This window comes from Agrobacterium sp. 22-226-1 (genome assembly GCF_053522345.1).
This window is the reverse complement of record NZ_JBNWCP010000002.1, coordinates 1-115,343: the sequence shown is the minus strand read 5'-3', so window position 1 is coordinate 115,343 and position 115,343 is coordinate 1. Positions and strand designations below refer to the sequence as shown.

The window sequence follows — 115,343 nt, the reverse complement described above, 5'->3', positions numbered from 1 at the left end:
AGCTTCGACGGTCAGCCCAGCCACCTTTTCGGGGTGGGAGGACGCAAGGTAATAACCAGCGCCCATGACGATGTTGAGCCCCGTCGCCTGTGAAATCCGTCGCAGCGCCAGCGGATTTCTGCCGATACCCTGACAGGTCGGCTCCACGACAGTCTGTCCCCCCGCCCTGGCGAAATCGTTCAGTTCCGCAATCGCCAACGGCTCGTCATCGAGCGTGATATTGTGCTTGTTGACGAAGGGATCCTGACGCAGTTCGCCGAGGATTTCCATGCAGACGAAGCCTTCGGCGAGATATTGTCGCTCCGGTGTCCTTGGGGCGTGCCACCAGCATCGGCAATCGTTGAGGATGTGCTCGTGCATCAGGGTGACGCCAAGCTGGTCCGCAGCGATTGCGCCTTGCACGGTCATGATCTTTCCCGACTGGATATGCCCTTCTGACAGTTCCGTGGCCATCGCATCATCCCTTTCTCTTCGCGCCGAGGCGGAAGTTGGCGGTGAAGATGCGTGTGTTGAGCCAGATCGCGGCAAGGATGATGGCGCCCGTCACGATCTGGGTGAAGAAGGGAGAGATGTGCATGAGGATAAGACCGTTGCCTATCACGGCGATTGTCATGGTGCCCAGGACCGTACCGAGAATGGTGCCTCGGCCGCCCATCAGTGAAGTCCCGCCCAGAACCACGGCCGCAACCACCTGAAGCTCGAAACCGACGGCCGCATTCGACGATCCGGACCCCAGCCGTGCTGCAATCATGAGGCCGGCAATGGCCGAGGCCACGCCCGCAGCCAGATAGACCGACGCTAGAATCCATTTTGCGGGCATTCCCACACGGCGCGCCGCTTCCGGATTGGAGCCGACAGCAACTACGCGACGACCATATCGGGTGCTGGAAAGCACGATATAGGCGATGACGGTAACGACGACGCCGATCAGGGCGGGGACGGGCATGCCAAGGAAATCACCCCTGCCGAGGTAAAAGAAACCGGGCGCTTCCGGTATCGGCACGGAATAGCCCTGCGTGATATAGAGGGCAACGCCGCGCAGGATGGAGAGGCCTGCAAGCGTCACGATGAAGGCCGGAATGCCCTGATAGGCAATGAACCAGCCCTGCACTAGGCCAAGCCCGCCGCCGAGCACGAGCATGGCGACGACAACCAGCGGCCAGGGGTAACCGGCCGCAAGCAGGATCGCCCCGACGGCATTGATCAGGGCGACCATGGAGCCGACGGACAGATCGATACCGCCGGTGATGATGACGAATGTCATCGCGACTGAGACGATCAGGATGGGCGCGGCCTGACGGACCACGTTCAGAAGATTGCCGGCCGTCAGAAACGTATCCGTTGTTGCGGAGAAGAACACCATGCAGAGGGCAAAAAAGGCCGCGATGGAAAGCACCTGCGCATTTTCGGCGAAAAAGTCCGAAAGCGGCGAGCCTTTGGCGCGTTCAGTATAGACGGTCAATGACGTTGCCCTCCCACGATCAGCCGCACGAGATCCTCGAGGCTGGTGTCGTTGATCTGACGCTCTGCCACCTTGGTGCCTTCATACATGACGGCGATGCGGTCGCAGACCCGGAAGAGATCCTGAAGCCGGTGGGTTATGAGAATAACCGACACGCCCTTTGCCTTGACTCGATTGATGAGCGAAAGCACGGCTTCTACTTCCGCAACGGCAAGCGCCGATGTCGGCTCGTCCATGATCAGAACCTTCGGATTGAAGGAGGCCGCGCGCGCGATCGCGATTGCCTGCCTCTGGCCGCCGGAGAGTTTCTCCACCTTGGAGGTGAGGCGCGGAATGCGGATTTCCAGTGCATCCAGCATCTTGCGAGCTTCCGAAAGCATGGTCGGCCGGTCGAGAAACGGACCTTTGGTAATTTCGCGCCCGAGAAAGAGATTGCCCACGACATCGATATGATCGCACAGGCTGAGATCCTGAAAAACCATTTCGATGTTGCGGTTGCGGGCATCGGCGGGGCCTGAAAAGCGAATGGCCTCGCCTTCCATCGTGATCGTCCCGTCATCAGGGATATAGGTGCCGGATATCACCTTGGTCAGAGTTGATTTACCGGCCGCATTGTCGCCGACGAGACCGAGGCATTCGCCGGGGAAAATATCGAGATCGACGCCTCGAAGCGCCTGATGCGAGCCAAATGTCTTGCGGATATTGCGCAGGGAGATGCGCGCTTCACGATCGGGCTGCCGGGAGAGAACATCTCCCCCGGCGCCGTCGACAGCGCCTGTGTGCTGTCCGGCCGCAATCATTTGAAGACCGCGCGGTAGGGTTCGACATTGGCCTTGGTGACGATGGTGACCGGAACGGCAATGGTCTTTTCGACGGTACCGCCGTCGGAGACCGTCTTGAGCGCCTTGACCGCCGCTGCACCCATGGCGGAAGGATCCTGCTGGATGACGCCTGCGACATAACCCGCATCGATACCGGCAATCGCCTGCTTGGTAAGGTCCCAACCAAAGACCTTGATGTCTTTCTGCTTGCTCTGGCTTTCAACGGCCGCGACTGCTCCCATGAGGGCCGGCTCACCGGTGGCGTAGATGGCGGTCATGTCCGGATTGCCGGTAATGAGGTTTTCCGCTGCCGAAAGTGCGGTGTCCTGAACGTTCTGGCCATCGACAACGCCGCCGGACGTGATGCCGGGCTCGTCCTTGATGGTGTCTTCAAAGCCCTTCTGGCGGATATTCTGGATGAAGGAGTTCAGTGCGCCGACGACACCGATCTTGGCCTTGCCGGCCATGTCGGACTTCACGTAATCGAGGAAAAATTTCCCCATGTCCGCGCCCGCTTTGCCGTTATCCACGCCGATCTGCGCTTTCTGCGGTCCTTCCGGCAGGATGGCGTCAATCGCGACGACGGGAATATTGGCGGCAGCCGCCTGATTTACGGCCGGCATGATACCGTTGACATCGATGGCGACCACGGCAATGCCGTCCACCTTCTGCTGGATATAGGTCTCGATCGCGCTGTTCTGGGCGGCGGGATCGTTATTGGCATTGAAGATCACCAGCTTGACGCCGGCTTCCTTGGCCGCCTTTTCAGCACCTTCGTTCATCTGGTTAAAAAACAGCGCCTGCTGGTTGATCTGCACTAGGGCGATCGTCTTTTCAGCAGCGTTGGCAAGACCGGCAGACAAGGTCGCGCCGGCAAGAACGGTCGCAGCAAGAGCTGCAGAAAAATGTCGACGTTTAAAATTCAGCATTATCGTTCTTCCTCTGTTGGTTTCGTTGCTTTTTATTTGATCGCGGGCGGCGCAACGGATTCACGCACGACGATTTCGACGGGCAGCAATTCCTCCGACAGGAAGGAAGAATCCTGGTCCCAGTTGGTTTCAAGCAGAAGCGACAGAGCGCGCTGGCCGATCGCACTGACGGGTTGGCGAATGGCGGTGAGCGGTGGCGCAAAAAGGTGCAGTGGCCCGACATCATCAAAGCCGATCATCGAAACGTCCTGCGGAATACGCACGCCTTCGGCGCGCAGCACCTCGATAAAGCCGATGGCGATTTCGTCCGAACTCGCAAACACCGCCGTTGCGGGCCGGCCTTCATCGAGAAACCGACGGGCCGCCGCACGGCCGAATTCCACCGTGTAGGCGCCGCAATATCTCGAGATTGAAAGCTCTGCCTCACTTGCCCGCTCGGTAAGGGCAGATGTCATTCCTCGGAAACGGCGCTCCGTACTGATCATATCGTCGGGGCCGCCGATATAGAGCACCCGTCTGTGCCCGTGGTCAGCCAGATGCGCCCCCGCCAGGCGGCCGCCCTGTTCATTGTCGCAAAAGAGTTTCGGCACCGTTGCGCCTGGAACGTCCTCATCGACTACCACGACCTTACCCGTGGCGTTGATGAGTTCTGCCAATTCCTCCGTATTCGGGTGGTTGGTGATGAAAACGAGGCCGTCGACATGATTGCGGGCAAGCAGACGCAGATACGACAATTCCCGGCCCGTGCGGTTCAGCGTCGCAAAGAGAGACAGGGCGAGGCCATGCCTGTCGGCCTCCTCTTCCACGGCAGCAACCAGCGTTCCGAAAAACGGATTACCGATGTCAGGAACGACCAGACCAATCGTATCCGATCGACCTCGGCTCAGACGCCTCGCATGTGGGTTGGGCACATAGTTGAGTTCGCGAATGGCGGTTTCGATCCGCGTCTTCGTCTCTGCCGGAAGCTCAAGAGTGCCGTTCAACAGTCGCGATACCGTCGCAACGGAAACGCCTGCCGCCTGGGCAACGTCCTTCAGACTGGTCGCATGATTACGCGCCATAGAACTCCCGCTTTCTGTTCCGCTCAATCCGGGCCTTTTCGACCTCTGTCGGTTTTGTAAAGCGATTTACTAAACCGTTTTACAAAGAAGTATAAAATTTTCGAACTGTCAATGCCGTTTTTCGAAATTCGCTGGTTTGCTGTCGCGGACCTGGCGCCGCTGCGCAGGCCTCATCTGGCACGGAACCGAAAAGGTATTCCGGGCTTCGTCGCGGTCACGATAAAGATGGAAACTGCAATCAATTTGCGGATAGGGCCGCTTGTGTGCATCAAGAGAAATCTGGTCGGCCAGGTTTAGTCTGGTGAATTTCTTCGGAACCGCTGCGATTCGAAAACCGGTTGGCGCATCAAGTGGTTTAATTTTTTATTAACAGGTTATTGACTCCCGCATAAATTCATATTCTTATATACGAATATTAACTTCGACCTTCATGAAGAAAGTCGATAAAGATGGTTTTTTCATCAAGCTTATTTATATTTATGTTTTTACCGATTGCGCTCGGTGTTTATTTTTCCGTTCCATTCCGGTACAAATCGGTCGTTATACTTCTGTTTTCCTACCTGTTCTACGGATGGTGGAGAATAGATTACCTTGCCCTGCTTTTTCTCGTGACGCTCTGGAGCTATATCTTCGGAAAGCTGATCTATGTGGAGCGGACGGCGCAAGCGCGAAAAAGATTGCTGATTGTTGCGATTTCCGGGCCTCTACTTGTGCTCGGTTATTTCAAATACTGCAATTTCTTCATGGACAGCCTCGCCGATCTCTTGAATGGCGGTGACCCGTTCACATCGTGGCATGCGCGAATCCTGCTACCGATCGGCATCTCGTTTTATATTTTTCAAGCGATCTCTTACCTTATCGATATTTATAGGGAAGACGCGCCACCGGCGCAGAACTTCTTCGATTTTGCAGCATTCAAGGCTCTGTTCCCGCAATTGGTCGCCGGCCCGGTCCTGCGTTACAAGGACCTTGCCCGTCAGTTCACCTATCGCGAGCATTCGCTTGAGCTCTTTGCCGAAGGCGGCATTCGTTTTTTTGCCGGGCTCGCCAAGAAGGTACTGATTGCGGATTCCGTTGCGCCCATAGCGGATGCGATATTCGCCAAAGCCGATCCGACATTTGCCGAGGCCTGGCTTGGAACCGTCGCTTATTCGATACAGCTGTATTTCGATTTTTCGGGCTATTCCAGCATGGCTATCGGATTGGGAATGATGATGGGTTTCCGCTTTATCGAAAATTTCGACTGTCCCTATGTTTCCCGTTCAATCACGGAATTCTGGCGTCGCTGGCATCTGAGCCTGTCGGCCTGGCTGCGGGACTACCTCTATATTCCGCTGGGCGGAAACCGGTTGGGAACCGCAAGGACCTATTTCAACCTGTTCATTACCATGGTGCTGGGCGGACTTTGGCATGGCGCGAACTGGACCTTCATACTATGGGGTGTCTGGCACGGCGGGCTTCTGGCATTGGAGCGCCTGTTCGGGGTCAAGCCGTCCGATAAGCGCTCTTTCGTGGCGTTGGGTGGCACCCTGGTGCTGGTCATGCTCGGTTGGGTCATGTTCCGATCGCTTGACGTGCATAGCGCGCTCGACATGTATCGCGGAATGTCAGGCTTCAACGGATTTCATATCCAGCCGGATATCGCGTGGCAGATCAAGAACTTCGCCCTTGCTTCGCTGGCCGTTGGTGTGGCGGTGGTGTTTATTGAACCGTGGTTCAACCGGACTTTCCCGGCCGAGCGATTGATCCACATGCCGCTTGGTCCGTCGACCGCGGGCGTGGCTTTGGTGGCCACGGGCATCGTCTGCTTTTTTGGCATGGTTTCGATATTGAAGCTGACAGCCGACAATGATTCACCCTTCCTCTACTTTCAGTTCTAGGGAGTACGGCGCATGATCTCACCACGTTTGCTTTCAACCGCGTCCGTTCTCTTCTTGTTGCTGGCCGGTGCCGGAATCACGGCTAATTATGTGGTCAGTATCCCGGATGAAGACCTGAAAGTGGATGAACTTGCCGATATCTGGACCGGGAAGGTCGCCAGTCGGCTCGAAGAAGGCTACGAGCGGGAACTGCCGTTCAGCAATTTCGCCGTCGAGTTTTTTAATGCAGTTTCTCTCGGTGTTTTCGGGGAGGCCAGGAAAGGTGCAATCGTTGGCCGGAGCGGCTGGCTTTTCACGGCGGAGGAATTCGCGTGGAGCCGGACATCGGAGGCCAATCTTGCAACGTCTTTCCAGACGATTGTGGATGTTCGTTCCAGATTGGCAGAAAAAGGCGTCACTCTGGTCATCGTACCGATCCCGCCTAAAGCGCAAGTCGTGGCCGGGCAGTTGGGCGGCAACGTTTTGCCTGAAGCCAACGCAGATCTCTATGAGAGATTTATGGCTTTCCTGAACGAGAAGGGGATTGCGGTCGCAGACGTGGTCGCGACGTTCGGTTCCGCAAAGCCGGAAGAACTTTTTCTGCGATCGGATACGCATTGGACGGTCAAAGGCAGCGGTCTGGCGGCCAAGGCGGCTTGTGCTGCCATTCCCCGTCGCGATCAATTGATGAAAACTGCTTTTGACAGCGTATCCCAACACGATGTCAACCATGTCGGCGACCTCGCGAAGTTTGTCAATGCCGGCTGGATGTTGCCCGGGGCCGGTACGGGTTTCGACATCATCCAGCCGATATCGGCTGCCGCCAGGGTGGATAGCGCCGACGCGCTGTTTGCTGATGGCGCGGTTGGAGCTCAAGCGGCGGATCAGGTCGTGCTGGTCGGGACGAGCTATAGCGCGAACCCTCTCTGGTCTTTTGAAGATCAGTTGAAAACCACATGCGAGGTGGATGTTCTCAATTTCGCCAGGGAAGGAAAGGGGCCTTTTGTGCCCATGCTGGATTTTCTGGAGAAACTTCGCTCGCAAACGGCGCCAAAAGTCGTGTTGTGGGAGATCCCGGTACGTTATCTCGATGACGTCGTGTAAATATATGTCCTTTACGTGTATATATTGTAATTTAAAGTTTGCTTAAGTTAAAAAAATATATACAATGAAATTGTATAGCTTGTTATTCGTTATTTACTTCGCACTTTGATCGAAATTTTGTAAATTTATTTCATTGATGGATTGAATGATGAGACACTATCTCGAAAAGAGAGTGCTCGGTCTTCCTGATGAAGTATTGCCTGTTGATAGATTATCGACAGTGCCGGTTTCTCGGGCAGGGGAGCAATCCGCTATCGTCGATTGGAGCGAGAGCCTTCCGGCCCATTTGCTGTTTGTGCTTGGCCTCGCCAGCTTGATCGTGATTGTCCCGGAGGGCGTGCTTTTTGGCGCAAACGCGGGTCTTTTGTTCGGTCTGGGCGCACTGGCTGTGTGGCGGTATTCTTGGGGTGTCCTGCATTTCGTGCGGTCCAACATCTACCGTCGCATTGTTTTTCCAAAAATGCGCATTCGAGCGGATCGTCATCTCCAGCACAGTGCGCAAAACGGCCAGGCGCCTCATGCTTATCTCATCGTAACCAGTTTCCGCATCGACGGCGACACGACAGCCGAGGTCTATCGCGCCGCATTCCGGGCAGCGCTTGCTTCTCGCGGCGGCGCGACGGTCATCGCGTCCATCGTCGAAATGTCCGACCAGCGCCTGATCCGTTCGATGCATCGTCTTATTTGCGGAGAAAACGCCGATATCCGTCTGGTGATCGTTCGCATCAATGGCAGCGGCAAGCGGGATGCGCTGGCCTACGCGTTTCGGGCCGTCTCCAAGCTGGAACCGCGAGGCGACGACGTCGTGGCAGTTATCGATGGCGATTCCATCGTTCCTGAAAACCTCGTCGATCGGTGCGCCGGTTTCTTCGCGGATGGTCGCGTCGGTGCTTTGACCACGGATGAGACGTCGCGGGTGCGTGGAAAATCGTCATTTCACGTCTGGTATTCGTTGCGGTTTGCGCAACGCCATATTCTGATGTCTTCGAACGGGCTTTCAAGACGCGTTTTGACGCTGACCGGGCGAATGTCGATGTTTCGTGCCTCTGTCATCGCCAATTCCGATTTCATTCGGCAGGTGGAACTGGACTATATCGAGCACTGGCGTCTTGGCAGGCTGAAGTTCCTCACCGGCGACGACAAGTCCAGCTGGTACTGGTTGCTGCGTAACAATTATCACATGCTGTATGTACCCGACGTCACCGTCGCGACAGTTGAAGACCCTCCGACATCAGGCTTTTTCCAGGCCGCGGCGCAATTGATGACGCGCTGGTTCGGCAATATGCTACGGACGAACAGCCGGGCACTCGCACTTGGTCCCTGGCATATCGGTTATTTTACCTGGTGGACGATTTTCGATCAGCGCATCTCGATGTGGACGTCGCTTGCTGGTCTCGTCATGGTCATCCTGATCGGACTGTTCGACAACCCGTTCATCTTTCCGGCCTATTTCGCCTGGGTTTTGCTCACGCGCTACATCATGACGCTGATGCTGTTCAATTCCCGTCCGCGGGTTTCGATTTTCTATCCCTTTTTCATCTATTTCAATCAGGTGTTCGGCTCGATCATAAAAACCTACATTTTCTTCCACCTCGATCGCCAGAAGTGGACGCGGCAGAAAACGACACTGTCCACCAATGGCACAGGCCGAGCCGCCGCGCTGAAAAATGCCTCTTCCACTTACATGCATGTTTTATCGATTACCCTGTTTGTAACCCTCATATCGTTGCTCGTCGGTCAATTGTCGGTCCCAGGCATTGAGGCGACGACTGCGATTTTCGGTATGCGTTGACCCGCGAAGGAGCCCAAAATGAATATGAGCATCGTGAGTTTCGAAGCGGATGAGCAACGCCAGCATGCGCGCTACAAGTTGCCGCTGAAATGCGTCATCGATCAGCACAGATATTCCACGGTCGATTGGTCTTTGGGCGGGGTGGGTGTCGCAACGGGCGATGTCACCTTCGAAGAAGGACAAGTGTTTCCCTTGCAGTTGCAGATCCCTCTCGATGGTTTCGACATGATGTTGCCCGTCAAAGGGGAAGTACGTCATTCCAGCGCAGAAACCGGCCGCACGGGTTTCAAATTTGTCGGTACGTCTCCGGCCGCACAGCGCATGTTGCGTTATATCCACGATTCCTACATCAGCGGTGAGCTCGTAGAGGGTAACGACATTCTCGATTTCGCCAGGCGCGCTTCCGGCGAGGTCAAACTGCGCCCACGAAAATCGGGCGAGCCGGTACCGGGCGTCAGCAAATTCCGAAAAGCCGTGGGCATTGTCGCCACGATGGCCCTGTCGCTCGCGCTTGCGGCGTTCCTGACAAGCAGCCTTTATGAACGTCTTTGGGTCTTCGAGGCCGATAGTGCGGTGGTGACGGTCGATACGGTTCCGGTTCTTGCGCCCGCCAATGGCATCATCACCAATCTGGTGACCGGGCCGGTAAAAAGTGGTGAGCGGATTTTGACCGTTCTGACCGAGAGCGGACAGAGCACGTCGGTCGTCGCATCATGCGATTGCGCTGCCGAGCCCATAGGTCCGGCTGTCGATACGCAGATCAAGGCCGGAGCGCAGGTATTGGGACTGCGTCATGCGGATGCCAAACCGCACGTGGTCGCCATGGTAGATCGCTCACATCTGATGGCGCTCTATAAGGCGCCGCATGTCAGCGTCGACCTGCCGCAAGGCAAGGTTCTTCATGCTGTGGCGTTGGCTCAATTGCCTAAAGTCAGCGAACAGTCCGCTGCCACCAGCGACCGGGTAGCAGTCAGGATCGATCTTGGCGGAAATGACCTGTCGGCCGAAATCGGTACACCCGCGGTCGTTCGCTTCGACAACGGACCATGGTTCGGCCTGACCCAGCGGTTTGCGGATTTGACGAGCAAAATCCTGCCGAAATAGGTGGTTGCGGGAGGTTTTTCCTCCCTCTGCCAAAAGGCGGCTGGCCGGCCGCATGTTGAATGACAGTTGCAGAAAATTCATGTGCAGGGGACGTCTCGGTCTCTGAAGGGGCATCCGTTGCCTGCATTCCGGTTCTCTGCACGCCATTATCGAGCAGCTTTTACGATACAGACCTGACGAAGGAAGCATGATGACACGCGACATCATCCACCTATCAAGTTCCAATTGCCGGTGGCCGCCGAAAACGGGGAGCGCCCTGTTGTCGCTGCGCGTGGCGGCGTTGTCGATCTGCCTCGTCTTTCCAATCGGGCACTGGCCGGTTGCCTCCTCGGTTGCTTTCGCCCAGCAGGCCCCCGCAACGCCGTCATCGGCGCTCGGCAAAGCCGATGCCGCCATGTCGGACATTACCGCGAATGTCCTGAAGGCCGATGGTGCGACAGACGCCCGACAGCGCCTCGCATTTCTCGATGCGGCGCGTGCTGGCATGACACAACTGAAATCGTGGGTGGCGGCGGATTCCGCCGAGGCAAAGGCGGCATTGAGCAAGCTGGCCTCCGCTGGCGTCGACGCCGACAGTCTGGTTTCCGCCAGTATTTCCGCATTGCAGGAACAGATGAAGGGCCGTATCGCCGACCCGGAGCAAAGAACCGGGATGCGCGTGCGGATAATGGAGCTGATCGAAGCTCTTTCTCTGCCGGAATTGCAGGTCGCTGCCCTGGGAGGTTATGCGGCTCTCCTCGCCAAGGGCGACAAGCTGAATGCCATAAGCCTGATGGAGAAGGCGGCCGAGCGTGTCGACCTCATCAAGGACGAGACGGCAAAGAACGCGGCGCTGAACACCCTGGCGCAAACGGCAACGATCATCGAGCCCAAACTATCCTCTGCGCTCGCCGACAAGGCGATTTCGCGCATGTGGCCCACACGCATGCGCGGCTATGCCCGCTACGATCTGGCGTTGCGAATTCTTGCGGGCAAACAGATCGACGGTAAACCAGTCAGCGTCGCCGCCACGGACGCGATCGTGGCGCAGAGCGCTGGCGCCCTCAAGAAAGACGATCTGGAGCAGGCCTTGTTGTGGGCGCTGGCGATCAATCCGGAAGATTCCGAAGCGCGCAAGAAGGCGGTCGACAATGCGGCCGATCTGGCTCTCAGTGAGGGCAAGCTGGAATGGATGCCGGTGCTGGCCACCAGCCTTGCGGACAACAGCGATCAGGAAGATCTGATCGAGAAGCTTGTAAAGCAGCGCATCGAAGCCGGACGTGGGCTGGATGCAGCAAAGTTGGCGGACTACTTGCCGGAAAGCGCGTTGCGCGCCGAACTTGATTTCACGCTGGCAACGGTGTTCGCGAAAAACGATCTGAAGAAGATGGCGGACGCTTCCTATGCCAGTGGAAACGCCGTTCTTGCGGACTTGTCCGGCCCTGAGCGTGGAGTGGCGATGGTAGCGGCGGCCGAGAGCGCCATCAACCTTGAGCGACTGGATGACGCCTTGGCGCTGGTGCAGGAATTGCGTGCAGCGAAGGATGGCGGCAACACGATTGCCAATCTCGCCAAAAGCCTCGCGGATGCCGACAGGCTGAAAGACGCGGAGACACTGCTGCCCTTTCTCCAGGGCGGCAATGACCGCGACAAGGCTGTTGCCGGTATCGCCCGCGTGAAGGCGCGGGAAGGTGATATCGCGGCGGCCAAGAGTGCGCTCGAGACCATTGCCAATAGCCGTGACAGGGGACGCGTACAGTCCGAACTGGCGCGCACGCTCGCCAAAAAGGGCGAGACGGATGACGCGAAGTCGGTCGCCCTTTCCATTCAGGACACGGAGTTCCGGATAGAGGCGCTGCTGCGGCTGGCCTCGGTTGCCAACGACAACAAGGGCAACGGCGATTTCGACGCGCTGGTCGGCGAAGCGGTGAAAGTTGCAGCCGGTGAGGACAAAAAAGACAGCCGCGACAAGGGGTATCTGAAGATCGTCGAAGCGCTGACCGATGCACGCAAAACCGATGCAGCCAAGCAACTGGTTGATCGTATCGCCGATGAGAAGATCAAGGCGCGGGCCGCCAGCATGATTGGCAAACGTGCTGCGCTGGATGGTTTTGGCAGTGAGGCCTTGACCTATCTCGCTTCATTCGCCGGTGCTGCGGACGATGAGACGCTCAAGGCCGACGTTCTGGTCGCGGCGGCGGCAAATCCGGCGATGCTCAAATTCGCATCGGTTCAGTCGAGCACGCTGAAGGATCACATGTTACGTGTCCGCACGGCGCGCGCCATCGCGGAAGCCAGTTTCCGTTCTCTCGATGTGCGTAATCTCGGTTGGGGCAAAGGAAGCCCGGCCGATTACATGGCCATGCAACAACAGGCGCCGAAGCTTGAGGCGGCAGCAGAAGCAATACCTGCTGCCGCCTTCAGTGATGGCAGGCTGACACTTGCGCGTCAGAAAGGCAGAATGAGCCTTCCAGAGACTTACACCTATTCCGACATTTCTGTTGGTGCCGGCACGGTGCGAGGGAATGTACCCTTGCCGCAGCCCGGTCACGCTGCCGTTACGCTTGCCAATCTCAGTCCCTACAGTGACAAGTTCATGGAAGATCTGGCTGCGGGCAATACGGGGCTGTCCTTTGCGGCTGAAGCGCAAGGCATTCCTTATCCGCGCATCATCGTTATCCAGAGCGGCGTCTACACTCTTGGCAGCCTGGCAAGCGAACTGAATGCTGGCGACGGGTTTCCGTTGGTGACGCGCGAAAACGATGTCGTGACGCTGCGTGCGCCCGTTCTGGTGGCCGAGGGGGCGACGTTGATCCTGTCGGGACAGGAAGCGGCCACCTATCGTCTTTCAGCGACGGCCGGCAGTTTCATTTCCGTGGCTGGAACGCTTTATGTCCAGGATACGACCGTGACATCCTGGGATGAGGCGACCGGAACGCCACGTTATTCGGACAAGGAAAAGCGTCATGTTTTCCGGCCCTATATCATAGGCTGGAGCAATTCACGGCTGATGATCGGTGGCTCCGTACTGGATTCGCTGGGTTACGCCGCGCCCAAGTCCTTCGGTCTGGCCTTTTCCGCCGGTCCCAAGTCCGTGGCGCAGCAGATTACCGGCGCACGTGCGCCGACGGGGATCGTCGTCGACAATTTCTTCCACAATTTCGAATATGGATTCTACTCCTATGAGGCAGACGATGTAAGTCTCGTGGGGAACGAGTATCGGGACAACGTCCTCTACGCGATCGACCCGCACGATCGCTCTCATCGACTGCTGATTGCCCTTAACACCACCTATGACACCAAGGCCAAACACGGCATCATCGTATCGCGTGAGGTGAATTTCTCCTGGATCGTCGGCAATGTGTCCCACACCAATGCCGGCTCGGGCTTCATGATCGACCGCAACAGCGTCGACAATTTCGTTTATGCCAATGTCGCCTTCGACAACAAGCAGGATGGCCTGACACTCTTTGAGAGCAGCTGCAATCTTGCTGTCGGCAACCGGTTCTTCGACAACAAGCGTGCGGGCATCAAGATCCGCAACAGCTGGGATGTTGGCGTTCATGAGAATATTCTGGAAAACAACGCCCAGGATGCAATCCACGGCTATATCAGCAACTTGCGAGCATCTCCCGCTAACGCATTGCGCGATTTCGAGTTTGATCCCTATCTGCCGCTGACGACCTTTGCGGCCAGCGGTAACCGCATCCATGGAAATGGCGGCGGTATCAAGGTTGACGGGACGTCAGGTTTCAGCCTTTCCGGCAACGATTATCTCAATCAGGTCGGCCGGCTGATCGATGGTGATGGTCGGGCGATGGAAGGCCATATGTTGCGCTTCAACGAGCGCGAAAGCGTGTTGATAACCTCGACAGTGTGCCGGCCGAAACGCCCGGAAGCCTATAGCTGCCGTTTCCGCGATGCAGGTTTTTTCAATGGCGACGGTCAATCTGCAATCTTCGCGGAAAATGCACTGACCGACACCTGCACGAATGTTTCAAACTCCGTTCAGTACGAGAACTTCAATGGGACGGGAGGCCGAAGCTGATGGCAATATTTTCCGGGATTCCTGGCGGAAAAATCGCCCCGAGACGCGGTATCGTTGTAGCCTTTAGTGTCTGGTTCTGCGCCACCTCGGCCGCAACCGCAGCAACTGCCTATGACGGTCTTTTCGATGTTGCGGCCCGCAAGTTAGCAATCGCGGCCGATACCTCGGGGCGCCTTCGCAAACAATGCCTTGCGATCAAGGCCGACAGCAAATGGCTTGATCTCGAGGTCGTCGAGGGATTTCGTCCGACCGCCGGTTACGGTAGCGATCGAGCCGGTGCGCAGTTCGCCTGGGCCATCATGGTGCTTTCCAGTCGCTCGCTTGGCGGTGACGCCGCGTCGACCACGATGCTGCGTAGCCTTCTGAACACCTGGGCGGATCGTGGCGCCTTGGAAAAAACGGAGGTGGGGCACGACGCCTATTATGCGCTGAAGCGCGCACTTTTGCCGACCATCACGGCCTTTTTGATCATTCGCGACGAGCTACCGGAAGCGGAACGGTCGAAAATTCAGACATGGCTCGATCCGCTGGTTCGCCGTGTTGACCAGACATTCAACGGTGACGTCGACGTCAACAACCACCGGTATCTGGCCGATAGTGTGTTGATGACATGGGGCGGGATCGTCGGGGATGACGGTCTTTATGAAAAAGGCAGATCGCGCTTTCTCTCCATTCTCGATGAGGCGCGCGCTAATGGCGGCCTGCCGCTTGAAACGCGTCGGGGTGCGCGGTCGCTCTGGTATATGCGGCAGTCGCTGACCAGCATGGTGGTGATGGCAGAGGTTGCCCGCGGCCACGGCGAAAACCTCTATGTGAAGACGTCCGGCGACGCCAGCCCCGTCAAACGGTCGATCTGGACGATTTTCGGTTATTGGCTGAACGGCATCAACGATCCGGTTCTCGTCAATGCCTATGCGGCCGAGAATTACATCCCCGGCCCAAGCCGTGATTATCTTCACCAGGATACGGGTTTTCTCGATAACCGTGGCAATGGCCGTCACTATCTCGCATTCCTCGAAGCTTTGGCCGCTGTTCCGACCGAGAATATCTCCATGCAGCGCGCGATTGCGCTGCTGCAAAAGGATGCGGCGACCGAACGGCCCTTGATCGATGAATTTGTCGGCGGCAACGCCACTTGTTTCTGGGGGAAGTGATGATGAAGCGTCACCTTTTCACCCTCGCTCTTGCTGCTGGGTCCGCGGTTTTGAACGGCTTGCCAGTGTCTGCCGCTGATGCGCAGGTGCCGGGCAGGCTTATAGAAGCCGCGATCGCGCTTTCGCAGCGGAGCGACGGTCAGGGCATGCTGGATTATGCAAGGTTGCTGCGGGCGGGCGTGCCGGTCGATGCGCAAAATCCGTTGCTCGTGCCCGACTTCGGCAAGGCACGGACGGTTCTCGATGCGGCGTTGACGATCCCCGGCCCACACCAGTCTGAAGCCAAATTGACGCTGGCGAAGATGCTGCTTGCGGGAGAGGGCGGTTCGTTTGATATCAATCGGGCCTTGTCTCTGCTGGAAGAGGCTGGCCGGGCAGGGATCGCAGAGGCGGCCTATATTGCCGGGCGGGCGATGGTGGAGCGACAGCTGGGTGCTGCCGATGCGAAGGCCCGGCTGCAACTGGCTCTGAGGCTCGGTTATGGCGCGGCCGCTTTCGAATTGGCCGCTCTGGCTGGAACGCCTGAGACCGAAGCACAGTCGATGACCCGCTTCGGCATCGGGCTGCTTCAGCGGCGTGCGGCGTCCGGCGATGAGCGCGCGGCTTATGACCTTGCGACCTACTACCGGGAAAATGCGAATTCCGATGAGGCGTTGCAAGCGGCCCTCGTATGGTATCGCAAAGCCAGCGAGCTTGGGCATAAGCGATCGATCTTCTGGATTGCGCGCCTGCAGATGGATTCTGCAACCGGCCTGTTCAATCCCGCCGAGGCGGCAGATTATCTCAACCGGGCGGCCGAAGCCGGCGATATCGAAGCGGCGCAGGAACTGGTCAAGGACTTCACCGAGAGCGGCGACATCAATGTCGATCAAGCGACCTTCGATAAATGGATGCGGCGCCTTGCCGGCATCAAAGATGCCAAGGCCGTCCTCTATTTCTCCGTTCAGCTGCAGAACACGTTGGAAAACCGCAAGAAGCTTTCCGATGATCTGTTCGCCCAGGTCATGAATGGCGAGGCGCGCGATGTGGATGCGCTTCTGCGGATTGGCACGATGTTCCGTGACGGGGATGGCGTTATCGCCGATGCGCGAAGAGCCGTGGATATCTATGGGTTGACGCTGGCGCGCCAGTCCAAGGATGGCACCGCCCTTTTAGCGCAATTGCTTCTCGAAAAGCCTGAGTTGCGAACGAAAGAAAGTCTGACAGCGGCACGCAACGGGCTTGTCGTCACCGCCGCCGCCGGCAGCATCAACGCAATCGTGCTGAGGGGCGATTTCAGTCTTCATGGGATCGGCCAGATGACCGATATCGATGATGCGATGGCGTGGTATTCGAAAGCGCTTGCTGTGCGACCTTCGGTTCGGGTGCTGAACAGGCTGGCAGATGCCGCTCTCCTTTCTTCAGACCCGAAGCGCAGAATTTTCGCCATCGGGTGGCTGGAGAAGGCCGATACCCTGGGCAGCGATGCGGCTATGCTGAAGCTCGGCAAGCTTTACGCGGAAGGGCAGGTCGTTCCGCTCGATGTCGGCAAGGCGACGGAGTATCTGGAAAGATCGGCCGCAAGGGGCAGGACCGATGGTCTGATCGAACTTGCAAATCTGCACATGCGCGTCGGCGGTCCGGATGCGTTTGAAAAGGCGCATGCGATTTTCCAGAGGGCGGTCGACAGGGGCGATGTCGAGGCATCGGTCGAGATGGCGCGTTTTCTAAGAGCGAATGGCCGTCCGGAGGAAGCCGTTCCGCTTCTGGAAACGGCGGCGCGCGCCGGGAGCTTCTCCGCCGCGATCGATCTCTTCGATATCCTGTCGCTGGAAGGCGGAGAGAGCGGCAAGACAAGAGAGTTTCTGGAACTTGCCGCCAACCTTCCCGATCTCTCGTCTGCCGATCGTTTCCTGCTTGCCGGCACCCTTCTGAAATCAACAGATCCGCTGTTGAGCCTGCGGGGCGCTAACCTTGCCAGGGAGATGGCAGGTGCGGGATATCCGGGTGCGGCCGCCATGCTGGCTTCAACCTACCTCGAAGGAGGGAAAAGCGAACGGAATTTTGAAGAGGCGCAGCGTGTTCTCGAAGAAGGGATCGCCAATGGCGACGTGGAAGCGACGATCATGATGGCCGATCTCCTTCTGGATGGCGTTCATACACCCGTCGATCCGTCCAGGGCCTTGTCCTATTACGATCGAGCACTTGCCGTGCAGCCGAAAAACCCGTCGCTCAACCTCAAGCTTGCCCGCATGTATGCCGATGGTGTTGGCGTCGACATCGACAAGAAACGCGCCGCCGACTATCTGCGCACCGCAAGCGACGCTGGCAGCCGTTCGGCGCAGCGCGAGCTCGGTCTCGCCTATCTCTGGGGTGCAGGAGTGCCGCAGAACAGGGATCTTGCAAAGGAGAATTTGCAGGCGGCGGCCGATGCCGGTTTTGATCGCGCGTGGCACGATCTCGCGGCCCTGGAAAGTTCCGGTTTCGCCGCGCCTGTCGATCCGGAAGCGGCTTTTGTTTTCAACTACAAGGGTGCAAAGCGCGGCGACGCCGCAGCGATGATTGATGTCGGGTTGTCCCTGCTCTCCGGCTTCGGTGTTCCGCATGATGGCGAGGCCGGGATTGGCTGGTTGGAGAAAGCCGCGGCGACACGCACGGAAGAAGGTCCGCTCGCCATGTATCGGCTCTATGAGGCGTACAGGTCGGGTCAAGGCGTCGAACGGAACGTGGAAAAGGCGAATGAATGGCTGGCCCGAGCCGCCGCCGCCAACAATCCCTCCGCCATGTTTCAGACGGCGCTCGTCCTTCGCACAGACAGTTCGCAGGCTCTCCAGGCAGAGGGGCTCCTCTGGCTGAGGCGCGCACAGGTGCTCAAGCACAATCAGGCCAACAAGATTCTCATGAAAATGGCGGCTGATTCCCATTTCGAGATACCCAGGATGGAGGTGGTCGATGAAAACGAAGAGCCTTGAGGTTCACCATCTGAGCGGTACAGGTGAGGTGAGCCGGTTTGCCCTCAGCTTCATGAGTGCCTTGTTCGTTTTCGCCGCAACGCCAGCCCTTGCAGGCAAGGACTGCCCTGATATCGGCAACAAAAAAACGGAATTCAATCTGGCCGAAGGGCTCGATGGGGTGTTTTTCCGCACCAATACGGATTTTGAGGAGTTCTTCGTCAGAACGTCGGAAACGATGGCCTCCCTGCGCGCCATTTCCGATGCGTTGCGGGTCAAGGGAACGGAACTTGTTTTCCTGCCGCTGCCGTCCCGCGGCATCGTGCAACGTGCGAAACTCGACGATAGCGACGAGATACAGGCGCGCTACAACGCCCCCGTCGCGGAACAGGAGTTCCGTCACTATGTCGCGCAGTTGCAAAAGAACGGCATCACGACGGTCGATGTTCTCAAGGCGATTGACGATCATCAGGCAAGGGGCAATTTCTTCTTTGCTCGAGATCATCACTGGACATCATCCGGCGCGCATCTGGTTGCTTCCGCGACGGCGGAAACGATAAAGAAGCTCGCTGGATATCCATCCCTGTCGACGTACAATTTCGAGACCAAGGCCGTCGGAAGTCTCGACTACATCGCGCCGATGGGTCACGAAATTCAGGCATTGTGCGGCAGTGCGGTGGAGCCCGAGAAAGAAACTCTCTGGCAGACAACGCGATCGGCGGATGATGCCAGCGATCTTCTGGGAAATGCGACGGAAACCTCACCGCCGGTTGCTCTTGTCGGCTCCTCTTTCAGTGCAACGCCTGAATTCAACTTTGCGGGATTTCTCGCGCAGGAAACCGGTCTCGACATTACGAACTATGCGGAAAACGGCGCGCAGTTCATTTCATCTCTGGCGACTCTCGTGTTTTCCAAAGGCTTTCACGAAAAACCGGCCCCGCTGATCGTCTGGGAGGCGCCATCCTATTACGCAGTGGACCAGACGATGTTTCAGGCATCGCGCCAACTGCTGGCGGCAGTCTATGGCTCCTGCGAGGGTAAAGGCAGTATCGCGAACTCTCAGCCGAAGAAAATTGACGGCGAGACGGTGTTGCTTGCCGCCGCAGACCTCAAGGGGGAGCCATATGGCGACGCCTATCTGGAGTTCGCCGCCTCCCAGGCTGGGCTGAACCAGATGACTGTCACCGTGCGGTATCGCGATGGCGATGAGGATACGCTGACGCTGGGCGGCTTTCCCCGTTTCGTCGATGATGGCACGTTTTACCTGATGTTGAACGACGAGTTTCCGACGCCGATTACGGGCGTGTCCGTCAACGGAAACTTCGGCGACACCACGGTTACCGCTCGTCTGTGCCGCGTTCCCGATCAATTCATCAAGAAGCAGGGCTGAAGCAGATGTTTTCGGACGAGATTGCCTTCAAAATAAATCGACGCCGGTTCGTTCGCCTGGTAACCGCTTTTGCGGGTGTGATGGCGGCAAACCAGTCCGTTTTTGCGGCTGGTGACGATGCCGGCATCTATGATGCGGATGTTCCGAAAGACTGGAGCTTCATCCGCATTGCCGCGACCGATCCGTCGGCCGTTGCAACAGCGACTATTGGCGAAAAACCGTTCAAGATATCTGCAGGCGGGATTTCCGACTATGTCGCCAGAGCGCCCGGAGACTACACCCTGCTGGTCAAAGGTCAGTCCACGCCGCTTTCGGTGGGGCAGGGCCAATATCTGACGGTTCTCGCGGGCGCGAACACAAAAGAGCCGGTCGTTGTTGCGGATGTATTTACCTCCGACCCGGCGAAATGTGCGCTTGCGCTCTACAACCTCACGACAATGCCGGTTTCACTGACGGCGCTCGCCAAACGCTCGCCCGTCATCAAGGCCGTCGCGCCGATGAGCGGCGTCTCTATCGAGGTCAATGCGGTTGCAATCGATCTGAACGTCGAGATTTCAGGGGCGATTGCCAGGACTTTCGAAAAAACGACGCTGAAACGCCGTTCGGTGACATCCATCTTCGTTCTTGGCAGCGGGCCGAACGATATCGTTCTCACATCCGTTTCGGCGAAAGCCTGAGAGGGAGCAGAAAGATGAGAGGGGTCAGGTACATGACAACATTCAAGAGCGTGGCGCCCTTCCTCTTCGGTCGGCGGGAAAAGACCGGGTTTGGCGCCAGCCTGTTGTTTGTCGCGCTGGTGTTTGCGGTGCAGCCGGTGCAGGCGCAGACGACCTTGCCGTTGCAGGACGGCCTGATGCCCAGTCCTGATTTCGACTACGCGCCGATCTGCAAGGTCAGGGAACAACAGCGCAATCTTTCCTTCGACTGGAGGAAGTGGGACGGCGGGCCGGTTTCCGGCAATCTGGACGATATGCTGCTGGATGCGCAGGCTTATATCGGCGGAACCGGCAATGCCCCGCGTGACAGGGTGCTTGCGCGCCGCATGCTCGAATATCTGAAAAGCGCCAATTATGAACTGGCTGGCCGCGCCTCGCACACCTTGGGTCGCCTGATGTTCGACGCGACGTCGGGATCGCCGGATCTTGGCCGGGGTCTTGCACTTCAGGATGAGGCGATAGCGCGTGGCTTCATGGAAGGCGCGACCTTCCTGGGGCGCCTTTATGCCACCGGCGAAGTCGTGCCGCAGGACAAGTTGAAAGGCGAAAAATACCTGAAGATGGGTGCGCAAAACGGTGATCCGGATGCGGCTCTGTTGCTGGCGCGTCTATATCGCAACAATCCGGATCTGGCGCCGTCGGAGAATGCGCCTCAGCTTCTTTTCAATCAGGCGATCGACAGACTCAGCCATTCGCTCGGCGCGGGGGAGTGCGACGTTCTCAACCTGTTCTCCGGCATCTATGCCAATGAAGAATTCGGCCTTTACAATCCCCAGCTTTCCGCCAGGTGGCTAATGGCTGCCGCAAAGGCCGGAAATTTCGTTGCGATCGAACGTCTGTCACAGCGTTACGTGATCGGCGACGGCGTTCCGGTGGATCGCAACAAGGCGGTGGAACTGCTGGAAACCGCTACTGCGAAAGGACACCCGGGTAGCCGCATTTCGCTTGCGCGCCTGTTGCTGGCAAATCTCGATCTCAAGGACGCACTTCCAAAGGCGACACTGGTGCTTAAACAGGAGGCGCAGCGCGGAAACGTGCGCGCTTTGGAACTTCTGGCGCAGATCTCCCATGGAGATTTTGGCGGCAAACCCGACTATCCCGCCATGGTGGGCTATCTCGAACAGGCCGCGCGCAATCCTGTCGTTGATACGGATATTCTGAAGCAGCTGGGCAGTGCTTATGCCAGTGGCACGGGAACGGCGCGCAACACGGAAAAGGCCGTGGAATATCTGACGCGTGCGGTTGCTCTGGGGTCCGATACGGCCGCTCTTGAACTTTACCAGCTGATGGTCGACAGCACGCACAATATTTCAAAAAGCGTCAACCCGGTCGCGATCTTGCGGCGCGCCGCCAATAACGGCTTGAGCGAAGCGATGGCCACACTGGCAGACGCCTATAGCTGCGGTATCGGTGTCGAACGCAACGTGGAAATAGGGCGGCGCTGGCAGGAACGAGCCGCTGCCGCCGGTAACCGCCCCAGCCTGATCGCCGTCGGCAGAGAGGCGCTGGCCGAGCAATCCGGTGACGATGGAAAGCTGATGTATTTCCGCAATATTCGTCGGGCGGCGGCACTTGGGGATCGGCGGGCGATGGTTCTCCTGTCGCTGGCCTATCGTGACGGCATCGGCACGGATGTTGATACCCGTGAGGCTGGCCAATGGTACGAAAAGGCCTTGGCGGCCGGTCAGGAACGCGGCCAGGCGCTGGTTCTGCTGGCGCGATTGCAGCTTTCATCGGAAAATGCCGACAAGGCGAACGTGAAGGCGGCCGTCGAACTTCTCAGAGATGGATTGTCGAGCGGTGACACCTCGGTGCGCTATGATCTTGCCAAGCTTTATCTGAAGGGGGCGGCAGGTTTCACACCTCAACCCGAGGAAGGCATCAAGCTTCTTGTCGAAGCTGCACGTCTGGGACACACGGCTTCGATGATCCAGCTTGCCGATCTCGGCGTGGACACAAAGACCGGTGGCGGCAGGGCAGCGGATCTGTGGTTGAGGCAGGCCGTTGATGACGGCGATATCCGCGCGATGCTGAAAACAGCCGACCGTGCGGGCGACCAGAGATCGCGCCGCGCCATGTTCGACCTGGCCCTGAAGCAACCGCTCTGCAGCGCCAAAGACGAGGTTGCGCTGGCCGATGCCATATCGCGGGATGCCGATTACGCCACACAGACCCGCAGCCTGGTCGACCGTGCGATTGCTTCCGAAACGGACGACGCCAGCACGCTCTATCACCTCGCAAACCTGCTCAACGACGACAAACGCGGCGTTGCCAACCCCGAACTGGCGCTTGCGACGATGGTCAAGGCCGCGGAGGCGGGCAAGGTCGAAGCCATGCGCGAAGCCGGTCGCATGTACCTCCTGCCGCTTCACGCCGATCCGCGGCAAGCGACGCGCTGGTTGCTTGCTGCCGTTCGCGCCGGAGACGACGGAGCTTTGAAGACGCTCGTCGAGCAGCTGGTGGGCGACGAGGCGCCGAAGGCGTCGACAAATCCGTCAATGGTCGCGGAAGCCTTGCCGGCACTTGAAGATGCCGCGAAAGCAGGGTCCGGCAATGCCATTCAGGCTTTGGCGCGCGTTCTTTCAACATTGGCGAAAGAGGATGCGGCCTATGCGCAGAAGGCGAGGGTCTGGATGATCAAAGCTGCCGAAAGCGGCGACGGCGCTGCCATGGTGACGGTCGCCGACGCTTTTGCGACCGGCACCAGTGGTTTCCCACTTTCGGCCACGGACAGCACGGGCTGGCTCGCGCGGGCGGCGATTTCCGGTTACCGCCAGGCTTTCGAACCCTACGCCATTGCACTGCAGATTGGTTACGGCGTCCCCTCCGATCCGGAGGAAGCGGAACGGTGGCTGGGTAAAGCCGCAACCATCACTCAATAGCAAAACCTCCGTCGCGATTTACGGATGATGGAGAAAGGACCGTTCGATGAAACTTTTAGTCATTTTCACCCTGGTTACGGTTTTGCCGATTGCGACGATCGCGGCTCATGCTGCCGGTAAGAGCACTGTGCCTGTTCCGAAGGCGCGGGCGACGGTTGCCGAAAGCCCGCAGGCTCTGCCGGTAGCGCGCCCGCCTTCGCTGGAAGTGGCAAAAAAGCTTCCTCTCGCCAGGCAGCTGGAAATCGCAGCGGCTGCCCTGAACGAATCCCGCCGTGACCTTCGCAATCCTGACCTCGGTTTTTCCCTTCTGATATCGGCGGCCCCAAGGAACCGTGAGGCGGTGCGCCTGCTCGCCAAAGGCATCGTCAACAACGACTATTCTTTTGGCGCCAATGCCCGCAAGGTGATGAACCTCCTGGCGAAGGAGGCCATGCGCGGGTCTTCCAGCTGCGTCATCGCCTGGGCGCGCATGCAACAGCTCGGCATTGATGTTTCCAAAAACGATGCCCTTGCTTACAAATGGTACAGGTGGGCAGCGCTGGTGGGCAATCTCCGCGGCATTGAGGAGACGTCGCTTGCCTTGCTGGAAGGGCGCGGCGTCACCCGGGATGTGAATGAAGCGATTGCCTTGCTGGACAAGTTGCAGCCGGTGCGGCGCGGCGCCCGTTATGTCGAAACCGCGTCCCTGCTGATGCAAAGCGCCGACGCGGAGGCAACGGCACGCGCCGAGAAGCTCCTGCTTGCGGCGATCGATCTCTCGCCCGAGCGAAGCCTTTCCGCCGCCACGAAACTTTCCGACGACCGGTTCAGCGCGGCGGCACGGGAAAAGGCGCAGGCAATCATCGCCGCAGCGCCGAAGGGCGGTCCTATTTCTGAGGACGGCAAGATCGCCCGCGCTCTGTGGAACAGCAATGACCCGGCCGAAATCCGCAAGGGCGTGGACATGTTTGCCGAGGCTGCCAAGGCGGGCGATGAAAAAGCCGTGCCTTTCCTTGCCAAGGCGTTGAACCGTTCGGGCGTGCCGGCGACCATGCATGAGCGAATTTTGCAGATTCTCGAACCCTATGCCGACCGGGGGGACATGGAGGCCATTCGTGCCGTCTCCGAAGCCTATTTCGTGGGGCGTGGCACGAGCCGGTCGTTTGAAAAGGCAGCCGCCTATCGAAAACTGGCTGCAACGCAGGGGGACAGCGAGGCGCAATACCTGCTCGGCCTGATGTATGCGCAGGCGACCGGCGTCGTCAAGGATATCGGACAGGCCAAATATTGGCTGACCCAATCGGCCGATGGTGGCTACCTTCTGGCGCGATCCGCGCTCATCTCGCTGGACGGCATGGCGAGGTAGATGATGATGGTGTTGCCGGTGTCATCCCTGCTGGAGGTCGCGTTTAAGCGCATCCAGCCTCAGATGGGCAGGGTAGCTGTCTTCACGCGGCGGCTTGGTTTGCTGTTTCATGGTCGCGGCTTCGAACAGCGTGGCGTCATCGACACCGTTCAACGCAGCTTTGGCCAGTCGCTCGAGAGAGCCGGAACAAATGTTATCGAGTGGTTGACCGATCTTGCGGAACGTGACGAAAGTGCCGGCCAGCGGACGAAAAGCGTAGAGATGGTAGTTGCGCGCAAGCGCTCCCCTCTGCATTTCAAGCGGCAAGGTGCCGTCTTCGGTGACCTGGCACACGCCGATCCGATAAGACCGGCGAGCCCAGTCGATCTTGTTCTGGTCTCCCGTCAGGCTGCCGACTGTGGCAAGGGCAAGTGCTGCCCAATAGCGATGGTTGTTGCGGGCGCTTCTCGGGCCGGCCTCGACGTCGAAAAACACCATGGTGTCGTCTGCCATGATGCTCAGCCAATCCATTATGGGTTGTCTGTCGAGATCGCCTGCACCACCCCAGGCGGCGATGAGACCGGATATTTCTGCAAGAACGCGAGCGCGGGTCAGTTTGGCGTCGGGTGTGATCGCGTCGATCAGGGCGTTGGACGTGGCCCATTGGTGAAGAACACGCATGGCGCATTCAGCTCCAAAGCGCGTCTCAATGTTTTCCAGCTCGAGAATAGAACGCCAGATCGGTTTGAAAACGGCGATATGGGAGGCCTCCTGCCGTTCGCCCTCGGTTGCGTCTCGGAAAAGATATTTCGAGCTTGTGGCAATTTTTCGCGGCGGGGTTTCGATTTTGGAAGCCGCCACGCCGCAACTCACGTCCGTTTCCTTCTTGCCGTTCGCAATCGTCGCGCTGTCGGATCTTTCCAGTTTCACCTGAACGGTCGGCGGGTGTGCAGGCGACGTGGTCGGTTTGAGGATTTCATGTGCGGCTTCATTCGAGCCTGAATCGCTGCCCACGCCCAGCATAGGCAAGCTGAACAGAAAGGAGGCAGAAAAGGTAATCAACGCAAAACGCAACATGGTTCACTTCCCGACAAGGAGAGCGGCCATTGAAGCAGATTGAAGGAAACGCCCGGTTAATGAGGCGGATTGATTGATGCGCGTAAGAAACGTGCCGGTAAATATTTGCGAATATTATAGAATTTCGTAATTATTCGGTATTTTTCGTTAAAAATTTGTTGACTATATAGTATATTCATATTTAATGTTTTTGTAATTAATAGCGAAGCTGGCAAGGTCGCATCATTCGTTTTTTGCCATCGGTTTTGTGTTCATATATGTTTATTTGAAATTTCGCCAGCATGGCTGTTTTCGATGATGTTCGAATTTTATGCTGTAATATGAATATGTTGTCATGTTTTGTGAGGCTTGTTGCCGCTTGATTTTTTTCGCTCGGCGAAAGAATTTCGCATAAAATATAAGTTTCGTTTTGCCAACGGGTTCTGTTGAACCTGATCCAGCATTGCTTTTTGATCGCTCCATCCTGCTCGATCCGGTGGTGCGTGTAAATGAATTTGCAGAATTTTCCCGTGGTTGTTCAAGTATTTTCTTAGTTGCTTTCAGGGGTTAACATGACCAAAATTGATATTAACGTCAGTGCAATGGGGCTTAGGGTCAGTGTTTTCGGGGCAGGCTATGTCGGCTGCGTATCGGCCGCCTGTCTAAGCAACGACGGTTTCCGCGTCGTGGCGGTCGATACGGATAGCTTCAAGGTTTCCTGCCTTGCCCGTGGCGAAGCGCCGATCATTGAACCTGACCTCGCCGAGTTTCTGGAGAAAGCCAACCTCAACGGCATGTTGACCGCAACAACCTCGGCGGCAGAGGCGGTCGAGATGACCAATGTGTCGCTTTGCTGCGTGGGTACTCCCAGCCTTCTCGACGGTACACTCAATACGGACTACGTACGTCAGGTCTCTTTGGAGATCGGCAGGGCCTTGCGCAACAAAAGTGAATTCCACGTTGTCGTCATGCGCTCCACTATCCTCCCCGGAACGATGGAGGAGGTTGTCATACCGGCGCTCGAGGAGGCGTCCGGTAAAATCGCCGGAGTGGATTTCGGTGTCGCCTATTATCCCGAATTCCTGCGCGAGAGCACGGCGATTGCGGATTATTACAGGCCTGGCGCCATCGTGTTTGGTCAGTATGGCAATGATACGCGCTCTATCGACGTTCTTAAGGCCATGGTCGCCCATATTAGCGTCGTTCCCCATGTTATTCCGTTGCGGAGCGCCGAGATTGTCAAATACGTCAACAACTGCTGGCATGCGGTAAAGATCAGCTTCGCCAACGAGATTGGCAATCTCTGCAAGGCCAAGGACATAGACAGCCATGTGGTCATGGATGTCGTGTGCGCGGATACCCGCCTGAATATTTCCAAGGCCTATATGAAACCGGGGTTTGCCTATGGCGGCTCGTGCCTTCCCAAGGATTTACGGGCCCTGTCGGGTTTCGGACGGCGAATGAACGTTGCAACACCGATGCTTGACGCCGCAAAGGCGGCAAACCTGGTGCAGATCGATCGCGCGAAACAGCTCATCTCCGATGCGCGCAAGGATCGCATCGGCTTCATCGGCATCACATTCAAGACCGACACCGACGACATGCGCGAAAGCCCGATGCTGAGCCTTGTCGAAAATTTTATCGGCAACGGCAAAGAAGTGTCGATCTTTGACCCAAACGTTGTGAGGGATGAGAGCGAAGGCCGTACCTATCTGCGCCATATTGCGCCTCGTGTCCGGGCGTCGATCACTGATGTCATCGAAAACGCTGATATTCTGGTGGTCGGCCACAAATATGCGGGTCTGACCGGGGCGATCGAAGCGGCTGGCAGACCACTCGTGGTGGTGGATCTTGCGCGTGTCGAGGTGCCAAACCGTAGCGGTAACGTCGTCTATCACGGGCTTTGTTGGTGAGGCGGCCACAGCGCCGATTTTTTATGAAAATATATTTTATGGTTCTGTGAGGGTTTCCTATGCGTCAGGATTTGTCCGCTGTTGCAGGCGAGAACACCCGGATCGTTCCCGCCATCATGATCGGTGGGTCCGGAACCCGGCTTTGGCCTCTGTCCCGCTCGAACAAACCGAAGCAGTTTCTTACGCTGGGCGGCGACGGGCATGACAGTTTTTTCCAGCAGGCGCTGCGCCGTTTTGCCGTACCCGGATATAGTCTGCCGTGGCTGATGTGTGCACGCGACACATTGGTTCATGCGGAAGAGCAGGTCGCCAGCGGCGGATTTTCCGTCGACGGACTTATTGTCGAACCATCAATGCAGGGAACGGCCGCGGCGATTGCCGCGCTGACTGTCACCATCTCGCGGATCGATGCGGCGGGAAGCAACGCCGTTCTTCTCGTCGCCCCTTCGGATCATATCATTGCAGAACCCGAAATCTTCAACCGGATTGTCGCGGACGCTCTGCCGATCGCACGTTTTGCCGACCGTATCGTGACCTTCGGTATCCAGCCTGAGCATCCTGAAACCGGCTTTGGTTACATCCGCCCGGGCGACGCAATCGAAATAGACGGGGAAGTCAGGGGATACGCCATCGGCGCCGGCGATTTTCTGGAAAAACCGTCCCTTGAAAATGCCAGGCGTTATGTGGAAGAGGGTTTTTGCTGGAACGCCGGCATATTCATGTTCCGGGCCGGTGTGATGCTGGAAGAGCTGGCGCGTCATGCGCCGGAAACACTACAGGCGGCCGAAGAGGCGTTTGAAAATGCCGCCATCGACATGTTCGATGACATACACGCGGTCATGCTGGAAGCTTCGGCGTTTGGGGCTTCGCCACCAGATGTTCCAATCGACACGGCGATCATGGAGCGCACGTCACGCGGTGCCGTGGTGCGGTGCGAAGGCATCGGCTGGTCCGACATCGGGTCTCTTTCGGCCCTGCATGAGATCGCCCGCAACAAGGATTCCGACGGCAACTCCCTTTCCGGGCCGGTGCTGTCAATCGGCTCCAGCAACACCCTCGCTTATGCACGCGGTGGCAGAAAGGTCGTCCTTATCGGGCTGGAGGACATGATCGTAATCGATGACGAAGATGCCGTCCTCGTGACGACGATGTCGATGGCGCAGAGGGTCAAGGATGCCGTCAATCTTATCAAGCTGAACAAGATGCCGGAATCGCGCGCCACGCGAGAACAACTATATGGCTGGGGAAAGGTCCGGCTGCTGAGCGATGAGGGCGAACTGTCGGTATTCACGGTGACGTTGCGCAGCAACGCGACGATCGCGCTGCGCATTCCCGATGGCTATTGGGAGAACTGGGCCGTATCGGCCGGCAAGATCGACATCATCCTCAGTGGTTTCGTTCGCCATCTGGTGCCGATGGCCAGCCTTTCGCTGACAGAAGGCGAGATTTTGTCTCTTTATAACGGCACGGCCAGGGAAACCACCATCGTCGTCACCCGGCAGCGCAGTTCCGGACGGAATTTGGCCATCGCGCCGCAGAGTTTTACCGCAGACACGGTTCTCGACCTCATTCCCGTCGAGGCAGACGTGTCAGCGTTCGATCTCAATATGGTGCCGGAAAGCACCCTCCATGACGAGCCCCATGCCGCCAATTGACGAGGCTTTGCGGCACGCGGGGTAACGCAGATTTTTTGCAATAACAGCAGCAGGCGAATGAGTATGCCGAAAGACGGCGCGTTTGATTGTAAAACGGGTGGGGGACACGCCCGCGCCTCGCTCCTGCATCAGGCTTTTGGCCGGTGCAGGAGCGGGTTGGCAGTCGTTGCCGTTGTGAGCGGTTTCATCAATCTGCTGTATCTGACGAGCCCGTTTTTCATGTTGCAGGTCTATGACCGCATCATCCCAAGCGGCAGCATCGGGTCGCTGATTGCACTGTGTCTGCTGGCGGGCATGCTGTTCGTCTGTCAGGGTGCTTTTGAAATCGTCAGAAGTCGCATGTTGTCGCGTCTCGCCGCCTTGTTCGAAGTCACTCTCGATCGTGTCCTTTTTCGGCGATCGTTGCTGCTGTGCGGCAAACAGGCAATCGTTCCGACAAGTGACGATCTGGATATGGTGCGCGGTTTTCTCTCCGGGCCGGGGCCATCGGCACTTTTCGATCTTCCCTGGCTGCCCGTCTATCTGGCAATCTGTTTTCTGCTTCATCCCGTCATCGGTTTCGTGGCGCTGGCAGGCGTCCTGTTGCTGATGGTTTTGACCGCACTCGCGCATGTCAGTCTGCGGCAGTCTCAACGCGATCTCGCGGTGCTGACAGCAAACCGCAGAGGCTTTTCCGATTCCGTCAGATTGAATTTCGGGGCGCTGACGGCCATGGGCATGACTGGCGATGTGGCGGAAAGGTGGGCTGCCCACAATGCGGCATTCCGGCTGTTCGGCATCAGCAATGCCGATGTGGCCAATACTTACGCGACACTAACGAAAATTCTCCGGCTTGCCCTGCAATCTGCCGTTCTGGCGGTTGGGGCCATTCTTGTGATAAGGGGCGATGCGTCCGGCGGTATCATCCTGGCGTCCTCGATCTTGACGTCGCGGGCGCTTGCGCCGGTTGAGGCGGCTATTGTGCACTGGACAGGTTTTGCCGCAGCAAGACATAGCTGGCTCCGCCTCGAGGCTATCGTTGCGGCAGAGAAGGAGCGGGAAACCCGGTCGGAGTTGCCGCTGCCATCCCGCACCATTACGGTGGAAGCCATGGCGGGAGGTCCACCGGAAGCCGAAAAACCCCTCGTATCGGAGATCGTGTTTTCGCTGGAGGCGGGAACGGTTCTCGGGGTGATCGGACATAGCGGATCAGGCAAGACGGTGCTTGCCCGCTTGCTTCTCGGTATCTGGCCCGTCAGTTCCGGGACGTTGCGTTTCGACGGGGCGACGATGGACCAATGGGACGTTGACCGGCTTGGCAGCCATATGGGTTATCTTCCGCAGGAGGTGGGGCTGTTTGGAGGAACCGTTGCCCAGAACATCGCCCGATTTCGTAAGAACATTCTCTCGACAGAGGTCATTGACGCAGCGAAAACGGCAGGCGTGCACGATCTGATTTTGCAGCTGCCGGATGGCTACGACACCCTGATCGATCCGCAGTTTCCTATACTTTCAGCCGGTCAGCGGCAGCGTATCGCGCTGGCACGTGCGCTTTTCGGCCAGCCGTTCCTTGTCGTTCTCGATGAGCCGAACGCCAATCTCGACGCTGAGGGGGAAGAGGCTTTGTCTCGCGCCATCGACGGCATCAAGATGCGCGCAGGCATTGCCGTCGTCATTACCCACAGACCCGGCATTCTTGCACAAGCGGACAAGATTCTGGTGATGAAAGAAGGCAAAATGGCAGCCTTCGGCCCGCGTGAGGCGATCATGGGGCAGGTCCTTCGCAAACCGGTTACGCGCTCGGCAAAGATATTGAAGGTTGTCGGGGCAACCGGAAAGCTGGAGGTATCGCGATGAGCGATGAGCTTTCCATCGCCTTCTGGCGCCGTTCCCTGCGGCGACACACCGCCGTTGTTATCGGGCTGGGTCTTGCCCTTTTCGGTGGTGTCGGCGGCTGGGCGGCAACGACGAAGCTGGCAGGGGCCGTCAGCGGCCAGGGCTTCATCGTCATTGAGAACGACGTCAAAAAAATACAGCATCTCAGCGGCGGCACAGTGTCCGAACTCCTGGTGCATGAGGGCAGTGAGGTTGCGGCGGGGGATGTCTTGCTGCGTCTTAGCCGAACGACTGTCGAGGCCAATCTGGCAATTATTGAAAATGCGCTGGTGCAGTCTCTGGTACGCGCTGCGCGCCTGAGAGCGGAGCTTGCCGGCACAAGAACTGTCGAAGCGGATTTTCTCGAGCAGAAGCAGCTCACCAGGCCTGCCTATCGCCAGCTCGTTGCATTGGAGCAAAACCTTCTTGAAACGCGAGGAGACGGTATTGAAGGCATGAAGCGCCAGCTCGCCGAACGCAAGGGCCAGCTTGCAGACGAGATCGAGGGTGAAAACGTCCAGATCGAGGCCGTGAACGCGTCGATTGCGGCGGTCGATGAGGAGTTTGCCTCTGTCGACGGATTGTACCGGCAACAGCTTGTCACGCTGCAGCGCCTGACGTCGCTCAAACAGCGCCGCGCCGAGTTGCAGGGCAACCTTGGTGAACGACTGGCGTCGAGAGCCCAGGCCGAGGGGCGCATCAGCGAGGTGGAGCTGCAAATACTTCAGCTCGATGAAAACCGCCGCGGGGAAAATGCCAAGGAACTGGCGGAAACCGAAGCGAAGATCACCGAAATGGAAGCGCGACGTGTCGACGTGAGAGAGCAGTTTGGCCGATTGGATATCCGTTCTCCTGTCAGTGGTCGCATTTTCGAACTGCAGCTTCACACTGTCGGGGGCATCGTTCAACCAGGAGAGACGTTGATGCTGGTCGCGCCACGTGGCGCTGGCCTGATCGTGGAGGCGAAAATTTCGCCGCGCAATATCGATCAGGTGACGCTGGGTCAAAAGGCGCAGTTGCACTTTAGCGCTTTCGACCGCACGACGACACCAATGGTGAAGGGTGAGGTTGTGTCCGTTTCGCCGGATGTGCTGACCGACCAAGGAACGGGACAGCCGTTTTACGCGGTGCGGATCAGGCCTGACACAGAGAGCCTGGAAGGGTTGGGAAACCTGAAACTCTATCCGGGAATGCCAACGGATGTGTTGATGCCGGCGGCGGAGCGGCGCGTGATCTCCTATCTCGTCAAACCGCTGACGGATCAACTCAATCATGTTTTCAGGGAGGACTGAGCCGGGACAAGAGAAATCATTTCCGCCCGGCATCAGACAAGGCAATCAGTTAGCGAAAAGGTGTTTGCCCGGAGGGGACCATGGCAGCTATCCAGTTTATTGCGTTTATGGGGCAATCCAACGCCGACAACATGTTCAACCTCTATGGGGACGATGATTCCGGCGCTTCGGTTCTTGCGGCCGAGCTTTCGTCCTATCTCGGCATTGCCGGCGGTGTTTCGGCGTCCACGCTGAAAACAACGATCCAGGGCACGGGAACATCATCGAAATTTACGACCGCCGACAATGTGGTGGTTCAGGATTTTGCCAAGGGGGCGAGCGGCGTCGATGGCAATGCGGCCGATGCGCCGGGCGCAGATCTTCTTTGGTGGTATCCCGACACGAACACGCCCGGAGCACTGGCACTGGCTGCGATCCAGGGCATCAATGCCACGGTTGCCGCCCTTGAGGCGCAAGGCTACACGGTCGAACTGAAAATTGTCTGGGCGCAGGGCGAGGCGGATGCCAAGCGCATCATGGACGGTACGAGCGACGTTGAGACCTATAAGGAAGCGACGGTCGAGGTGCTGGACTATATTCGCGCCCAGACCGATCCAGCCGCGCCGGTTTTCATACAGGAGGTTGCCGATACGGCCTATACGGGTTCTGATGCCCGCTGGAACGGAGGGCAGGATATCGTTCGCGAGGCGCAACGCGAAATCGCGGCCAGTCGCGACGACATCTATATCGGTTCGATCACCGAAGATCTGCCGCTGAAGGATCAGGTCCATACGGACAACGAATCCTACGAAGTGGTTGGAGGCCGGCTTGCCAATTACATCGCCTATACGGAAGGGCTGACCGGCACAATTTCAGGGCCGCGTCCTTCGCCGGACCCGGATGAGGTGATGGAGCCCGGCGACACCGCTCCTGTTGCCGTTGCCGACAGCCACATTACCGTGACCGAGAACCGGACGACGGTCAGCAGCACGTTTAATCTGCTTGCCAATGACAGCGATGTGGATGGTGATGTCCTGCGGGTGACGCAGGCAACCCATGGTTCTAAGGCTTCCGCCATTCAGGCAGCGGAAACCGCCGTTGCCGGCAAATACGGCACGTTTTATATCAGTCCGAGTGGCAGCTATTACTACAAGGTGGACCCAACCCTCGCCGCCACCAACGCCATCGCGGCCGGGCAGACCGCCGAGGACAATCTCACCTATCGAATTTCCGACGGGCGCGGTGGAACAGCCAGCGCGGTCGTCACGGTGACGATCACCGGTCTGAATGATGCGCCGACGGCGGTTGCCGATACCGCCTCGATCGTCAAAACCGTTTCGGGCAACGGCAGTCTTCTGACCAACGATCTCGATCCGGATACCGGCGACGTGCTTTCCGTGCTTTCCGGCAGCGCCGCCGGCGGGGCGATGCAGAGCGTGACGGCCGGCGGAACCACCATTGTCGGCAGTTACGGATCCCTGATCCTGAAAAGCGATGGAAGCTGGGTCTATCAACCGAACCAGAGCAATGCTGCCGTTGCAGCGCTTTCCGGCTCCGCATCGTTATCGGAAGTCTTCAACTACACCGTCCGCGACAGCGCAGGTCTTCAGTCCCCGGCATCGCTGACAGTTTCAATTCGCGCCTCCTCCATAGGTGGTGAGCCCCAACCGACGATCAGCGGAACGGCAGGAGCTGATACGCTGCGCGGCACGGCAGGCGCAGACGTGATTGCCGGCCTGGGTGGTAACGATACGATCAAAGGGCTTATCGGAGACGACATCCTCTTTGGTGGCGACGGTAACGACTATCTGGAAGGTAACGAGGGCAACGACCGGCTTGACGGTGGTGCGGGTGTCGATACGCTGAAAGGTGGTGCGGGTGCGGATACCTTCGTTATCAGCAGCATGAGCGAGATAGGCGATATCGTTTCCGATTTTCGATCCGATGACTTCCTCGATCTCTCCGGCATTCTGGCAATGCCGACCGGAACCACGGGGGCGAGCGCATTTGCGGCGGGCTATATCCGCCTTTCACAGTCGGGCGCGGATACCCTCGTCGAGGTGGACGTGGATGGTGCCGCCGGAACCGGCGCCTTCGCAACGGTTGCGACGCTCAGCGGGATTACCACGTCGAGCGTGAAGGCGGCGCAATTCGTCGTCACGCCGCCGGTTTCGTCTGGGCCTGCCAATACCGCGCCGTCCGCGACAGGCGAGGTCAGATCCGTTTCGGAAGACGGCCCGGGCAACACGGTTTCCGGCAACCTGCTCGCCAACGATCAGGATAGCGACGGCGACACCCTGTCCGTCGCCTCGATCGTGATCAAGGGCGTGACCTATTCGCTGGGCGCGTCGCAAACCATTCAGACCAGTTACGGTGCGCTGACGATTGCCGCCAATGGTGACTATAACTTTACGCCATCTGCGACCAATCCGGTCGTCAACGCGCTCTATTTCGACAATCTCGTCGAGAGTTTCGAATATACCGTTTCGGATGGTCGCGGCGGAACCGCCAAGGCGAGCCTCTCGATCACGATTGCAGGCAGCAACGACGCGCCGGCGGCGGTCAGCGACACCGGCATCGTGTCGGTCAACGCCAGCGCGACAGGCAACGTCGTCGCCAATGACACGGATCCCGATGCCGGCGATTTCATGGCGGTGACCCGCGTGGTGCATGGCTCGTCGAGTGTTGCCGTCACCGGAAACGATACACAATTGGCGGGTACTTACGGCCTGCTGGTCATCGATTCCGACGGCACGTACAGTTACGTTCCGAATGTTTCCAACCCGGCGGTTTCCGGCCTTTCGGGCGGCTCGACGCTGACAGAGACCTTCAGCTACACCATTCGCGACGAGACCGGTCTGCAATCGACGGCCAGTCTGGTGTTCACCATCAAGGAAGCGAACCACGCACCGGTCGCCGCTGACGATGCAGCGACAGCGACGGCAGGCGCGACCAATGCGACAGGAACCGTTCTCGGCAATGATAGCGACGTCGATACCGGTGACGCATTGACGGTCCTGTCTGCCAGCGGCACCGGCGCAGCAGTCAACATCACGGGCGCGGGAAGCACAATTGCCGGCAGCTTCGGAACGCTTCTTCTGAAAGCGGACGGGAGCTGGAGTTACGACATAAACGAGACCAATCCTTCAGTTGCAGGCCTGTCGGAAACCTCCAGCCTCACGGACATCTTTCGCTACACAATCCGGGACAGCCAAGGTGCGATGGCGACGGCGACGCTGTCCCTGACGGTCAAGGGCGCGCCGGCCAGCGGCGGTCCGGGATATGGAACCCCAACCATCGTCGGGACAGAAGCGGGCGAAACGATATCCGGCCTGGCCGGCAATGATATCATCGAGGGCAGGGGCGGCAACGATGTCATCAAGGGCAGGCTCGGCGATGACATTCTCGTTGGCGGTTCCGGCAACGACACGATGGAGGGCAATGAGGGCAACGACATACTTTATGGTGGAACCGGCAATGACCAAATGAAGGGCGGAGCGGGTGCTGATACGTTCTGGTTCGGCAGCGGTCACGGCGCCGATATCGTGCATCAGTTGCGCGCCGACGACACTCTGGTATTCACCAGCGATCTTTTCGTGTCCAAGGCCGCTTTGCTCGCGGCCGTAACGGTGGTTTCGGCAAATGAACTGTTGGTCGCGACGCCGGATGGCGGTTCTATCCAGTTCCTCGACACCACACTGAGCGATTTGCAAAAAAGCGGCTTCGCGATCGCAGACGGCTTGTTCGTCTAAGCTGTCGCCGATAGCGTTATTATTCCTGTTTGCTGGGCCGAGAAGGCCAAGTCCGGTACGTCGTATTCGCTTCCCAATACATTGGGACCCATTTGATGCCGCGCGTTTTCCGCCTGCGGCACATCCTAACGTCGCGCTTCCAGCACCATGTTGAAAGGCCCCGTAAAGGCCCGTCTGACATGGGTAAAGCCACCCGAGCTGATGACTTCAGAAAGCTTGGCTTCCCCGGCTTGTGCTCCCAATGCTTCACCCACCTCCTGATCAAGTGATGTTGGCACGCAGATCATAGTTGACGCATTGTAGTAGAGGCGGCCGACAGGATTCATGTTGTCAGCCGGGCGGTCGCCCGCAATCGGCTCGACGATCATCCAGGTGCCGTCCTGTTTGAGAATACGGGACATATGCCCGGCACACCCGCGGGGATCACCCATATCGTGCACACAGTCGTAACTGGTGATCAGATCGAAATCCGTATCCTGGATGTCCTTGGCCGTCGCTGCGACAAACTTCACCCGGTCGTCCACTCCATGGCTTCGGGCATGTTTGTTCGCCTCTTCTATGGATGGCTCGTGGAAGTCATAGCCGATGAAGCTGGCGTTGCGATATGCCTCGGCCATGAGAATTGTCGAGAAGCCGACGCCACAGCCGACATCCGCCACCTTGGCCCCCTTCATCAATTTGTCCTCCACGCCCGGAAGGGCAGGCAACCACGATTGCACGATATTGTTCACATATCCCGGCCGAAAGAACGCGCCCGTTGCGCAGAAAAGGCAACCTGCGGTGTCTCCCCATCGCACCCCGCCGCCAGTTCGGAAACTGTGCTCAACCTTCGGCTCTCCCTCGATCATAGCAGCCACCAGATCGAAAGCGCCTTCCAGATAGACGGGACTGTCCTTGTTGACGAATACCATCGCCTGCTCGGGTGAGAGGCTGAACATCCCGGAACCGCTGTCGTAGTCGATGTACCCGTTCGCTGCCTGTGCCAGCGCCCACTCCCTCACGTATCGCTCCGACAGGCCGCCAGAAGCTGCTGCCAGGCTTGAAGAGGTTGCCGGTCCAACGCGATCCAGCGTATCGAACAGGCCCAGTCGCAAGCCGATCCTGACGGTTGGAACGCTGAAGGCGCCTCCAAGGTCACCCAGCATTTTACCAATGAAAGAATGTAGTTTTGTTTCATCGAGCTGTGTCATCGCATTCCCCCCAAATCGCTTCGTTGGCGGGCAAAGGCTGGCCGCAAATTGATTGCGTCAGTGAATGCTCGTAGACCACGTAACATAGCCGAAGGCCCCGAAATTGTCACGCGAACGACCTATCGCCCATTTTGGTAGTCCACTGCTGTCCAGAGTCACCCAAACGGGCGATGATCGATGGTTTGGAGCATTGTCGTCGACCCGACTTGGATTGGGAAGCATCACGGGATCGGGCGCAGTAGTCGGTTTCGCGTGAGTATGCACCCGACCGGCGACATATCGCACCGCCTGGCGAGGCCACATGGCCTGATGCGAAACGCAAAATGCGGCCGAACGCTCGGCCGCATTTTGATTTTGCAGAAGGATCAGCCCTTGATGAAGGCCAGAAGATCGGCGTTCAGCACATCGGCATTCACGGTCAACATGCCGTGCGAGAAGCCGGGATAGGTCTTCAGCGTGCCGTTTTTCAACAGCTTCACCGATTTCAGGGCGGAGTCGGCAATCGGCACGATCTGGTCGTCTTCACCATGCAACACCAGCGTCGGTACGCCGATATTCTTCAGGTCTTCGGTCTGGTCGGTTTCCGAGAAGGCCTTGATGCCATCGTAATGGGCCTTTGCGCCGCCCATCATGCCCTGACGCCACCAGTTCTGGATAACGCCTTCATGAACGGTCGCACCATCGCGGTTGAAGCCGTAGAACGGACCGGCCGGGACATCGCGGAAGAACTGCGCACGGTTTGCGGCAAGGGCTGAGCGGAAGCCGTCGAAAACCTCCATCGGCAGACCTTCGGGATTGGCTTCGGTCTTGACCATGATCGGCGGCACGGCGGAAACGAGAACCGCCTTGGCGACACGGCCGGCGGGTTCGCCATGTTTTGCGACATAACGGGCGACTTCGCCACCGCCGGTGGAATGGCCGATATGAACGGCGTTCTTCAGATCCAGCGCTTCGACGACGGCAAAGGCGTCGGCGGCGTAATGATCCATGTCATGACCGTCGGCGACCTGGGCGGAACGGCCGTGGCCACGGCGGTCATGGGCGACGACGCGAAAACCCTTGGAAACGAAGAACAGCATCTGCGCATCCCAGTCATCGGACGACAGCGGCCAGCCATGGTGGAAAACGATCGGCTGGGCATCCTTCGGGCCCCAGTCCTTGTAGAAAATCTCAGTGCCGTCTCTGGTTGTTACGAAACCCATGTCAATTTCTCCTTGTGCTGAATGGTTACTGGAAGGGGTCTGCGAGAAGGCGATCGTCGGAATGCTCACGCTGGCAAGCGCGATGCTACCGATCAGTACGCTGCGTCTCGACACGAAAAACCGATCTGCGTCAGATGTCATACATATCTCCTGTCGAGCTTTGTCTTCGAATGCCCTTGGTTGACTTGAGGAACTTAGCGCCATCCGCTATCACAGGCACGTGGCGCAAATGACTTTATCAGAGGCAAAAGTGACAAATCTTGAACCGGCTGACTTTATCGAGGTCGGATTACTGATCTATCCGGATTGTCAGCTGGCTGCGGTCTACGGACTGACGGACTTGTTCCGTGTCGCCGGCGACTGGGCAACGGATTTACAGGAACCAACAAGCCTTCGAAAAATCCGCGTCAGTCACTGGACGGTTGAGGATGGCGCGGTTTCTTGCACCTGGGATTCGGAAACCAGAGCATCGCATTCGTTGAGCTACATCATCGCGCCACCGAGCATCGTCATGCCGGAGAAGATGCAAAGCATGCGGCCTGCGTCAAAATGGCTTTCATCCCAGCATGCGCTTGGTGTCACCGTCTGCTCGATCTGCGCCGGCGCGTTCGTTCTCGCCGAAACGGGGCTCATCGATGGACGGCGTGCCACGACCCACTGGGCCTTTGCCGAGAGACTTGCCGAGCGGTTTCCCAAAATAGACGTTTCGCCCGATAACATGATCATTGACGATGGAGACGTGATCACCGCCGGAGGCATTCTGGCTTGGGCCGATCTCGGCCTGCTTCTCGTTGAAAAGCTTCTAGGGCAGACCGTAATGCTGGAGACGGCGCGTTTTCTGGTCGTGGATCCGCCTCGGCGCAGTCAGAGCCAATACAAGACATTCATCCCGCGATTTGATCACGGCGACAAAGAAGTGCGACAAATCCAGCATCAATTCCACGCAGCGCCAGAGCTGCAAAAATCGATCGGTGAACTGGCAGACAGCGTCCATCTTTCAGAAAGGACGCTCCAGCGTCGCTTCTTGCGTGCGACAGGATTGAAACTGACGGAATATCTTCAAAACGTGCGCATCATGAAAGCGCGGCAATTGCTCGAGACGACGAATGGCTCGGTCGAGAGCATCGCCTGGGCGGTCGGCTATGCGGATCCGGCAGCATTCCGGAAGATATTTGGCAGGTTAACGGGAGCGACGCCGAACGTTTATCGTGGCGATGTGCGACTTTGATTAAGCTTGTGGGCGACAAACTTCCTGTTGCGGACCGAGGTCGCCGTCCCGTTGATGCCGAAATCTACCGTTTCGACGTCAGCCCATCTTCAGCAATGTGCCTGTGCGGGCAAGTCTCATCTGAACGGCGCAAACGGGTCATGTGGAGGTAGCCTTTGCCTTCTTCTGACGAAGCGTTTCTCCGAACTTAATCCGATAGGCACGCGCAAGCGTGGAGGGCGAGGAAAACCCTGTGCGAAAAGCAATTTCATAAAGCGACAGATTGGTTTCCACCGCGAGTGCGCGGGCATGAGAAAGTCTGATCTGGCTGTAGTATTGGCCCGCGGACATACCAAGATATTGGTGAAACAGGCGATCCATACTGCGCTCTGAAACCGCAACACGGTCGGCAATGATTGGCAATTTGAGCGGCTGTTCGGCGGTTTCACGCATAACGATGATGGCACGCTGTAAGGCTGTGGGGAGGCCATGATCGCTCATCCGGCCGGCGAACCCTCGCGCCAGCCCCCTTTCACCAGGTTTTTGAACACCGCCGAACATGTTGGCGACATCAAACCGCAGCGCCTCGCCCGCGTGTTTGCCGATGAGGTCGAGTGACCAGCTCAGAACACTCTGTGCATCTCCGCAAGTGACGATGTTTCCGTCTACGACATAGGGTCCGTCCGTGACACGGACCTCGGGAAAATTCTCCGAAAATTCCTTCTTCTCCATCCAGTGGATCGTCGCCTTGCGTCCTCCCAGAAGACCCACGCGCGCAAGCAGCCACGCACCGGTGTCAAGCCCGCCCACCACCGGCAATCCGCGGGCTTTTCTGCGCACAGCAGCCGCTGAATCGTGATCAAGGTGATTTCGCACACCGTAGCCTGCAACAAGCACCAGTGCGTCGGTCGCTCCGATGCGGGACAGGGGTAGGTCAGCGCCAATCACCGCACGTGACGAGCTGGCGATGGGACCACCGTTCAAAGAGCATAATTGCCATGAAAACAGCTGACGCCCCGAAAGATCGCGGGCTGCCCGCAGAGGCTCAATGGCGCTGGCGAGCACCATGTTGGAAAAGCCCTCGAAAAGCACGAACGTCAGGTGAAACGGCGATTTTGGCGACATTTGCATAATTTAGCGCAAATCATGCACATTGCGACTGGAAATTTGCTGTCACACTCCCTTGGAATTTACCTCGTTTCCGGAGTTTTTCATGAACCGCGATGTCTTCATCACATGCGCTGTCACCGGTTCCGGTCAGAGCCATACGAAGTCAAGTCTCGTACCGATCACGCCAGCACAAATTGCCGATGCCTGCATCGAGGCTGCCAAGGCCGGCGCCGCCATCGCCCACGTCCATGTTCGCGACCCAAGTACCGGGACGCCCTCTCGCGATCCGGCTCTTTACCGGGAAGTTGTCGAGCGTGTCCGCGCTTCGGATACGGATGTCGTGCTCAACCTGACGGCGGGGATGGGTGGAGATATCGTTCTCGGATCGGCGGAAGCGCCGTTGCCGCTCGCGCCACAATCCGATCTGGTTGGCGCAACCGAGCGTCTGATCCATGTGGAAGAATTGCTGCCGGAAATCTGCACGCTTGACTGCGGAACGATGAATTTCGCGGAAGCAGACTATGTGATGACAAACACCCCCGGCACGTTGCGTGCCATGGCCCGGCGCATTCAGGCAGCTGGCGTGCGTCCGGAAATCGAGGTCTTCGATACAGGGCATCTCTGGCTTGCCAGGACACTCGTCGATGAGGGGCTCATCGACGATCCCGTGATGATCCAGCTTTGCATGGGGATCCCCTACGGCGCGCCAGCCGATATCAACAGCCTCATGGCGATGGTCAACAACATCCCGCAAGGATGGACCTATTCGATGTTCTCGATTGGCCGCATGCAGCTGCCATATGTTGCACAGGCGGCGCTCGCGGGCGGTCATGTCCGTGTCGGGCTGGAAGATAATATCTGGCTGGAAAAGGGTGTGCTCGCGCGCAACGGCGATCTGGTCGAACGCGCGGCCACCATTTTAACAGGCATGGGTTGCCGGATTCTTACCCCACAGGAGGTTCGCGACAAGCTCAAACTGCTTCGGCGCTAATCAGCATCTCATCAAACTATAATAAAGAGAGGAACTGTTGAAATGAGCAAAGCACTATTCGACGTAACCCGACGCGGCCTCTTGGCTGGCGCAGCTGGCCTTGCGGCTGCCGGGCTGATCCTGCCATATGGCGCAAGAGCAGCAGAACCGAAACGTGGCGGCACGTTGCGTATCGGTCATCTTGGCGGCGCGACCTCCGATACCACAGACCCTGCGACATTTGCTGCCGGCCCGGTCGTCACCGCCATGCTGGCGGTGTGCAACAACCTCGTGGAAATCGACGCCGAGGGCAAAGCGGTGCCGGAGCTTGCGGAAAGCTTCGAGACCGACACAGACGCGCGCATCTGGACTTTCAAGCTGCGGCAGACCGCAACCTTTTCCGACGGGCGCAAGCTGACTGCCAAAGACGTGATCGCTTCATTCAATCACCATCGCGGACAGGATTCCAAGTCCGGCGCGAAGGGATCTCTCTCGCAATTGACCGACATTCGCGCCGATGGCGATCATGTCGTGATCTTCGAACTTAAATCAGGCAATGCCGATTTTGCCTATCTTACCTCCGACTACCACTTCGTCATCATGCCGGCCAACGAGGACGGAACGCTGAACTGGCAATCCAAACTCGGCACAGGTGGATACGTACTGGCCGATTTTGAACCCGGCGTTCGCATTACCTTGAAACGTCGCGATGACTACTGGAAATCGGATCGGGCCTGGTTCGATACCGCCGTTCTGTCAACCATCAACGACGCCACGGCGCGTCAGAATGCGTTGATCACCGGCGAGGTCGATGTCATCAACTCGCCCGACCTTGCAACGCTTCCGCTTCTTTTGCGCCGACCGGGGATCAAGGCGACGGAAGTCACGGGCACCGCCCATTACGCGATGCCAATGTTCTGTGATGCAGCACCGTTCAAGGACCCGAATATTCGCCTCGCCCTCAAACACGCCATCGACCGCAAGGCGGTGCTTGACAAGGTTCTGCACGGGCACGGCCGCATCGCCAACGACAGCCCCATCGCGCCCGCTAACCGCTACTTTGCCGCCGACCTGCCGCAACACAACTATGATCCTGATAAGGCAAAGCACTATCTCAAAAAGGCAGGCATGGATGCGCTCAAGGTGGAAATATCCGCATCGGACGCAGCCTCCGTCGGGGCGCTGGCCATGGTTCAGCTGTTCCAGCAGTCCGCCAAGGCGACTGGGATCGATCTCGGCATCAAACGGGAGCCGGACGACGGATACTGGTCGAATGTCTGGCTGAAGAAGCCGTTCTGTGTGAGCTACTGGAATGGCCGCCCGACCGAGGACGACATGTTCAGCCTCGTTTATGCCAAAGGTGTCGATTGGAACGAAAGCCACTGGGATAACGAGCAGTTCAACTCGCTTCTTGTAAAGGCGCGCACCACTCTGGACGAAAAGCTGCGTGCAGAAATGTATCACGAGATGCAGGGGTTGGTCAGTGAGGATGGCGGGACGATCATTCCTGTCTTCGTAAATTATGTCGATGTCTCCAATGACAAGGTTGCGCATGGCCCCGTTGCCAACAACCGCTTTTTCGACGGCTGGAAAATCGTAGAACGGTGGTGGCAGGCATGAAAATCGCAGCAATTGGAGGCGGAGTCATCGGCGGCGGCTGGATCGCCCGCTTCATACTGGCCGGTCATGACGTTGTTGTCTTCGATCCGCATCCCGAAGCAAACCGTATTGTCACAGAAGTAATGACAAATGCGTCCGAGGCATGGGGGAGGCTTTATCAATCACCTCTGCCCAAGCCAGGGGCAATAGTCTGGGCAGGCTCGATCGCCGAGGCGGTAGCAGGTGCGGACTACATCCAGGAAAGCGTTCCGGAGCGGCTTGATCTCAAACATCGTATCATTGCCGAAATCGAGGCAGCGGCTTCGTCTCAGGCGATCATTGCCTCTTCCACCTCCGGGTTCAAGCCGTCGGAATTGCGCGAAGGCTCAGTTCATTCCGAGCGCGTCATCGTGGCGCATCCCTTCAATCCGGTCTATCTCCTGCCGGTCGTGGAAGTGGTGGGCGGGGGCGTTGCAGCGCAAAAGGCGTCCGACATTCTGATGTCGGTGGGCATGAAGCCGGTGCAGATCGGTCGGGAAATCGATGCACATATAGGTGACCGCCTGCTCGAGGCGATCTGGCGAGAAGCGCTTTGGCTGGTCAAGGATGGGATCGCGACCACTCAGGAAATAGATGACATCATCCGCTACGGCTTTGGATTGCGATGGGCGCAGATGGGACTGTTCGAGACCTATCGCATCGCTGGCGGCGAAGCTGGTATGCGTCACTTCCTTGCTCAGTTCGGCCCGGCGCTGAAATGGCCATGGACCAAATTGATGGACGTGCCGGACTTCAATGACGACCTGATTGACCTGATTGCCGGCCAATCGGACGCACAGTCAGGGGCATACTCCATTCGAGAGCTTGAGCGCATTCGCGATAGCAACCTGATCGGTATTTTCCACGCACTCAAAGCGAATGATTGGGGAGCCGGACAGACCGTCAAAGCGATGGAAAATCGCTTTTATGCCCGTCACGGTAAGATGCAGTCAGATTATCCGCTGCGTCTCCATGAAGCCCATGTGAACGGTGGCTGGGTCGATTACAACGGTCACATGACCGAATTTCGCTACTTGCAGGTATTGGGCGATGCGACTGACGCCTTTCTCATCCATATAGGGCTCGACGCCGACTATCGCGCCGGTGGTCATTCCGCTTACACGGTCGAAACCCACATCCGTCATCTGGCGGAAGTAAAGGCAGGTGCGCGGCTCACGGTGGAAACCAGGCTGTTTGGTTATGACGAGAAGCGCCTTCGCCTCCATCATGCGATCCTGAACGAAGATGGCGAGACAGTCGCGACCGGGGAGCATATGCTCCTGCATGTCGATACCAAGGCAAACCGTACAGTGGCAATGCCGACACCATTGATGCGCGCACTTGATCATGTCAACGCGCAGGAAAATGGATCACTGCCAGATCACGCCGGGGCCGGTATCCGTGCGGTACGGTTGAAGGAGACGTCGGCATGACGAGCGGACGAAAGCGCCCCATTCGGCATATGGTGGCCGTGCGGCTGGGTCTCGGCTTGTTCACTCTGCTTTTTATTTCCCTCCTGATTTTTCTTGCCGTTGGCCTGCTGCCGGGCGACATTGCCCAGCAGGTCCTCGGCCAATCGGCGACGCCCGAAACTGTGGCAGCTTTTCGCCGGGAGCTGGGCCTCGATCAACCTCTTTCATGGCGGTATCTCACCTGGATCGGCGGCATCCTCACCGGCGATTTTGGTCATTCGCTCGCCAACGGTCGACCTGTTGCGGAGCTTCTGTCGGCGCGGCTGGGCAATACGCTGTTTCTCGCTGCATACGCAGCCGCCATCGCGATACCACTGGCGGTGCTGTTGGGGCTGCTGGCGGCGATGTGGAGAGGTACGTGGTTCGACAGGGTCATCAACATCATGACCCTCTCGGCGATCTCATTTCCTGAATTCTTCGTCGCATACATCCTGATGTTCTGGCTTTCCGTACACATGGGATGGTTTCCATCGGTAGCCGATCCCGGCGCGGCACCCGACTTCTTCGACATGCTGCGCCGCGCCTTCCTTCCGGCAATAACGCTCGTCCTTGTCGTGACAGCGCATATGATGCGCATGACGCGCGCTGCGGTGCTGAATGTGCTCGCCGAACCCTATGTCACAATGGCACGCCTCAAGGGCGCCTCCCGCTGGCGCATCATCACCAGGCATGCCCTGCCCAATGCGCTTGCGCCGATTTCCAACGTCATCGCGATCAACGTTGCATGGCTCATCACCGGTGTCGTCATCGTAGAGGTTGTTTTTGTCTACCCTGGTCTCGGCCAGTTGATGGTCGACAGTGTTACCAATCGTGACATGCCGGTGGTGCAGGCCTGCGCCCTTATCTTTGCCTCAGTTTATATCCTCCTGAACCTCTTGGCCGACGTGCTGGCAATTGCCACCAATCCGCGCCTGCTGCATCCAAGGTGAGCTGATGACGAGCCTTGCCCGGACAATCAGGACCATGCCTTTAACCGCGCTGATCGGTCTTATCATCATCGTCATCTATGTTGTCGTGGTCGCGTTTGCCCCAATGATCGCGCCCTACGACCAGGCCGAAATCGTCGGCGCGCAATTCGAACCCTGGAGTACGGCTTTTCCCCTCGGCACGGATGCGCTTGGCCGCGACATGCTCTCGCGGCTCATCTGGGGCGCACGCAATACTGTCGGAATTGCCGTCGCGACCACGGTGCTTGCTTTCGCGCTCGGTGCGGTAGCCGGTCTTCTTGCTGCGGCGCTCGGCAAGTGGTTTGATCTCGTTCTTTCCCGCATTGTTGACGTGATGATGGCGGTGCCGCCTCTGATCCTGACATTGCTGGCGCTATCGGCGCTTGGGTCGGGCGTCGTCAATCTGATCCTGATCGTTGCGGTTCTCGATTCGACACGCGTCTTTCGTCTGGCGCGCGCGACCGCGGCAAATGTCATGGTCATGGACTATGTGGAGGCGGCGAAACTCAGAGGCGACGGCATCGCCTGGATCATTCTCAAGGAAGTACTTCCCAACATCACCGCGCCCCTCATTGCCGAATTCGGGTTGCGGTTCTGTTTCGTCTTTCTGACCATCTCTGCGCTTGCCTTCCTGGGGCTTGGGCTACCACCACCGATGGCTGACTGGGGCGCGATGGTTCGCGACAACGCCGCCCTCATCACCTTTGGAGATATCACCCCGCTTCTACCGGCCGCCTGTATCGCCGTGCTGACGGTTTCGATCAATTTTGTCGTGGACTGGATGTTACATCGCGCCTCGGGATTGAAAGACTAAAGCCATGTTGCTGAAGATCGAAAACCTCAAAGTTGAAGCAAAGAATGAGGATGGTTGGTCCCCGATCCTGCACGGCATAAATCTCGAAGTGAGACGCGGCGAGGTCGTTGGCCTCATCGGCGAGTCTGGTGCCGGCAAATCGACGCTTGGCCTTGCAGCCTTAGGTTTTGCCCACGCGGGCCTGCGTTTTGCAGGTGGGCGCGTTCTCGTGGAGAATGTTGATCTGCTGCGTCTGAGCGAACGGGAGAGGTCGGCCTATCGAGGACGGCGCGTTGCCTATGTCGCCCAATCTGCTGCCGCCAGTTTTAACCACGCTTGGCGATTACTTGATCAATTCTGCGAGGGCCCGGCCATACACGGCACCGCGAGCAGACCGGATTGCGAAATCTTTGCGCGTCAGCTTTACGCCAGCATGCATTTGCCCGATCCGGCAAATTTCGGGTTGAGATTTCCGCATCAGGTGTCGGGTGGACAGTTGCAACGTGCCATGGTGGCGATGGCCATGGCCTGCAAACCCGATCTCATCGTTTTTGACGAACCGACGACAGCGCTAGACGTGACAACGCAGATTGGCGTACTTACCGCCATCCGCTCAGCCGTCGAAACATCGGGAACTGCAGCGATCTACATCACCCACGATCTCGCCGTCGTGGCTCAGATGGCTGATCGTATCAAGGTCATGCGTCACGGCAGGGAGGTGGAGGAGGCGCCTACACGCCAGATCATGCAGGCTCCGCGCGACGACTACACTCGCTCGCTCTGGGCCGTGCGGGAGTTCCGCCGCCCTGAACGCCGACTGGAGAGAAAGGACGCGCCTGTCATCAGCATCAACAATATTACCGCGTCTTATGGCCACTTTGATGTCTTGCGTGACGTCGCGTTTGAAATTCCGCGCGGTGCCACCGTCGCTGTTGTCGGAGAGTCGGGTTCGGGAAAATCAACCGCCGCCCGCGTTGTTACGGGCCTCCTGCCGCCGCGCATTGGCAGCATAGAACTGAATGGAGAAGTGCTGCCGCCGAGCCTTAACCGCAGATCGCGCGAGCAATTGCGCAAGATCCAGATGATCTATCAAATGGCTGATACAGCCCTCAATCCGCGCCACTCCATCCGCCAGATTCTCTCCCGTCCGCTACAATTTTATCTGGGCTTGAAGGGAGCGGCGCTGGAAAGCCGCCTTGCGGAGCTGATGGAGCAGATCGAGCTTGAGCCCAGGCAATTTCTTCATCGGCGACCCGGCGAGTTGTCTGGTGGCCAAAAGCAGCGGATCGGCATCGCCAGAGCGCTGGCGGCAAATCCTGAGATTATCATCTGTGACGAAGTCACGAGCGCACTTGATCAACTGGTGGCCGAGGGCATCCTGCGTCTTCTCAGTCGCCTCCAGGACGAAACTGGCGTTTCCTACATGTTCATCACGCACGACATCGACACAGTGCGCGCGATTGCTGACGACGTTGTGGTGATGAAGGGTGGAACGGTGCAGGACAAGGGCAGCAAGGCCGAGGTCATGGATCCACCGCGCCATGACTATACGCGTCAGTTGCTCGCCTCTGTGCCGCAGATGGATCCGGATTGGCTAAGGCGTCATAACGGGGGCAAACCATATGATCAGTGATCCTCAGGTTCTCGCCTTCATTCGCAAAACCGAAGACAGCTATCCAGCGCAGGCAAACACAGCGGACGCTGCGGAAAACCGCATCCTTTACGATGCGATGTGCGCAAATTTCCGAGTACTTCGACCAGAAAAAGTCAATGTCGTTGATCGGGAGGTCGGTGGGGTAGCATGTCGGATATATGGCTTGGCATCACCCGTTTGCGTCCTTTACCTGCACGGCGGAGGCTTTGTCGTGGGCGGGCTCGACAGCCATGATGACGTCTGTGCGGAAATCGCTGATGCGACCGGTTTGCAGACTATCTCGGTCGACTACCGCCTTGCACCGGAGCACCTGTGGCCGGCACAGATAAACGACGTTGAAGCGGTTTGGCGAGCACTGGATCGACCCGTTGTGGTCGTCGGCGACAGCGCTGGCGGTCTGCTTGCTGCAGCACTTTGCCTTTCGCAAAAGGGCAAGAGGCAACCCTTGGGGCAGGTCCTTATCTACCCGGGCCTTGGTGGTGACGGGGACACGGCGTCCTATCGTGACAACGCCGAAGCCCCGCTATTGCGTGCCAGTGACGTAATTGTCTACAGGGATTTGCTTTTTGGTGGCGCACCCCCAACCGATCCGGTCGCCCGCCCGCTGAAGGCTCTGGACCTTTCAGACCTTGCCCCTGCATTTATTGTTACGGCAGATGTAGATCCCTTGCGTGACGATGGTTCGGCTTATGCCGAGCGGCTGTCAGCGGCGGGTGTCCCGGTAACTTGGCGCAACGAGCCCCAGTTGCCGCACGGTTTCCTGCGCGCGCGTGGAATGAGCGATCGCGCGCGTCGAAGTTTTCAAGCCGTGATTGCGGCGGTAAGCCGGCTCGCGTGTGATGAGGGCCTTTTAGCAAATTTTCCACATGAGCCATCCTGGACGCGCAAAGGACTGTCCGCTTCCGTACGGTAGCGCTCGCCCGCGATTCTGAAGCGATTGCAGAAAACAGGCGGGCCACCGCCATGATGCAAAGCGGTGGCCCGATTGAAAGCGCAATCCCGCCCTTTCCCATACTAGCAGGATGGCCGCATCTACGCGATCCTCTGCGATGTCCGTCATGCATATGCAAAGTCGGCGGCAGACGCCAGCTCACCGATTGTTGAGCGGTGGCGCGCGGCTTAGATCGCCATCTTGAGATCCTGAAAATGAGAACTCGTTCCAAAGCGTGATGGAGGGTAGCAGGTTTATTTTGTGGGTATTTTCGGTTGCGGACAGCGCGCCATCGATAAAAATATATTTTTATCAGATGGTTATCCGAAATTATGGCGGTGAGGGTCCGCTCTCCGTTGACCGCGGATGTATTGGCACTGTCGAGATCATGATACCAGTAAGGTCCGGCAGATTGCCTGGCCTTTTTTGCCGCGGCACTTCGCGGCGTTCAATCCGGAAAACCCTCTGTCACAGACACACAGCAAATTCCGTCAGAAGGCGGAGATTTCCTTTGCCAATACCCAATCGCGATTCTTCACCCGCAACAGTGCCGTAGAGGAACTCGATTCCCTCGTTCTGGCCTGCAAAAAAAACTCGGCGATTTCGTGAGGCGCGCCTTGCAAAAGAATTGAAAAACCGTGAGAGGGCGACCGCGTCTCTTTTCACGAGCCGAGCCAAGACGGTCTGATCTGCTCCGGCACTCGATCCAAGGCAAAGATTGGAAAAAAACAGAGACAATGATCTCGCCGATCGCCGTATCGCGGCTGCAGAAGCAGGGAAGTTTCGTTTCTGAGCGGCTGGCCGCGCTATTCCAGATCACCGAAGTGCATCACAAAACGATTTTAAGATTTGAACCTGCAAATGTTTCGGCGGATAAAAGGGGAGCGATGAAGTTCCATCCGCAGTACGCCCTGGAGCAGGGGTTCAGGATGCGATCGCTGCGCAGAGGAATGCGGACTCCTTGCATGGACGATTATCAACGACATTTCGCAGCGCCAAGATCCAGTTGTCATTCTCACGCCCGATGGGCGTAACGCCATCATCCGGGCTGCGCTTGCGACCGTACAGACGAGACAGTGGCCCCCGAGTAACGGCGCGACATTCGGACCTTATCCGCACACATGGGGCCGCCACGATAACGAAGAAGTAGACGCCTTGCTGGCAGAGGTGGCGTTACCGGAAACGGCGTCCTACGCCGAGCTGCGCGCGTTGCTAACTCCCTTGTCCGCACGCGCCTAAAGGCAATGAACCGACACTTGATCTGCCGGGAAATTGAGCCTGAGCCCGTCATTCTCCCGGTTCGGTCGAGGTGGGAAGGCATTTGTCAGAAATTCAGTGGCGCATTGTCGACCACTTCCTTCATTACGAAGAAGGTGCGGGTCTGGCGCACGCCGGGCAGGGCGATCAGTTGCGTACCATGGATGCGGTTGAAGTCCGCCATGTCGCGTACGCGGATCTTCAGGAAGTAATCGAAATCGCCCGCAACCAGATTGCAGTCCAGCACGAAAGTCAGCTTGGCGACCGCTTTTTCAAAAGTGCCGAAGCTTTCCGGCGTCGAGCGATCCAGCACCACCCCGACCATGACCAGCGCACCGCGGTCGACCTTCTGCGGCTCGACCATGGCTCTGACCGACTTGATATAGCCTTCCTGGAAAAGCCGCTGAGTGCGGCGATGGCAGGTCGCGGCACTGACATCGATCAGTTGCGCCAATTCGGCATTGCTGAGCCGCCCGTTGTTTTGCAGCAGGCGGAGCATTTTCAGGTCGATGCGGTCCAGTTCCGATGTCATGAAAGAATCTTATGAAAACTACCATAAAAATGAAAGATAAACCGGATTATTCTGTTTTTCGAATAGACACTACAAAAAATCAAGCTCAACTTAGAGAGCACCTTTCATCCGTGTAGTGGTAGCGTTTCCCCTGTGTCGTAACAAGCAGAAGGGGATCCCATGCTGGAGAAATTCGAGCGCTATCCGCTCACATTCGGACAAACCCACATCGAGAAATTGGAAAGGCTCTCGGAGCATCTGGGTGGCAAGGTCGAGCTCTATGCCAAGCGCGAGGACTGCAATTCGGGCCTGGCCTTCGGTGGCAACAAGCTGCGCAAGCTGGAATACATCATTCCCGACGCGATTGCCTCCAATGCCGATACGCTGGTCTCGATTGGCGGCGTGCAGTCCAACCACACCCGCATGATCGCCGCCGTTGCTGCCAAGATCGGCTTCAAGTGCCGGCTGGTGCAGGAAAGCTGGGTGCCGCACGAGGACGCCGTTTACGATCGCGTCGGCAATATCCTGCTGAGCCGGATCATGGGCGCGGATGTGCAAATGGTGGACGAGGGCTTCGATATCGGCATCCGGCAGAGCTGGGAGGAGGCCATCGAGGACGTCAAGGCCAAGGGCGGTAAACCCTATCCCATCCCGGCCGGGGCATCCGTGCACAAATATGGTGGCCTCGGCTATGTCGGCTTTGCCGAGGAAGTTCGCGCGCAGGAGGCCGAACTCGGCTTCAAGTTCGACTATATCGTCGTTTGCACGGTGACGGGATCGACCCATGCCGGCATGACGGTCGGCTTTGCCAAGGATGGCCGCGAGCGCAATGTCATCGGCATCGACGCCTCCTTTACACCGGTCCAGACCAAGGCCCAGGTGCTGGAGATCGCCCGCCGCACCGCCGAACTGGTAGAACTTGGCCGGGAACTGACGGCGGACGACATCGTCCTGATCGAGGATTACGCCTATCCGGTCTATGGCGTGCCGTCCGACGAGACCAAGGAGGCCATCCGCCTCTGCGCCCGGCTCGAAGGGATGATCACCGACCCGGTCTACGAGGGCAAGTCGATGCAGGGCATGATCGACCTGGTCAAGAAGGGCTATTTCCCGGAAGGCTCCAAGGTGCTTTACGCCCATCTCGGCGGCGCCCCGGCCATCAATGGCTATGCCTACACGTTCCGCAACGGTTGAACACTTGCCACGCCGTTCGGCGGGATGCTCGTTCCGCCGAACGGTGCAGACATGGGAACGGGATCTCAGCAGAGGAAGGCGAAAAGCCGCCGGCGGATCCTTATCAGGCGTGAACGCGTGACTGGGAGTCGACCGTGACAAGCACCGATATCGCAATTCTGAAAGCCATCGAGAAGCAGGTCCTGTGGCTCGCCTGCTGGATGATCCACAATGCCAATCACCTGCGCGAGAAGGGCGAGGTGAAGGTCGGCGGGCATCAGGCCTCCTCCGCCTCCATGGTCTCGATCATGACCGCGCTCTACTTCCACGCTCTGCGTCCAGAGGACCGCGTGGCGGTCAAGCCGCATGCCTCCCCGGTGTTTCATGCCATCCAGTACATCATGGGCAACCAGACCCGCGAGAAGCTCGAAAGCTTCCGCGGCTTCGGCGGCGCCCAGTCCTATCCGAGCCGCACCAAGGATGTCGATGACGTCGACTTCTCCACCGGCTCCGTCGGCCTTGGCGTAGCGATCACCGCCTTCGCCTCGATCATGCAGGATTACGTCCGCTCGAAACCCTGGGCGAAGGAGCGCCCGGCCGGCCGCATGATCGCGCTCGTCGGTGATGCCGAGCTCGACGAGGGCAATGTCTACGAATGCCTGCAGGAAGGCTGGAAGCACGATATCCGCAACACCTGGTGGATCATCGACTACAACCGCCAGAGCCTCGACGGCGTCGTGCGCGAAGGTCTCTGGCAGCGCATCGAGGCGATTTTTACCGCCTTCGGCTGGGACGTCCGCGTTCTGAAATACGGCGCCCTTCAGCAGGCTGCCTTCGCCGAACCCGGCGGCGCGGCCCTGCGCCGCTGGATCGACAACTGCCCCAACCAGCTCTATTCGGCGCTGACCTTCCAGGGCGGCGGCGCCTGGCGCAAACGCCTCATGGACGAAATCGGCGACCAAGGCGATGTCGCTGCATTGATCGAGCGCCGCTCCGATGCCGAACTCGCCGAACTGATGGCCAATCTCGGCGGACATTGCCTGGCATCGCTGACCGACGCCTTCGACGCCGTCGATCACGATCGCCCGACCGTCTTCCTCGCCTATACCATCAAGGGCTGGGGAACGCCTCTCTCCGGCCACAAGGACAATCATGCCGGTCTGATGACGACGAGCCAGATGGCTGAGTTCCAGGTGGCAATGCAGGTTGCACCCGGAACGGAATGGGACCCGTTTTCGACCATGGCCGACAACGCCGATACAAGGGCCTTCCTTGCCCGTGTGCCATTTTTCGGGCCGGGTCCGCGACGCTTCAAGGCGGAACGCATTGAGACCGAGGGGCCGGTCCTGCTGGAGGACCGCGTTCTGTCGACGCAGGCCGGCTTTGGCAAGATTCTCGACGCGATGGCCAAGACCGAGACAGCACTCGCCGACCGCATCGTGACCAGCGCGCCGGATGTCACTGTGTCGACCAATCTCGGCCCTTGGGTCAACCGGCGTGGCCTGTTTGCGCGCGACGCGCGGGCCGATACGTTTCGCGACGAGCGGGTGCCGTCCGTGCAAAAATGGCACTTCTCGCCGAAAGGCCAGCATATCGAGCTCGGTATCGCCGAGATGAACCTCTTCCTCCTGCTCGCCGCCGCCGGCCTTTCCCATTCGCTCTTCGGCGAACGCATCCTGCCGATTGGCACGGTCTATGACCCCTTCGTCTCACGCGGCCTCGATGCGCTGAACTACGCCTGCTACCAGGACGCCCGCTTCATGATTGTCGGCACCCCCTCCGGCGTCACGCTCGCCCCGGAGGGCGGTGCCCATCAGTCGATCGGCACCCCTCTGATCGGCATGAGTCAGGACGGGCTTGCAAGCTTCGAGCCGGCCTTCCTCGATGAACTATCGGTCATCATGGACTGGGCTTTTGACTACATGCAGCGCGACGGCGAGGGCGATCCGGACGAGCGCACCTGGCTGCGCGACGAAACCGGCGGATCGGTCTATCTGCGGCTGACGACGCGGCCGCTCGAACAGCCGGCGCCGCGCAGCGATCCGTGCTTCCGCCAGAGTGTCATCGATGGTGGCTACTGGTTGAAGCCGCCAGGCCCCAACGCCGATGTCGTGCTGGTCTATCAGGGTTGCATCGCCCCGGAAGCGATCGCGGCGGCCGGACTGCTCGGCGAGAGCCGGCGGGATATTGGCGTGCTGGCCGTCACCTCCGCGGACCGCCTGAACGCCGGCTGGACCGCGGCCCAGCGGGCGCGGCGCTGCGGCGTCAGCCGGGCATCCGGCCATGTCGAGACCTTGCTCGCCAGCCTGCCGGCCCATTGCACCCTGATCACCGTCACCGATGGACACCCGGCGGCGCTTGCCTGGCTGGGTGCCGTTCGCGGCCACCGGACGATACCGCTCGGGGTGGAACATTTCGGCCAGACCGGCACGGTGCAGGACCTTTATCGGTACTATGGCATCGACAAGGCGGGTATCGTCAGGACGGTGTCGGGATTAACGCGAGGGGCTGCGGTTTCCGAGCTTCTGCTATTCCCATGAGGTTCGGCGAGGTGGCTGCCCGAAATCGGCGGCAGGTTTCACGGGGCCTGCCTGCCGGCGACCTCGCGCGCTCCACTCATCGATTGGCGGTATTCCTCATAGATACTGCCCTGGACGCGGATATGGTCACGCATCACAGAATCGGCGCGCGCCCCATTGCCCGCCTCGAGCGCCAGCAGGATTTCCCGATGTTCCATCATCGACTGAAACAGGCGGTCGCCGAAGGAGAGCTGCGCCTGCCGGAAGGGCTTGAGGCGCCGGTGCAGATTGGCGGCCTCCTCGGCCAGGAAGCCGTTGCCGGACGCTTCGTAGATCATCGTATGAAAGGTGGCATTCTCGGCATAATAGCGCTTGTAGTCCTGCGCCTGAAGCGCTGCTTCGCAGGAGGAGGCGGCTTTGCGCAGAAGCAGCAGTTGTGCCTTGGTGATGCGGCCGGCCGCCAGCCGCGCGCACCAGGCTTCGACCTCGGCCATCACTTCGAACATTTCCACAAGACGGGTGAAATCGGGCTGGCGCACGAAGGCGCCGCGGTTGGGAATGAGCTCGACCAGGCCAGTGGCCGACAGAAGACGCAGCGCCTCACGCAGGGGCGTGCGCGATACGCCGAAATCCCGCGCAAGACGCATCTCGTCGAGGCGCTCGCCGTCCCTGAACTTTCCTTCGGCAATCATCGTCTCGATACGTTCATAGAGCACGTCAGCGGTCGGTATTTTCAATGCGGACAGGTTCATGGCGGTCCTCCACGCACATTGTCGTGTGATCCGGGGAGTTTGGCAAGCGGACGTATGCAATCATTATGATATGTGTGCAATGCAATAAAATTGTATACAAAAACTGAAAATGGAGTACATTATAAACAACCATCAATAACGCATAAATAATAGGCAAAAATTAGAGGGAACGAGAATGAAACCGACAATGACGGCGGCGACAGCCGCCCTTCTGCCCGCATTTCTGTTTGCCACCGCGGCCTGGGCCGGTAAGGCGGACGATACGGTCTCCATTGCGTTCGCGAAGGAGCTCGAGCATGTCGATCCCTATTTCAACACGGCGCGTGAGGGCATCCTGCTCGGAAATGCCGCCTGGGACGGTCTTCTCTACCGCGATCCGGCAACCGGAGAGTATGTCGGCAATCTGGCGACCAGCTGGACATGGGTGGATTCCACCACGCTGGAGCTCACGCTGCGCGAAGACGTCAAGTTCCACAATGGCGAGGCGTTTGATGCCGATGACGTCGTCTACACGCTGAACTTCACCGTCGACCCCGTGAGCGGCGCCAAGAACAAGGTGGCGACGGGATGGATCAAGGAGGCCGAAAAGATCGATCAGTTCAAGGTGCGCATCATCACGAACGGGCCATTCCCGGCCGCGCTCGAATATCTGGCCGGCCCGGTCATCATCCATCCCGATGAATATTACAAAGCCGTCGGTCCGGCGGGTGTTGCCACCAAGCCGATCGGCACGGGTCCCTACAAATTCGAGAGCGTCGAACCCGGCAAGCATTTCGTGCTGAAACGCAACGAGGATTATTTTGCCGCCGCCAAGCCGAAAGCCAAGGTTGGTACCATAGATATTCGTACCATCCCGGACATCAACACGCAGATGGCCGAGCTTTTCAACGGCACGATCGATCTGGTCTGGCAGGTACCCTCAGACCAGGCCGACAAGATGGTCCGCCGGAACGGCTTTCAGGTGATCAATGCTCCAACCATGCGTGTCGGTTATCTGTCGCTCGACGCGGCCGGCCGCTCGGGCGACAAGAACCCTATGACGAATGTCAAGGTCCGGCAGGCGATCTATCATGCCATCAATCGCGAGGGGATTGTCGAGGCGCTGATGAAGGGCACGACGGAAGTGATCAACAGCGCCTGCTCGCCCAGCCAGTTTGGCTGCGACACGACTGTCACGACCTATGCCTACGATCCGGCGAAGGCCAAGGCGCTGCTGGCGGAAGCAGGCTATCCCAATGGATTCGAGATCGAACTCTATGCCTATCGCGACCGACCGCTTACCGAAGCGATGATCGGCATGCTGGCCGAGATCGGCGTCAAGGCCAACCTCAACTACATGCAATACGCGGCGCTACGCGAAAAGCGCATCAAGGAAGGTGCACCGCTTTCCTTCCTGACCTGGGGCTCCAACTCGATCGCCGACGTGTCGGCCATCACCAGCGAGTTCTTCACCATGGGCGGCGAAGATGACGCGCGTGACAAGAGCCTGTCGGATCTGCTGGAAAAGGCCGATTCCTTGATCGATCCGGCCGCGCGTAAGACGCTTTATACCCAGGCGCTGTCGGTGATCGCAGACAAGGCCTATTGGGTGCCGTTGTGGAACTACTCCACCAACTACGTCATGAGCGGCGACATCGCCTTCACCCCGACCCCGGATGAGTTGGTCCGCTTCTACGAAATCGGCTGGAAATGACACCTAACTGCGCTGGCCGGAGTGCCGGTTGCCGGCGGCCCGGCCAGGGTTCGGGCTTCTTGTTTTCAAGGCCTGTCGTGATCGCGAAACGCAGCACGCTTTCGCGCGACAGGCGTGATCCGGATGTCGCCTTTGCCCGCGACACCGCCTGCTTAAGGATCGTAGATGCTGAAATTTGTCCTGATCAAGATCGGTATGGCGGCGCTGGTTGCGCTGACGGTGTCCTTCATCAGTTTCATTCTTCTGTTCATGGCCGGCGATCCGGCGATCGCCATCGCCGGCGAGGGGGCTTCAGGAGAGGTGATCGCGGCGATCCGCGGCGAATACGGTTTTGACCGGCCATTGCTCGTTCAGTATGCTGACTGGCTGATGCGCGCGCTCTCCGGTGATTTCGGCATGAGCTATTATTTCAAGACCCCGGTCTCGGGCATGATCGCCGAACGGCTGCCGGTCACCATGACCATCGGTTTTCTCGGCATGAGCTTCGCCCTGCTGCTGGCCACTCCCCTGGGGGTTCTGGCGGCAGCCTTTCCCAACACGCTGATCGATCGGTTGGCGCTTGGCATTGCCGTTGTCGGACAGGCGATCCCAAGCTTCTGGTTCGGCCTTATCCTGATTGTCGTCTTCTCGGTCAATCTCGGCTGGGTGCCGGCCTCGGGAACGCGGCAATGGACCGGATATATCCTGCCGATGATCGTGCTCGGCTACTTCGCGACGCCGGCCATCATGCGGCTGACACGGGCGGGCATGCTGGAAGTGCTGTCGGCGGACTACATCCGCACGGCAAGAGCCAAGGGCATCAAGCCACGTCGGGTTCTGTTCAAGCATGCGCTGCGCAATGCCATCATCCCGGTCGTCAGCCTGGCGGCTGTGCAGCTCGGCTTCATGTTCGGCGGTTCGGTCGTGGTGGAAACCATCTTCGCGCTGCATGGAGCCGGCTACCTCGCCTGGGAATCGATCTCCCGCAACGATCTGCCGACCATGCAGGCGCTCATCCTGATCTTCGCGATGTTCTACATCGCATTCACTTTCCTGGCCGATGTCTTGAACGCATGGCTCGATCCCCGCTTGAGGACTGCCTGACATGAGCAACACGTCCCTCTCCATCGGCCCCGGACTTCCCGCGGCATCGCCGGCTCCATCCCGTCTGCTGGCTCGCAAGGCCCTGAAACATCGTGGCTTTATGGTCGGTTTCCTGATCCTGCTGTTTGTTGGCCTTACGGCGCTTTTCGCGCCGTTGATCGCCCCTTACGATCCCTATAAGCAGGATTTGCTGGCGCGGCTTGCCCCGCCGGTCTTTCTGGGCGGCGAATGGAAGCACCTGCTCGGTACCGATGCGCTGGGTCGGGACTACCTGTCCCGGCTGATCTACGGGGCCCGCGTCTCCTTGCTGATCGGCTTTATCGCTGCCCTGATCTCCGCCGTGATCGGCACGACGCTCGGTATTCTCGGCGGCTATTTCGGCGGCAAGGTCGATGCGGTGGTGATGTTCATCGTCTCTGTCCGTCTGGCCTTGCCGGCGACGCTGGTGGCGCTGGCTGTGGTGGCGCTGTTCGGTGGATCGTTGACCGTCGTCGTGTCTGTGCTTGGACTGCTGCTCTGGGACCGTTTCGCGGTGGTGCTGCGCAGCGCCACGATGCAGGTGCGGCAGATGGACTATATCGCCGCGGCCGAAGTTTTGGGCGCCAGCCTGCCGCGGATTCTCGCCAAGGATGTGCTGCCGAATGTCATGAACCAGCTGATCGTCATCGTCACGCTCGAAATGGCCCACGCCATCATCCTGGAGGCGGCATTGTCCTTCCTCGGACTCGGCGTCCAGCCCCCAACACCGTCCTGGGGACTGATGATCTCCGAAGGCAAGGAAATGCTGCTGTTTGAAAGCTGGCTGATCACCATTCCGGGTATCGCGCTGTTCATCCTGGTCTTTTCCATCAACATGCTGGGCGACGGTATTCGCGACGTGACTGCGCCGGAGGGCAGAAACTGATGACACACACCGCCAACGCCGTTCTATCGATCCGCAACCTGACCATAGATCTGCCGAAGGGCGGAGATCGCCCGCATGCGGTCAGCAATCTGTCTCTCGACATCCATGAGAAGGAAATCCTCTGTATCGTCGGGGAATCCGGCTCCGGAAAGTCGATCACGTCCTTCGCTGCCATGGGGCTGCTGCCGAAAATCCTGAAGCCGTCGGCGGGCGAAATCCTCTTTGAGGGTCGCGACGTGCTGAAGCTCTCCGAGGCCGAGCATGCTGGCCTGCGCGGCAGCCGCATGGGCATGATTTTCCAGGAGCCGATGAGCGCGCTCAACCCGTGCTATACCGTCGGCAACCAGATCGAGGAAGTCTTCGAGACGCATGCGCAAATGTCGAAAGCCGAGCGCCGGGCCCGGACATTGGCGCTTCTCAAGGAGGTGCGTCTTCCCGACCCCGAACGCCTCTATCATGCCTATCCCCATCAATTGTCGGGTGGCCAGCGCCAGCGCATCGTCATCGCCATCGCGCTCGCCATGGGGCCGCGTCTGCTGATTGCGGACGAGCCCACGACGGCGCTCGACGTCACGACGCAGGCGCAGATCCTTGATATGTTCAAGGCGCTGAAGGAAAGCCGCAAGGCCGGTATTCTGTTCGTCACCCATGATTTCGACGTGGTGGCGGAACTCGCTGATCGCGTCCTGGTCATGCAGAAGGGCGTGGTCGTCGAGCAAGGCGCTGCCGAGCAGGTGCTCAACAGTCCAAGCCATCCTTATACGCGCATGCTGATCGATGCGGTGCCCAAGCGCCATGGTGTCAAGGGCAATCCCGATATATCCCGGCCAATCGCACTTAGGGTCGCCGGTATTGAAAAGACCTATTCATCCGCCCGGACGATGTTCAAGCCCGCCCGTAAGGTGCACGCCGTCAAGCCGACGGATTTTACCGTGCTGGAAGGCCAGACGCTGGGCATCGTCGGGGAATCCGGCTCCGGCAAGACGACGCTGGTGCGGTGCCTCATGGGACTTGTTGAGCCTGACGAGGGGTCTGTCTGGATCGGCAATTCGCGGCTGGAAACGACCACGGCCACCGGACGACGCGGTTTCCGGAAGCATATCCAGATCGTCTTTCAGGATCCTTATGGATCACTCAATCCACGCCGCAAGATTGGCGACTTGCTGGTCGAAGGGCCAGTCAATTTCGGCGTGCCGCGCAGCCAAGCCATGGAAAAGGCCAGGGCGCTTCTGAAGATCGTCCGACTGGAGGAAGATGCGCTCGATCGCTATCCGGCGCAGTTTTCCGGCGGCCAGCGCCAGCGTATCTCGATTGCCCGCGCCCTGATGGTCGAGCCGAAAATCCTGATCGCAGATGAAGCCGTGTCGGCGCTCGACGTGTCCGTGCAGAAGGACGTGCTGAAGCTGCTCGACGACATCCGCAAGGCCGTTGGCCTGACGGTGATTTTCATCACCCACGATCTGCGGGTGGCGGCCGAAATTTCCGACCATATCCTCGTCATGTCGAAAGGCGAGGTTGTGGAGTACGGCACGGTCGATGACGTTTTCGGCAATCCGCAACATTCCTATACGCGCCAACTGCTCGCCGCCATGCCTGGCCGCGGCTGGGAAGCGCCAGATATGGCGGCGCTCGGGCCTGCCGACGCAGCGAGGTAATTTATCCCATGGACAGAGCACAGCTGATTGAAGCCGCCACCCACTATGTCGACGGCGGAGGGCTGGCCGCGGATCTGGCTACCCTCGTGGCGCGCCGCTCGGTCAGTCAGTCGGAAGGGCTGCGGGAGGATCTCTACGCCTATCTGCAGGAGGACATGCAGCCCCTGCTGTTGGCTATGGGCTTTGCCATCGAGATTTTCGACAATCCGCGCGAGGGCGGTGCGCCCCTGCTGATCGCCAGCCGCATCGAGGACGAAAGCCTGCCGACGGTTCTGGTCTACGGTCATGGTGATGTCTGCAATGGAGAAGCCCATCGTTGGCGAGAGGGTCTTGAGCCCTTCACCCTGGTAAGAGAAGGCGACAAGCTCTATGGCCGTGGCACCGCCGACAACAAGATCCAGCACCTGATCAATATCAAGGCTCTGGAACTGCTGATCCGCGAAAAGGGTAGGCTCGGTTTCAATGCCAGGATCATTCTCGAAATGGCCGAGGAGACCGGCTCCTTCGGGTTGCGTGAATTTTTTATCGCCAACCGGACGCGCCTGGCGGCCGATGTGCTGATCGCCTCGGACGGCCCGCGTCTGGCGATCGACACGCCGACCATGTTCATGGGGTCGCGTGGCGGTATGTCGATCGACCTGATGGTCAATCTGCGGGCCGGGGACCACCATTCCGGAAATTTTGGCGGACTGCTTGCCGATCCCGCCATCATCCTAGCCCAGGCAATCTCGACGATCACCGATGCGCGTGGCCAGATCCTTGTCCCCGAATGGCGCCCGACCAGCCTGACGCCCGATATCCGCGCCACGCTCCGCGATCTGCCGCCGCGCCGTCACGACGCCGAATGGGGCGAGAGCGATCTAACGCCGAGCGAGCGCGTCTTCGGCTGGAATTCCTTTGCTGTTCTCGCCATGTCTTCCGGCAATATCGATGCGCCGCAGAACGCAATCTCAGGTTCGGCGCGGGCTACTTGCCAGTTGCGCTTCGTCGTGGGCACGGACATCGACGACATCATTCCTGCCCTGCGTCGTCATCTCGATTCCCATGGTTTTCCCATGGTCGAGATAAGCCCCGCTCGAAGTGAGGCCTTCCGGGCCACCCGCTTTTCGCCGGATCATCCGTGGGTGCGTTTTGTCGAAAACTCGCTCACGCGGACGGCGGGAGGGCGGCCGCATGTATTGCCCAATCTGGCCGGTTCTCTTCCTAACGATGCCTTTACCGACATTCTCGGGTTGCCGACGATCTGGATTCCACACTCCCATGCCGAGTGCGGCCAGCACGGCCCCAACGAGCATGCGCTGGTGCCCATTGCCCGTGAAGGCATGCAGATCATGACGGCGCTGTTCCTCGATATCGCCGAGAATGCCAAGAGCTTGAAGCAGATTGCCTGATCGTTGGATTTCGCTCTGCTTTTCGTCTTCATGGCCGCCACGGGTGCCGTGTCCGGTCTGATCGCCGGCCTGCTCGGGATCGGCGGCGTTGTCGTCCTGATTGCCGGCGCTCCACTACGTCTTCGAGTTCCTCGGCTATGAGAGCGACCGCCTGATGCAGGTCTGCGTCGCAACCTCCGGCGGCACCATCATCTTCAATTCGGCACGTTCAGTTCTGACGCGTCATCGTTGCGGCGCGGTCGACTGGTTCGTGTTGACGCACTGGGGGGCAGCCATTTCTCTTTGGATTTACCCGTCGCTCCATGATAACAAAGGTTCCCAGACCCTCGGCGCTCATCAAGATGATCTTCGCCCGCCACACATGTTTCCGGGCAGAGGTCGGAGCAGCAATGATGCCTTCAAGCCGAGTTCGGTCGGCGGAGGTGACGTTCCCAAAATGTCGCACAATTCCAAACGATCGGGAATCCCAGAACGGAATCTTTTGTTTCGATCAATCCACTACAATGGCTGGACTGCGACCCAATATGCCAGAGCACTCCGATCGCCCGTCAAATCTCGGGTTTCGAGGCTGGTCGAGTTCGCGACTCTGCAATGGGTCGATTAGTTCGAGCACCGATGAACTCCTGAACCGATTGGTGACATCCCTCCAGCTGAAGCCGACGAGCAATATTATGCTATGCCGGAGCCACCGGGCGTAGCCGCTTATTCATAAGCTTCCCAGCGCGTTGATTGTGAAAGCCAGAACGCCCATCTTGAAAATGAATGCCGCCATGCATTGGAACAGGACGATTTTACGCATGTGCCAACCAGTTGCCGTGATATCTGAAGTCTGGAACGTCATGCCTAGTGTGAAGCCGAAATAAAATACGTCCCAGTATCCAGGGCTCGGAGTATTGGGCACCTCCAGTCCACCGAGATCTTCTCCCTGTTCCTGGGAGTAGAAAAGGTGGATGTAGTGCATCGCAAAGACCGTATTTGCAAAAAGCCATGACAATATCAGCGTCAGAACAATCAGAGCGACATCAGTCCATCCCGGTGTCGTGGGTCTGGCGACCAGCGTTCCGATTGCGATCAGAACGATAAGGCAAGCAGTACCGTGATCGCGAGCAGTCCTGCGCGGTTGGGGGCTTCAGGCGTCATGATTGCCTCCGAACCTATGAAAACGTAAGGGACGTTGCTGTTCGCACGATACCTTGCTGTTGGTCCTGCAAGGCCGAAGCATATGTGAACCGGCCACATCGTATTGGTGAGGCCGATTGCCATCCCTCACTTTCTGTCTCCGGGAAATTTGGTCTTACCCGGAGTGTGCAAGCTTGATCAGGTCAATTCGACTGGCGAGCGGACTTGATTTCCATCAGTTTTGTCGAGCATGCCGTCGAAACGCTTGACGCGTTCTGCTGAAGGCATTGGAGCAATTTTCCGCCACCTGGCTGGATTCCGCTGCACAGCTTGCGGACGTTCGCTTCACAGGCGGCACGTACCTGCTGCATTTGCTGGCGGTTCATCCCCTGAGCATGTGCCGCGCCGGCGAATACCATGACGGCGATGATCAAATAGCGTTTCATTCGTAATCTCCTGAGAGGATTGCATGAAGAAAGGGCGGACGTGCCGCTATATGGTCGTTGAAACGGCCCGTCTGTTCCGGCACGGGGTCGGTGCCGAAAAGCATGGTTGAGGCAGGGCGGTTGTCGTGCCTCAACCCTTACGGTAACCCGTTATCGCGGGATGAGCCGCGGCATGCGGGCCGTTTCCAGTTGTTCGGGGGTTAGCTTGGCGCGAAGGTCCATGATCGCCTTATTGAGCGCCTGCGCCTTGTCCGCATACCCTGCCATGACATCGGAAAGAGCCTCTGCGCGACCGAATGCCTTCGGTCCCTTCGGATCGTCATCAGGCGCGCCAAGGACCGAAATGATGGCCTCGCGATCGGGGACCAGAGCAAGCAGGGCCTCCGTATAGGCTCGCCAGGCATCCTTCTGGTCAGCGCGGACGCCGATGGCTGTCTCCTGCGCCGAGAGCATGCCGGCTAGCCGGAAGCGAATGGCCTTGCCGGTATAATAATAGCGCAGGTCATCAAGGCGGTCGGCGAGGGCACGGATACCGGGAAAATCGTTTCTGTACGCCACAGAACGCTGACAGCCGTAGTTATCTTCGGTGGGGCTGGCGCCCGTGTTTTGATCCTGGGCCATCCCTGCCAGGGGAATGGCAGCGAGCAACAGCGCGCCAGCGCCGAAAGAGAATAGTGCTGTTTTTTTCATGGCAACCTCCGTTGTTCGTTGATGGTGACACCATGAACGCCGCAGTTTGCGATGAATTTTCTCTCCTGTTGGAAAATGTAGCGATTTGTTGCTCGATAGGCGGCATGCGCGACACCTGCCTCAAGTCGCCTCGAACAGCGGAAGGGTAACGGTTGCCAAGCCGCCATGTTTGCTGTTCGCAAGCGTGATCGTCCCGCCCTGTGCTTCCAGAAGGGTTTGCGCGACAGCAAGGCCAAGCCCCGCTCCACCCGTTTTTCGTGCGCGGGAAGGCTCTGCGCGGACAAACGGTTCCAGCAGAAGCTCACGCTCTTCTTTTGAAAATCCCGGCCCCTCATCCTCGATTGAAATTCTCGCCCGGTCGCCTTCGACAGTCATCGCCACGAGCGCTCGCCCGCCATATTTGACGGCATTGTCGACGAGGTTGCCAATGATCCGCCGAAGCGCCAGCCGGTCGCCGATGACCCATGTTTCGCTCTGCATCGTATCCGTTTCCAGAATGACGGGCAGGCCCGCACCTCTGAAATCCGCTATTTCGGCGCGCAGCAGCTCTGCAAGGTCAAGCATCTCCTCATTGAGTGCTCCGACACCCGCCTGCGACGTCAGGAGCGCATTGTCGAGAAGGTCGATCATGTCGGCGATGTCGGACGTGGCCCGCTCCCTTTCAGTGTCATCGGGTAATTGTTCGAGCCGGAGCCGCAGGCGTGTCGCGAAGCTGCGGACATCATGCTGGATTCCCCCGATCAGCGCCATGCGGGAACGCGTCATGGCGTGTAGCCGGCTCTGGAGCCTGTCGAAAGCCCTGACCAGTGCACCGATTTCCGGCGTTGTTGCGCGGGTAGGGGGAAGGGGGATCGGGTCGCCGGAGGGATCCATGCGGTCGACGGCGGTAGCAAGTCTGGTCAATGGCCTGATTTCCCGATGCAGCATGTAAAAGGCGATACAGGCAAACAGGGTTCCCATCAGTCCCGCTCCCATTCCTGCCGGGAGACCATAAAACGTAACGACAAAGGGCGTGCGCGCTTCGGTCACGAGAATATCACCGTTGCCGAGCGCCACCCAAAATTCCAGGGGCCGTGCTGCACGGACCCATAGCCCGGGCCGCCGGACGCCGCCGACATTGTCCTTCAGCCGGATGTGGATGAGCTTTTCGCCGAGAAACCGTCGATAAAGTGCGAAATCATCACTGCCGGTCAGGTCGTCGCCTTCGTCCGGCGTCGCATACCCTGCGGCGATCCGCACATCCAGCATTGAGGACTGGAGGGCCGCAAGGGCGAGTTGCCGCTCGTCTGGGGCAATGTTGGACACCAGATCGACGATCGCCTTCAACTGTTCGGGCGGGAGACGGTTAGCGGTCCGCGAAAGGTCGTTCGTCCAGTAGAAGAAAGCAATCAGGGTAATCCAGAGAGCAAGGAGCGCACTCGCCCCGATCGCCAGCAGCCGTGCGGTCAGGCCGAAACGCATTCCTACTTAACCTGCTGGACCGGCGCGCTCAGCAGATAGCCGCCATTGCGGACGGTATTGATGAGGTTGCAGCCGGGGCTCAGGCTGTCCAGCTTTTTCCGCACGCGTGAGACAAGAATGTCGACCGTGCGATCGAAAGGATCGGCGCTGCGCCCGTGGGTCCAGTCCAGGATCTGGTCTCTCGACAAGACCCGGCGCGGGCGCAGGACGAAACAGGCAAGCAGGTCGAACTCGGCGCTGGTCAGGGCAACGAGACCGCCCTCCTCGGTGTGGAGTTGGCGGGCGTCGAGATCGGCGACGAAACGGTCGAAGGCATAACGGCGTGAGGCAAGCTGAAGCGGTTGAACGCCCGTCCGACGCAACAGCGCCCTGACACGTGCGAGGAGTTCCCTCGGCCCGAAAGGCTTGACGACATAGTCGTCGGCGCCGATCTCAAGCCCGACCACCCGGTCCGTCTCGTCCCCTTTCGCCGTCAGCATGAGAACAGGCAACCTTCGTTCCGACGCCAGCCGCCGGCAGATCGACAGGCCATCTTCGCCAGGAAGCATCAGATCGAGGATGACGAGATCAGGTCTGATGCGCTCGAGCGCCTTGTCCATATCCCGGCCATCCTGTGCCAGCTCCACGTCGAAACCTTCGCGACGCAGGAAATCGCCGACCAGCCGCCGGATCTCGGGGTCGTCATCAACGATCAGGATGGTTTTTGCCTCTTTCTCCATGATCTTCAACAGGACATTTCGCGGTCGGGAAATCAATAGGAAAACCCGCGCGTGTACAAAACGATACAGGCCGGAAAAATATCTCAACAACCTGAAAAGCCTGGTTGATGGCCCAGCAAAGAAATTTTCCGACAGTGGCAATTCCGGTTCCGGGTGCGGTGGTTTCGGGCTTGGACAGCATTCCGTGATCGTGCCCGCGCCTTCAAAGGAGCACCGTCTCGTCCGACGGGTCCCGTCGGGTACAACATTGTCTGGAGTATAGTCTCTTGCATCCAAGTTCAGCCAATACTCCGGTAGAAGAGTTTCCGCGCGGGAAAAACGTCACCCATCAACGGGCGGGTGAAGCCGGCATGGGCGAAAGAGTCGATCCGGAGCAATTGACCTCGGTCTCGCCAATCGGCCTTCGATCTGGCGAGGACCGGCTGCCCGGCGCTCCCGTCCGGCCCCCTTCCGCGCCCTTGCGGCCAGGCAGGACGGTGGCGATGCTTGTTGGCGGCATGCTCGTGGTGGCGACAATTTTGCTGTCGATGCGCTATCTGATGCCCAGGTCCGCCGAGGTGATGCCGGTGGGCCGCAGCTTCTTTCAGGCGGACATAAATGGCCCCGGCACATTGGACGCGATCAACAAGGCCAATGTCAGCTCCAGTTTGCAGGGGGTGATTACCGCCCTCCATGTCGACCGCAACGACACGCTGCGCAAGGGTGAGATCATCGCCGAAGTCAATGCCGAGGAACTGAAAGCACAACTCAGCGTCTCCATCGCCTCGCAAGAGGCGGCGCGCAAAGCCGTGGAAGCGTCGCATGCCGATAGCCGGCGTGCTGAAGCCACGCTCGCGAATGCCCGCTCGGCGCTTGCCCGGCAGCATGAGCTGCAACGCACCGGCACGTCAACACTGTCAGCGCTGGAATCGGCCCAAACAACGGTCCAGCAAGCCGAGGCGGATCTGGCCAAGGCACGATCCCTTATCCTGCAGGCCGAAGCGCAGGAAGCTGAGGCTGCTGCAACGGTGGAAGTCAATCAGGCACAATTGGACAAGTCGGTGATCCGTGCTCCGATCGACGGCATTGTGGTGGCGCGCAACCTCAATCTCGGCGACATCGTTTCGCCCGGCACAGCGATCGTGGAAGTCGTTGATCCTGCGAGTATCGTACTCACGGCCCGTTTCGACGAAAGCGCGATCGCCTCCCTATCCCAAGGGCAGGACGTAACAATCACGTTCAATTCGCAGGTGGTTCCGGTCAGCGGCGAAGTGCGCCGTATCGGGCGGGAAGTCGATACTGAAACGCGGGAATTCACCGTTGATATCGCGCCGGACCTGTTGCCGCCGAACTGGGCGATCGGGCAGCGCGGCAGCGCGACCATCGCCCTCGACGGCAGGACGGGCGTCATTGCCGTTCCAGGTGCCGCAATTGTTCGAAGGGATGGGCATCCTGGGGTATGGGCGGTCGTTGGAGGCCGGGCTGTCTGGCGGCCTGTTGAACTCGGACCGATCGGCGGAAAACGCGTCGAGGTGTGGAGCGGTCTCAATGAGGGTGACGTCGTCGTGATCGACCCGAAGCGTGTCTACGCGTTCATGCCTATCGCCGAACCGGGGTTTCGGCCATGAATCTCGGCCTCAAGGACATTCGCCACAATCTCGGACGTTTTTTGATGATCGCGACCGGCGTGGCTTTTCTGGTAACCGCGTCGATTGGCATGATCGGCCTCTATCGGGGTATCGTTGAGGATGCTTTGTTAATTATCGACCGGATCGGCGCGGATCTGTGGGTCGTGCAGGGCGGGCGTTCCGGTCCCTTTTCGGAAAGCTCGGCGATATCCTCCGATATGGATCATCGGGTGGAGGGCATTGCCGGCGTGGCCGATGTCCGCCGTTTCGTACAGATCAGCCAGCAATTCGCCTTTCGCGATCGGCAGTTGCGCGCCTCCATCACGGGGGTCGACTATCCGAAGGACCGCGGGGAATGGGTGCCGTTGACCGCCGGCCGGCATCTGGGAAACGGGCATTTCGAGGCTATCGCAGACGCAAGCATCGGGCTCGGTCTCGGCGACCGCGTCCGGCTCGGGCAGGACGATTATACCATCGTTGGCCTGACGCGAGGGATGGTCGACATGAGTGGCGATGGACTGCTCTTCGTTTCGGTGAACGATGCCATGGCGATTGCCCAGAGGCGGACAAGCGAAGAGGTGCTGCTTGCCCGAAAGGAAACAGGCGGTAGCCGAAGCGCCGCAAACGGCAGTTCGGTGCAACAGGACAGCAAGATTGCCGCGACGCTGGTAACGCTCGAGCAGGCTGCTGACGAAAAAGCCGTCCGCGCGGCGATCATGGCTTGGGGAGACGCAAACGTTCTGAGCAAGGCCGATCAGGAAAACCTGCTTCTGAACCAGAGACTTTGGCGGTTGAGAGTGCAGATCCTTGCCTTCACCGCGGTCCTAATGCTGGTGATGGCCATCGTCGTTTCGCTCATCATATACATGCTGACCATGGAAAAGCGTCATCAGATCGCCATGCTGAAGCTGATCGGCGCACGCAACTCCGTCATTGTGGGCATGATCGCCCAACAGTCCTATCTGATTGGGGCAGGTGGCCTGGTTCTCGGCCTTGTCCTGTCCCATTTGATCTTCCCGAACTTTCCGCGCAGGGTCGTGATCGATCTCGTCGATATCGGCATGCTTGCGCTCGCCATGGCGGTGATCTGCGGCTTCGCCAGCCTGCTTGGCATTTCGCGGGCTCTCAAGGTCCGGGCGCAGGAAATCCTGTCATGAACGCTATGCCGATCCTAAGTGTCCGCAACGCCTGCCGCCACTACCGCAGCGGCGAGACGGTGGTGCGCGCCCTCGACGGCGTCTCTTTCGATATCCATCCGGGCGAAGTCGTTGGCATTCTCGGACCCAGCGGGTCTGGCAAAAGTACGCTGCTGCTGATTGCCGGCCTTTTGGAGCCGCCCACGACCGGCGAAATCTATATTCGCAACCGGCTCGTTTCCCAACCCGATGCCAACCTCGACGGCCTCCGTGACTTCAGACGCAACAATATCGGTTTCGTTTTCCAGAAGGCCAATCTCATTCCGTTTCTGTCGGCGGTCGAAAACGTGGCGCTCGCGCTCGAGATCGACGATGTGCCGGCGCGCCCTGCGCGCGACTATGCTTCGCGGCTGCTTGGCAGCGTCGATCTCGCGCATCGTGTCGACAATCTTCCGACACGGCTGTCGGGAGGCGAACAGCAACGCGTGGCCGTTGCGCGGGCGCTGGCAAACGATCCTGCCCTTATTCTCGCCGACGAGCCGACGGCGGCACTTGACAGTGTGCGTGGCCGACAAGCGATTACTCTCTTTCGGCAGATCGCCGATACGAGGAGGGCGGGCGTGGCGGTTGTCACCCATGATCCGCGTGTGCAGGACCTCTTCGACCGGACGATCGAACTCAGGGATGGCCGGATTGTGGCCGAAAACGTCTCCGGGCCGGATGGGAGCGCCCTGGCTGATACAAATCGCAACAAAACGCAACACCGGTGAAAGACCGCAGCCAACTTCGGGGCTGATTTTCTCCTTGTTCCCGCTGCGCCAGCCGGCGCTGCTTATGACAGGAGAAGCCTATGCTGAAGAAATTGCTGCTGGCGCTGGCCATTTTTGCCGGTGCCTCATCCTTCGCCAACGCCGCGACGGTTGCGACAGGAAACGTCAACTTGAGAGCCGGACCGTCGACCGGATACCCGGTCGTGACCGTTGTTCCAGCCGGCGCGCGAATTGCCACGCACGGCTGCCTGAGCGGCTATACCTGGTGCGACATCAGCTTCGCCAGCTATCGCGGATGGGTGTCCGCCAACTACATCCAGGTGGTCTACAAGGGCGGGCCGGTGATCCTGACGCCCGCCGTAGCACCTTCCGTTGGCGTGACGGTCGTCGCCTTTAACAAGGTTTATTGGGACAACTATTATGCCGCCTATCCCTGGTACGGAAGCTGGGCACGCTATTATCGCTCCTATCCGGTCTATCCCGTCGCTCCTCCGCCACGTGTCACCTCCTATGACCGGTCTGTCAATTGCGCCGACGGAAGTTGCACCGCGACCCGTTCAGCGACAGGTGTCTACGGAGGCTCCACAAACCATACCCGGACGTGCAGCGGCGGGGAATGCACGGCTACGAGGGAAATCGTTGGGCCGTATGGCAACAGTGCCTCCCGCGTCCGCAACTGCAGCACCAACACGCATTCGTGCAGCGTGACGAGAACAGGCCCGCGCGGCGGCACGGCGACCGGCACGCGCAGCTTTCAACGATAACGCCAGATCCCCGGAACGGAACATGATCGAGATCTCAGTTGTGCAGAGCCTCTTCGGCGCCTCAATAGCCATGCTTCCCCTCATTTTAGGAGGGGAGGCGGTCGGGATTGGGGAATCCGACGCCAGTTCCCGGCCTCTTGCCGAGATCTGCATCCTTCCGGACCGGATGCCGGACAATATCTGTGCCGCGTTCTTTCTAAGCAGGGACGGCTACGAGATTTGCGTGAAGAACGACATCAGCGGAACGTTTCGCTGTACCGGCATCGTCGTGCCGGAGGATGACGATGATGATACCCGGCCGACAGGGGTCGCCCCCCGTGCTTTCGAAATCTGATCGGCAGCGGTTACAAGCCGGGCCTGGTGGTGCCCGTAGGCGTGGCGCTGTTGCTGGCAATTACACTACCGTTTCGAGAACCGCCTCGGGCACGCCCTTTTGCCGCAGTTGCTGCCGCGACAGATGAACAATGCTTTCACACTTGGCGATCAGATTCTCCCAGAATGCCCGGGGACTGTCCGCGTCCGGAAAACGGCACGGGAGCGGCCTGCCGGCCGATTTCTGTATATGACAAAGGACATTACTGGAGAATCTTCCCCAAATGCATCATGCCTGTTTTACAGGGTAGGGGATGGGCAAGGCGGCCCCCCAAGTTTTCACCCCAACCGAAGCATTCGTTTTGAAATCGCTCTGGCCGAAGGGCACGAGTGGCGCCGGTCAGCGCGTATCCTATGAAGGAATGACGCCGCGAACGATGGAATTCATGATGGTCTCCGCGGCCGTGTCGTAATCCCGCTTGGAGATACTCCTGCTGTGAAGCGCGTCGCAGGCGAGCGGTTCGAAATCGCTGTAGAACTGTGTTGCGCCCCAGAGCATGATGAAGAAATGCCGGGCATCAACCTTTGCCATCCTCCCTTCCTGCATCCAACGGTCAAGAACTGCCACATATTTGTCGGTGGCAGCACGCATGTGTGCACGATCCTCCTCACTCAGGAAGCGGGCACCCCGTATGATTTCGCTGGCAAAAAGCCGTGATTCCCGCGGGTTTTTGCGGGTATATTCAAGCTTGGCGCAGACGTAGTCGCGTAGGGCATCTGCGGGATCCCGGTCGGTACGCAAATTCGACAGGGCATCGTCCCATCCTGAGATAAGGTTTGCGATAATGGTCGAGTAAATTTCCTCCTTGGAGGAAAAATAATAATAGATGTTTGCTTTGGGGAGTTTTGCCAATTCGGCAATCTCGGCAATCCGGGTGCCGTCGAAACCCTTGCGTGAGAACACGTCGATGGCGACATCGAGGATGATCCTGATGTTGCGGGCACGGATCTTCTCGTCGAGTTTTTCCGCTGTCCGGGCCATGTTCCGTCCTTTCCGACGCGGCATCTGCCACGTGTCCTTATTTTGCAGCGGTATAAACGAACTGCCGTTTGCGAGGTAGGCGCGCGCAGTTGCATTTCCTCAAGCCGGAGCGATCTAAAAAATTGACGACTTCGTCAGGTTACATCTAGTCTGCGGCCATAACAACGACCGGTCCAATCATGAGAACCGGCGATCGATGCTCAGTCTGGGGAGAGACACCACCAACATGTCCGGAGCCAACCGATGACCTTCGATCTACTCGTCAAGAACGCCAATCTTCCCGATGACCGGACCGGCATCGACATCGCCGTTTCGGGCGGCAAGATCGTTGCCGTGGAGGCCGGGATTTCTGCCGAGGCAGGCCGCGTCATCGATGCCGGCGGCAAGCTCGTGACGGTGCCCTTCATCGACATTCATTTCCACATGGACGCGACGCTTTCGCTCGGCACGCCACGGCTCAACCGCTCCGGCACGCTGCTCGAAGGCATCCAGCTCTGGGGCGAGCTGAAGCCGTTGTTGACCAAGGAAGCCGTGATCGAGCGCGCGCTGCGTTATTGCGATCTCGCCGTCTCGCAGGGCCTGCTTGCCGTCCGGTCCCATGTCGATGTCTGCGATGACCGGCTGGTCGGCGTCGAGGCGCTGCTTGAGGTCAAGGATCTGGTGAAGGACTATCTCGACCTGCAGCTGGTCGCCTTCCCGCAGGATGGTTTTTATCGTTCGCCGACAGCTGCCAAAAACCTGATCAGGTCGCTGGACATGGGCGTCGACGTGGTCGGCGGCATTCCGCATTTCGAGCGGACGATGGAGGATGGCCGGCTTTCGGTAAAGGCGCTCTGCGAAATCGCCGCCGAACGCGGGTTGATGGTCGATCTGCATTGTGACGAAACCGACGATCCGATGTCGCGGCATATTGAGAGCCTGGCTTACGAAACCCAGCGGCTTGGTCTCAAGGGCCGGGTGGCGGGGTCGCACCTGACCTCCATGCACTCTATGGACAATTATTACGCATCGAAGCTGTTGCCGCTGATCGCCGAGGCCGAGATTCATTGCGTGCCGAACCCGCTCGCCAATATCGTGCTGCAGGGCCGGCATGACACCTATCCGAAGCGGCGCGGCATGATGCGGGTGCCGGAACTGATGGCGCTCGGCGTCAATGTCGCCTTCGGCCAGGACAGCTGCATGGACCCCTGGTATTCCTTCGGCAGCGCCGACATGCTGGAAGTCGCGCATATGGCGGTGCATACCGGCCATATGACCAGCCGCGATGCGGTCAAATCCTGCTTCAAGACGATCACCGAAAACCCAGCAAAAACTTTTGGACTTGAAGGTTACGGCATCGCGGTTGGCTGCAATGCCGATCTCGTCCTGCTAGAGGCCCGCGACACGATCGAGGCCGTCAGGATGAAAGCCAACCGTCTCGCCGTCATCCGTCGCGGGAAGGTGATCGCCGAAACCGCGCCGCGCACCGCGACGCTGTCGCTGCAGGGTCGCCCCGCGACCATCGAGCCCTGGCGTTACGCGCCGGTCGAAGCCGGCGCCAATTGAGAAAAAGGCGGGCGGCTCAGTAATTACCCATCGAGCCACCGTCCTTCCAGGCGTAGATTTCCCAGAGCTCATCGTCGGGGCCAATGAAATAGGCGCTGCGGGCATTCCAGACATAGTCGGCGGGCTCGCCGTAGAAGGCCACGCCCTTGTCCTTCAGCTCCGCATAGGAGGCATCAACCGCTTTCGGCGAAGGTACACGCACGGCGATACAGGCCTTGTGCGGCCCTTCCGCCTTGGCATTCGAAACGCCGGTATTGTCGCTCAGGTGATCGATCTCCCAGCAGGCGAGGGTAAGGCCGGCGCCGTTGAACTCGACAAAGCCCTCGGCGCGGCGGTTGATCTCGAAACCGAGCTTGTCGACATAAAAATCGATCGAGCGCTGGGTGTCCTTAACGAGAAGGCAGATGTCGGTGATTGCGTATTCTTGGGCAAATGCCATGGTTTTCTCAAGCTCTTGTTAATCGAGGGTGGAAAGGCGGCCGGTGACGACCGGCCGCCGGTCCGGTTGTGTGTCGCCGATGGTGATGGCCGCGGTGATTGCTTGCGCCGCGCTATCGAAATCGGCCTGGCTGCGGCAATGAAGGAAACAGAGTGGCTCACCTGCCGCGACCGCATCGCCGATATGCACCGTGCCGGTCAGGCCGACATCCTGGTCGAGGAGATCGCTCGCCAGCTTGCGGCCGGCACCGAGGCCGACCAACGCGATGCCGATCGCATAGGCATCGACCTTTTCGACGAAGCCGGTCGCCGGTGAAGGGAGAGGCGCAATGACGGGAGCCGGCGGGAAATAGGTATCGGGATTTGCGACAAGATCTGCCGGGCCGCCGAGCGCCGTGACCATGCGCTGGAAGCGGTCGAGGGCCGATCTATCCACAAGCCGTGCTTCGGCCAAGGCGATTGCCTCATCCTTCGAGGCCGCGAGCCGGGCCATGACTAGGATTTCAGCAGAAATATCCATCACCAGCGCCCGGATGCGGCTCTCCTGCTTGTCCCCCGACAGGAATTCGATCACCTCGCGCAGCTGCAGCCGGCTGCCGATCGCATCGCCCATGATCTCGTCCATCTCGACGATCGGGGCGACCATGGGCAGGCCGGCGATGCGGGCAACCGCGATCAGGCTTTTTGCCAGCGCTTCCGCCTCCGCGTAGGTCGGCATGAAGGCGCCGGAACCGTAATTGACGCTCATGACAAGGCCGGAAACGCCAGCGGCAAGTTTCTTCGACAGGATCGAGGCGGTGATCAGTGGGATCGATTCCACCGTCGCAGTGACATCGCGGACATAATAGATCGCCGCATCCGCCGGCGCGAGTTTTGGCGTCGGGCCGATGATCGCGGCACCTGCCGAAATCACGGCCTGACGAAACATCTCGGTCGAAGGTGCGATCGCAACACCCGGCATCGCCTCCATCAGGTCGACCTCGCCGCCGGTATGGCCAAGCCCGCGTGCGGAAATCATCGGCATGGCGACTCCGCAGGCGGCCACCAGCGGGGCGACGATCAGGCTGACATTCTCGTCACCCGTGCCGCCGGTCGAATGTTTTTCGATGATCGTTTCCGGGGCAAAACCGCTTCCCGACCAGTCCACCACATCGCCGGAATCGCGCATGGCGAGTGTCAGGGCCGCCGTCTCCTGCGGTGTCATTCCGTTCAGGAAACAGGCCATGGTGAAGGCGCCGATCTGCGCCTCGGAGACTTCGCCAGCCCCGATGCCTTCAACGAAGCGACGGATATCGGCATCGGACAGGACCTCGCGATTGCGCTTGGCGCGGATCACCTGTGCCGGAAGAAACATGCTCATGCCGGCGTCCTCAATGATTGGCACCGCGCCAGAGCGGCAGGTCGCCCTGATAGCGGTTCATGCCGATGTCCTGGATCGTCGCGCGGCGATACATTTCCCGCATGTAGGGTTCGAAGCGGGCGTTGAGCTTTTCGAGTTCCGCATGTTCGGACATGTAGGCGGGCAGGATCGCGCGCAGTTCGGCGAAAATCTCCGCCTCGTTAATGGTCAGCAGCCTGCCATCCTCCACGGTGATCTCGCCGTTGACGACGACCATACGGATGTTCGAGCCGTTCTCGCAATAGACGAGATGGTGGTCGAGCCGGTTCATCGGCATGTAATCGTAACCGGAGATATCGAGCATGATCAGGTCGGCACGCTTACCGATTTCGAGCGAGCCGGTGATCTCGTCGAGCATGGCCGTGCGCGCGCCCTCGATTGTTGCCGAACGTAGGACTTCGACGGCCGTCATCCAGCCGTCCGTATCCGGCGCTGCGATATCGTGCAGCAATGCGGCGAACCGCATCACGTCGAAGATGCGGGCAGTGTCGTTGCTGGAAAGCCCGTCCGTGCCGAGACCGACATGCACGCCCGCATCAAGCAGGCGACGGACCGGCGCGATGCCGGAACCGAGCTTCAGGTTGGAGACGGCGTTGTGGGCGACCGAACAGCCCGCAGCCCCCATCAGCGCCATGTCGTCATCGCTCACCCAGATCGAATGGGCAATCGTCGTGTTCTGCGTCAGCAGGCCGAGATCGTGCATGTAGCGGATCAGGCTCTTGCCGTAGAATTCCGGCCCGGTCACGGCCTGTGTCTTCGTCTCCAGAACATGGGTGTGGTAGGGCACGCTCTTTTCCTGAGCCAGCGCCACACAGGCCTGCATCAAGTCTGCAGAACAGCGCTGCGGGGCGGAGGCCGAGACCATGAAGCCAAGCCGCCCGGCGCGGCCGTGCTGGGACGCGAAGATGTCCTGGCAATACGCAATGTAATCGGCCGTAGTGATGGAAGGGCCCTCCACCTCGGCCTGCAGGTCAGCCGGCATGATCTCCCGCAGATAGGGCATGGTGTCGAAGACGTGTTTGTCAATCACGCAATGGGAAACATTGGCGCGAATGCCGGCGTGGTCATAAGCGTCATAGACGAGTTTCAGGCGGCCGGCTTCGAAACCGGGCGGATCGAAGAAATCGTCGACCAGCGTCGTGACGCCGGCCTTCAGGGATTCCATCGCCGTCAGCAGGCTGCGCAGGTAAAGCAGCCTTTCCGAAAGGGGGGCGTTCATCAGGATTGGATAGGAGTAGAGCATCCAGACTTCGAGCGGCATGCCCTGATAACGGCCCTTGAAGAAGGTTTCAGACGAATGCAGGTGGGCATTGACGAGGCCGGGCATCAGGAGCCTGCCGGAAGCATCTATGACGCGTGCCTCGGGCGGCAGCGGAAGATCCGTGCCAATCGCCGAAATCCGGTCGCCTTCGACGAGAAGGTCGCCCGTGAACGGCGTGGCCCCATGGGTCTTGTCCATGGAAAGAAGGGTGGCGTTCCGGAACAGGAGGCGCATGAAAAAAACTCTACGATTGATTCTTGGACCTGCCGACCAGAAGCGGCAGCAGGACGAGTTCGAGGCCGATGAGGAGGAGGCAGGAAATGCCAAAGACGATCGTACCAATCGCATTCAAGGATGGATCGATGGCGGCGACGAGAACCGAATAGATCGCCACCGGCAGGGTCGGCTGGAAGCCGGAGACGAACCAGGCGATGATGAATTCGTCGAAGGAGAAGGTGAAGGCGAGCAGCCAGGCACCGAAAATGCCGGGCAGCGCAAAGGGCAGCACAACCTTGGTCACCGCCTGCCATTCGGTGGCGCCGAGATCCCAAGCCGCTTCTTCGAGAGAGGCCGGCATCTGCGCCAGCCGCAGCTGGATAATGGCAAGCGCCGGTGCTGTGATCAGCACGACATGGGTGAGGAAGACCGCAAACAGCGTGCCGGACAGGTGAATGCGGGCCAGAAGCCCGAGAAAACCGACGCCGAGGATGAGCGGTGGGATCAGGATCGGCAGCGTCACCAGTGCCAGAAAGGTCGTCTTGCCGCGGAAAGCGAAGCGGTTGAAGGCGTAGGCCGCGAAAAAGGCGATGACGGTCGCGATCGTTGCGGCTGCCGGCGAAACGATCATCGTGTTGCCGAGCGCATTGAGCAGCGTGCCGTCGGAAAAAAGCTTGTCATACCATTTCAGCGTAAACCCCTGTAGCGGGAAGCCCGGAAAGCGGTTCTTCTGGAAGGAGAAGAGGACTAGAACCACGAGCGGCAGGAACATGAAGGCATAGGCAATGCCGAGCCAGAGGCGCCCTAAAAATATCCAGGGATTGCTTTTGGATATTGCGGTCATCAGCTTGTCCTCCGCCGGGCTCGGTCGGCCGCCACGAAGCCGGCGGTGAGCGCCAGAACCATGACAACGATCAGGATCGTCGCCAGCGCCGAGGTGCGCGGCAGGTTGGTGGAACTCGAATAATCCGACATAATCATCGAGGCATAGGTCGGCAGCTTGCCGATGATCGACATGCCGGCGCCGCCGCCGAGCAGGTTTCCGGAAAGCGCGTCACCCAGCGAAACGATGACGGCGAAACTTGCTGCGGTCATGAGACCGAAGCGGGAAAGCGGTAGGATGACGCGTGTAAAAGCCTGCCAGCGCGTACAGCCCAGTTCCCGCGCCGCCTCGATCAGCACCTTGTCGATGGCGAGGATGCTGACATAGAGAATGACGATCAGGATCGGCGCCAGATAATGGATCAGGCCGATACGGGTGGCGATCTGGGTATAGATGACGTCGATCCGGTAGTCGGAAAGCCCGAACTGTTTCAGAACCGAATTGATGACGCCGTTGCGCGACAGGATCGTCTGCCAGGAATAGAGCCGCAGCACATAGCTCGACCAGAACGGGGCGATGGCAAACAGCAGCGCCAGCCGCTGCCAGCGCGCCGGCACGGCAAAGGCAATCGAGAGCGCCACCATGTAGGACAGGATGGTCGCGAAGAAGGCGGTGGTGATCGCCACCCAGAGCGACTGGATCAGCGCCAGCCCGTAACGTGATTTCGAGAAGAAGCTCGAAAAGATTTCGCTGTAATTACCGAGCGAAAAATCCGGAATGGTCTGGAAATTCTCGACGCGCCAGAAGCCGATCCAGAGCAGGAAGATCAGCGGCAGCAGGAAGAGGACCGTCAGCCAGATGGCGAGCGGCGCCAGGAACCAGATTTTTAGCGGGCTGTCGTTCGGCGTTTTCACGCGTTTTGCGGTCGGGGTTTCGCCCGTGGGTTCCATTGTCGTCATGCCGCCTCCCGGATGAGCGAGGCATTGGCCGGCGAGAACCAGGCGGTGATCTTCCGGTTTATCTCGACGGCAAGAACCTGCGGCACAGTCATCTTCACTTCGGTTCCGTCGACGAGATCGAGAAGATAGATGTTGTGAGAGCCGGCATATTCGCGGCCGCGCAGCGTTGCATCCAGCCGGTTTTCTCCGGCAATACCCGTCGGAGCCGGCGTCAGCTTGTCTGCCTGGACAACGACGGAGACGGAGGCGCCGATCGGCGGCGGATCGTCGGTCGAGACCACGACCTGACCATGGGCGCAATGGACGATGACATGGCCTTGCCCGACTTCCTGAATGCGGCCGGCAAAGAGATTGTTGGTGCCGACGAAACGGGCGACGAATTCCGTCTTGGGGCGGGCATACATTTCTTCCGGGACATCGATCTGCTCGATCCTGCCCTTGTTCATGACCACCACGCGGTCGGCCATGGAAAAGGCCTCGACCTGATTGTGGGTGACATAGATGAAGGCCATGCCGAGTTGCTTCTGGATACGGCGCAGCTCGCCCTGCATTCGAATTCTGAGATGTGCGTCGAGCGCGGAAAGCGGCTCGTCGAGCAGCAGGATTTCCGGCTCGGTCACGAGTGCACGGGCAAGCGCGACGCGCTGCTTTTGGCCACCGGACAGCTGGCTGATCTTGCGGCCCATAAGGTCGGAGAGGCCGACAAGCTCGGCCATCGCCTTCACCTTGCCGGCGACGACGGCCTTGTCATAAGGCTTCAACGTCAGGCCGAAGGCAATATTGCCGGCCACGTCGAGATGCGGAAAGAGCGCGTAATTCTGCCAGACAAGCCGGGTGGAGCGCAGGTTCACCGGCACATCGGAAACGTCCTTGCCACGGATATAGAGCTGGCCGGACGACGCATTTTCGAGGCCTGCGAGAATCCGCAGAAGGGTCGTCTTGCCACAGCCGGAAGGCCCCATGATCGCCACGAATTCACCCCGGCCGACCTTCAGATTGATGCTGTCGACGGCCGTGAAGGTGTCGAAGCTCTTGGTAATGGCGAGAAGTTCGAGATCGGGGGTGGTGGTCATGGAATGTCCCATTGAAGAGTGGAGCAGCGCCCCGGCATTCCGGGGCGCTTGTGATTAATTGGCTGGCGCGGTGCTTGGTGGCGTCATCCTCGGGCTTGTCCCGAGCATGACGACCTCAATTAAGCGCCGGGCGTTCAGAACCACCGACCTCAGGCCGTCTTGAACTCGTTGAACACGTCGATCCACGCCTGTTCCGGCTGGTTGCTTGGCAGACCGCGCGGCATGGAGCGGTCGATCAGCGTCTCGACCAGCATCTTGCCCGGATTGGCCGGATCCGGAACGTAGGACAGAAGCTTCTTCTGGTCGTCATCCCAGTAGTCGACGATCTTCATGTTCGGGCCGCGGGCCTTGAACGCCTTGGTATAAACGAGCTTCGATTGGACCTTGGGGGAGGTCATGTACTTGACCCATTCCATCGCCAGATCCTTGTTCTTCGAAGCCGAGCAGACGCAGGCAACTTCCTGCCAGCGGATGCCGCCCTGTTTCGGGATCGTGGAGGAGAAATTATCGTAGCCTGCAAGCTTCAGGTCGATGTCGAGGTCGCCGGTCGGCGAAGCGATGATGTCGCCGGCCAGCATCGCCTGGGCGATCGGTTGGTTGGACGAGCCGAACATGCCGATCTGCGGCCGCAGCTTGGTCAGGAACTCTTTGACCTGCTTCAGCTGGTCGTCGGTGATTGCGTAAGGCGTCTGGTTGCCCGGATTGATCGCCAGGCTGGCATTGCCGAGGTTCGGCAGGTACCAGTCGAACATGCCGATCTTGCCCGCATATTTCGGATCGAGCAGCGAATTCCAGTCGGCGGCCTGCTCGGCAGACATCTCTTCGGTATTGTAGGAAATGCCGTAGAAAGAGAAGCGGGTCGGGATGCCGTAAACCGTGCCGGCCGTTTCGCCCTTGGTCGGGGCAAAATCGCGGAATTTCGGGTGGTAGTTGGCGAGTTCCGCAAAACCTTCGGTCTTGTAGGCTTCGATCGCTTTGTTGGCCTTCAGCTTCTGAACATATTCGGCGTCAGAGATAATCGCATCAAATGTGCCGGGCGGCGTCTGGGCGAAGAACTGCAGCATCTGCTCGCCGCCGATATAGATCTTGAACTCGACCTTGGTCTTGTGGAGATCCTCGAACTCGGCGATCACGTCCCTCTCTTCATAGCCCGGCCAGCACAGAACGCGCAGCGGCTCGGCCGCCTGCGCCTGGCGCGAGAAGATGGTGAAATTCCCGAAAGTGGCGGCAGCCGTTCCCGACACAGCACTGCCAAGAAGCGTGCGGCGCGTGATCTGGCTGGATTCCGATGGCGTGGTCTTTGGCAACTGAGGCTTGGTGGTCATGACGTTCCCCTGATGGCAGTGTTTGCACCGTAAGAAACGCAGCAAAATTCGTGCCAGTCAGCTAGTTGTATGAATTATCGATTGTTTCTGCATGATGTAACTTATTCAACTTGCCGGAGGCAGATCAAAACCTGACCATTTGGTCAAAAAATCATCTGATAGACTCGCATGCATGGAGTCTTGCTTGAAGGTCATTGGTTTTGGACGGAATGAATGCGGGTGGTGTGAACTGATGGGGTTGTCTAATCGCAGCTGGGGCGTCAAGATTGAATTTGTCTGAAGATCGCTGCCGGGTGCATGGTTGTCTTCGCGGTCGACATCAGCCGCCGCATGATGAAGCTACGCAGCACGAGCCTTCAATGTGGACGACGCATTCAGCTGCGACAGCGATGCAACCCCATCAGTTCTCCTCCTCGGCCAGGAAGCCATTGCCGGACGCTTCGTAGATCATCGTATGAAAGGTGGGCATTCTCGGCATAATGGCGCTTGTAGTCCTGCGCCTGAAGCGCCGTTTCGCAGGCGGAGGCGGCTTTGCGCGTCAGCCTCTCAGGCACAACTACCTTGGACGTTATCCGCTCGAAGCCAAAAGTCCTCGTCTCGATAATGACCTTCATGATTGGGATTTCTATTCTCATTCAAAGTTTGACGCCAAAGAACGTGGTTGCGACAGGGCATTGTTGGGATCGTCACAGGCAAATTCTTCGATCGGGGGATCGCAGAGAAGCGATGACGCTCAACTCTCACATCTTTACCTGTCTGGCGGCGGTGAATTGCCGCCCCAATACAGGAGCGGCCAAAAGCAGTCCTATGAGCGACGACACGAGTTCGGGAACGACTAACAGGATCGCCGCCAAGATCAGCATTGTTCTCTCCCACCAGAAGGTTCTGACAAGCAGGAAACCGGAGAGGGCGGACCCGAGAAATGTAATGCCCAGCACGCAGCCAACGAAGGCAACGGTAAAATCGCTCCAGGAGAAGTTGGTTGTCACCAGCAGCAGCGACGGCGAGAACACGAAAACAAACGGGACGAGGACTTTTCCCAAGCCAAGGCGGAACGCTGTATTTCCGGTCTTGAATGGGTCGGCTCCCGCCATGCCGGCCGCCGCATAGGCGGCGAGCGCGACTGGAGGCGTGATGTCGGCAAGCACACCGTAATAGAAGACAAAGAAATGCGCGACGATAGGCTCCACGCCAAGCATGCCGAGCGTCGGGGCGGCGATGGTTGCCATAATAATGTAGTTGGCGGTCGTCGGAATACCGCAGCCCATCAGGATGCAGACGACGCCAGTCATAATCAGCGTGAACAACAGCGTCAGTGTCTGCGGTCCGAACCAGGCAGTCGGAACCATCGTACCGACCCAGCCGGCTATTTCTGCTGCAGTCGTGGTGACTATGTAGGAAATCTTGAAGCCGACGCCGGTCAGCGTCACGACCCCAACGATGATGCCAACGGTGGCTGCCGCTGCGCCAACAGCAAGCGCGTATTTGGCGCCGTCCCGCAGTCCCTCGAAGACTTCCGTCAACGACATGCGTCGGCGCGGATTGATGAGGCCGACCGCGATGCAGAGCGTTATTCCCCAGAATGCCGCCAGGTATGGGGTGAAACCCGAGAGCAGGATACCGATCAGCACGATGAGGGGGATGACGGTCGGCCAGTCGCGCTTGAAGGCCTCCTTGAGATCCGGCATTTCGTCATCGGTCATGCCGCGAAGACCGTCGCGCTTTGCTTCGAAGTGAACCTGAACCAAAACTCCGAAGAAGTGCATGAAAGCCGGAACGAGCGCTGCCAGGATGATCGTAGTGTAGGGGAGATTGAGGAATTCGATCATTAGAAATGCTGCCGCCCCCATGATCGGCGGCGTGATCTGGCCACCGGTGGACGACGCGGATTCGACGGCTGCGGCGAAGGTGCGCTTGTAGCCAAGCCGGATCATCGCCGGTATCGTGAGCGAGCCGACGGTGACCGTATTGGCAACGGACGAGCCGGAGATCATGCCGAACAATGCCGATCCGAAAATCGATATCTTGGCCGGACCACCAGCATACCGCCCCGCTACCCACGCGGCACAATCCAGGAACAACTGACCGAGCCCGATACGTGTGGCAAAAACCCCGAACAGTACAAAATGGAAAACATAGGTGGCGACGACGCCGAGTGCGATGCCATATATGCCTTGGCTGGTGAGATAGAGGTGATTGATCAACTGCGAGAAGCTCGCGCCGGGATGGACCAGGATGCCAGGCATCGATGGCCCGTACAGGGAATAGGCCATGAACAGGACGGCGATGATCGGTAGAGGCCAGCCGACCGAACGGCGGGTCGCCTCAAGAAGAACCAGTACCAGCAGGCCGCCCAGGACGACGTCTGTGTTCGTGGGATTTCCAACGCGGAAGGCAAGATCGTCGAGCGGGATGAACGGCACGTGCATCACGGCGACGACTGCACCGATTGCCAGCGCCCAATCGAAAAGCGATATGCCCAGAGGCCGAAGCACAGTGGAAGCCGCCACTTCGCCGTAACCACGACGTGAGACGGGGAAAACAAGGAAAATCAGACCGAGGACAAAGGACAGGTGGATGCCCCGATGCATGACCTCCGACAAAAGGCCAAAGCCCGCAGTGTAATAATGAAAGATCGACAACGCGATCAGCAGCGCTCCGACAAAGCGGGCAGCGAGTGGCGCCAGCCGCCGGAATCGGATTTCGGCATCGAACTGCTCTTCGAGCTCGCGCGCCCGTGCTTCATCCAGCTCCATAGGAGAGGCCTTGACGGCCGTATTGTCGCCCATGCGGAAATCCTTGCATTTGTATAAACGGTCGATGCGGCGACCGGCCTCAGCCTGTCACCGCATCGCAAATCGGGTCTCCCACGTTTACTTGAGAACGCCGGCTTCCTTATAGAATTTCTCCGCACCGGGATGGAGCGGGATACCAAGACTGGTCGTCGCGTTCATGAGTGTAATCATCTTGCCCTTGGCATGCCCGGCATCGAGTGCTGCGCGGGTGGCATCATTCCACATGACCTTAGTGATCTTGTAGACCAGATCGTCCGGCTGCTTGGCACTCGTTACCCATTGAGCTGCCACGGAAATCGTCGGTGTCTCCGCGACATCTTTGTAGGTGTCAGCCGGAACCGTATCCTTCGAAAAGAACGTGTAATCACTTATCAGCTTGTCGACCTCCGGACCGCTGATCGGCACCAGTGAGATGCCACTTGACGTCGCGAGTTCCGAGATTGCACCGGTCGGATAGCCACCGACAAAGAAATAGGCGTCCAATCCACCGTCCCGCAAGCGGTCGCCAGCGGGGCCAGGCTTGAGATATTCGGCTTTGATGTCGCTTTCCTTCAAACCGTAGGCCCCCAGAACAATCCGGGCGTCGACGATCGTGCCCGAACCGGGCTCGTCAACGGAAACCCGCTTGCCCTTAAGGTCCGCCACTGACTTGATCCCGGCATCTTTCCGGGCGACCAGATGAATTGTTTCTGGATAGAGGGTGGCAATCAGTCGAAGATCCTCGACCTTGCCTTTGCCTTCGTAGAGACCTGTGCCGCTATGTGCCCAAAAGGCGACATCCGACTGGGTGAAGCCGGACTCCATTGAGCCGCCCTGGATGGCGTTGATATTGGCAACCGATCCATTCGAGGCGACTGCAGTGGACACCAGTCCAGTGACACCCTTATCGCCGGCGCCCGAAATGGCATTGGCGATCAGCCCGCCAATGGGATAATACGTTCCAGCTGTGCCGCCCGTGCCAATCCGGAAAAAAACTGGTGCCTGGGCACCTGCCAAGCTGACGCCGAGAGCGAGGGCGCCAACGACCGCGCCGATCGACAGAAAACGTGTGCGGATGTTCATGGATGTTCCCTTTCTCCTGTTTTAACCAGCATGAGAAAGTGCCTGTCCGTTGTCAACCGTGAGTATCACCCGCAGGAAATGGAGCCAGCCGCAATACTGGACGGCGATTACTGACGCCCTTTCGCCAGCGACCGATCGCTATCTTCTCGCTGCCGTCGACCTGATGCGAAACGACGCTGGTGATATCGTGTCACAGTTGCCCGAGCAGACCATCAACGTGGCGATCTTCGGGCGGACATTCTGGATTTCCGCGACGGTCACTATCTTCTGCGTACTGCTCGGTCATCCCTATGCGCTGCTCGTCAAGATTGCACCGGCTGGAAAAAAGCAGGCGCTGCTGGCGCTTCGCCGCAAAGGGTGTTCGGCAAGGTGACCCTGTCGCTCGCCATGCCCGGCACCCTGACCGGCGCGGTTCTGGCATTTGCGACGTCGCTTGACGAAGTGGTGTTAACGCTGTTCGTGGCCGGGCCGAACCAGAGGACACTGGCGCGCCAGATGTTTTCCACCATCCGAGACAATATCAACCCGGCGATCGCGGCTGCAGCTTTACTGTTCATATTTGGGACTTTGTTGCTCGCTGCCGTGGTATTGACTATATGGCGGAATAAGGAGGCAGCCCCGATCGAGAGCCGCAGCCCTCCCCATGAATCTTCTGTTGTCCGTTCTCACCGGAGCGAAAACGCGCACTGTTCGTTTCGCCCGCAAGTCTGACGATATTTTTGCAGACTGTAGAGAATAGCTGCGATATACCGGTATAGCGCTGGCTGAAATCCATCATGGGGAGGCGGAGATGAACACACGTTTTAAGCAGTCCGACTTCATGTCCGGAAACGCTGTCGGCCAGCCCAAGGCGCTGATGGCCTATAACTATATCCGAAATGCAATCATCACGATGAAGATGCAGCCCGGTGCAACGATCAACGAGAAGGACACCTGTGCCGAGCTCGGCGTTTCGCGCACCCCGATGCGCGAGGCCGTGTTGCGGCTTGCGCAGGAAGGTTTGGTGAAGGTGGTGCCGAGCGGCGGCACTTTCGTCAACACTATCTCGTTGCGGGGCGTGATGGAAGGACATCTCATCCGTTCCAGTCTGGAACTACGGATGGTTCGGCTTGCTGCTCGGTCCTATGACGCAGTTTATGATCGCGATTTCGATCTGTTGATGTTTCTTCAGAGTGATGCGTCGAAACGGCAAGACCATGATCAGTCCTTTGCAGTGGACAATGACTTTCATCGGCTGATTTGCACGATTGCCGGTTTCCCCGATATCTGGCAGGCTGTTCACAGTGCCACGGGACAGCTTGACCGGGTAAGGCGTGTCGCTATCCCGCGCTCAGGCCATTTCGCCGAAGTCGAGCAAGAGCATCGGGCCATTTACGAAGCAATCAGGGCGGGTGTTGCTGATCGAGCGCATGATTTGCTGCGGCAGCATCTCAACGATATCGCGGCAGTCGTCGAGTATGTTTTTGCGGATCAGCCGGGCCTGATCGCACAGGAGCCCGGCTTCGATTTATCCACGCTGAACGTGATGATGGCTCCGGCGGTTCAATAGCCGTTGTCTCGACTACCGGTATTGAACGGTTGCTGTCCTGCCAGAACGCGAGTGGCATTCTCGAAAATCTGCGCGGCGACATCCTTCGGATGAGGCGTGGATGCGATATGCGGCGTGGCGAAGATTTTGGGATGGCGCCATAACAGGCTGTCCTCGGGCAAGGGTTCCTTGGCGAAGACATCGAGTACCGCGCCGCGCAGATGGCCGCTGTCAATTGCAGCCAGAAGATCGGCCTCTGCCATATGCTCGCCGCGCCCCATATTGATGATCGCAGCGCCTTTTGGCAGAAGTGCGAAAAGGCTGGCATTCAATATGCCGCGGGTGGCATCCGTCAGCGGAAGCAGGCAGATCAGGGCATCGCAGCCAGAAAGAAATTCCGGCAATTGCCCGTCGCCGCAATAGGTGCGGATATCCGCTTCTTCCTTCGGCGAACGCGCCCACGCGCGAACATCATAGTTCAGCGCGCACAGACTGCGTCCGACGGTTCGTCCGATTGCGCCGAAGCCCAATATGCCAACCGTAAAATCCTTTGCCGCTCTCTGTTCGGGACGCTGCCAAAGCCGCTGCGAGGCGTTTTGCAGGTGCAGATCCATCTCCCGATGAAACAGCAGGACGGACCAGATCGCATATTCCGCCATGCCAAGTGCATGCTGGCTGTCCACGACACGGCAGACAGGGACGTCGGGGAGGTTTGGGTCGGCGAATATGTTGTCCAGGCCTGCGGCGATGCTGTGAACCATTTTCAAGTTGCGCATGTTCGCCAGAATTCCGTGCGGCGGGTTCCATGCCACGGCAACATCTGCGGCTTCAAATCCGGCTTCAGGATAGATGCTCACCCGAGCGTCCAATCCGGCCGCCCCGAATGCGGTCTTCAGAAAGGCAAGATCGAGAGTGCTGCTGACCAGCGCGATATGAGGCGTTCTTGTATCCTCTTTGTTCATCAATTCCATCGTCATCCAGGCCTGATTTTCGCTGCTCGACTGCAGCTTTAAGCTATGGCGTAGCAGATTTTCTGCAAATGATTATTTTTTGAGCGGTAAATCCTTGAGTTTAAGTTTTATGCAAAAAATCGCCCTTGTTGCTTGACATGCGCCAAACTCCGGAGTCAAGATCATGTATCGATATATTGGTATATTGTTGCTCCGACGCGATCGCGAAGTGACGTCTGCACGCAAACGAAAATCCATAAGGGGAACTTCATGCGACGACTGATTTCTGCATCCATAGCCCTTGTCGTGACCACCACGGCGGCCCTTGCTCAGGCCGTGCCAGGCGGAAAACTGAACCTCATCGTGCAGCCCGAGCCGCCGAGCATCATGATCGGCACCACCACAAACGGTCCGGCTCTGCTTGTCGGCGGCAATATCTACGAGAGCCTGCTGCGCTATGACGAGAACCTCAAGCCAGAGCCGTCGCTTGCCAAATCCTGGACGGTGTCCGAGGACGGCCTGACCTATACGTTCACGCTACAGGACGGCGTGAAGTGGCATGACGGCAAGCCAATGACCTCGGCGGACGTGCTGTTCTCCGCCAACGACTACCTCATGAAGATGCAGCCGCGTCATCGCAACCTGATGACCCATGTGGAAAGCGTTACCGCGCCGGACGACAAGACCGTCGTGTTCAAACTGAAGGAACCCTTCGAGGCCTTTATCCGTGGTCTGGCCTTCTACACGATGCCGGTCCTGCCCAAGCATATCTATGAAGGCACCGATTACGCCAACAATCCGGCCAACGACAAGCCGATCGGCACTGGCCCGTTCAAGTTCGACGAGTGGAAGCGCGGCAGCTACATCCATCTCGTCAAGAACCCGGATTACTACGTCAAGGGCAAGCCCTATCTCGATGAACTATATTATCAGGTCATTCCGGATGGCGCATCGCGGTCCGTCGCTTTCGAGACCGGCAAGATCGACGTGTTGCCGGGTGGTTCGGTCGAGAATTTCGACATTCCGCGGCTGAAGGACCTGCCCAATACCTGCACGACGGAAAAGGGCTGGGAGTATTTCGCACCACTCTCCTGGCTGTGGCTCAACAACCGCAAGCCGCCGATGGATAACGTGAAGTTCCGCCAGGCGATCATGTATGCACTCGACCGTGAATTCGCCAAAGACGTTCTGTGGAACGGCTACGGCAAGGTCGCGACCGGCCCGCTGTCGTCAAAGCTTCCCTTCTACAAGGATGTCGAGCCGCAATATGTGCACGACCCGGACAAGGCCAAAACGCTTCTAAAGGAGGTCGGCTATGACGGAAAGCCGCTGAAGCTCCTGCCGCTTCCCTATGGAGAGACCTGGCAGCGCTGGGCGGAAGCCGTGAAGCAGAATCTCGAAGAGGTCGGTATTGCGATTGAAATCGAAGCGGCCGACGTTGCCGGATGGAACCAGCGCACGTCCAACTGGGACTACGACATCGCCTTCACCTATCTCTACCAGAATGGTGACCCGGCAATCGGCGTGGACCGGAACTACAAGACCTCTCAGATCGCCAAGGGCAACCCTTTCAACAATGTCGAGGGCTATTCCAATCCCGAACTCGACAAGCTGTTCGACCAGGCTGCCGTCGCTTATCCGGCGTCCAAGCGTCAAGAGCTTTACGATCAGGCGCAGAAGAAGCTTCAGGAAGACGTCCCGGTTGCCTGGCTGCTCGAACTCGGTTTCCCGACGATCTACAACTGCAAGGTTCAGGATATCGTGACGACCGCCTCCGGCCTGCCCGAATCCATGCGCGACGTCTGGATCAAAAAGTAAGTTGATATCAGGCGGAGACCTGTCTCCGCCTGGCTCATTCCTGACCTGAAAAAATCCAGTCGGAGCGATGTTCATGCTGAGATTCATCTCGGGCCGATTGCTCAAGGCAATCGTGATCCTGATCTGTATCACCGTGCTCAATTTCTTCCTCATCCATGCCGCACCGGGCGATCCGGCATCCGTCATGGCCGGCGAAGCGGGCGATGCCGATCCCGCCTTCCTGCAACAGCTTAGAGAGCGCTTCGGCCTTGACCAACCGCTTTATGTGCAGCTCTGGATTTATGTTTCCTCAGTGGTCCGGCTCGATCTCGGTTACTCCTACCGTCAACAACTGCCGGTATTGCAGCTTATCGGTGAGCGCCTGCCGGCGACGCTCCTCCTGTCTCTCTCCGCTTTCATCATCTCGCTCGGCCTTGGTGTTGCTGCCGGCGCCTTTGCTTCCGCGCGGCAGGGCAAGTGGGCCGACACGATCATCTCGCTGGTCGCGCTGATTTTCTATGCGACGCCGCTGTTCTGGCTGGCGTTGATGGGCGTGCTGCTGTTTTCCGTCCAACTCGGCTGGCTGCCCGGCTTCGGTTACGAAACCGTCGGCGCCAACTACACCGGCTTCGGTCGCACCCTTGACATCTTGTTGCACCTGATCCTGCCGGCGATGACACTCGGCCTGTTCTTCATGGCTGTCTATGCCCGCATGACCCGCGCCTCTATGCTGGAAGTTGGCAGGCTCGATTTCGTCAAGACGGCCAAGGCCAAAGGTTTGCGTCCCGGCGTCATCCAGCGCCGCCACGTGCTGCGCAATGCGCTTCTGCCGGTCGTGACCCTTGCCGGATTGCAGGCGGGGCAGTTGGTGGGCGGCGCGGTCCTGATCGAGACCGTGTTCGCATGGCCGGGCATCGGCCGGCTGATGTTCGATGCGCTTTCTCAGCGCGATTACAACCTGCTCCTCGGTGTCTTCGTCATTTCTTCTGCGATGGTCCTGCTCTTCAACCTCATCACCGACGTGCTTTACCGCCTCGTCGATCCGCGCATCAAGGTGGCGTCATGAAGGATTTCTGGAAACGCTTTTCGCAGAACCGCGGGGCCGTCATCGGTCTGGTCATCCTGCTTCTGGTCATCATCCTTTCGATCGTCGCTCCGTTCATCTACACCAAATCACCCTGGTCGATGGTCCAGCGGCCATTCATTCCGCCTTTCAGCATGGATGCCTTCGTGCTCGGAACCGATCCGATGGGGCGCGATCTCGCCGCCGGTCTTGCGCACGGTGCGCGGGTCTCCCTGCTGGTCGGTCTCGTCTCGACCGTTGTCTCTCTGCTGATCGGTATCCCGATCGGCGCAATCGCCGGTTACTTCGGCGGTTGGGTCGATGATCTGCTGATGCGGTTCACCGAGTTCTTCCAGAGCGTCCCGAGCTTCGCTCTGGCCGTGGTGCTGGTGGCGATTTTTCAGCCGAGTATCTATTCCATCGTTATCTCAATCGCCGTGGTCTCCTGGCCGCCGGTGGCCCGGCTTCTGCGCGGTGAGGTGATGGCGCTCAGGTCGCGGGAATTTGTCGAAGCCGCCGTTCTTTCAGGTCAGACGCATTCGACCATCATCTGGCGGCAGATCCTGCCGAACACGCTTTCGCCGATCATCGTGCTGGCCTCGATGATGGTCGCGGCGGCGATCCTGATCGAAAGCTCGCTCTCCTTCCTGGGGCTGGGCGACCGCAACATCATGTCCTGGGGTTACATCATCGGTGCCGGTCGCACCGTCATCCGGCAAGCCTGGTGGGTCAGCTTCTTTCCCGGCCTTGCAATCCTTCTGACGGTGCTGGCGCTCAACCTCGTTGGCGAAGGGCTGAACGACGCCCTCAACCCGCGCCTTGCGCGCAAAGGGAAGTAACCATGGCGGATATCATCGATACCAATGCCGTGACATCTGAGGACGTCGCCGCCGTTATACACCCGGGTGCTCTGGAGAAAGACGGGCGGGGCGAACCGGTCGTGCATATCGACAGGCTGAGCATCGCTCTGCCTGTTGGCGCAGATCGGCCCTATGCGGTCGATCGTGTCAGCTTCAAGCTCTTTCCCGGAGAGATGCTTTGCGTGGTCGGAGAAAGCGGATCGGGCAAATCCATGTCGGCCAATGCACTGATGGGCCTGCTGCCGGAAACGGTACACGTGGCACAGGGCCGTATTCTGCTTGGCGCCACCGATCTCATCACCATGCCGGCGGATGCGCTCTATGCCATTCGTGGTCGTCGGGTGGCGATGATTTTTCAGGAGCCGATGTCGGCGCTTAATCCCCTGATGAAGGTTTCGGCGCAGATCGAGGAAGTCTTCGAGGCGCATGGCTTGCTGACACCGAAGAAGCGAAAGGAAAAGGCGCTGTCGCTTCTGGGCGAAGTCGGTTTGCCCGATCCCCGGAGGGCCGCAGACAGCTACCCTTTCCAGCTTTCGGGTGGCCAGCGCCAGCGCGTCATGATTGCTATGGCGCTGGCGCTCGAGCCCGAGGTACTGATTGCCGACGAGCCGACAACGGCGCTCGACGTCACGACACAGGCACAGATCCTGAAACTCATCGCCAGGCTCCAGAAGGAGCGCAACATGGCGGTGATGTTCATCACCCATGATTTCGGTGTCGTGGCCGAGATCGCCGACTATGTGACGGTGATGCAGCTCGGCCGGATCGTCGAGCAGGGCACGGCGGACGAGGTGCTGTTCTCGCCGCAGCATCCCTATACGAGGAAGCTGATCGCCGCGATCCCGCGTCCGGGTGAAGGGATGGCGCGTGTCGAAACCCGCGAGCCGTTGCTCGCCGTCGAAAATCTTTCGAAAACCTATCGCATGGGCGGCGGGCTGTTCTCTAAGGTACGCGAGGTGCATGCGGCAAAGGATGTCACCTTCACGCTTGGCCGCGGCGAGACGCTCGGCATTGTAGGGGAAAGCGGGTCTGGCAAGTCCTCGGTGGGGCGCTGCCTCGTGCGGCTGCAGGACCCTGATGGTGGACGCATTTTGCTCGGCGGACAGGACATGGCGCATCTCAGAGGCGAAGAACTCCGCGCCATGCGCCGGCGCATGCAGATGATCTTCCAGGACCCGTTTTCATCGCTCAATCCGCGCGAAAAGGTTGGGCGCATCATCGCCTCGGGGCCGATCGCCTATGGCGAAGATGAAAAGCGGGCTTTGGCACGCGCCGCCGAGTTAATGGAGATGGTCGGTCTCGATCCCAAGGCGACCAACCGTTTTCCGCATGAGTTTTCCGGCGGTCAGCGGCAGCGTATCGGCATTGCCCGGGCGCTGGCGCTGGAGCCCGAGATCATCATCGCCGACGAGGCGGTGTCGGCGCTCGACGTATCGATTCAGGCGCAGGTTCTGGAATTGCTGGGCCGGCTCAAGAAAGACCTCAACCTTTCCCTCGTCTTCATCACCCATGATTTGCGCGTCGCGGCAAAAATCTGCGACCGTGTCATGGTGATGCAGAAGGGCGAGGTTGTCGAACTCGGAACGGGGAGCGAAATCTTCGATATGCCACAGCACCCCTATACGAAAAGCCTGATCGAGGCCATTCCCGGTCGGGCAAAGGAAGCGCTGATGACGGCATAGACCCGTCACCATCAACCGATTTGGGCAACATGGCCCGCTTATGGAGCAGTACATGACGATTATGCCGAATTCCGTCGAAGCCCGCGACATGGCTTATCACATGCATCCCATGGTCAATCTCAGGAAATACGAAAAATCCGGCGGCCTCGTCATCGAGAGCGGCGACGGCATCTACGTCACAGACAATACCGGCAAGCGGTATATAGAGGGTCTTGCCGGCCTGTGGTCGGTTGCGCTCGGCTTCGGTGAAAAGCGGCTGGCGGAAGTCGCCAAGGCGCAGATGGAAAAACTGCCCTATTACCATACCTTCTCCTACAAGACGCATGGGCCGTCAGTTGATCTGGCCGAGATGCTGATCAAGCTCGCTCCCGTGCCGATGTCCAAGGTTCATTTTACCTCCTCCGGATCAGAGGCCAATGATCTTGCCTGCAAGATGGTCTGGTACCGCTCCAATGCGCTCGGCAAAAACGACAAGAAGAAGATCATCGGCCGGATCAAGGGCTACCATGGCGTGACAATCGCTGCCGGCTCGATTACCGGCCTGCCGCGTAACCATGAAAGCTTCGACCTGCCGCTTGACCGGATGGTTCACACGTCCTGCCCTTCCTATGTGCATTTCGGCCTTGAAGGCGAAAACGAAGCCGATTTCACCAAGCGGATGCTCAAGGACCTGGAAGACCTGATCCTGAAGGAGGGCCCGGAAACGATCGCGGCCTTCTGGGGAGAGCCAGTGATGGGCGCTGGCGGCGTATTGGTGCCGCCGGATGGCTACTGGGCCGGTGTTCAGGACATCCTGAAGAAATACGACATCCTTCTTGTTGCCGATGAAGTCATCTGCGGCTTCGGCCGCACAGGCAAGATGTTCGCCTGCGAGACGCTCGGCATCAAGCCGGACGTGCTTGTCGTGTCGAAGCAGATCTCCTCGTCCTACATGCCTCTTTCGGCGATCATCATGAATGATCACTTCTATCAGCCGATCGCCGATGAATCCGACCGTATCGGCGTCTTCGGTCACGGATACACCGCCTCCGGTCACCCGGTTGCGACCGCCGTCGGTCTTGAAAACCTGAAGATCATTCAGGAACGCGACCTGGTCGGCAATGTTGCGCGGCTGGAAGAAAAGTTCCTCGCCGGGCTCGCAGAACTCGCCAAACACCCGCTGGCGCATTCCTCGCGCGGTATCGGCCTGCTCGGCGCGCTGGAGATTAAGCCATGGGCGGATGCCAATGCCGGGGATGCTGCCGCAGCGGTTGCCGCCGCATGCCAGGATGAAGGACTGATCATCCGCAATATCGGCGAAGCCATCTGCTTCTGCCCACCGCTGATCATTACTTCCGAGCAGATCGATGACATGTTCGGCGCCGTTCATCGTGCGCTGGACAAGGTTCAGGCGGCACACGCCTAAAAGCATCAAGGATAAAGATCATGAACGTGATGAAACAGACCGATCTTGGCGAGATGACCGCGGCGCAGCTTTCCGAACTCTTCGCCACCGGCAAGGCGTCGCCGGTCGAAGCCGCCAAGGCCTCGCTCGCGCGGATCGAGAAATTCAACCCGAGCGTCAACGCCTTTGCCTATGTCGTGCCGGAACTGGCGCTCGCGGAAGCCAAGGCATCCGAAGCGCGCTGGAAGAAAGGCGGACCGCTTTCGCCTATCGACGGTGCGCCAACCACGATCAAGGAGCTGACCCCGGTCAAGGGTATTCCCTGGCGGCGCGGGTCGGCGCTCGGTTCCAGGACGCCTGCCGAGAAGGAATTTCTCATCATGGAGCGCCTGCGCGGTGCAGGCGTGACTATTCTCGGTACGACGACGTCGCCGGAATTCGGCTGGAAGGGTGTCACCCACGGCCCCGCCTTCGGCAATACGCTCAATCCCTGGCGCACCGATTGTGCGTCTGGCGGCTCGTCTGGCGGCGCAGCTGTCGCAGCGGCGCTCAATATGGGCGTGCTGCATGAGGGGTCCGACGGTGCCGGTTCCATCCGCATCCCGGCTTCATTTTGCGGCGCGTTCGGTATCAAGCCGACCTATGGCTGGATCCCGTCCGATACGCCGACGGCGCTGTTCGAGCTTGCCCATCGTGGCCCGCTGACACGGACCGTAGAGGATGCGGCGCTGTTCATGAACGCGACAACCGGGCCGACGCCAAAGGCGATGTATGGCTATTGCCCCACGCCGGTGCCGAACTGGCACGAAGGGATGAAGGCTACGAGCGTCAAGGGCGTGAAGATCGGTTACAGTCGCAATCTCGGCTACGCCGAGGTTCAGCCAGACGTTGCCGCCGCCGTCGAGCGCGCCGCAGGCCGGCTGGCGGATATGGGTGCGATCGTGGAGGAGGTCGATCCCGGCTTTTCCAATCCGCAGGATGCTCTTCTCACACTCTGGTATGCCGCCGAAGCCCGCACGGTCGAAATGGCCAATCCGACGCAAATGCAGAAGACGCTTATGGATCCGGGCCTGATCCGCATTTACGAAAAGGGGAAAACCTATTCTGCCATCGACTATGTGATGGCCGAACAGGTCAGGGCCGATCTCAAGGTTGCCATGGCGCTGTTTCATGAAAACTATGACGCGCTGATGCTGCCGACAATGCCGACGACGGCAATCGAGGCTGGCGTGGATTTTCCGGGTGGGATCGAAGGCAAGGACTGGTCCGACTGGTCGCCCTTCACATATCCGTTCAATATGACCGGCCAACCTGCCGTATCGGTGCCCTGCGGCCTCGATACAGGCGGATTGCCGATCGGTTTGCAGTTTGTCGGCCCGCGTTATCGCGACGACATCGTGCTGGCGCTGGCTGCGGCCTATCAGGCCGCCTATCCGGAAGAGATGATCAACGCACCGCGTGTGGTCTGACATAAGACAACGGCACGGAGGAATGTTTTGCTTCGGTGCCACTCGCACAATCGCAGTATCGGGATAAAAATATGGCCTCAACGGCAGACCAGGGGGCGGCAAGCGTGCTGGGCGCTGAGCTGAAGACGTGCGCGACCGCCGTGCTTGCGGATCAGGCCGAGCGCATTGCATTGGAAAAATACGGGCTTGACGGCAAGGCCGAATGGCTGTGGGGGGAGAAGGACAGCAATTACAGGCTGACACTTGCCGATGGTACGGAATATCTCCTCAAAATTCTCAATCCGGCCGAGAATCCGGCCATGACCAGTATGCACAGCCAGGCGCTTCTGCATGTGGAGGCCGCCGATCCCGGCATTCCGATCCAGCGGATCATTCGCACTCTGGATGGCGAGGCGGATTTCCGCACAACAGACGCCGAGGGCGGCACTCGTGGGGTGCGCATGGTCACCTTCGTTCCCGGAGTATCGCAGAAATCGCAACCACATTCGGCAATCCAGCGCCATCGTGTCGGCGCCTTGCTCGGTCGAATGCAGAAGGCGCTGCAAGGATTTACGCACGAGGCCGCAAATCATCGGATCACGTGGGACATGTCGCACGCAGCGGGGCTTCGCGAATTGCTGTCCATCTTCGACGACGAGGCGCACCGGGCGCGACTGGAACGGGCTATGACCGGTTTCGAAAGTCTTATCCTGCCGCGCATCGGTGAACTGCCAGCGCAGGTTATCCATAATGATTTCAACATGGAGAATATTCTCGTCAGCGAGAAGGAACCAGATGAGATCAGCGGCATCATCGATTTCGGTGACATGGTGCATGCACCTGTGCTGTTCGATGTCGCGGTGGGTGCCTGTTACCAAATGGGCGAGGCCGAGGATCCGGTCGAGGCGATGTGCGATTTTCTCAAGGGTTATGCGACGGAGAAGTCGCTTTCGGTTCATGAACTCGAACTGCTTTATCCGGCTGTTGAGACACGTATGCTGATGCGGCTTGCAATACAGGAATGGCAGGCAAGGCTGTTTCCCGAGTACAGGGAGCGATATACCCGCAACAGTCCCACCGTCTGGGCGCAGTTTGCCCGGCTTGATGCAATTTCGAAGAATGACGCCATGGCGCGTCTGGCGGCGGCCTGCCGCGCTTGATCGCCGAGGAGGAACAGGTATGAGCAAGCCAGCAACAACGATGATCAACGGCTTCGATGCGTCACGTCTAGGCAGTCTGCCCGAGCGGGAGCGCTCGATGATCGAACGCCGCCAGGCGATGCTCGGCCCTTCCTATAGACTGTTTTACGAAAACCCGCTGCATCTTGTCCGGGGCGAAGGTGTCTGGCTATACGACCCGAACGGCAATGCCTATCTTGATACCTATAACAACGTGCCCTCGGTGGGACATTGCCACCCGCGTGTTGTCGGGGCGATTGCTGAACAGGCCGCGGTGCTGAACACGCATACGCGATATCTCGACGAGAAGATCCTCGACTATTCCGAGAAACTGCTGGCATCGTTTCCGCAAGAATTGAACCGGGTGATGTATTGCTGCACGGGTAGCGAGGCCGTTGATCTCGCGATGCGGCTTGCCTCCTATTATACCGGCGGTACCGGGATAATCATCACCGAGAACGCCTATCACGGCACGACGGCTGCCGCCGCCGCCATCTCGCCGGCGCTCGGGCCCAACATGCCGCTCGGAACCCATGTCATCACCGTGCCTGCACCGGATGGCTACCACGCCGATGGCAAGGACGTCGGCGAGACGTTTGCAGAAGACGTTTCCAGGGCGATCGCCTTCATGCAACGCCACGGCATCAAGCCGGCCGCCTTCATCGCCGACAGCATCTTTTCGACCGACGGAATCTTTGCGGAGCCGGCAGGTTTTCTCAAGAAGACGCTGGAAGTCGTGCACGCGGCTGGCGCGCTCTACATTGCCGACGAAGTGCAGCCGGGCTTTGGCCGCACGGGCTCGCATATGTGGGGCTTCATGCGCCATGGCATCGTTCCCGACATCGCCGTGATGGGCAAGCCGATGGGGAACGGCCTGCCGATCGCCGCAGCCGTGATGAAGGGGGAGGTGCAGGAGCGCTTTGGTCGGGATATCCGCTATTTCAACACGTTTGGCGCCAACCACGTCTCGATTGCCGCTGCCAATGCAGTGCTCGACATCATTCGTGACGAGGACCTGATGGGCAACGCGCTTTCGACCGGCAATTACATACTGGAGGGCATGCGCAAGCTCCAGCAGACATTCGATTGCATCGGCGATGTACGCGGCGCAGGCCTCTTTCTCGGCTTGGAATTCGTCAAGGACCGTGAGAGCCGCGCCCCGGACGGCGCCCGCTCCCTTGCGGTGGTCAATCGCATGCGTGAGCGCCGTGTCCTTATCAGCGCGGCCGGCATTCATGGTAATACGTTGAAGATCCGTCCGCCGCTGCCCTTCGGCCGCGAACACGCCGATATCTTCCTCAATACGCTCGAAGATGTGCTGCTGGAAACCAACTGATCCTGCTGTGACTTCCTCTCCGACCATCGAAGGATCGACCATGACGACGTCAGCTTTAATCGATAACGAACGCCTTTGGGCCGACATCATGACAATGGGTGCAATCGGCGGGACAGAGGGGGGCGGCAGTTTTCGTCCGGCGATGTCCGATGCTGATCGCGAGGGGCGCAACCTGTTCCGCCATTGGGCGCTGGAAGCGGGGATGGTGGTTTCGATCGATGCGGTCGGCAACATGTTTGCGCGACGGGAAGGCGCTGATCCATCCCTGCCGCCGCTGATGATCGGCAGCCATCTCGACACGCAGATGCCGGGCGGCAAGTTCGATGGCGTTCTCGGCGTGCTTGCTGGCGTTGCGGTGGTACGCGCATTGAATGCCGCGGGCATTACCACAAGGCGGTCAATCGAGATCGCCAACTTCACGAATGAGGAAGGGGCGCGGTTCCAGCCTGGTGTCATGGGGTCCGGCGTCTTTGCCGGGCTCCTGCCACTCGATGAAGCCTTGTCGCGCAAGGATGAGGCCGGGGCGATGCTCGGGGATGAGCTTGCCCGCATCGGTTATGCCGGGTCACATCCGGTCGGCGATCGCCCGGTGTACAAATATCTGGAACTGCATATCGAGCAGGGACCGGAAATGGAAAAGGCCGGCGCGATGATCGCCGCCGTTTCCAATAGCTCGTGGGGCTGCAGCGGGTTCATCGATATCAATGGCGAAAACGGCCATTCGCAGACAGCGGCGATGTCGAGGCGGCGCAATGCGCTGGTCGGCGCGGCCAAACTCATTCTCGAGATCGAGGCGATCGGTGCGGAGAACGAGCCGGATGGCATGGTCAGCGCCACCGTGATCCGCAACTGGCCGAACAACCGTGTCAACATTCCGCACCTGACCAAGCTATCCTATGTTGCCGTTCACGTGACGGAGGCGGGCCGGGCGGCGATCATCGGTCGGATCGAGGCTGCCGCAAAACGCATTGCGGATGAGACCGGGCTTACGATCGAGGCCACCACCTCTCATTATCGCCAAAGGCTCGATCTGTCGCCGGAGCTTTCCTGTGACGTTCTCGAAGCGGCTGAGCGCCTCGGCTATCCATCCATGATGCTCCCGACGCTCACGTCCCATGATGCTTTGTCGATGACGCATGTCTGCCCCGCCGCGGTCATCTTTGTACCCTGCAAGAATGGGGTGTCCCATAGCGAGAAAGAATGGTGCGAGCCGGATCAGGTTGGCGCAGGTGCCAGGGTTCTACTCGAAATGACGCTCAAGCTCGCCAATGAAATCTGAAGCGCGTAAACCGATATGGTCTTCTGGTGCGGATATCGGACGATATGTTAGGGTGCCGCACTATATAGAACTGTAAGCGAGGCATTGAGTGAATTCGCACGCGAAACTGGGACTGGGTGACATGGATGCCGGGGAGGGCACCGGCCTGCCGAAAGCATTGTGGGCCTATAATGTCATTCGCGATGCGATCATCACCATGAAGCTTGCGCCCGGAGAGACGCTGAACGAAAAAGAGACCTGCGCCGAGCTTGGTATTTCCCGCACGCCGATGCGCGAGGCGGTCTTGCGGCTCGCGCAGGAAGGTCTCGTCAATATTGTTCCAAGCGGGGGCACCTTCGTCAACAAGATCGTCATGCGGAAGGTGATTGAAGGGCATCTGGTGCGCTCAAGCCTCGAGATGCGTTTGGTCAGACTCGCAGCGCGCAATTTCGATCCTGTCTATGAGCGCGATCTTGACCTTTTGATTTTTCGCCAACAGGACGCCGCCAAGCGGCGCGATATCAACGAAGCGTTCAAGGTCGACAACGAATTTCACCGGTTCTTGTGCAAGATTGCCGGTTTCCCGAATGTCTGGCAGACAATTCACAATGCGACGGGCCAGCTCGATCGTGTCCGCCGCCGGGCCTTTCCCAAGCTGGGCTATTTCGAGGAAGTGATTGACGAGCACGCGGCATTGTACGCGGCGATCAAGGCACGCGATGAGGATGAAGCAGTGAGATTGCTCAAGGGGCATCTGGGCGGCATCTCAGCGGTGGTTGAGTATCTGGTCGAGGCAGATGCAGACGACATTAGCGGGCAGGATGATATGGCGCTTTTAAAAAGTCTTGCAGATCTTTGAATTCATAGGTCTTTTGTCTTCCGTTGATACCCTTTTCGACATAGCGGTAGTAAAGGTCTGTCAGCGAGCGCCTGGACAGAAGTTGTGTTGATGCGCAGAAGTGACCGGGTGACATAATATATGTGTACTGTCGCATGCAAAGAGCACACTGCGATCGTAAAACTCTCGATATGAGGTACTGGTCTGGCGTTGAGCACCGTCCAGGTGGGAAAGTTTGCCCCGGCCGCTCGCGAATGCAATAGCCGCAAACCACAATCCAGTGCGCCGGGGCACTCTCACCAGCGCTAAATCGCCGGCGCAAAACGCAAATTCGGGATTCCGCGGGTTTAGTGGGGGCCATACGCACTGATGATGCCGTGTCCGTTAGCAGGCCAACTCCCCTGATAGCGGACCGTTCCTTAGCCGTACCTGGCCAACGTGAACGACAGGAGAGACGACATCCTCGAATTCGGGTATCGCAATTCGCATAGATGGAAATTGTCGTCCGCGGAGACGCAAGCGCTCCGCGGCCGATCCGTTGATGTGGCTCAGTTCTTCACGGTGTCTTCGAGGAAGAAGCGACCGAGCGGGTTCTGGTAGAAGTTGGTGACGTTCTTGCGCATCACGTTGATGTAGGGGCTGTAATAAAGGTCGATCCAGTTGACGTCGGCCTTGGCCATCTTCTGCAGGTCCACATACCTGGCTTCGCGCTGGGCCGGGTCCGTCTCGAGACGCGCGGCGGCGACCACATCCTTCACCTTGTCGTTCCTGTACCGCGTCATGTAGTTCATGTTCGTGTCGTGGCCGAGTACGAAGGTCGTCTTCTGGTCGGGGTCGAGAATGTCGTTCGTCCAGTACATGACCGAGATGTCGTAATCGCCGGCGATCAGCATGTCCCAGCTCTGGCTGGGGTCGACCTTCTGCAGATTGGCAGTCACGCCTGCCTTGGCGAGCTGCTGCTGAAGGAGGACTGCGATTTGCTCGTCAGTCTCCTTGCCAGCGTTGACGAGATAGTTCAGCGTCAGGCCATCGGCGCCTGCCGCTTTCAGCATCTGCTTGGCTTTTTCCGGATCGTAGGGGCGCTGGAGATTGTCGGCATAGTGATAAAGCGCGCCCTTGGGAATATAGGAGTTGGCGACTTCGCCGAGACCGAAAGTGGCGGCTTCAACAATCGCCTTCTTGTCGATGGCGAGATCAAGCGCCTCGCGGACCTCCTTCTTGGCAAGTGCGCCGTGCTCGTGGTTGATCAGCAGATGATCCTCGCGCGTCGAAGGATCCATGCGCACGGTCAGGTCCGGGTTCTTCTTCATCTCGGCGACGCGGGAGAAGGGAACGGTGATCGCCACGTCGATCTGACCGGTCTGGACATTCAGCATGCGGGTATTGTCGTCCGGAATAACGATCCATTCGACGCCTTCGAGGCTGACATGGCCGGCATCCCAGTAGTTCGGGTTCTTCTTCAGGATAATGCGGTCGCCGCGCTTCCAGTCTTCGACCATGAAGGCGCCGGAGCCGACCGGCTTTTCGGCAAAGGTGTCGGGATTGGCCTCGACGATCTTCTTCGGCAGGACGGAAGCGTTGGGCAGCGCCATCATCGTGATGAAAGGGACTGACTTGCTCTTCAGCTTGACGACCAGTGTCTTGTCGTCGTCAGCCGTTGCCGTGTCGATAATCCTGAAGCTGTCGGCCCAGAGCGAGCTCTTGTCATCGCGGATGCGGGTGAGCGAGAAGGCGGCGTCGCCGGCCGTCACCGGACTGCCGTCAGAGAATTTCGCATCGCGCAGCTTGAACGTATAGGTCAGGCCATCGTCGGAAACGGCCCAGCTTTCGGCAAGGCCGGGCAGGAGCTTGGTGCCCGTGGCATCGACGCGCACGAGCACGTCAAAGACGTTGGAGAAGACCCAGTTGTCGACATTCTGCGCCGACTTGATCGGATCGAAGGTGGTGGAGTCCTCGTTGCGGCCAATGGTCAGCACGCCCGCGGCATCCACATAGGAGGTCGAAAGGGAGAGGATGGCCGCGAAGGCGGCGATTTTAGCTTTCGTCATCTTGAACTGCATGGGATCGATCCTCTGGTGGTTATTTGTTGTTGTAATGTCTCGACAGCGCTCTGTCCGGGTCAATGTCGGGAATGGCGTCGATCAGGCCGGCCGTATAGGCCTCGCGAGGGTGGGCGAAGACATGTTCCGACAGCCCTTCCTCGACGATGCGGCCGTGATGCATAACGATGACCCGTTGGCAGAGGGAGCGGACGACCGGTAGGTCATGGGCGATAAAAACGAGCGTCAGCTCCATGGTCGCAACCAGCTTGCGGAAGAGGGCGACGATCTGCGCCTGAATCGTAACGTCGAGCGCGGCAATGCATTCGTCGGCCACGATGACACGCGGATCGATGGCGAGCGCGCGGGCAATGCCGGCGCGCTGGCACTGGCCCCCGCTCATTGTGCGCGGCTTGCGTTGTGCAAAGCTGCGGTCGAGTTCGACGAGATCGAGAAGTTCGTTCACACGTTCCGGTATCCGCGCGGCCGGGATTTTCTTCTGAACGCTGAGGACTTCGGAAAGCGTTTCGCCAATCGTCATGCGCGGATTGAGCGAATTATAAGGGTCCTGGAAAACCATCGCCGCTTGGGTTCTGAGCGCGCGCAGGGCTTCCTTGCGCTTGAGGTGGAGGCTCGCATTATCGAAGCTGACATGACCGGCCGAGGCTGGCGTCAGGCCGAGGATTGCGCGCGCCAGCGTCGATTTTCCCGATCCGCTTTCGCCGACAATACCGACCGTTTCGCCCGGCCATATCCGCAGCGATACGCCATCGACTGCGCTGAAGTGCCTGCGTTTCGAAAACAATCCGCCGCGGGTTGGAAAGCGGACGGCGAGATCATCGATCTCGATCAGCGGTCGAATGTCCACCCGCCTCGCGGCAGGCTCGGCCGCGGCCGCGGCTGGTTCGGCGAGCATGGACGGGTGGCTGGAAATCAGCGTTTTCGTATAGTCCGCCTGCGGATCTTTGAGGATCTGCCGCTTGTCGCCGGTCTCGACGATGCGGCCGTGGCGCATCACGGCAATGCGGTCGCAGGTCTGGGCGACGACGCCGAGATCGTGCGTCACGAGAATAATGGAGAGGCCGCGCCTGTCGCGCAAGTCGAGCAACAGATGCAGGATCTGCGCCTGGATTGTCACGTCGAGCGCCGTTGTCGGCTCGTCGGCAATCAGGATTTCCGGGTTGCAGGCAAGCGCTATCGCGATCATCGCCCTTTGCCGCATCCCACCTGAAAACTCGTGCGCATAGCTTGAAAACTGGCGAGGCGGATCCGTGAAGCCGACCTGGCCCATAATGTCGAGAGCCAGCGACCTCGCCGCCTCGCGCGCAACGCGCTGATGAAAGACTATGCCTTCAACGATCTGGTCGCCGATGCGCATAACCGGATCGAGATGGCTGGTCGGGTTCTGGAAGATCATGCCGACGCGGGCGCCGCGGATCGCTTGCAGCACGGCCTCGTCGGCGCCGGCGATCTCCTGTCCGTCGAGTACGATCGACCCGCCAGTACGATAAATGGCGTTCGACGGCATGAGGCCGACCAGCGTGCGGCAGAGCAGGCTCTTGCCCGAACCGCTTTCGCCGACGAGGCCCAGGACCTCGCCGCGAGCGACATCGATGGAAACCCGGTCGAGGAGGACACGCGTCTCCTCGGGCGTCGCCACGGCGACGGACAGGTCACGGACGGAAAGGAGTTGCGTTTGCGTCTGTGCCCGCGCGCTCATCCGTTCACTCCCAGCCGCTCGGCGAGCCCGTCGCCGATGAGGGAAAAGCCGAAGGCGAGTACGACGATGGAGAGCCCCGGAAAGAGTGTGATCCACCAGGCCTGCGTGACGAAGCTCTGGCCTTCGGCAACCATCACACCCCATTCGGCGGTCGGCGGCTGAACGCCAAGGCCAAGATAGCTGATGGCCGCGCCCGACAACAGAACCAGCACGACATCCGACATGGAAAAGACAATGGAGCCGCTCACCGCATTGGGCAGGAGGTGGCGGAAGAGGATGCGCAGGCGCGAGAAGCCGAGGCTCTGGGCGGCCATGGCAAAATCGCTGTTCTTGAGTACGAGGATCTGTGCGCGGACCAGGCGGGCGTAAGACACCCAGCCAACCAGCGCCATGGCGATATAGAAGCTTCCAAGGCCTGGTCCGAGAATCGCGATGATGGAGAGCATCAGGACCAGGAAGGGAAATGCGAGGATCACGTCGATCAGCCGCATCAGGACGGCATCGACCAATCCGCCAAGGAAGCCGGAAACTGCCCCGACAACCGTGCCGATCGCGAAAGGGAAGGCGACCCCGATCAGCGCCATCTTGAGATCGACTCGCGCCGAATGGATCACGCGCGAAAGGATGTCTCGGCCGAAATTGTCGGTGCCGAACGGATGGGCGGGACTTGGGCCTTTGAGCCGCGCCGCTGCATCCTGAAAGATCGGATCGTAAGGTGCGACAAGCGGTGCAAGCAGCGCCATCAGCACGAAGAGGCCGAAGATGGCAAGCCCGGCATACAGCGTTGCGTTGCGTGTCCTGACAATGCCGCCGCTCATAGCTTCACCCGCGGGTCTGCGGCGACGGTAGCGATGTCGGCCAGGAAGTTCACGAAGACGGTGGCGCAGGCGAAAACCATCGCCACGCCCTGGACGACCATGTAGTCGCGCGAGAAGATGGCACGGACCAGCAATTGCCCCATGCCCGGCAGCGCGAAGACGCTTTCCACCACGACCGTGCCGCCGATCAGCCAGCCGATATTGACGGCCAGAAGGTTGATCGTCGGAACCACGGCATTCGGCACCACATGGCGCCAGAAGACGATCCGCTCCGGCATGCCGCGAGCGCGGGCGGCGGTTGCCACATCCGATTTCAGCCAGTCGATCATGGCAGCGCGCAGCGAGCGCATCAGCACGGTGGAGAGCGACAGCGCGATAGTCAGCGAGGGCAGAACGAGATGCACGAGCTTGTCGGACAGCGTGTTGCCGTAGCCCGAGACGGGGAGAAGCGGAATGCTGACCGAAAAAAGCAGGATCAGCATCAGCGCAAGCCAGAAGGAGGGAAAGCCAATGCCGAAGGTTGAGACGATGCGCACGGCATGGTCAACAAGCCGACCCTCGTTGCGCGCCGCAACGGCTGCCAGCGGCACGGCAATCAGGACGGAGAGAAGTACCGAAGAGAACACCAGCGCCAGCGTCGGCTCGATGCGGGCAACGATCAACTGCAGCACATCGATCTTGAAAGTGATCGAGCGGCCCATTTCGCCATGCACGAGGTTTTTGACGAAGTAGAAATATTGCTGCCAGATCGGCTGATCGAGGCCGAATTGCGAGCGGATATTGGCAATCGCTTCCGGCGTCGCCTTGGTGCCGAGAAGAACGCGCGCCGGGTCGCCAGGGATCAGCCGGACCAGGACGAAGGTGATGATGGAAACGCCGAGGATCACCGGCAGGAACTGCAAGGGTCTGGTAAGTATGAAGCGATAGCGATGCAGCATCAGCCCGACACGCCTTCGAGGAAGGAAAGGAGCGGCGGGTAATAACCCTCCGGGTTTTCGTAGAAGGGCATGTGGCTGGCATTGCGAACGACATTGATGCGCGCGTCGTCTGGCAGGGCGTTCTTCATGCGCAGCGCGCAGGCCGGTGTCAGCTCGTCATGCTCTCCGACGACGATGAGCACGGGCGCGGAAATCTTTGGCAGGTCCGCAATGCGGTTCCAGTCTTTCAGGTTGCCGATGTAGAGGAATTCATTTGGGCCCTGCATGGTCATGTAGGGGCCCATGTTCCAGTCCTGCAGCGACCGGTTGACCGGCGCCGGCCATTCGGGCAGACGGCAGACATGGCGATAGTTCAACAGCGTGATGGCTGCCACGTATTCCGGGTGATTATAGGTGCCAGCCGCCTCGTGAGCCTGCATCATCGCTACCGTTTCGGGGCCTAGCGCGGCACGCAGCCGCTGCAGTTCGCTGGAAAGGTGCGGCATGTCGGCGACTGTGTCGGCCAGAATCAGGCTCTTGATAGCGTCTGGATAGGTCAGCGCATAGTCGATGGCGAGCCACCCGCCCCAGGAATGGCCGAGCAGGTGAACCCGGCCGAGCCCCAGCGTCCGGCGCACCGCTTCCGTCTCTTCGACATAACGCCCGATGCTCCAGAGGCATTTGTCATCCGGGCGGTCGGATGCGCCCGTACCGAGCTGGTCGAAGGCAACGACCCGGAAGCCCTTGTCCGCAAGAAAGGAATGCGCCTCACGCAGGTAATCGCAGGGCAGGCCCGGTCCGCCATTCAGGCAGAACAAGGTTTCTGGCCCCTTGCCGAATACATAGGCCACAACGCGATAGCCTTGGATTGTCAGCTCGTGCCTCTCGTCCGGTTCTATTTCGCGCCACATGATTTCGCCTTCGCATTTGCGCAACATTTAAGCAGGATTATTTCTAGAGCAATTGAGGCTCCACACTAGCTATCAGAAGTGATAGGGTGAAGCCGTCCGAAGGCCAGGGGTTGGAAATTCGGCGCGGCGCGGCGAGAGGGTGGTATGGACGTCACAGGCATCGAAGAGCGGTTTGCGGCGGCAACGAGCCTCGACCTTCAGATTGATGAACTTTTCCTGGCTATGCAGGGCTACGGCTTCGATACGCTGATCTACGATTACACGCCTGGCCGTTACGATCTCAGCGGCGAGCTGATGATTCCGACCGTTCTGGAACTGCGCAATGTCGATGAGGCGATGCGCGACTATTGGTGCCAGCGCGGCTATTTCCGTCACGATCCCGTGCAGCATGTGGCGCTCGGCACGACCGCGCCTTTCTTCTGGAACTATAATCCCAAGGCGCAGACGCTCATTCACGCCTTCATGAACGAGGAGACGGTGCCGGTTGCCGAATTTCTCTGGGAGCGGGGGCTGACCGCCGGTGTGACCGTGCCGATCCATCTGCCGGGCGGTGACTATGCCACTGTCACCGGCATCCGCGCCGGCGATCCCGTGCGGCTCGAGCGCGACGTGCGGCTGTGCATGGGCGATTTCAGCTTGGTCGCGCATCTCTTTCAGCGTACCGCGGCAGTACGCATCGCTGGGGAACAGGCGCTCTCCCGCTTGCCGCGCCTGACCATGCGCGAGCGCGAATGCCTGCGCTATTCAGCGGAAGGCTATTCGGCCAAGGAGATCTCACGCCTGATCGACCGGTCCGTACCGACTGTGGTCATGCATCTCAACGCCGCGACCCGCAAGCTCGGTGCGCGAAACCGCACCCAGGCGGTCGCCCGCGCGGCGCATCTTCGCATGTTCGACCAGCCGCGCGGCTAGGCCCGCCTTACCCTATCAGTTGTGATAGCTGCCGCATCGGCGGTCAGCCGCCTATTGTCCGCTCCATGATCGTCACATCCAGGGAGCGCCACATTGACGTCCGTTGAAACCCGTGAAGGCTATCTGCCATTCCGCGACTATCAGACCTGGTATCGCGTCACTGGCGACCTGAAGAGCGGCAAGCTGCCGCTGGTAGTGGCACATGGCGGCCCCGGTTGCACGCATGATTATGTTGATAGCTTCAAGGGTATTGCGGCGCTTGATGGGCGCGCGGTCATCCACTACGACCAGCTCGGTAATGGCAAGTCCACGCATCTGCCGGAAAAGGGTCCCGAATTCTGGACGGTTTCGCTGTTTCTGGAAGAGCTGGATGCGCTGCTGGCTCACCTCGGCATTGTGGATCGTTACGCCTTCCTCGGTCAGTCATGGGGCGGCATGCTGGGCGCGGAAAATGCGGTGCGCCAGCCGGCGGGACTAAAGGCGCTGGTTATCGCCAATTCGCCCGCCAACATGCGTACCTGGGTCGCGGAAGCCAACCGCCTGCGCCGCGATCTTCCGGCCAACGTGCAGGAAACTCTACTTGCTCACGAGGAAGCCGGCACGCTGACGCATCCCGACTACATTGCCGCCTCCCGTGTCTTCTACGACCGCCATGTCTGTCGCGTGACGCCCTGGCCAGAAGATGTTGCGCGTACGTTCGCTGCCATGGATGAGGACAACACCGTCTATCGCAACATGAACGGCCCGACGGAATTCCACGTTATCGGCACGATGAAGGACTGGACGATCGAGGACCGGCTTGATCGCATCAAGGCCCCAACACTTTTGATTTCCGGCGCCCATGACGAAGCCACGCCGGACGTCGTGCGCCCCTATTCCGAACGCGTTCCGAATATCCGCTGGGTGCTCTTCGAAGAGTCCAGCCACATGCCGCATGTCGAGGAAAAGGAGCTCTGCCTGAAGACGGTCTCGGACTTCCTGTCGGTTTACGACGCGGTGGCCTGAGCGGTTTTTCTGCTTGAAGCGGACTGACTCCAGGGCGTCGACGGAATTGGCGAACTCGTGCTTCCTGAAAAAAGACCGCCATCAGGATCGTGACCTCCCTGGAGATCGCGCGAAACGAATCCATTTGGTCGGGCACGGTCCGGATGTCGAGGGCTACGACCTTTACACGCGGGCGGATCAGCGGAATGCGGTGATCGATCATGCCCGGCCGAACGACGCATTCGACGACGATGTCCAGGGCACCGTCGCAGGTTCTCCCGCCCCGCGCGATGAAAGGCACCGCGACACAGTCTCCGAGTTTAAGCCGGTGAAGACTGATCTCTGATGAAAACGTCTTTGGAAAAAGCGCCGGACGGCCGAAATCCTGACACCTTTCGAAATCTCCGGGAGCAGGCGTCGAAGGAATGCGATGTTCGTGCGCGCGAATATGGCGGCGACGTTGTCGTCGGCGTCGTGTGAGGGTCTTTCCTATTGACGACTATTGTGCTGATGCCGTCAAATTCTCCTGTGTGAATTTGCCAAAATACGAACATAGAGGGAACAAACTGTTTGTTCGCTGAGTCCCTTTGTGCCAGAGTGGCAAAAATCGACACAGCGGAGATTCGGGAATGACGCATCAGGACGGCAAGACAGAGTTCGCGCGGCTCAGGGAGCAGGCCGGACTTACCCTTGAGGAGGCCGCGCGCGTCACCAGGGCTTCTATCCGCTCCGCCTACCGTCACGAAAACGGCGAATGCTCTCCGTCTCCGCTCGCTCTCGACATGCTTCGGCAGCTGGCAGAAAGCCACCGGCTGCCGGAGAAGCCGGTCCGGTTCCGCTTTATTGACCTCTTCGCCGGCATTGGTGGCCTCAGGGTCGGTTTCGAGAGCATTGGCGGCAAATGTGTTTTCACCAGCGAGTGGGACAAGTACGCGGCAGAGACCTACCGGAAAAACTTTCCCGAGGACGAGGAACACGTCTTCGCCGGCGATATCCGGGAGTACACGAAGGATGACGAGGCGCTGGCAAGGATACCCGCGCACGACGTGCTTCTGGCAGGTTTTCCCTGCCAGCCGTTCTCGATCGCGGGCGTATCGAAGAAAAACGCACTGGGGCGCCCCCACGGCTTTCTCGACGCCACACAGGGTACTTTGTTCTTCGATGTGGCGCAGATCATCCGCTACCACAAGCCGAAAGCCTTCCTCTTGGAGAACGTGAAAAACCTTCAGCGCCACGACAAGGGGCGCACGTTTGCAACCATCATGAAGGTGCTGGAGGAAGAACTCGGCTACAAGGTCGTGACCCGGGTGGTCAGCGCCCGGCCATGGGTTCCCCAGGGAAGGGAACGAATCTTCATTGCCGGCTTCCGCGATCACAGCGCGGGATTCACGTTTGATGACGTCGCTGTTCCCGAAGGTCCGGAGCCGACCTTGAGCAGCATCCTGCAATCCGGTGTTGAGGCCAAATACACCCTGACCCCGAAGCTCTGGGAATATCTCCAGAACTACAAGAAGAAGCACGAGGCAAAGGGCAACGGCTTCGGGTTCGGTCTGTTTGGTCCCGGTGACGTCGCCCGGACGCTTTCCGCCCGCTATTACAAGGATGGCTCCGAAATCCTGATCGATCAGGGGAAGGGGAAGCGTCCGCGCCGGCTTACTCCGAAGGAATGTGCCCGTCTGATGGGGTTCGAGCGGGGAAACCGCGTCTGGGAAATACCGGTGTCCGACACGCAGGCCTACAAGCAGTTCGGCAATGCGGTCGTCATGCCCGTTGTCGAAGCCATTGCAGAGGCCATGAGCCCATGGCTGCCGGATGCCCGGTCCGGTCAGGTCCTTCATCTTCCCGACACGGAGGAGGAGAAGGCCGTCGTCAATGGCTGATATCGTTCCTGCCCATGTCCGCAGCCGGATGATGTCCGGCATCCGCGGCAAGGACACGAAGCCGGAGCTGCTGGTGCGCAGGGCCCTGCACGCGGCCGGCTTTCGATACAGGCTGCATGAGCGCACGTTGCCCGGAAAACCCGATATGGTGTTTCCGAAATATTCCGCCGTGGTCTTTATCCATGGCTGCTTCTGGCATGGCCATGACTGCCATCTCTTCCGGATGCCCTCGACGCGGACGGAATTCTGGCAGGCCAAGATCTCTGGAAATGTGGCGCGTGATGTGAGGGCGATCACCCGTCTTCGGGAGACCGGCTGGCGTGTCGGTACCGTGTGGGAGTGCGCGCTCAAGGGCAGGGAGAAGTTGCCGGTTGGTGAAATTGCTGCAACTCTTGCCGTATGGCTGCGCGGTGAAACTCCTCAACTGGAAATCCGGGGCCTGGCAGCATGATTGATACCCTTGAGGCCCTTGCCGGGCTGATGCGCCAGGCTGGCGCCGAGCGAATTTACGCCAAGAAGCTTGCACCGAACGACAACTCGAAAAACCAGATTTATCTCGGCGGCGACTTTTCTGCCCTGAACGTCATTCCGCACGGTGCCGTGGAGACTGACGGGTCCGAAACGGCAGGGAGCGTGCGCGACCGGGCCAAGGCAGGTGTCCGGTTCTGGTGGATTGATGAAAACGGCCGTTACGAGGCCCCGAACGCCCAGCTTATTCTCTACCCGAAATACCCCGAAGTGCGGATGTCGGGCTTCCTGAAGGGATGCCGGAATGCGCCGGGAGATGTCATGCGCGTCCGTGACGAGGGCAGGGTGCTTTTTCTCGGGATCACCCGTGACGGGCAGGTTCTGGGTTACGCCGTGCCGGCCGGCGGTCCGCTGGCAAACGCCGTATATGCATCCGCTGATCTCCAGCCCGCAGGTGTCTTTCTGGAAATTCCGGCCGTGCCGGAAGCCGGCAGCACGAAGCAGCGGCTTCTGGAGACGCTTGCTGCCATCTATGCAAAACACTGGATACCCTCGCAGAAGCTTGGTGCTGACGGCGTTGCCCGTCCCTATGTCGCGCGAAACGGTGGCGGCTATACGCTGGAGGCCGAGCTGGGTATCAGTCCGAACGGCTATTCGGAACCGGATTACCTCGGCTGGGAAATCAAGCAGTATGGTGTAACCGACTTTGACCGCTACCGGCCAACGAGCCCGGTAACCTTGCTCACGCCGGAACCGACCGGCGGTTTTTATCGCGAGAAAGGGGTGGAGGCATTTCTGCGAAGGTTCGGTTATGCCGACAAGAGCGGGAAGGCGGGGCGGTTGAATTTCGGGGGGATCTATTCGAGCGCCCGCGGCTATCACTCAGACACTGGCCTGCAGTTGCGTCTGACCGGCTACGATTTCGAAGCGGGAAAAATCACGGACCTGACAGGCGGTATTGCCCTTTTGGACCAGTATGGCGAGACAGCCGCGCTCTGGCAGTATACGGGCATCATCGAGCACTGGAACCGCAAACATGCCCAGGCCGCCTACGTTCCCTCGCTGTTCCGGACGCCGCCACCTGAATATCGCTACGGCCCGCGCATTCAGCTCTGCGAACAGACGGACCTGATCCTGTTCCTGAAGGCCTTGGCGGCGGGAACAGTCTATTACGATCCGGCCATCAAGCTGGAGACCGATGCCGCGGGGAACTTCAGGATCAAGCGACGCAGCCAGTTTCGTATCCGGCACGATCAACTCGGGCAAATGTATCACGCGACTGAGGTGGTTGAGCTTTTGATCTGAAGTTTGGCGATGCCGCAGTCGTTGAGAGACAAATCCCGGCAACACCGTGATTGGTTGCGTTTATGGTCAAAAGCCTTTGGGCCGACTGCATTCAAATCGGCGATCAACAAACGCTCATTCTGAGGGCGATGGATTTCAACCTTATTCTGTGTGATGGTCCGCCGAAATCTTCTCATTTTCCGATTGGCCGTGTTTTAATTTGATGCTCGAGAACAACAATCAAGTTCACTTGGAAGGCTGCCTTCAGGTACTCGTAGGGCTCCCATTGAGCATTGCCCGCGACATTGCGGGCATGAAGGTTTTCCATTTTGGAAAGATTGTATCGCATCCTTCAGGCAGGGGCACTGTCGGTGCATACGCACTACATATTCAATGTCCGTGGCGCATCGTTGATGAGAAGACGATAATCACAGGGACATCAGATCGTTTTCTCGAGCCGGCTGAAGGAACAGAGGTTAACGATGACGACCATAAATCGGGAAACCTGCAGCTCATTAAAATTGCATATCTGCTGAAGGGCTACGACGCGGAGACAAATTCCTTCGTAAACGCAACAGAGCAACTCGTGGTCATAGCTGTCAACACAGACAACTATGGCGGGGCTGACCTGTCGCTATCAGGTGGTTACCGCCTGCAGATTTTTCCCGATGGTTCACTCGGCGAGGACTGGCGCTTTGTTGAGATTCAAGGCCGTCACGTTGTTATCGAAGGCGGTCAAGTACAATTTCACGAATAGCAATCTTATCACAACAACTCCCCGTCAGCGTTTTTCAACGTGTCGGTCCCTTGCGGCCATCGGCTCGCGTTACCATTCCCGCCATTCCGCGGTGATATCTTCATCATTCGGAAGGCTGAAGCCCGACGCCCTTACCACCGCGTCGATCAGAACGCCAAGTTCGTCGCGCTCGAGTGTTTCGATCATCCCGCTTCTGCGGTTGATTTCATTGATCGCAAGAACGATATCCTTGACCGCCGCCCGGATGGCCCGCGCATCCCGCTCGCTGGTTGCGGCCTTCACCGTGTCGACGAACGCATTCAGCGCTGCTTCAGCCGTGGCGATATCGGCCTCGTTGAAAAGGTCGTCTCCCTCGGCCATGGACGCGCGCCAACGTGGCGTCGGAATCTGGTCCCGCAACACTTCGACTTTATCGATATTGCCCGGCACGATCTTCTGCTTGGACAAGGACGCCTTTCGGCGCTTCGCCTTGAACATGGTGCGGTCAGCATGCATCAGATAGACCGCCATCAGCCGCAAGTTCGCATCATATTTTACGATCACGATCTTATTGCCAACAGCATGGGCGTGATCGAAGCGTTCGGCTGAATATTCCGGCAGCGAGCTGCTCTTCCCCTCCCGAAACGGACCCGCCCCGAGTTTCTCGGCCACGACGTCGCTGCTGTCTCCAAACGTCAGACCGAATGGCAGCGCCGACATATAGGACCGTTGCACGGCTCTGATGGCATCCAACCCGGTAAAGGACAGCCGAGAGACGATCCTCTCCTCGTCGTCCGGCAGGTGCCGTGACCGTACCTCTTCGAATTCGGCACTATATGCGGAAAGGCTTTCCACCTGCAGGCCGAAGCCGCTATCGAAACCGCCGAAAAATCCGATCTCTGCATTCGTGTGGAAATCGATTGGATCCAGCTTTTCGTGCTCCGCCATGTACGACCCGACAATCGGATCGGCGATGCTGCGGCCAAGTATATCGGAATGGTTCATTCTCTGCATTTCCCTTCGTCAGCGGGGTTAACATGGCTCCGGCGAACCAACCTTCGCTGAATGCGGTAGTCGGAACTAGCGGATAATATTTCCGCCATACGCTCAAGCTCGGCTTTATCCGGCGCAGCAATCTCCTGGACTTGGTCGGAAGGTTTTGTCATCTGTTTACTGTGCAGGAACAAATTGAGTTCGATGGACACGTCATCTCAGAGAGGAAGCTCACCTGCCGAACGAAAGTTAAAAATTTTTCTGACCTCAATCGTCATAGCAGTTGCAGCGGAAGAAGGTGAGACTAGCCGATCGTTTTTAGCCCGAAAAATAACGGATTTCCGAATCGTGAGTATTGCGATTACCTTCGAGAGAAAAGCGTCGCGACTGCACGCTATGCATGTTTTGAATGAGAGCAATGACTGCCGAAGTTCTGAACGCATTTCATATTTACAACCTGCTGGACGCCATTGATGCAACGACTTTTTGCTACGCTCGACCAAATCACACAAGAGTATGTCCTCGTGCAGGCTTGGAAAAAAGCCTCCTCTTACATCCGATATCATAACTGGTTTGCGGACACCCTTGAACTTGACAGGGCGGCAGCGGACCTCCCGAAATTCATTGCGGAGATACGTGATGAGCTAAAGACCGGCTCCTACTTTCCCTCAAGCCTAAGAGTTGTCCCGGCGCCTAAGAGCCAGCAATGGAGAGTAAGCGAAAAGGGACAATGGCAGCCAACCAATAGTGAAAGTGCAAAAATCCGCCCCTTGGCACGCGTTGCGCTACAGGATCAGGTTGTCGCAACAGCGATCATGCTTTGCTTGAGCGAGAGAGTCGAAACCGAGCAAGGCGATCCAGTGGGTGACTACCATGTGGCCGACGTTCGCCGTCGTATGATGTCGTATGGCAATCGACTATTTTGCGACAAATCGGAATCGGGGGATTATCTCATTCATCGTTGGGGTTCGTCAAAGCTTTACCGGGCGTACTTCCAGGATTACCGGACTTTCCTAAGTCGGCCAGAGGCGGTCGCTGCCTCAATCGAGGGCGGCCAAGAGGCACTGATCATTCAGACAGACCTCAGCCAATTCTATGACCGAGTGACACCTGACGCGCTTCACGCCAAGCTTCGGCGCTTGCAGACACCAGATGACGATGAGCGCTTTTTCAAACTCGCTGAAGATGCTTGTTGGTTTCCACGCGGAACTGAGCCGGTTTTTCCACCGAGAAGTGAGCCACCTCTAAGTATGGTTGTCTGATCAGGCTTTGGTCAATGGGTTGGCCTT

At 58.9% G+C, this 115,343-nt stretch carries 91 protein-coding genes and 2 pseudogenes (1 of these 93 running past the window's edge); 59 read left to right on the top strand and 34 right to left on the bottom strand.

The window, feature by feature from the left end:
- The 5 genes in view from ACQZ5K_RS03505 to ACQZ5K_RS03485 are tightly spaced (at most 32 nt apart) and all read right to left on the bottom strand, a layout consistent with a single transcriptional unit that may run on beyond the window.
- A protein-coding gene (locus tag ACQZ5K_RS03505; RefSeq protein ID WP_137004489.1) for a phosphotriesterase family protein crosses the window boundary here: on the bottom strand, window positions 1-453 show its 5' end (the start). 615 nt of this gene lie to the left of the window's left edge; the window shows 453 of its 1,068 coding nt (coding positions 1-453); it begins with the start codon at window positions 451-453; its stop codon lies beyond the left edge, outside the window.
- 4 nt (window positions 454-457) lie between these two features.
- Window positions 458-1,462 carry an ABC transporter permease gene (locus ACQZ5K_RS03500; RefSeq protein ID WP_065656267.1) on the bottom strand — a complete coding sequence of 335 codons (1,005 nt, stop codon included), beginning with the start codon at window positions 1,460-1,462 and terminating at the stop codon, window positions 458-460.
- Window positions 1,459-2,262, bottom strand: coding sequence for an ATP-binding cassette domain-containing protein (locus tag ACQZ5K_RS03495; RefSeq protein WP_137004487.1), 804 nt, complete (start codon window positions 2,260-2,262; stop codon window positions 1,459-1,461). Before ACQZ5K_RS03495 ends, ACQZ5K_RS03500 begins: the two co-directional genes overlap by 4 nt.
- On the bottom strand, window positions 2,259-3,212 hold the full coding sequence (locus tag ACQZ5K_RS03490; RefSeq protein WP_137004486.1) for an ABC transporter substrate-binding protein: 954 nt from the start codon (window positions 3,210-3,212) through the stop codon (window positions 2,259-2,261). Before ACQZ5K_RS03490 ends, ACQZ5K_RS03495 begins: the two co-directional genes overlap by 4 nt.
- A 32-nt stretch (window positions 3,213-3,244) precedes the next feature.
- Complete coding sequence (locus ACQZ5K_RS03485; protein ID WP_448739687.1) at window positions 3,245-4,273, bottom strand: LacI family DNA-binding transcriptional regulator; 1,029 nt, start codon at window positions 4,271-4,273, stop codon at window positions 3,245-3,247.
- 449 nt (window positions 4,274-4,722) lie between these two features.
- Here ACQZ5K_RS03485 and ACQZ5K_RS03480 point away from each other — a divergent pair, with 449 nt between their 5' ends.
- From ACQZ5K_RS03480 to ACQZ5K_RS03430, 11 genes are all read left to right on the top strand, one after another.
- Window positions 4,723-6,153: an MBOAT family O-acyltransferase gene (locus ACQZ5K_RS03480; RefSeq protein ID WP_448739686.1), complete on the top strand. Its 1,431-nt coding sequence runs from the start codon at window positions 4,723-4,725 to the stop codon at window positions 6,151-6,153.
- 12 nt (window positions 6,154-6,165) lie between these two features.
- Window positions 6,166-7,236: an alginate O-acetyltransferase AlgX-related protein gene (locus tag ACQZ5K_RS03475; protein WP_137004483.1), complete on the top strand. Its 1,071-nt coding sequence runs from the start codon at window positions 6,166-6,168 to the stop codon at window positions 7,234-7,236.
- A gap of 148 nt (window positions 7,237-7,384) precedes the next feature.
- Window positions 7,385-9,028: a glycosyltransferase gene (locus ACQZ5K_RS03470; protein WP_448739685.1), complete on the top strand. Its 1,644-nt coding sequence runs from the start codon at window positions 7,385-7,387 to the stop codon at window positions 9,026-9,028.
- Window positions 9,029-9,046: 18 nt separating this feature from the next.
- Window positions 9,047-10,132 (top strand): PilZ domain-containing protein, encoded by a 1,086-nt coding sequence (locus ACQZ5K_RS03465; RefSeq protein ID WP_448739684.1) that lies wholly within the window; start codon window positions 9,047-9,049, stop codon window positions 10,130-10,132.
- A 187-nt stretch (window positions 10,133-10,319) separates the two neighbouring features.
- A complete protein-coding gene (locus tag ACQZ5K_RS03460; RefSeq protein ID WP_448739683.1) occupies window positions 10,320-14,159 on the top strand; it encodes a right-handed parallel beta-helix repeat-containing protein in 3,840 nt (1,279 codons plus the stop codon).
- Entirely contained in the window at window positions 14,159-15,313 is a 1,155-nt protein-coding gene (locus ACQZ5K_RS03455) for an alginate lyase family protein (protein WP_448739682.1), read from the top strand. The genes ACQZ5K_RS03460 and ACQZ5K_RS03455 overlap by 1 nt, the downstream gene beginning before the upstream one ends.
- A 2-nt stretch (window positions 15,314-15,315) precedes the next feature.
- On the top strand, window positions 15,316-18,264 hold the full coding sequence (locus ACQZ5K_RS03450; RefSeq protein ID WP_448739681.1) for a tetratricopeptide repeat protein: 2,949 nt from the start codon (window positions 15,316-15,318) through the stop codon (window positions 18,262-18,264).
- Entirely contained in the window at window positions 18,245-19,633 is a 1,389-nt protein-coding gene (locus ACQZ5K_RS03445; protein WP_448739680.1) for an alginate O-acetyltransferase, read from the top strand. Before ACQZ5K_RS03450 ends, ACQZ5K_RS03445 begins: the two co-directional genes overlap by 20 nt.
- Window positions 19,634-19,713: 80 nt before the next feature.
- Entirely contained in the window at window positions 19,714-20,310 is a 597-nt protein-coding gene (locus ACQZ5K_RS03440; protein WP_162690353.1) for an alginate O-acetyltransferase AlgF, read from the top strand.
- A gap of 32 nt (window positions 20,311-20,342) precedes the next feature.
- Complete coding sequence (locus ACQZ5K_RS03435; protein ID WP_448739679.1) at window positions 20,343-23,231, top strand: tetratricopeptide repeat protein; 2,889 nt, start codon at window positions 20,343-20,345, stop codon at window positions 23,229-23,231.
- A gap of 46 nt (window positions 23,232-23,277) precedes the next feature.
- Complete coding sequence (locus tag ACQZ5K_RS03430; RefSeq protein WP_448739678.1) at window positions 23,278-24,576, top strand: tetratricopeptide repeat protein; 1,299 nt, start codon at window positions 23,278-23,280, stop codon at window positions 24,574-24,576.
- A gap of 21 nt (window positions 24,577-24,597) precedes the next feature.
- On the opposite strand, the gene ACQZ5K_RS03425 is transcribed toward ACQZ5K_RS03430, so the two are convergent.
- Window positions 24,598-25,632, bottom strand: coding sequence for an alginate lyase family protein (locus ACQZ5K_RS03425; RefSeq protein WP_448739677.1), 1,035 nt, complete (start codon window positions 25,630-25,632; stop codon window positions 24,598-24,600).
- Between the two features lie 551 nt (window positions 25,633-26,183).
- Here ACQZ5K_RS03425 and ACQZ5K_RS03420 point away from each other — a divergent pair.
- The 5 genes from ACQZ5K_RS03420 to ACQZ5K_RS03400 all read left to right on the top strand — a co-directional run bounded on the left by ACQZ5K_RS03420 (window position 26,184) and on the right by ACQZ5K_RS03400 (window position 36,056).
- Window positions 26,184-27,524, top strand: a complete 1,341-nt coding sequence (locus ACQZ5K_RS03420) for a nucleotide sugar dehydrogenase (RefSeq protein ID WP_111791987.1) — start codon at window positions 26,184-26,186, stop codon at window positions 27,522-27,524.
- Between the two features lie 59 nt (window positions 27,525-27,583).
- On the top strand, window positions 27,584-29,179 hold the full coding sequence (locus tag ACQZ5K_RS03415) for a mannose-1-phosphate guanylyltransferase (protein WP_448739676.1): 1,596 nt from the start codon (window positions 27,584-27,586) through the stop codon (window positions 29,177-29,179).
- Window positions 29,180-29,242: 63 nt separating this feature from the next.
- Window positions 29,243-31,015 (top strand): type I secretion system permease/ATPase, encoded by a 1,773-nt coding sequence (locus ACQZ5K_RS03410; RefSeq protein WP_448739853.1) that lies wholly within the window; start codon window positions 29,243-29,245, stop codon window positions 31,013-31,015.
- Window positions 31,012-32,325 carry an HlyD family type I secretion periplasmic adaptor subunit gene (locus ACQZ5K_RS03405; RefSeq protein WP_137004470.1) on the top strand — a complete coding sequence of 438 codons (1,314 nt, stop codon included), beginning with the start codon at window positions 31,012-31,014 and terminating at the stop codon, window positions 32,323-32,325. Before ACQZ5K_RS03410 ends, ACQZ5K_RS03405 begins: the two co-directional genes overlap by 4 nt.
- Window positions 32,326-32,405: 80 nt before the next feature.
- A complete protein-coding gene (locus ACQZ5K_RS03400) occupies window positions 32,406-36,056 on the top strand; it encodes an Ig-like domain-containing protein (RefSeq protein ID WP_448739675.1) in 3,651 nt (1,216 codons plus the stop codon).
- 125 nt (window positions 36,057-36,181) lie between these two features.
- Here the strand turns inward: ACQZ5K_RS03400 and ACQZ5K_RS03395 are convergent, their stop codons facing one another.
- Window positions 36,182-37,246: a class I SAM-dependent methyltransferase gene (locus tag ACQZ5K_RS03395; RefSeq protein WP_448739674.1), complete on the bottom strand. Its 1,065-nt coding sequence runs from the start codon at window positions 37,244-37,246 to the stop codon at window positions 36,182-36,184.
- A gap of 365 nt (window positions 37,247-37,611) precedes the next feature.
- A complete protein-coding gene (locus ACQZ5K_RS03390; RefSeq protein WP_448739673.1) occupies window positions 37,612-38,448 on the bottom strand; it encodes an alpha/beta fold hydrolase in 837 nt (278 codons plus the stop codon).
- Between the two features lie 229 nt (window positions 38,449-38,677).
- On the opposite strand from ACQZ5K_RS03390, the gene ACQZ5K_RS03385 reads away from it, so the two are divergent.
- Window positions 38,678-39,676 carry a GlxA family transcriptional regulator gene (locus tag ACQZ5K_RS03385; RefSeq protein WP_448739672.1) on the top strand — a complete coding sequence of 333 codons (999 nt, stop codon included), beginning with the start codon at window positions 38,678-38,680 and terminating at the stop codon, window positions 39,674-39,676.
- A gap of 138 nt (window positions 39,677-39,814) precedes the next feature.
- Here the strand turns inward: ACQZ5K_RS03385 and ACQZ5K_RS03380 are convergent, their stop codons facing one another.
- The gene (locus tag ACQZ5K_RS03380; RefSeq protein ID WP_448739671.1) at window positions 39,815-40,780 is read right to left on the bottom strand and encodes a GlxA family transcriptional regulator; all 966 of its coding nucleotides are present in this window, start codon (window positions 40,778-40,780) and stop codon (window positions 39,815-39,817) included.
- Between the two features lie 88 nt (window positions 40,781-40,868).
- Between ACQZ5K_RS03380 and ACQZ5K_RS03375 the strand changes: the two genes are divergently transcribed.
- Genes ACQZ5K_RS03375 through ACQZ5K_RS03345 form a run of 7 tightly spaced genes read left to right on the top strand, consistent with a single transcriptional unit; the run spans window position 40,869 to window position 49,152 of the window.
- Window positions 40,869-41,756 carry a beta-keto acid cleavage family enzyme gene (locus ACQZ5K_RS03375; protein ID WP_149743794.1) on the top strand — a complete coding sequence of 296 codons (888 nt, stop codon included), beginning with the start codon at window positions 40,869-40,871 and terminating at the stop codon, window positions 41,754-41,756.
- Between the two features lie 42 nt (window positions 41,757-41,798).
- A complete protein-coding gene (locus tag ACQZ5K_RS03370; RefSeq protein WP_149743793.1) occupies window positions 41,799-43,355 on the top strand; it encodes an ABC transporter substrate-binding protein in 1,557 nt (518 codons plus the stop codon).
- A complete protein-coding gene (locus ACQZ5K_RS03365; protein WP_448739670.1) occupies window positions 43,352-44,806 on the top strand; it encodes a carnitine 3-dehydrogenase in 1,455 nt (484 codons plus the stop codon). Before ACQZ5K_RS03370 ends, ACQZ5K_RS03365 begins: the two co-directional genes overlap by 4 nt.
- A complete protein-coding gene (locus tag ACQZ5K_RS03360; RefSeq protein ID WP_448739669.1) occupies window positions 44,803-45,774 on the top strand; it encodes an ABC transporter permease in 972 nt (323 codons plus the stop codon). The genes ACQZ5K_RS03365 and ACQZ5K_RS03360 overlap by 4 nt, the downstream gene beginning before the upstream one ends.
- A 4-nt stretch (window positions 45,775-45,778) precedes the next feature.
- Window positions 45,779-46,606 (top strand): ABC transporter permease, encoded by an 828-nt coding sequence (locus ACQZ5K_RS03355; protein WP_448739668.1) that lies wholly within the window; start codon window positions 45,779-45,781, stop codon window positions 46,604-46,606.
- Window positions 46,607-46,610: 4 nt separating this feature from the next.
- Complete coding sequence (locus tag ACQZ5K_RS03350; protein ID WP_448739667.1) at window positions 46,611-48,218, top strand: ABC transporter ATP-binding protein; 1,608 nt, start codon at window positions 46,611-46,613, stop codon at window positions 48,216-48,218.
- Window positions 48,208-49,152 carry an alpha/beta hydrolase gene (locus ACQZ5K_RS03345; protein WP_448739666.1) on the top strand — a complete coding sequence of 315 codons (945 nt, stop codon included), beginning with the start codon at window positions 48,208-48,210 and terminating at the stop codon, window positions 49,150-49,152. The genes ACQZ5K_RS03350 and ACQZ5K_RS03345 overlap by 11 nt, the downstream gene beginning before the upstream one ends.
- Window positions 49,153-50,494: 1,342 nt before the next feature.
- On the opposite strand, the gene ACQZ5K_RS03340 is transcribed toward ACQZ5K_RS03345, so the two are convergent.
- A complete protein-coding gene (locus ACQZ5K_RS03340; RefSeq protein ID WP_448739665.1) occupies window positions 50,495-50,959 on the bottom strand; it encodes an Lrp/AsnC family transcriptional regulator in 465 nt (154 codons plus the stop codon).
- 159 nt (window positions 50,960-51,118) lie between these two features.
- Here ACQZ5K_RS03340 and ACQZ5K_RS03335 point away from each other — a divergent pair, with 159 nt between their 5' ends.
- Entirely contained in the window at window positions 51,119-52,132 is a 1,014-nt protein-coding gene (locus ACQZ5K_RS03335) for a 1-aminocyclopropane-1-carboxylate deaminase (protein ID WP_223568791.1), read from the top strand.
- Between the two features lie 200 nt (window positions 52,133-52,332).
- The gene (locus ACQZ5K_RS03330) at window positions 52,333-54,651 is read left to right on the top strand and encodes a transketolase-like TK C-terminal-containing protein (RefSeq protein ID WP_448739852.1); all 2,319 of its coding nucleotides are present in this window, start codon (window positions 52,333-52,335) and stop codon (window positions 54,649-54,651) included.
- Window positions 54,652-54,689: 38 nt separating this feature from the next.
- Here ACQZ5K_RS03330 and ACQZ5K_RS03325 read toward each other — a convergent pair whose 3' ends face one another.
- Window positions 54,690-55,382: a GntR family transcriptional regulator gene (locus tag ACQZ5K_RS03325; protein ID WP_448739664.1), complete on the bottom strand. Its 693-nt coding sequence runs from the start codon at window positions 55,380-55,382 to the stop codon at window positions 54,690-54,692.
- A 175-nt stretch (window positions 55,383-55,557) separates the two neighbouring features.
- On the opposite strand from ACQZ5K_RS03325, the gene ACQZ5K_RS03320 reads away from it, so the two are divergent.
- The 6 genes and pseudogenes from ACQZ5K_RS03320 to ACQZ5K_RS03295 form a co-directional block, all read left to right on the top strand.
- Window positions 55,558-57,075 (top strand): ABC transporter substrate-binding protein, encoded by a 1,518-nt coding sequence (locus ACQZ5K_RS03320; protein ID WP_448739663.1) that lies wholly within the window; start codon window positions 55,558-55,560, stop codon window positions 57,073-57,075.
- A 165-nt stretch (window positions 57,076-57,240) separates the two neighbouring features.
- Window positions 57,241-58,158 (top strand): ABC transporter permease, encoded by a 918-nt coding sequence (locus ACQZ5K_RS03315; RefSeq protein WP_448739662.1) that lies wholly within the window; start codon window positions 57,241-57,243, stop codon window positions 58,156-58,158.
- A gap of 1 nt (window position 58,159) precedes the next feature.
- Entirely contained in the window at window positions 58,160-59,062 is a 903-nt protein-coding gene (locus tag ACQZ5K_RS03310; protein WP_448739661.1) for an ABC transporter permease, read from the top strand.
- Window positions 59,062-60,717, top strand: coding sequence for a dipeptide ABC transporter ATP-binding protein (locus ACQZ5K_RS03305; RefSeq protein WP_448739660.1), 1,656 nt, complete (start codon window positions 59,062-59,064; stop codon window positions 60,715-60,717). Before ACQZ5K_RS03310 ends, ACQZ5K_RS03305 begins: the two co-directional genes overlap by 1 nt.
- 8 nt (window positions 60,718-60,725) lie before the next feature.
- Window positions 60,726-62,108 carry a M20 family metallopeptidase gene (locus tag ACQZ5K_RS03300; RefSeq protein WP_448739659.1) on the top strand — a complete coding sequence of 461 codons (1,383 nt, stop codon included), beginning with the start codon at window positions 60,726-60,728 and terminating at the stop codon, window positions 62,106-62,108.
- A gap of 571 nt (window positions 62,109-62,679) precedes the next feature.
- Window positions 62,680-62,820 (top strand): annotated as a pseudogene (locus ACQZ5K_RS03295) (IS3 family transposase); the annotation flags it as partial.
- Here ACQZ5K_RS03295 and ACQZ5K_RS03290 read toward each other — a convergent pair.
- From ACQZ5K_RS03290 to ACQZ5K_RS03270, 5 genes are all read right to left on the bottom strand, one after another.
- Entirely contained in the window at window positions 62,815-63,189 is a 375-nt protein-coding gene (locus ACQZ5K_RS03290; RefSeq protein WP_448739851.1) for a DUF1345 domain-containing protein, read from the bottom strand. The pseudogene ACQZ5K_RS03295 and the gene ACQZ5K_RS03290 sit on opposite strands and share 6 nt — an antisense overlap.
- Before the next feature lie 241 nt (window positions 63,190-63,430).
- Window positions 63,431-63,673 (bottom strand): cysteine rich repeat-containing protein, encoded by a 243-nt coding sequence (locus tag ACQZ5K_RS03285; RefSeq protein ID WP_448739658.1) that lies wholly within the window; start codon window positions 63,671-63,673, stop codon window positions 63,431-63,433.
- Between the two features lie 150 nt (window positions 63,674-63,823).
- Window positions 63,824-64,363: a hypothetical protein gene (locus ACQZ5K_RS03280; RefSeq protein ID WP_448739657.1), complete on the bottom strand. Its 540-nt coding sequence runs from the start codon at window positions 64,361-64,363 to the stop codon at window positions 63,824-63,826.
- Between the two features lie 120 nt (window positions 64,364-64,483).
- Complete coding sequence (locus ACQZ5K_RS03275; RefSeq protein ID WP_448739656.1) at window positions 64,484-65,824, bottom strand: ATP-binding protein; 1,341 nt, start codon at window positions 65,822-65,824, stop codon at window positions 64,484-64,486.
- A 2-nt stretch (window positions 65,825-65,826) separates the two neighbouring features.
- Entirely contained in the window at window positions 65,827-66,543 is a 717-nt protein-coding gene (locus ACQZ5K_RS03270) for a response regulator (RefSeq protein WP_448739850.1), read from the bottom strand.
- Between the two features lie 266 nt (window positions 66,544-66,809).
- Here ACQZ5K_RS03270 and ACQZ5K_RS03265 point away from each other — a divergent pair, with 266 nt between their 5' ends.
- From ACQZ5K_RS03265 to ACQZ5K_RS03245, 5 genes are all read left to right on the top strand, one after another.
- Window positions 66,810-68,150 (top strand): efflux RND transporter periplasmic adaptor subunit, encoded by a 1,341-nt coding sequence (locus ACQZ5K_RS03265; RefSeq protein ID WP_448739655.1) that lies wholly within the window; start codon window positions 66,810-66,812, stop codon window positions 68,148-68,150.
- The gene (locus ACQZ5K_RS03260) at window positions 68,147-69,307 is read left to right on the top strand and encodes an ABC transporter permease (RefSeq protein WP_448739654.1); all 1,161 of its coding nucleotides are present in this window, start codon (window positions 68,147-68,149) and stop codon (window positions 69,305-69,307) included. The genes ACQZ5K_RS03265 and ACQZ5K_RS03260 overlap by 4 nt, the downstream gene beginning before the upstream one ends.
- A complete protein-coding gene (locus tag ACQZ5K_RS03255; protein WP_448739653.1) occupies window positions 69,304-70,056 on the top strand; it encodes an ABC transporter ATP-binding protein in 753 nt (250 codons plus the stop codon). The genes ACQZ5K_RS03260 and ACQZ5K_RS03255 overlap by 4 nt, the downstream gene beginning before the upstream one ends.
- A gap of 80 nt (window positions 70,057-70,136) precedes the next feature.
- A complete protein-coding gene (locus ACQZ5K_RS03250; RefSeq protein ID WP_448739652.1) occupies window positions 70,137-70,820 on the top strand; it encodes an SH3 domain-containing protein in 684 nt (227 codons plus the stop codon).
- 22 nt (window positions 70,821-70,842) lie between these two features.
- Window positions 70,843-71,154 (top strand): hypothetical protein, encoded by a 312-nt coding sequence (locus ACQZ5K_RS03245; protein WP_448739651.1) that lies wholly within the window; start codon window positions 70,843-70,845, stop codon window positions 71,152-71,154.
- A 390-nt stretch (window positions 71,155-71,544) separates the two neighbouring features.
- Here the strand turns inward: ACQZ5K_RS03245 and ACQZ5K_RS03240 are convergent, their stop codons facing one another.
- Window positions 71,545-72,174, bottom strand: a complete 630-nt coding sequence (locus ACQZ5K_RS03240) for a TetR family transcriptional regulator C-terminal domain-containing protein (protein ID WP_448739650.1) — start codon at window positions 72,172-72,174, stop codon at window positions 71,545-71,547.
- Between the two features lie 243 nt (window positions 72,175-72,417).
- Between ACQZ5K_RS03240 and ACQZ5K_RS03235 the strand changes: the two genes are divergently transcribed.
- Complete coding sequence (locus ACQZ5K_RS03235) at window positions 72,418-73,719, top strand: amidohydrolase family protein (protein WP_448739649.1); 1,302 nt, start codon at window positions 72,418-72,420, stop codon at window positions 73,717-73,719.
- A 16-nt stretch (window positions 73,720-73,735) separates the two neighbouring features.
- Here ACQZ5K_RS03235 and ACQZ5K_RS03230 read toward each other — a convergent pair whose 3' ends face one another.
- The 10 genes from ACQZ5K_RS03230 to ACQZ5K_RS03185 form a co-directional block, all read right to left on the bottom strand.
- The gene (locus tag ACQZ5K_RS03230; RefSeq protein WP_448739648.1) at window positions 73,736-74,158 is read right to left on the bottom strand and encodes a VOC family protein; all 423 of its coding nucleotides are present in this window, start codon (window positions 74,156-74,158) and stop codon (window positions 73,736-73,738) included.
- A gap of 18 nt (window positions 74,159-74,176) precedes the next feature.
- On the bottom strand, window positions 74,177-75,517 hold the full coding sequence (locus ACQZ5K_RS03225; protein WP_448739647.1) for a thymidine phosphorylase: 1,341 nt from the start codon (window positions 75,515-75,517) through the stop codon (window positions 74,177-74,179).
- Window positions 75,518-75,527: 10 nt separating this feature from the next.
- Window positions 75,528-77,051, bottom strand: a complete 1,524-nt coding sequence (locus ACQZ5K_RS03220) for an amidohydrolase family protein (RefSeq protein WP_448739646.1) — start codon at window positions 77,049-77,051, stop codon at window positions 75,528-75,530.
- 10 nt (window positions 77,052-77,061) lie between these two features.
- Window positions 77,062-77,877, bottom strand: coding sequence for an ABC transporter permease (locus tag ACQZ5K_RS03215; RefSeq protein ID WP_448739645.1), 816 nt, complete (start codon window positions 77,875-77,877; stop codon window positions 77,062-77,064).
- The gene (locus ACQZ5K_RS03210; RefSeq protein WP_448739644.1) at window positions 77,877-78,815 is read right to left on the bottom strand and encodes an ABC transporter permease; all 939 of its coding nucleotides are present in this window, start codon (window positions 78,813-78,815) and stop codon (window positions 77,877-77,879) included. Before ACQZ5K_RS03210 ends, ACQZ5K_RS03215 begins: the two co-directional genes overlap by 1 nt.
- Entirely contained in the window at window positions 78,812-79,888 is a 1,077-nt protein-coding gene (locus tag ACQZ5K_RS03205; RefSeq protein WP_448739643.1) for an ABC transporter ATP-binding protein, read from the bottom strand. Before ACQZ5K_RS03205 ends, ACQZ5K_RS03210 begins: the two co-directional genes overlap by 4 nt.
- Before the next feature lie 149 nt (window positions 79,889-80,037).
- Window positions 80,038-81,213: an ABC transporter substrate-binding protein gene (locus tag ACQZ5K_RS03200; protein ID WP_448739642.1), complete on the bottom strand. Its 1,176-nt coding sequence runs from the start codon at window positions 81,211-81,213 to the stop codon at window positions 80,038-80,040.
- Window positions 81,214-81,587: 374 nt separating this feature from the next.
- Window positions 81,588-81,827 carry a hypothetical protein gene (locus ACQZ5K_RS03195; RefSeq protein WP_448739641.1) on the bottom strand — a complete coding sequence of 80 codons (240 nt, stop codon included), beginning with the start codon at window positions 81,825-81,827 and terminating at the stop codon, window positions 81,588-81,590.
- A gap of 126 nt (window positions 81,828-81,953) precedes the next feature.
- Window positions 81,954-84,002, bottom strand: a complete 2,049-nt coding sequence (locus ACQZ5K_RS03190; RefSeq protein WP_448739640.1) for a TRAP transporter permease — start codon at window positions 84,000-84,002, stop codon at window positions 81,954-81,956.
- A gap of 84 nt (window positions 84,003-84,086) precedes the next feature.
- Window positions 84,087-85,070 carry a TAXI family TRAP transporter solute-binding subunit gene (locus tag ACQZ5K_RS03185; protein WP_448739639.1) on the bottom strand — a complete coding sequence of 328 codons (984 nt, stop codon included), beginning with the start codon at window positions 85,068-85,070 and terminating at the stop codon, window positions 84,087-84,089.
- Window positions 85,071-85,128: 58 nt separating this feature from the next.
- Here ACQZ5K_RS03185 and ACQZ5K_RS03180 point away from each other — a divergent pair, with 58 nt between their 5' ends.
- The 3 genes and pseudogenes from ACQZ5K_RS03180 (at window position 85,129) to ACQZ5K_RS03170 (ending at window position 86,619) form a co-directional block, all read left to right on the top strand.
- Window positions 85,129-85,443 (top strand): hypothetical protein, encoded by a 315-nt coding sequence (locus ACQZ5K_RS03180; protein WP_448739638.1) that lies wholly within the window; start codon window positions 85,129-85,131, stop codon window positions 85,441-85,443.
- Window positions 85,398-85,688: pseudogene (locus tag ACQZ5K_RS03175) on the top strand (ABC transporter permease); the annotation flags it as partial. The gene ACQZ5K_RS03180 and the pseudogene ACQZ5K_RS03175, both read left to right, overlap by 46 nt.
- Window positions 85,689-85,860: 172 nt before the next feature.
- Window positions 85,861-86,619 (top strand): GntR family transcriptional regulator, encoded by a 759-nt coding sequence (locus ACQZ5K_RS03170; protein ID WP_448739637.1) that lies wholly within the window; start codon window positions 85,861-85,863, stop codon window positions 86,617-86,619.
- Here ACQZ5K_RS03170 and ACQZ5K_RS03165 read toward each other — a convergent pair.
- Window positions 86,613-87,560, bottom strand: a complete 948-nt coding sequence (locus ACQZ5K_RS03165) for a 2-hydroxyacid dehydrogenase (protein WP_448739636.1) — start codon at window positions 87,558-87,560, stop codon at window positions 86,613-86,615. The genes ACQZ5K_RS03170 and ACQZ5K_RS03165 overlap by 7 nt on opposite strands.
- 258 nt (window positions 87,561-87,818) lie before the next feature.
- Between ACQZ5K_RS03165 and ACQZ5K_RS03160 the strand changes: the two genes are divergently transcribed.
- The 10 genes from ACQZ5K_RS03160 to ACQZ5K_RS03115 all read left to right on the top strand — a co-directional run bounded on the left by ACQZ5K_RS03160 (window position 87,819) and on the right by ACQZ5K_RS03115 (window position 100,413).
- Complete coding sequence (locus ACQZ5K_RS03160; protein ID WP_448739635.1) at window positions 87,819-89,366, top strand: ABC transporter substrate-binding protein; 1,548 nt, start codon at window positions 87,819-87,821, stop codon at window positions 89,364-89,366.
- Window positions 89,367-89,439: 73 nt separating this feature from the next.
- Complete coding sequence (locus ACQZ5K_RS03155; protein ID WP_448739634.1) at window positions 89,440-90,411, top strand: ABC transporter permease; 972 nt, start codon at window positions 89,440-89,442, stop codon at window positions 90,409-90,411.
- Window positions 90,408-91,247: an ABC transporter permease gene (locus ACQZ5K_RS03150; RefSeq protein WP_448739633.1), complete on the top strand. Its 840-nt coding sequence runs from the start codon at window positions 90,408-90,410 to the stop codon at window positions 91,245-91,247. The genes ACQZ5K_RS03155 and ACQZ5K_RS03150 overlap by 4 nt, the downstream gene beginning before the upstream one ends.
- Before the next feature lie 2 nt (window positions 91,248-91,249).
- Complete coding sequence (locus tag ACQZ5K_RS03145; RefSeq protein WP_448739632.1) at window positions 91,250-92,950, top strand: ABC transporter ATP-binding protein; 1,701 nt, start codon at window positions 91,250-91,252, stop codon at window positions 92,948-92,950.
- 52 nt (window positions 92,951-93,002) lie between these two features.
- On the top strand, window positions 93,003-94,355 hold the full coding sequence (locus ACQZ5K_RS03140; protein ID WP_448739631.1) for an aspartate aminotransferase family protein: 1,353 nt from the start codon (window positions 93,003-93,005) through the stop codon (window positions 94,353-94,355).
- A 20-nt stretch (window positions 94,356-94,375) separates the two neighbouring features.
- Window positions 94,376-95,803: an amidase gene (locus tag ACQZ5K_RS03135; protein WP_448739630.1), complete on the top strand. Its 1,428-nt coding sequence runs from the start codon at window positions 94,376-94,378 to the stop codon at window positions 95,801-95,803.
- 71 nt (window positions 95,804-95,874) lie between these two features.
- Window positions 95,875-96,942 (top strand): phosphotransferase, encoded by a 1,068-nt coding sequence (locus ACQZ5K_RS03130; RefSeq protein WP_448739629.1) that lies wholly within the window; start codon window positions 95,875-95,877, stop codon window positions 96,940-96,942.
- 19 nt (window positions 96,943-96,961) lie between these two features.
- Window positions 96,962-98,296, top strand: a complete 1,335-nt coding sequence (locus tag ACQZ5K_RS03125) for an aspartate aminotransferase family protein (protein WP_448739628.1) — start codon at window positions 96,962-96,964, stop codon at window positions 98,294-98,296.
- 40 nt (window positions 98,297-98,336) lie between these two features.
- Complete coding sequence (locus ACQZ5K_RS03120; protein ID WP_448739627.1) at window positions 98,337-99,575, top strand: hydantoinase/carbamoylase family amidase; 1,239 nt, start codon at window positions 98,337-98,339, stop codon at window positions 99,573-99,575.
- Window positions 99,576-99,696: 121 nt separating this feature from the next.
- Window positions 99,697-100,413 carry a GntR family transcriptional regulator gene (locus ACQZ5K_RS03115; RefSeq protein ID WP_111792029.1) on the top strand — a complete coding sequence of 239 codons (717 nt, stop codon included), beginning with the start codon at window positions 99,697-99,699 and terminating at the stop codon, window positions 100,411-100,413.
- A 527-nt stretch (window positions 100,414-100,940) separates the two neighbouring features.
- On the opposite strand, the gene ACQZ5K_RS03110 is transcribed toward ACQZ5K_RS03115, so the two are convergent.
- From ACQZ5K_RS03110 to ACQZ5K_RS03090, 5 genes are read right to left on the bottom strand one after another with little or no spacing between them, the layout of a single operon-like run.
- Window positions 100,941-102,440: an ABC transporter substrate-binding protein gene (locus ACQZ5K_RS03110; RefSeq protein ID WP_448739626.1), complete on the bottom strand. Its 1,500-nt coding sequence runs from the start codon at window positions 102,438-102,440 to the stop codon at window positions 100,941-100,943.
- A gap of 31 nt (window positions 102,441-102,471) precedes the next feature.
- Window positions 102,472-104,151 carry a dipeptide ABC transporter ATP-binding protein gene (locus tag ACQZ5K_RS03105; protein ID WP_448739625.1) on the bottom strand — a complete coding sequence of 560 codons (1,680 nt, stop codon included), beginning with the start codon at window positions 104,149-104,151 and terminating at the stop codon, window positions 102,472-102,474.
- Window positions 104,148-104,969, bottom strand: a complete 822-nt coding sequence (locus ACQZ5K_RS03100; protein WP_448739624.1) for an ABC transporter permease — start codon at window positions 104,967-104,969, stop codon at window positions 104,148-104,150. The genes ACQZ5K_RS03105 and ACQZ5K_RS03100 overlap by 4 nt, the downstream gene beginning before the upstream one ends.
- Window positions 104,966-105,904 carry an ABC transporter permease gene (locus ACQZ5K_RS03095; RefSeq protein ID WP_448739849.1) on the bottom strand — a complete coding sequence of 313 codons (939 nt, stop codon included), beginning with the start codon at window positions 105,902-105,904 and terminating at the stop codon, window positions 104,966-104,968. The genes ACQZ5K_RS03100 and ACQZ5K_RS03095 overlap by 4 nt, the downstream gene beginning before the upstream one ends.
- A gap of 2 nt (window positions 105,905-105,906) precedes the next feature.
- Window positions 105,907-106,797 (bottom strand): proline iminopeptidase-family hydrolase, encoded by an 891-nt coding sequence (locus ACQZ5K_RS03090; protein WP_111792058.1) that lies wholly within the window; start codon window positions 106,795-106,797, stop codon window positions 105,907-105,909.
- A gap of 144 nt (window positions 106,798-106,941) precedes the next feature.
- Between ACQZ5K_RS03090 and ACQZ5K_RS03085 the strand changes: the two genes are divergently transcribed.
- From ACQZ5K_RS03085 to ACQZ5K_RS03055, 7 genes are all read left to right on the top strand, one after another.
- Complete coding sequence (locus tag ACQZ5K_RS03085; protein WP_448739623.1) at window positions 106,942-107,709, top strand: LuxR family transcriptional regulator; 768 nt, start codon at window positions 106,942-106,944, stop codon at window positions 107,707-107,709.
- 93 nt (window positions 107,710-107,802) lie between these two features.
- Window positions 107,803-108,714 carry a proline iminopeptidase-family hydrolase gene (locus ACQZ5K_RS03080; RefSeq protein WP_111792034.1) on the top strand — a complete coding sequence of 304 codons (912 nt, stop codon included), beginning with the start codon at window positions 107,803-107,805 and terminating at the stop codon, window positions 108,712-108,714.
- Window positions 108,715-108,760: 46 nt separating this feature from the next.
- Window positions 108,761-109,039: a hypothetical protein gene (locus ACQZ5K_RS03075; RefSeq protein ID WP_448739622.1), complete on the top strand. Its 279-nt coding sequence runs from the start codon at window positions 108,761-108,763 to the stop codon at window positions 109,037-109,039.
- Window positions 109,040-109,322: 283 nt separating this feature from the next.
- Window positions 109,323-110,573, top strand: coding sequence for a DNA (cytosine-5-)-methyltransferase (gene dcm / locus ACQZ5K_RS03070; protein ID WP_448739621.1), 1,251 nt, complete (start codon window positions 109,323-109,325; stop codon window positions 110,571-110,573).
- Window positions 110,566-111,024 (top strand): very short patch repair endonuclease, encoded by a 459-nt coding sequence (locus tag ACQZ5K_RS03065; protein WP_111792037.1) that lies wholly within the window; start codon window positions 110,566-110,568, stop codon window positions 111,022-111,024. Before dcm ends, ACQZ5K_RS03065 begins: the two co-directional genes overlap by 8 nt.
- Window positions 111,021-112,346: an MvaI/BcnI family restriction endonuclease gene (locus ACQZ5K_RS03060; protein ID WP_448739620.1), complete on the top strand. Its 1,326-nt coding sequence runs from the start codon at window positions 111,021-111,023 to the stop codon at window positions 112,344-112,346. Before ACQZ5K_RS03065 ends, ACQZ5K_RS03060 begins: the two co-directional genes overlap by 4 nt.
- Before the next feature lie 265 nt (window positions 112,347-112,611).
- Entirely contained in the window at window positions 112,612-113,082 is a 471-nt protein-coding gene (locus ACQZ5K_RS03055) for a hypothetical protein (protein ID WP_448739619.1), read from the top strand.
- 69 nt (window positions 113,083-113,151) lie between these two features.
- On the opposite strand, the gene ACQZ5K_RS03050 is transcribed toward ACQZ5K_RS03055, so the two are convergent.
- On the bottom strand, window positions 113,152-114,066 hold the full coding sequence (locus tag ACQZ5K_RS03050; RefSeq protein WP_448739618.1) for a hypothetical protein: 915 nt from the start codon (window positions 114,064-114,066) through the stop codon (window positions 113,152-113,154).
- Between the two features lie 461 nt (window positions 114,067-114,527).
- On the opposite strand from ACQZ5K_RS03050, the gene ACQZ5K_RS03045 reads away from it, so the two are divergent.
- A complete protein-coding gene (locus ACQZ5K_RS03045) occupies window positions 114,528-115,316 on the top strand; it encodes a hypothetical protein (RefSeq protein ID WP_448739617.1) in 789 nt (262 codons plus the stop codon).
- Window positions 115,317-115,343: the final 27 nt, after the last annotated feature.

Excerpts from the sequence above, each read along its gene's own strand:
- ACQZ5K_RS03370 (WP_149743793.1), top strand. The coding sequence starts at position 41,799 with ATGAGCAAAGCACTATTCGACGTAACCCGACGCGGCCTCTTGGCTGGC.
- ACQZ5K_RS03455 (WP_448739682.1), top strand. The coding sequence starts at position 14,159 with ATGGCAATATTTTCCGGGATTCCTGGCGGAAAAATCGCCCCGAGACGC.
- ACQZ5K_RS03220 (WP_448739646.1), bottom strand. The coding sequence starts at position 77,051 with ATGCGCCTCCTGTTCCGGAACGCCACCCTTCTTTCCATGGACAAGACC.
- ACQZ5K_RS03100 (WP_448739624.1), bottom strand. The coding sequence starts at position 104,969 with ATGAGCGGCGGCATTGTCAGGACACGCAACGCAACGCTGTATGCCGGG.
- ACQZ5K_RS03105 (WP_448739625.1), bottom strand. The coding sequence starts at position 104,151 with ATGAGCGCGCGGGCACAGACGCAAACGCAACTCCTTTCCGTCCGTGAC.
- ACQZ5K_RS03465 (WP_448739684.1), top strand. The coding sequence starts at position 9,047 with ATGAATATGAGCATCGTGAGTTTCGAAGCGGATGAGCAACGCCAGCAT.
- ACQZ5K_RS03110 (WP_448739626.1), bottom strand. The coding sequence starts at position 102,440 with ATGACGAAAGCTAAAATCGCCGCCTTCGCGGCCATCCTCTCCCTTTCG.
- ACQZ5K_RS03160 (WP_448739635.1), top strand. The coding sequence starts at position 87,819 with ATGCGACGACTGATTTCTGCATCCATAGCCCTTGTCGTGACCACCACG.
- ACQZ5K_RS03205 (WP_448739643.1), bottom strand. The coding sequence starts at position 79,888 with ATGACCACCACCCCCGATCTCGAACTTCTCGCCATTACCAAGAGCTTC.
- ACQZ5K_RS03415 (WP_448739676.1), top strand. The coding sequence starts at position 27,584 with ATGCGTCAGGATTTGTCCGCTGTTGCAGGCGAGAACACCCGGATCGTT.
- ACQZ5K_RS03375 (WP_149743794.1), top strand. The coding sequence starts at position 40,869 with ATGAACCGCGATGTCTTCATCACATGCGCTGTCACCGGTTCCGGTCAG.
- ACQZ5K_RS03315 (WP_448739662.1), top strand. The coding sequence starts at position 57,241 with ATGCTGAAATTTGTCCTGATCAAGATCGGTATGGCGGCGCTGGTTGCG.
- ACQZ5K_RS03350 (WP_448739667.1), top strand. The coding sequence starts at position 46,611 with ATGTTGCTGAAGATCGAAAACCTCAAAGTTGAAGCAAAGAATGAGGAT.
- dcm (WP_448739621.1), top strand. The coding sequence starts at position 109,323 with ATGACGCATCAGGACGGCAAGACAGAGTTCGCGCGGCTCAGGGAGCAG.
- ACQZ5K_RS03310 (WP_448739661.1), top strand. The coding sequence starts at position 58,160 with ATGAGCAACACGTCCCTCTCCATCGGCCCCGGACTTCCCGCGGCATCG.
- ACQZ5K_RS03485 (WP_448739687.1), bottom strand. The coding sequence starts at position 4,273 with ATGGCGCGTAATCATGCGACCAGTCTGAAGGACGTTGCCCAGGCGGCA.
- ACQZ5K_RS03280 (WP_448739657.1), bottom strand. The coding sequence starts at position 64,363 with ATGAAAAAAACAGCACTATTCTCTTTCGGCGCTGGCGCGCTGTTGCTC.
- ACQZ5K_RS03190 (WP_448739640.1), bottom strand. The coding sequence starts at position 84,002 with ATGGGCGACAATACGGCCGTCAAGGCCTCTCCTATGGAGCTGGATGAA.
- ACQZ5K_RS03480 (WP_448739686.1), top strand. The coding sequence starts at position 4,723 with ATGGTTTTTTCATCAAGCTTATTTATATTTATGTTTTTACCGATTGCG.
- ACQZ5K_RS03325 (WP_448739664.1), bottom strand. The coding sequence starts at position 55,382 with ATGAACCTGTCCGCATTGAAAATACCGACCGCTGACGTGCTCTATGAA.
- ACQZ5K_RS03440 (WP_162690353.1), top strand. The coding sequence starts at position 19,714 with ATGGCGGCAAACCAGTCCGTTTTTGCGGCTGGTGACGATGCCGGCATC.
- ACQZ5K_RS03300 (WP_448739659.1), top strand. The coding sequence starts at position 60,726 with ATGGACAGAGCACAGCTGATTGAAGCCGCCACCCACTATGTCGACGGC.
- ACQZ5K_RS03230 (WP_448739648.1), bottom strand. The coding sequence starts at position 74,158 with ATGGCATTTGCCCAAGAATACGCAATCACCGACATCTGCCTTCTCGTT.
- ACQZ5K_RS03200 (WP_448739642.1), bottom strand. The coding sequence starts at position 81,213 with ATGACCACCAAGCCTCAGTTGCCAAAGACCACGCCATCGGAATCCAGC.
- ACQZ5K_RS03395 (WP_448739674.1), bottom strand. The coding sequence starts at position 37,246 with ATGACACAGCTCGATGAAACAAAACTACATTCTTTCATTGGTAAAATG.
- ACQZ5K_RS03140 (WP_448739631.1), top strand. The coding sequence starts at position 93,003 with ATGACGATTATGCCGAATTCCGTCGAAGCCCGCGACATGGCTTATCAC.
- ACQZ5K_RS03330 (WP_448739852.1), top strand. The coding sequence starts at position 52,333 with ATGATCCACAATGCCAATCACCTGCGCGAGAAGGGCGAGGTGAAGGTC.
- ACQZ5K_RS03360 (WP_448739669.1), top strand. The coding sequence starts at position 44,803 with ATGACGAGCGGACGAAAGCGCCCCATTCGGCATATGGTGGCCGTGCGG.
- ACQZ5K_RS03255 (WP_448739653.1), top strand. The coding sequence starts at position 69,304 with ATGAACGCTATGCCGATCCTAAGTGTCCGCAACGCCTGCCGCCACTAC.
- ACQZ5K_RS03260 (WP_448739654.1), top strand. The coding sequence starts at position 68,147 with ATGAATCTCGGCCTCAAGGACATTCGCCACAATCTCGGACGTTTTTTG.
- ACQZ5K_RS03045 (WP_448739617.1), top strand. The coding sequence starts at position 114,528 with ATGCAACGACTTTTTGCTACGCTCGACCAAATCACACAAGAGTATGTC.
- ACQZ5K_RS03050 (WP_448739618.1), bottom strand. The coding sequence starts at position 114,066 with ATGAACCATTCCGATATACTTGGCCGCAGCATCGCCGATCCGATTGTC.
- ACQZ5K_RS03065 (WP_111792037.1), top strand. The coding sequence starts at position 110,566 with ATGGCTGATATCGTTCCTGCCCATGTCCGCAGCCGGATGATGTCCGGC.
- ACQZ5K_RS03195 (WP_448739641.1), bottom strand. The coding sequence starts at position 81,827 with ATGAAGGTCATTATCGAGACGAGGACTTTTGGCTTCGAGCGGATAACG.
- ACQZ5K_RS03470 (WP_448739685.1), top strand. The coding sequence starts at position 7,385 with ATGAGACACTATCTCGAAAAGAGAGTGCTCGGTCTTCCTGATGAAGTA.
- ACQZ5K_RS03210 (WP_448739644.1), bottom strand. The coding sequence starts at position 78,815 with ATGACGACAATGGAACCCACGGGCGAAACCCCGACCGCAAAACGCGTG.
- ACQZ5K_RS03435 (WP_448739679.1), top strand. The coding sequence starts at position 20,343 with ATGACAACATTCAAGAGCGTGGCGCCCTTCCTCTTCGGTCGGCGGGAA.
- ACQZ5K_RS03355 (WP_448739668.1), top strand. The coding sequence starts at position 45,779 with ATGACGAGCCTTGCCCGGACAATCAGGACCATGCCTTTAACCGCGCTG.
- ACQZ5K_RS03320 (WP_448739663.1), top strand. The coding sequence starts at position 55,558 with ATGAAACCGACAATGACGGCGGCGACAGCCGCCCTTCTGCCCGCATTT.
- ACQZ5K_RS03420 (WP_111791987.1), top strand. The coding sequence starts at position 26,184 with ATGACCAAAATTGATATTAACGTCAGTGCAATGGGGCTTAGGGTCAGT.
- ACQZ5K_RS03305 (WP_448739660.1), top strand. The coding sequence starts at position 59,062 with ATGACACACACCGCCAACGCCGTTCTATCGATCCGCAACCTGACCATA.
- ACQZ5K_RS03385 (WP_448739672.1), top strand. The coding sequence starts at position 38,678 with ATGACTTTATCAGAGGCAAAAGTGACAAATCTTGAACCGGCTGACTTT.
- ACQZ5K_RS03270 (WP_448739850.1), bottom strand. The coding sequence starts at position 66,543 with ATGGAGAAAGAGGCAAAAACCATCCTGATCGTTGATGACGACCCCGAG.
- ACQZ5K_RS03165 (WP_448739636.1), bottom strand. The coding sequence starts at position 87,560 with ATGAACAAAGAGGATACAAGAACGCCTCATATCGCGCTGGTCAGCAGC.
- ACQZ5K_RS03120 (WP_448739627.1), top strand. The coding sequence starts at position 98,337 with ATGACGACGTCAGCTTTAATCGATAACGAACGCCTTTGGGCCGACATC.
- ACQZ5K_RS03425 (WP_448739677.1), bottom strand. The coding sequence starts at position 25,632 with ATGTTGCGTTTTGCGTTGATTACCTTTTCTGCCTCCTTTCTGTTCAGC.
- ACQZ5K_RS03145 (WP_448739632.1), top strand. The coding sequence starts at position 91,250 with ATGGCGGATATCATCGATACCAATGCCGTGACATCTGAGGACGTCGCC.
- ACQZ5K_RS03085 (WP_448739623.1), top strand. The coding sequence starts at position 106,942 with ATGGACGTCACAGGCATCGAAGAGCGGTTTGCGGCGGCAACGAGCCTC.
- ACQZ5K_RS03240 (WP_448739650.1), bottom strand. The coding sequence starts at position 72,174 with ATGGCCCGGACAGCGGAAAAACTCGACGAGAAGATCCGTGCCCGCAAC.
- ACQZ5K_RS03060 (WP_448739620.1), top strand. The coding sequence starts at position 111,021 with ATGATTGATACCCTTGAGGCCCTTGCCGGGCTGATGCGCCAGGCTGGC.
- ACQZ5K_RS03365 (WP_448739670.1), top strand. The coding sequence starts at position 43,352 with ATGAAAATCGCAGCAATTGGAGGCGGAGTCATCGGCGGCGGCTGGATC.
- ACQZ5K_RS03285 (WP_448739658.1), bottom strand. The coding sequence starts at position 63,673 with ATGAAACGCTATTTGATCATCGCCGTCATGGTATTCGCCGGCGCGGCA.
- ACQZ5K_RS03460 (WP_448739683.1), top strand. The coding sequence starts at position 10,320 with ATGATGACACGCGACATCATCCACCTATCAAGTTCCAATTGCCGGTGG.
- ACQZ5K_RS03405 (WP_137004470.1), top strand. The coding sequence starts at position 31,012 with ATGAGCGATGAGCTTTCCATCGCCTTCTGGCGCCGTTCCCTGCGGCGA.
- ACQZ5K_RS03340 (WP_448739665.1), bottom strand. The coding sequence starts at position 50,959 with ATGACATCGGAACTGGACCGCATCGACCTGAAAATGCTCCGCCTGCTG.
- ACQZ5K_RS03430 (WP_448739678.1), top strand. The coding sequence starts at position 23,278 with ATGAAACTTTTAGTCATTTTCACCCTGGTTACGGTTTTGCCGATTGCG.
- ACQZ5K_RS03410 (WP_448739853.1), top strand. The coding sequence starts at position 29,243 with ATGCCGAAAGACGGCGCGTTTGATTGTAAAACGGGTGGGGGACACGCC.
- ACQZ5K_RS03115 (WP_111792029.1), top strand. The coding sequence starts at position 99,697 with ATGGATGCCGGGGAGGGCACCGGCCTGCCGAAAGCATTGTGGGCCTAT.
- ACQZ5K_RS03380 (WP_448739671.1), bottom strand. The coding sequence starts at position 40,780 with ATGTCGCCAAAATCGCCGTTTCACCTGACGTTCGTGCTTTTCGAGGGC.
- ACQZ5K_RS03225 (WP_448739647.1), bottom strand. The coding sequence starts at position 75,517 with ATGAGCATGTTTCTTCCGGCACAGGTGATCCGCGCCAAGCGCAATCGC.
- ACQZ5K_RS03400 (WP_448739675.1), top strand. The coding sequence starts at position 32,406 with ATGGCAGCTATCCAGTTTATTGCGTTTATGGGGCAATCCAACGCCGAC.
- ACQZ5K_RS03475 (WP_137004483.1), top strand. The coding sequence starts at position 6,166 with ATGATCTCACCACGTTTGCTTTCAACCGCGTCCGTTCTCTTCTTGTTG.
- ACQZ5K_RS03245 (WP_448739651.1), top strand. The coding sequence starts at position 70,843 with ATGATCGAGATCTCAGTTGTGCAGAGCCTCTTCGGCGCCTCAATAGCC.
- ACQZ5K_RS03150 (WP_448739633.1), top strand. The coding sequence starts at position 90,408 with ATGAAGGATTTCTGGAAACGCTTTTCGCAGAACCGCGGGGCCGTCATC.
- ACQZ5K_RS03215 (WP_448739645.1), bottom strand. The coding sequence starts at position 77,877 with ATGACCGCAATATCCAAAAGCAATCCCTGGATATTTTTAGGGCGCCTC.
- ACQZ5K_RS03090 (WP_111792058.1), bottom strand. The coding sequence starts at position 106,797 with ATGTGGCGCGAAATAGAACCGGACGAGAGGCACGAGCTGACAATCCAA.
- ACQZ5K_RS03335 (WP_223568791.1), top strand. The coding sequence starts at position 51,119 with ATGCTGGAGAAATTCGAGCGCTATCCGCTCACATTCGGACAAACCCAC.
- ACQZ5K_RS03170 (WP_448739637.1), top strand. The coding sequence starts at position 85,861 with ATGAACACACGTTTTAAGCAGTCCGACTTCATGTCCGGAAACGCTGTC.
- ACQZ5K_RS03495 (WP_137004487.1), bottom strand. The coding sequence starts at position 2,262 with ATGATTGCGGCCGGACAGCACACAGGCGCTGTCGACGGCGCCGGGGGA.
- ACQZ5K_RS03235 (WP_448739649.1), top strand. The coding sequence starts at position 72,418 with ATGACCTTCGATCTACTCGTCAAGAACGCCAATCTTCCCGATGACCGG.
- ACQZ5K_RS03390 (WP_448739673.1), bottom strand. The coding sequence starts at position 38,448 with ATGGGTTTCGTAACAACCAGAGACGGCACTGAGATTTTCTACAAGGAC.
- ACQZ5K_RS03185 (WP_448739639.1), bottom strand. The coding sequence starts at position 85,070 with ATGAACATCCGCACACGTTTTCTGTCGATCGGCGCGGTCGTTGGCGCC.
- ACQZ5K_RS03250 (WP_448739652.1), top strand. The coding sequence starts at position 70,137 with ATGCTGAAGAAATTGCTGCTGGCGCTGGCCATTTTTGCCGGTGCCTCA.
- ACQZ5K_RS03445 (WP_448739680.1), top strand. The coding sequence starts at position 18,245 with ATGAAAACGAAGAGCCTTGAGGTTCACCATCTGAGCGGTACAGGTGAG.
- ACQZ5K_RS03130 (WP_448739629.1), top strand. The coding sequence starts at position 95,875 with ATGGCCTCAACGGCAGACCAGGGGGCGGCAAGCGTGCTGGGCGCTGAG.
- ACQZ5K_RS03450 (WP_448739681.1), top strand. The coding sequence starts at position 15,316 with ATGAAGCGTCACCTTTTCACCCTCGCTCTTGCTGCTGGGTCCGCGGTT.
- ACQZ5K_RS03155 (WP_448739634.1), top strand. The coding sequence starts at position 89,440 with ATGCTGAGATTCATCTCGGGCCGATTGCTCAAGGCAATCGTGATCCTG.
- ACQZ5K_RS03125 (WP_448739628.1), top strand. The coding sequence starts at position 96,962 with ATGAGCAAGCCAGCAACAACGATGATCAACGGCTTCGATGCGTCACGT.
- ACQZ5K_RS03490 (WP_137004486.1), bottom strand. The coding sequence starts at position 3,212 with ATGCTGAATTTTAAACGTCGACATTTTTCTGCAGCTCTTGCTGCGACC.
- ACQZ5K_RS03135 (WP_448739630.1), top strand. The coding sequence starts at position 94,376 with ATGAACGTGATGAAACAGACCGATCTTGGCGAGATGACCGCGGCGCAG.
- ACQZ5K_RS03275 (WP_448739656.1), bottom strand. The coding sequence starts at position 65,824 with ATGCGTTTCGGCCTGACCGCACGGCTGCTGGCGATCGGGGCGAGTGCG.
- ACQZ5K_RS03345 (WP_448739666.1), top strand. The coding sequence starts at position 48,208 with ATGATCAGTGATCCTCAGGTTCTCGCCTTCATTCGCAAAACCGAAGAC.